This window comes from Stenotrophomonas sp. SPM (assembly GCF_003105135.1).
Taxonomy (GTDB): Bacteria; Pseudomonadota; Gammaproteobacteria; order Xanthomonadales; family Xanthomonadaceae; genus Stenotrophomonas.
This window is the reverse complement of the sequence record NZ_QETL01000001.1, coordinates 170454-281912: the sequence shown is the minus strand read 5'-3', so window position 1 is coordinate 281912 and position 111459 is coordinate 170454. Positions and strand designations below refer to the sequence as shown.

Here is a 111459-nt window from a genome sequence, read left to right as displayed (position 1 = left end):
TCGCGCTGGCAGCCCGAGGGTGTTGAAGGCCCCAGTGCCGTCCTGACCGAGGATGCCTATGTCTGGCAGACGCGGGACTGGCGCGGCGTGGCCTGGCCGGACATGGTGATCTACGAGGTGCACGTGGAAGCGGCCGGCGGGTTCGCCGCGCTGACGGGGCAGCTGCCGATGCTGGCGGCGACGGGCATCACCGCCATCGAGCTGATGCCGGTGGCGCAGTTTCCAGGCAGCCGCAACTGGGGCTATGACGGTGTATTTCCTTATGCCCCGGCACAAGCCTATGGCGGACCAGAAGCACTGAAGCGATTCGTCGATGCGGCGCATGCCGCCGGCCTGGCAGTGCTGCTGGATGTGGTCTACAACCACTTCGGGCCGCAGGGCAACCATCTGGCACAGTATGCCAAGGGCTTCTTCCACAGCGGCCGCAGCACGCCGTGGGGTGAGGCCATCGACTTCGAACAACCGCATGTGCAGCGGTTCTTCATCGACAACGCGCTGATGTGGCTGCAGGAGTACCGGTTTGACGGGCTGCGCCTGGATGCGGTGCACGCCATTGATGATGACCGCTTCCTGCAGCAGCTCAGCGATGCGATCCGCACCGAGGTGCCGCTCGCGCACCTGGTGCTGGAGAACGAGCGCAACCAGGCGCGATGGCTGCGGGGCGCCTACCAGGCGCAGTGGAATGACGACTTCCACAATGCGCTTCATGTGCTGCTGACCGGGGAGCACGAAGGCTATTACGCTGCCTACGCCGGCCGCGCCGAAGCGCTGCTGGCGCGCTGCCTGGCCCAGGGCTTTGCCTGGCAGGGCGAGCCCGACCTGCGTGGCGAGGCGCGCGGCGAGCCCAGTGGCGACCTGCCGCCGTCCCGTTTCGTGGTGTTCGCGCAGAACCATGACCAGGTCGGCAACCGTGCCTTCGGCGAACGGTTGAGCCAGTTGCTGGACCCGCCGGCGTTGCGCATGGCCACAGCGCTGACCGTGCTGACACCCATGGTGCCGCTGCTGTTCATGGGCGAGCCGTGGCAGGCCACCTCTCCGTTCCTGTTCTTCACCGATTACCAGGCGCCGCTGGACGGAGCGGTGCGCGAAGGGCGTCGGCGCGAGTTCGCCGGCTTCAGCGCATTTGCCGACGCCGCCTCGCGGGCGCGGATTCCCGACCCGAATGATCCTGCGACGTTGCAGGCCTCGTATGTGCCGCCACCTGGCGCCGGATTTGCGGCACAGGACTCGCTGGCATGGCTTCGCGATCTGCTCGCCCTGCGCCGACACTGCCTGCAGCCCGGCCTCGAGCAGGCGCGCTCGCTGGGCGCAATGGTGCTCGGAACTGGCGCCGTGCAGGCGGGATGGCAGCTGCCTGCCGGGCAGTGGTGGATCGCCATCAACGCAGGGCCTGCCGAAGTGCCGCACTCGCTGCCTGACGGAGAATCGCTGCTGGATCTGCCCACCGGCCCGTTGCTGCAGGCGTGCGGTGGTCTGCAGCTGCGCTGGCTGCCGGCATGAGCGGCGATGCAGCGCTACAGGCAGTCGCGCGTTCTGCGGGGCTGATGCCGCAGTGGGAGGATGTTTCCGGGCGCCGCTGCGAGGTGGCGCCGGAGGTGCTGCGTGCTGTGCTTCGGGTGCTGCAGCCACAAGCAGAAGCGACGGCTGCGCCACTGCACACCGCGATCTGCGGAGAGGCGGTGGTCCTGCCTGGCGCTGCAGGCGCGGCGTGCTGGGTCGATGAGACCGGCCAGCAGCGCGACGCGCGCCAGGATGCGGCTGGCCGATGGCCGGTGCCGCTGCAGCCCGGCTACTGGCATTGGCAGCAGGGGCCGCGACGCATCGCGGTGGCCGTCGCACCGCAGAAGGCATGGTGGCCCGCGCATCTTGACCGTGGCTGGGGCTTGGCGGCGCAGGTCTACAGCCTGCGCTGCGCAGGCGATGCCGGCATCGGTGACAGCGCCGGCTGTGCACCCTGGCTGCAGCGGCTGCGCCAGCACGGTGGGCAGGCGCTTGCGCTCAGCCCGATGCACGCCGGCTTGCCGCCGGGTGCCGGCTTGCCGCCGGGTGCTGGCTACAGTCCATATTCGCCCGGTGACCGGCGCTGGTTGGACCCGCTGCAGGCTTCTCTGCTGCAGGCGGTGCCCGATGCCGCCCGCGCCGTGCTGGCGGAGGATCCTGCGCTGGCCGAGGCGGTGAACGCCGCCACTGCCGCGCGGCGCATCGATTGGCCCGGTGCGGCTGACCTCAAGTGGTGCTGGCTGCGCGCGGCGCGGCTGCAGCTGCAGCACGCGCAACCCGATCTGTGGGCCGAAGTCTGCCAGTGGCAGGCCGACGCTGGCGCGGCGCTGCAGGACTACTGCTTGCTGGCGGCCGATTCGCGAAGCGGGGACGCGCAGGACCACGCCTTCGCACAATGGGTGGCGCAGCGCTGCTGGACGGACCTGCACTCGCAGGCGCGCAGCAACGGCGCGGCCATCGGCCTGATCGCCGATCTGGCGGTGGGCTGCGCACCCGACGGTGCCGAAGCGCGAACGCAGGCCCACGTCATGCTGGCCGGCCTGGAGCTGGGTGCGCCACCTGATGCCTTCAATACCCGGGGCCAGGCGTGGGGCATCACCGGCTTCTCGCCGCTGGCCCTGCGCAGGCAAGGGTATGCGCCCTTCATCCACCTGCTGCGGGCGGTCATGGCCGGCCGTGGTGGCGTGCGCATCGACCATATCCTTGGCCTGCACCGGCTGTGGGTGCTGCCGCAGGGCGCCTCCGCCCGCGACGGGGTCTATCTGCAGTTTCCGCTGCAGGATCTGTTGAACCTGCTGGTGCTGGAATCCTGGCGGCACCAGTGCCTGGTGATCGGTGAGGACTTGGGTGTGGTTCCGGCAGGTATCCGCCAGCAGCTGGCCGCGCGCGGCGTGCTGGGTGTGGATGTCCTGCCGTTCACCCGTGATGCGGCGGGCTTCCTGCCTGCCGGACGTTGGCGCCGCGACGCGGTCGCCATGCCGTCCACCCACGATCTGCCGCCGCTGGCCGGCTGGCTGCGCGGGCGTGACCTGCGCTGGCGGGCACGCCTGGGCGAAATCGAAGACCTCCCTGCAGCACTGGCGCAGCGGCGCCACGATGCCGCGGCAATGGCCGACCTGATTCATGGAGATTGCGTGGAAGACGATGCACTGGGCCTGCTGTCCAGGACCCCCTCGCGGCTGGCCCTGCTTCCACTGGAAGACGCGCTGGGACTGCGTACACAGGTCAACCTGCCGGGTACCGTCGGCGGTCATCCGAACTGGCGGCGGCGCCTGCCGCTGCACTGGAATGAGGCCGGCCTGCAGTCGCGGCTGCAGCGCATCAGCGCGGGTCGCGACGGAGGCCACGCATGACCGCACTTCGCGCGACCGCACGCCTGCAGCTGCATGCCGGCTTTGATTTCGACGCCGCAGCGGCACAGGCGGACTACTTCGCCACGCTGGGCGTCAGTCACCTGTATCTGTCACCCATCGCCGCAGCGATGCCGGGCTCCACGCACGGTTACGACGGCATTGATCCGACCCGGATCAACCCGGAACTGGGCGGCGAGGACGGCTTCCTGCGGTTGGCCAGCCGCGCCCGCGAGCGTGGGCTGGGGCTGCTGCTGGATATCGTGCCCAACCATCTGGCCGCCGCGCCGCAGAATCCGTGGTGGTCGGACGTGCTGATGCACGGGCGCCGCAGCCGCCACGCGCAGTGGTTCGACATCGACTGGGAGGCAGCTGGCGCGTGCCAGCGACTCTGGCTGCCCGTGCTTGACCGACCGCTGCAGGAGGCCGTCAAGGCTGGCGTTCTGCGGGTGGAGGACATCAAGGACCAGCCTTTCCTGGTCCATCATGATCTTCGCCTGCCGTTGTCCCCGCGCAGCTATCCGCTGCAGCCTGGCGCCCGCCAAGGCTGGGTCGAGCGCTGCAACCGCTCCGCAGAGCGCATGCACATGCTGCTGCAGCGCCAGCACTATCACTTGGCCTGGTGGCGCACCGGGGGCGACCAGGTCAATTACCGGCGTTTCTTCGACATCACCTCGCTGGCCGCGTTGCGGATCGAGCGCGAGGACGTCTTCGATGCCGTGCATGCGCTGCCGCTGCGGCTGGTGCGCGAGGGCTGGGTGGATGGCCTGAGGATTGACCACATCGATGGCCTGGCCGATCCGGGGGGCTACCTGCAGCGGCTGCGCGCACATCTCGATGCCGTCGCAGAAGCAGGCGGTCGTCGTGGTGCGGACATCACCCTGCACGTGGAAAAGATCCTCGCCGAGGGTGAGGCACTGCCCGCTGGCTGGGCGTGCGACGGCACCACTGGCTACGACTTCATGGATCAGGCCGGTGCGTGGCTGCATGAACAGACGTCGGCGCAGACCTTGAGTGAGCAGTGGCAGGCGCGCTCAGGCGACACGCGTGGTCTGGAGCAAGTGCAGCAGGCGGCACGCGATGCACTGCTGGATGGATCGCTGCACGCAGACCTGCAGCGACTGCTGGTCTGTGTACGGCAGACAGTCGGTGAGGCGGCATGCCGCGGTGACATCAGCGATGCGATGCTGCGCCGAGCACTCTGCACGCTGCTGCGGCGCTATCCGGTCTACCGCCCCTATACGCTGCAGACGCCGGCCGAGCGGAATGTCCTGGCCAAGGCCGAAGCGGCTGCCGTGCAGGGTCTCGACGCCGCGGGGCGCGCGGCCGTGAGCCTGCTGGTCAGCGCACTGCAGTCGCCCGAGAGCCAAGAACTGCGCGTGCGGTTCGGCCAACTCTCGGCACCGCTCAATGCCAAGGCGGTGGAAGACACGGCGTTCTATCGCTACTACCGTGCGATGTCACGCAACGAAGTCGGCAGCGATCCGCAGCGCATCGCCCTTGAGGGCGATGCACTGGTTGAACTCGCCCAGGTGCGTGCGCGCCAGCATCCGTTGGCGATGCTGGCCCTGGCCACGCACGACCATAAACGCGGCCCGGATGCGCGTGCGCGCCTGGCGCTGATCAGCAGCGACGTCGGTGCATGGCAGTCGGCGCTGGCGGAGTGGGAGCAGCAGTGCGCGGCGGCAGGGATGCCGATGCCATTGCCCGCTGCCGAAAGCTATGCACTGTGGCAGGCGCTGGTCGGCGCCTGGCCGATGCACGGTGCGCCCGCTGCGGACTTCCCACAGCGCATGGACCAGTGGCTGCGCAAGGCGCTGCGGGAGGGCAAGCGGATCAGCAGCTGGCTCGATCCCGATCTCGCCGTCGAAGAGGCCGTGCAGCAGTGGCTGCAGGCCTTGATGCACGCCAGCGAACTGCAGGGCGTGCGCGATGCGCTGGCTGGTTTCGTGAGGATGATGGCGGCCGCCGGTGCCAGCAACGGACTGGCACAGCTGTGCCTGCAGCTGTGCCTGCCGGGTGTTCCCGATATCTACCAGGGCACCGAGTTCTGGGATCTCAGTCTGGTCGATCCGGACAACCGACGCCCCGTGGATTTCGCACAGCGCGCACAGGCATTGGCCGATGATCGATCGTGGTCGGAGTTGCTGCAGGACTGGCACGAAGGCGCACCGAAGATGCGCCTGCTTTCGCAGCTGCTGCAGCTGCGGCGCGCGCATCCGGCCTTGTTCCTGCGCGGCACGCTGCAGGACCTGTCCGATTCCGCTTCGGCAAATCTGGTCTTCGTGCGCGAGCACGCGGGGCAGGTGCTGCTGGTGGCAGTGCGCAGGGCGAGTGCCTGGCGATGCCCCGGTCCCGCCCTTGCATGGATAGAGGATGCTGAGCAGCGCGTGTCTGAGCTGCCGCAACGAACGATGCACAACGTGCTGGACGGTCGCACGGAGATTTTCAACGGTTCCGCCTCGGATGCACTGCTGTTTGCCGGCAGCCCCGTTGCGGTGTGGATCAGCCAGGAGAGTGGGGCAGATGGACAGCAGTGAGCGACGCCGCCGCATCGAGATGCTTGCGCACCAGATCTGGGAGGCTGAGGGCCGCCCGGATGAACAGGAACGACGTCATTGGCACATGGCCGAGCGGTTGGTGGAAGCAGAGATAGCAGCGCTTCATGCGGGTAAGGACGAGAACGATGGCAACCCGTAAGTGGGCACAGAGCTCGCGCGTTCGCGAGGGCAGGCCGTTCCCGCTGGGTGCGACCTGGGATGGGCTGGGAGTGAATTTCGCGCTGTATTCGCGCCATGCCACCAAGGTCGAGCTGTGCCTGTTCGATGCGCGAAACCGCGAGATCGAGCGCATCGCGCTGCCGGAGTACACCAACGAGGTGTGGCACGGCTACCTGCCGGATGTGCGTCCGGGACAGCGCTACGGCTATCGCGTGCATGGCGCCTATGCACCGCAGGATGGACACCGCTTCAATCCGAACAAGCTGCTGCTGGATCCGTACGCCAAGCAGATCGTCGGCGAGATCAAGTGGGCGCCGCATCTGTTCGGCTATACGCTGGGACACCGTGATGCCGATCTGAGCTTCGACCGCCGCGACAGCGCGCCGTACATGCCGCGCTGCGCGGTGATCGATCCGGCGTTCAGCTGGGGTAGCGAGCGCGCGCCAGCAACGCCCTGGGACCGGTCGGTCATCTACGAAGCACACGTGCGTGGACTGACCATGCAGCATCCGGGCGTCCCCCAGGCCGAGCGCGGCACCTTCTCGGCGCTGCGGCACGATGCGGTGGTGGACCATCTGGTGCATCTGGGGGTGACGGCCATCGAGCTGCTGCCGGTGCATGCCTACGTTGATGACCAGCAGCTGCTGGAGCGCGGCCTGCGCAATTACTGGGGCTACAACACCATCGGCTTCTTCGCGCCGCAGCCGCGCTACCTGTCGCTGGAGACGGTGGCCGAGTTCAAGCAGATGATCGCTCGCCTGCACAGTTCGGGCATCGAAGTAATCCTCGACGTGGTCTACAACCACACCGCCGAAGGCAATGAACTGGGGCCGACGCTCTCGTTTAAGGGCATCGACAACGCCAGCTACTACCGGCTGGCTGAGGACCGCCGCTTCTACATCAACGATACCGGCACCGGCAACACCTTCGACCTGACCAACGCCGGCGCCCTGCGCATGGTGATGGATTCGCTGCGCTACTGGGTGACCGAGATGCGCGTCGATGGCTTCCGCTTCGACCTGGCCACCATCCTCGGGCGCGAGCGCCATGGCTTTGATCCGTCGGGCAGCTTCCTCGATGCGGTGCGCCAGGACCCGGTGCTGAGCCAGGTGAAGCTGATCGCCGAGCCGTGGGACATCGGCCCCGGCGGCTACCAGCTGGGTCAGTTCCCGCCGGGATGGGCCGAGTGGAATGACCGGTTCCGTGACACCACCCGTGCGCTGTGGCGCGGGGATGCGGGCCAGTTGCCGGAGTTCGCGGCCCGCTTCACCGGGTCTGCGGACCTGTTCGACCATCACGGCCGCCGGCCCTCGGCCAGCATCAACCTCGTCACCGCGCACGACGGCTACACCCTGCATGACCTGGTGAGCTACAACGACCGCCACAACGAGGCCAATGGCGAGGACAACCGCGATGGCCATTCCCACAACCTGTCGTGCAACCACGGCGTGGAAGGCGATACCGACGATGCGGGCATCCTTGCCCTGCGTTCGCGGCAGATGCGCAACCTGCTGGGCACGCTGCTGCTCGCGCAGGGTACGCCGATGCTGCTGGCCGGCGATGAGTTCGGCCATTCGCAGCAGGGCAACAACAATGCCTACTGCCAGGACAATCCGCTGAGCTGGATCGACTGGGAGTGCGCGGCGCAGCCGGGTCCTCAGGCGCAGGCGGCCTTCGTGCGGCGCGCGTTGGCGTTGCGCCGGCGCTATGGGCTGCTGCGGCGCAATCGCTTCCTGACCGGTGACTTCGACGCGTCGCTCGGAATGCGCGACATCGAGTGGCGGCGCCCCGATGGGGAGCCGATGGGCGAGGGCGACTGGCACAACCCCGAGCAGCGGGCGTTGCTGATCGTGCTGGACGGCCGCAGCCCGGACAGCGGACTGCGCGAGCCCGGGCGCCATGTCAGCCTGGCCCTGCTGCTGAACCCCAGCGAGCAGGAGCAGCGGTTCCGGCCCTCCGACGACACGCTGGCGTTCCGTCGCGTGGTCCTGCAGACCGACGACGCGCCACTGGAGATGGATGGGGAGGGACAATGGACGTTGCCCGCCCGCAGCCTGTGCCTGCTGGCATCCAGCAGCGCAGGGTGATGGCGCGGCAGGGGTAGCGCCGGGCCATGCCCGGCGGATGCCAATTCACCCCAGGACGTAGCGCAGCACGCCCGCCGACACCACGCCAATCAGCACCGTCGGCAGCATCGACAAGCGGGTGGCGGCCAGCAGGGTGATCGCCAGTGCCGCGAGGTCGGCCGGGTTGTCCGCCACGAAGTCCGGTGCGATCACCGAGATCAGCACGCAGCCCGGCGCGGCCTCCATCACCGTCACCGCCCGCTTGCTCAAGGTGCGGTTGCGCAGGGCGAGGAAGCCGACGATGCGGGTGAGATAGGTTACCGCGGCCATCATTGCGATGGTCAGCAGCGCGGTCCAGTGGATCAGTCCGCCAAGGATCATGCTGCGTCCTCCGCCAGCAGCCACGCCGCGGCCAGGCCAGCCAACGCGCCGCTGGCCACGTACCAGGCGCCGGGCACCAGCAGATAGGTGCCCGCAGCCACCACCAGGCTCACCAGCCAGGGTCGGGCGGGCTTCATGCCCTGCCACATGCCTCGCAGCAGGACCAGGAACACCGCCGGGAAGGCCATGTCGAAGCCATAGGCATGGATGTCGCCCAGCAGGGGCCCGACCAGCGCGCCGAGGGTCGTGCACACCACCCAGATGGTGTAGAGGCCGGCCGAGACACCGAGGTAATAGGCGAGGCTGAAGCCCAGCCCCCGGCGGCGTGCATCGGCCACGCCCAGTGCCCAGCTCTCATCGCACATGAAGAACAGCGCGGGCACTACCCGGCGCCGGGGCAGGTGCTGCAGCAGCGGGGCCAGGCTGGCGCCCATCAGCAGGTGGCGACTGTTGACCAGTGCGGTGATGGCCACGATCAGCGCGATGTGCGGCGGCGAGGTCCATAGCTCGACGGCGGCGAATTCCGAGCCGCCGGCGAAATTGAGGCCGGTCATCAGCGGTACTTCCAGTGCGCTCAGACCCTTCTGTGCGGCCTGGGCACCCAGCACCAGGGCAAACGGCAGGAAGCCGATCATCACCGGGATGGCGGCGCGCAGGCCGCGCAGGAATTCGGCACGCGGCGCGGTGTCGCACGCGGGGTCGGGCAGGGGCGGGGTGGTGCGGGCGTCCATGGAGCGATCGCGTATGTGGGGACGACCATGCTAGCGGCGAAGGCGCAGAATCGGGTTGCGTTCATGCCGTAATGATCCGACTATTTGAAATCCTGTGCGCCTCTATGCCAATCCGGTGAAATGCCATGCAGAACGAGCTTGACGCCCTCGACCGTCGCATCCTCGATGCCCTGCAGCGCGATGGCCGGCTGCAGAACCTGGAGCTCGCCCGCCAGGTGGGCCTGTCACCGTCCGCGTGCCTGCGCCGGGTGCGGCTGCTGGAGGAGGGCGGCTTCATCGATCGCTTCGTGGCGCTGCTGAACCCGGCCAAGGTGGGCCGGGGGTTCACCGTGTTCGTGCGGGTGTGGCTGCGCGGGCAGGACGAGGACACCACCAATCACTTCATCAACAGCATCAAGTCGTTCCCGGAAGTGCTCGAGTGCCACCTGATGGCGGGTGACTGCGATTTCCTGTTGCGGGTGGCGGTGGCTGATCTCGATGCCTACCGCCAGTTCCAGATCCGGCACCTGAACCGGATCGCTGGCGTGCAGAACACCAAGACCGAGATCCCGATGCAGCGGATCAAGCAGACCACCGAGCTGCCGCTCTGAGCTCTGGCCCTCAGCCGGCCTGGCCGCGCTCACTGGTGATGCGGGCGCCTTCGCGCATCACCAGGGTCACCGGGGTCTTTTCCACCACCTCCAGCAACCGCGACCACTGCGCATCGCACAGCTCGGCGCCGGCATGCAGCACCCGGTGTACGTGCAGGCGCCCATCCTCGTCGCGCTCGGAGCGCAGTTCGGCGTGGAACTCGCCCAGCTCCCAGCCCTTGCGCTGGGCATACATGCGCAGGGTTATGGCGGTGCACGACGCCAGTGAGGCCAGGTACAGATCGAAGGGCGCGAAGCCGCGGCCCTGTCCGCCCAGCGTGGCCGGTTCATCGGTGTCGACACAATAGGTGCCGTTGCTGACGTGATGCAGATAGTTGTCGGCAGTGGAGATGATGCGGGCGTAAGCCATGGCGGGGCAGGAAAAGGGAGTGGAGGCCGGGAAATGGTACCCCCGCCGGCGGCCTGGTGGGGGTGTCTGCGCGCGGTCGTCACACGCTCTTGTAGGTCGATTGGCCACCCTTTGCCTGCAACAGTCGGAGGTGCCGTCTGAAGAGGAGCGTTGTACGTGTTGGAAGCCGTTGATAACCCGGGCCTGAGAGGGGTACGCGTGCTGGTGGCGGAGGATGAGTTCGCCATCGCCATGTTCCTGGTCGACTATCTGGAACTGAAGGGCGCGCACATCGTCGGGCCCGCCGGCGACCTTGCCGCGCTGGGCACGCTGGTGGATGAGCAGCCCATCGATGTGGCCCTGCTGGATATCAATCTGGGCGGCCAGCAGGTCTACCCCCTGGCGGACCGCCTGGTCGAAGCCGGCATCCCCTTCCTGCTGACCTCGGGCTATGACGACAACGTGCCCAGCCGGTTCGCCGACGTCCCGCGCTGCGCCAAGCCTTATCACATCCAGGCCCTGGCCCAGCAGCTGGAGACGCTGGTGCAGGCCACGCGAGCTGGCGCAGGTGGCCATTGAAGCCTGCGCATGGGTAGCCGATTGCAGATGAGTTCGCCCGTGGCGACGACGCCCCTGCTGCCGACGTCTCCGCCCCTGCACACGCTGCGTGGTGGCATGGCCGAGCGGGTCGCCGCACACGACTGGTCGGCGACGCCTCTGGGTCCACGCGATGCGTGGGCCCCGCACCTGCGGGCCACGGTCGACCTGATGCTGGCCCACGGCTTCCCGATGATCGTGCTGTGGGGCGAGGAACTGGTCCAGCTGTACAACGATGGCTATGCCGAGATCCTGGCAGACAAGCACCCGGGCGGCCTCGGCCAGGCCACGCGCATCTGCTGGCCGGAGGTGTGGCACATCAACGGCCCCATCTATGCCCGCGTCTGGCAGGGCGAGACCATCACCTACGAGGACAAGCTCTACCCGCTGGCCCGCCAGGGCGTGCTGGAAGACATCTGGTTCACCATTACCTACAGCCCGATCCGTGACGCCAACGGGCGGATCGAAGGGGTGCTGGTGACCATGTTCGAGACCACGGCCGCGCACACGGCGCACGCCGCGCGGGCGCACGAGCAGCAGCGCCGGCGGCAGAGTGACGAACGGCTGTCACTGGCGTTCCAGATGCTGCTGGTGGGGCTGTGCATCGTCGACACCGAGGGCCAGGTGCTGCAGTCCAACGAGCAGATGCGTGCCTACCTGCCCACCGGTGAGCTCCCTTCGCGCGACCACCAGAACATGCCCCGCTGGCAGGGCTGGCACGAGGATGGCAGGCCGATCGGTCCCGAGGATTTCGCGGTTGCACGTGCGCTGCGGGGCGATACGGTGGTGCCGGGGCTGGAATTCCAGTTCACCCACGAGGATGGACAGGTACGCTGGACGCGTATCGCGGCGGCACCGCTGCGCGATGCGCAGGGCGAGGTCACCGGCGTGTTCGCCATCGTTATCGACATCGACACCCTGAAGCGTGCATCCGAGCGGCAGGCCGTACTGCTGGCCGAGCTGCAGCATCGGGTGCGCAACATCATGGCGATGATCCACGCCATTGCCTGGCGCACGCAGGAAACGGTGGGCAGCGTCGAGGAATATGCAGAGCGCCTGTGCGGCCGGCTGATGTCGCTGGCGCGCACGCAGGCGCTGCTGACCCGCGCCGACAATGCCGGCGTGTGCCTGCGCGGCATGCTGGACGAGGAAATATCGGTGCAGGTGCATCGACCAGACCAGTACGGGCTCGAGGGCCCCGACCTGCTGCTGCCGCCGAAAGCGGCCGAGGTGCTGTCGCTGGCCGTGCATGAGCTGGTGACGAACTCGCTGAAGTACGGCGCCATCAGCAGTAATGGCCGCATCAGCGTGTCGTGGTCCGTGCAGGCGGAGGACGGGGGCAGCCCTTGGCTGGCCCTCCACTGGTGCGAGAACCATGTGACGGTTTCGGACTGGTCGCCGCCGCAGCGGCGGGGCCTGGGCTGCTCGCTCATCGAGAAGCGCGTGCCCTACGAACTGGCGGGGAGTGGTCAGCTGCAGTTCCGCGCTGACGGCGTGGATGCCCATATCCGCTTCCCGTTGCGTGAGCGCGACAGCCTTCTGCAGACGGATGCACCGGCTACGGGGTGAGCAGTGGGGGATGGGGCGCGCCGCGTGCGCGGCCTGTGCGATGATCCGGTGCATTGAAGCCACGGATCAGGATGCAGCACATGAATGAAGGGACGCAGTGGACGGTGCGCAGCCTGCGCGCGCTGGCAATCGGGATGTCATTGGCCATCGCCGGCCCGTCGCTCGCGGCGGAGACGCCGGCCGTCGGTGACGCCACTGCACCGATGAGCTATGACAAGGCACGTCGCACGGCCGAGGCGGCGTTGCGGCTGCATCCCGGTACCGATGCGCGCCGCGACTATCGAGTCCTGTGGGCCGGCAGTGCCGATCTCGACAGCGATGGCCGCGTGGAGGTGCTGTATCTGTACACCGCCACCGAGGCTGCAGCGGGCAGCGCGCAGCTCAACGAGCTGGTGGCGATGACGCCCCTGCGTGACGGTGACCCGCGCGGCCAGGCGGCGGCGCCGGGCAGCAACGTCTATGACGATGAGACCTATGCACTGATCCGCGCCGCTGGTTATGCCGACGACAGCAGCGTGCATGTTCCCGGCGAGGTCGAGTCGATCCGCATGGACGGCGATCGCATCACCGTCAGCTTCACCAGCGAGAAGGGTTCGCGGTTGTGCGAGCGCGTGCGTGGCAAGCCGTCGTGCCCGCCCGAAGGCCGCCAGGAATGGGTCTACCGCTGGGCGCCGGGCACGCTGACCCGTCTGTAGCGTGGAGCTTGCTCGACTGATCCAGCTCGTTGTAGAGCCGAGCCCATGCTCGGCTGCTCCCGCCCTTTGTAGGGTCGAGCAAGCTCGACGCTGCATCGCTCACCGCAGGGCTGGATCATGCGCCTGCAACCGGCTCGTGCAGCGGGCACCGGTTGTGCTGTGACCGGTGCGCACGCGAGGCGGCCATGACGACTTTGCGTGCGCGGTTCAGCGCACCCAACGGTCGATGTGCTTCCAGCGCATGCCATGGGCTGAATGCCAGGCGGTCTTCGACGCCCGGTGATTCCGCATCATCCCAGCTCACCTGGGGTGGAACATGCAGCTCGGCCACGGCAATGAACGGGCTCTGCTCCTGTGGCCACTCCACCGAGGCATCCTCGATGGGCATCGCTTCTTCGTCCCGGCACAGCTGCGCGCACAGCTCCCAGACCAGATCGCCGCGACCGCTCGCAAGCGCCTCCTGGATGGCATCGCGCTGGCTGTCCTCGCTGTTCTCTACTGGTGCACCCTCCAGTGCCTGCAAGGTGGCCGACACCGGGCGCAGGCAGAACTTGGCCACGTAGGGGCCGAAGCGGAACGGCACCTGGCTGAAGAAGGTTTCCCCCATCGGGTGTGTCTGCGGTTCGCCGCCCATCCCCTTGATCCTGCCGCTACCACCGCCCGCGGCTTCCAGCAGCCTTTCGCCGCCGCGCAGGGCGACCGAAATCACCGCCTTGGTGCGCGGCATGCGTTCGGTGGTTGCCGCCAGCAGCTTCGTGGAACGGAGAAAGCCTTTTGGGCCCGGGCTGGTGAAGGCCGGGCCGTTGACCATCAGGAAGTCCTGGCTGTGCTGTTCTTCGCTTTCCGCGACGCGCGCGCCGCCCACACCAAGGATCTTGATGGCGATGGCGCGCGGGGTGGACACCGTGTCCGGCAACTGTTCGGCGGGGGGGGAAGAAAAGCGGACGAGCGCCTCATACGTTGCAGGCGCAGCGAAGAGTCCGTGTGCCAGTTCCTGCGGCAGGCCATCAAAAACCTGCAGCCTGCCCTTGAGCAGCGCCTGGCCTTTTGCATGCACGGCACGACGCGCATGGCCTTCGGCCGCTGCCACCGTGCGGGCCATGCCGAGGAACACCTCGCGAAGTGCTTCTATGGTGTCGGCCTCTTCAGCCTCTGGCTGTTCCATGCCGGCGTGGAAGGGAACGGGGGGAAGTAGCGTGCACATGGCTGGCTCCATCAGGGATGAAACCAGCATGCGTGATTGCGGTTACCCGCCAGTGCAGGGCCGGTATGGGCCGCTTTCACGACCCATGCGCGGCCACCTGCAGTGCCTCAGGCGGGCTTTGGCGTCTCGCCATCACCGGCTTCCGGCAGCGGCGGCAGGGTCGGGTCAACCGTCACCGGCCCATCGCTCTTCAGCAGGGCGGCGGCTTCCTTGTCGCTGGCCACGGCCGGCGGCGAACCGCGCAGCGGCATGTTCGCCGTCTCCTTCACGAACATCATGGTGATCAGGCCGATCACCGCCGCAATCATCAGGTAGTAGGCGGGCACCAGCGGATCGCCGGTACGCTCGACCAGCCAGGCCGTGACCAGCGGCGTGGTGCCGCCGAACAGCGACACCGACACGTTGAAGGCGATCGACAGCGCGCTGTAGCGTACCGGTGTGTAGAACAGTGCCGGCAGCGTTGACGGCATCGAACTGGTGAAGCACACCAGGGCAAGGCCCAGCAGCATCAGGCCCAGGAAGATCAGCCAGTCGTTGCCGCTGCCGATCAGCAGCAGGCACGGCACGGCGAGCACCAGCAGCGCGATGCAGGCGCCGATGATCATCGGCCGGCGGCCGAGCTTGTCGCTGAAAAGACCGCCGACGATGTTCAGCGGCATCATCACCAGCATCACGATGATGATCAGCAGCAGGCCCTTGCTCTCCGCATAACCCATGGTCACGCTCAGGTAGCTGGGCATGTAGGTCAGCAGCATGTAATCGGTGACGTTGAATACCAGCACCAGGCCCATGCACACCAGCAGCTGGCGGCCATGCACGCGGAACAGGTCACCCAGCCCCGGGCGGTCGTGCTCGCGCTTCTCGGCTTCCTCGGCGAAGGCACGGAAGGCCGGGGTTTCTTCCAGCTTCATGCGCATGTACAGGCCGAGCAGGCCCAGCGGACCGGCGACGAGGAACGGGATGCGCCAGCCCCAGTCCAGCATGTCCTCGCTGCTCAGCAGCATGTGCAGCGCGGTGACCGTGCCGGCGCCAGCGATGTAGCCGCCCAGCGTGCCGAACTCCAGCCAGCTGCCCATCAGGCCGCGGTTGCGGTCGGTGGAGTACTCGGCGATGAAGGTGGCCGCGCCGCCGTACTCTCCACCGGTGGAGAAGCCCTGCACAACGCGCGCGAGCAGCAGCAGGACCGGGGCCCAGATGCCGATGCGTTCGTAGGAGGGGATCAGGCCGATGGCAAAGGTGCCCAGCGCCATCAGGATCATCGTGAAGGCCAGCACCTTCTGCCGCCCGTAGCGGTCACCCAGCGGGCCGAACACCAGGCCGCCCAGCGGGCGCACGAGGAAGGCCACGGTGAAGGTGGCAAAGGCAGCGATCACCTGCGCGGTGGGATTGCTGGAGGGGAAGAAGACCTGGCCGATGGTCACGGCAAGGTAGCCGTAGACGCCGAAGTCGAACCATTCCATCGCATTGCCCAGTGCAGCAGCACCGACGGCGCGCTTGAGCATGGGCTTGTCGACGACGGTGATCTCGTCGACCTTCAGGTGGCGGCGGCGTTTGAACCAGCCGAAATGTGCATGGGCATCGGGGTTGTCCTGCATGGGGACGTCCTTTCTGTTCTTGGATGGGGAATACGGAATAGGCGGTGTGGTGTGTCCCGGAAATCGGAAACGGCGATGCTGGCGCAACTGGCGCAGGGGCATCGATGCGGGCGGTCCACGCTGGACCAGGACGTACGGGAAAAGACCACGCACGGGAAACTACGCGGTGGATTGGCGAGGGCTGGTGAAGATCAATGCCAGCGGTGATGGCAGATGCCACCGATCAGAACGGGCTGACCGGAACAGGCTCGGTGCGCATCGGAAAAACAGTGAAGATCAGCGCCTGAGCGGCGTCATCCACCCGGATCCTGCACGCGGCGAAGGAATGAGGGGGTGAGAGCGGGTGTGGCAAGCGGTACGCCGGTCGGCCGTGCTTCCCACGTAACAGGGGTGCCTGCCACGTAGTACGTCGTGTCGATCATCCGTTCATGATAACGGTTACGGCGTGAACATGCAGCGAAGTGGGCTCTAGCAGACGCTGTGTTCCACCCTGCCTGTTCATGTGCGCGCTTTGATGGTGCTCGCTGCGATGACATGCTGTGGACGCAGTGTGGCCGCACCGCTCACAACGTAGCGCTTACGGTGGTGGCGAGCCAACGCAACCGGAGCATCGCATGACCCGTCGCATTCCCGAAGGTACCCTTGTCGTCGTCACCGATGGTGGCTCGGCGCGCGTGTTCACCAACGTCGGCACCGACCATCAGCTGACGCTGAAGCAGGAGGGCGAGCTGCGCCTGCAGGACATCAGCGAGCAGGGCGTGTCGGGACAGGGCCCCTCGGGTGCCGTGCCGAAAGACATGTCCATTTCCCAGCTCAACGAAGCGACGTTCGCCAAGCAGGTGGCCGAGCAGTTGAACGAGGATGCGTTGAAGAACCGCTACTCGCACCTGATCCTGGTGGCCGATCCGATCACCCTTGGGCGCATCCGCCCCCTTCTGCACAAGGAAGCGCAGGCGCGGCTGCTGGATGACCTGGCGAAGAACTTCACCAACGCACCGCTGGAAGACATCCAGCGCGCACTGGCGGCGTGATGTCATGCCCTTCATGCGCGACCACCAGTCCGCCGAGCCGACCCGCAGTCATGTCGATGCGCAGGTCGGCTGGCTGCTGATCGAGTTTGGTGCGCCGTGGTGCGGCCATTGCCAGGCCGCGCAGCCGGCGCTGCAGCAGTTCGTGGACGCGCATGAACTGCCGCACTGGAAGATCGAGGATGGCAAGGGCAAGCCGCTGGGCCGCTCGTTCCAGGTGAAGCTGTGGCCGACGGTGGTCCTGCTGCGCGACGGCCAGGAAGTGGCACGCGTGGTGCGGCCGGTGGACAGCGTCGATCTGTCCACCCTGGTGGCAGCGCTGCCCACGTAGCGTCGAGCTTGCTCGGCTACGCCTGCCTGGATCTGTGTAGAGCCGAGCCCATGCTCGGCTGCTGGTCGGATGTACGCCGCCAGGAACGGTCAAGCGATCTTGACCGCTACCATAGCAAACCCGGAGCGCAGCCCCGCCGCAGCGCTATAATCCGCCGGTGCTGTCGCTCTGCTTGAATTCCGATGACCTCTCCGCTTTCCGCTGAATCCCTGCGGCGCCACGCCGCACCCGCGATATGGGATGACCTGCTCGCCCATCGCTTCGAGGCCATCGAGTCCGCCTTGCCCGACCTCCTCGCACCGCAGGACGCCGAGAGCGGTGCCCGTGCACTGGCCCTGCTTGCGCCGCCGCAGGCACTGTCTATCAATGCGCTGTGGCAGGCCTTGGCAGCGTGGCAACAGCAGGCCCCGCAAGCTGATGCGCCGCTGCTGCTGGCCGCCCTGGTGTGGGATCGCATTGCCGTCGATCTGCGCGGCTCGGGCTGGAGGTCATCGGTGGGCGAGGGCGCCTGGTCCAGCGTGCATGCCGCGCAGACCGCGTTGTTCGTCCACGCCATTGCCCTGGCCGATCGCGGGCCGTTGCCCTGGCCGCTGCTGCACCAGCTGATGCGCAGCGTGGCGGCGTTCGGCGTGCCGGTGTGGATGAGCGACTGGATGCACGACGGCTTCCATCCTGCCGATGGCGCCGGCCCGTGGTGCGACATGCAGGCCCTGCTCGGCGCGTGGATGGCAGAGGCGCCGCGCCTGCCAGACCTGCCGGAACAGATGCCTGCATCCTGGTCTGCCGCGGTTCCGCCGCCGCCGGAACTGGATGAGGAGGGCGACCCGGTCGAGAGCGACGAGGCTTCGCCGCAGGCGGCACTGGCGTGGCTGCAGATGGGCCTGCAGGCCGCAGGCCACGGCCTGCCGCTGCTGGACACTTACGCGCGCCTGCGCACGCCGCGCTGGGGCGGCAGCCATGAAGAGATCCTCGCGCTGGCCGAGGGTCCCCTGGCCGAAGGTCTGGACGCATCGCAGCGCAACCAGCTGCGCATGATCGTGTGGCTGGATGCCATCGACGTGGACAGCATCGACACCGACGACCGCAGCGCGGTGCAGCAGGCCTTCGCACGCGGCATGGAACTGCTGGCGCAGCCGCAGTCGGCGCTGGAGCGCACGGGGATCTACCTGCAGCTGGCCGAGCTGGCTTCGCGGGTGGACAACACCGATATGGCCGCGGCGTACTACGCACAGGCGGCCGACCCCAGCGTGCCGCGCGGCTTCGACGATCATCAGCTGATGCGCATGCTGCACGCAGCCGCGGCGACCGGCATGGGTGAGTGGCTGGCGCCAGTGGTGGCGCGGCAATGGCGCAACTCGGCGTGGGCGGCGGTAATGCAGGGCGTACTGCGCGATACCGGTTGGTGCGGGGTGACGCCCGATGCGGCGCAGGCCGAGGCGGCCTGGCGACACGCGGCCGCGCTGATGGCGGTGCCGGCGCCGGGCGCGGACTGCCCGTTCAACGACGTCTACTACGCCTTCGACGAGTCGCTGCAGCACGCCGCGCTGCTGCGCATGGCCCAGGTCGGTGCCGAACTGGGCTTCCCGGAGATGCAGGCCGCGCTGGGCTACCACTACTTCGAACACGCGCCGTCCTACGATCCGGCGCTGGCTATCCAGTGGTACCGCCGTGCGGTCGAGCAGGACAGTGGCCGCGCACTCTACAACCTCAGCCTGGTCTACGACCGTGGCTTGGAGGAGGGGGGCATCGCCGGCATCGGCACGGACGAACTGGTGCACCTGTCCAACGCCTGCGAGCTGCGCTGCCTGGAGCTGGCGGCGACCGAGGAAGAATGGGGCGAGCGTCTGCAGCGTCGCGTTCGCAGCTGCGTGGCGGGTGCGGGGTACTACCTGCGCACGCAGGTGCCTGCCGAGGGGCGCCTGCCGCGCCTGCTGGATACGCTGGAGTTCTGGGGCGGACAGGCGTGGACGCAGGCCGCCTGGATGCTGGCGCAGTACTACGCCGAGCGCAGCGAAGTCGAGTTTGACCGCGCGGTCTTCTGGGCCGAGCGTGCCTGCGCGCAGCAGCCGGATGAGGACGAGGTGCTGGCGTTGCGCACGACCCTGCAGCGCGGCCTGTTTGGCAGCCGCCGCTACCGGCAGGCGATGGAACGCGTGAGCGACGGCCTGCCAGCGCGGTGACGTTCTTGTAGAGCCGAGCCCATGCTCGGCTGCTTTTGTAGAGTCGAGCCATGCTTGACTGCCTTTGTAGAGTCGAGCCATGCTCGACTGCTTTTGTAGAGTCGAGCCATGCTCGACTGCTGTTCCAGCCGAGCATGGGCTCGGCTCTACAGAGAGCGCCAGCCGAGCATGGGCTCGGCTCTACAGAAAGCGCCAGCCGAGCATGGGCTCGGCTCTACAGAAAGCGCCAGCCGAGCATGGGCTCGGCGCTACGACGACCGCTGCACCTTCACCGCGAACTGCTCCGGCCAGTCGCGGTACAACGCCACCTGGCCCTCGCGGCGTACCGCAGATACCGCCGCGGCATCGATCTGCCCGATCAACCAGCGGCTCTCCTCGGTGAACACCCGCTCGCTCTCGCACAGCACGCCGTTGGCCGGCATGCCGCGGTCGGCCGGCACATACATCGCCGCGCGGCCGTAGTTCACATCCACCGACGGGCTCCAGCTGGCCATGCCGGCCGTGGCCGAAACCAGCACGGGCAGCTGGTTTTCCAGTGCACGTGCCTGCGAGCCGATGCGCACGCGGTGGTAGCCTGCCTCGGTATCGGTGCAGCTCGGTGCCAGCAGCAGGTCCACGCCGGCCTCGGCCAGCTGCCGTGCCAGCATCGGGAATTCAGTGTCGTAGCAGATCAGGATGCCGAGAATGCCCAGTGGCGTCTCGAACGTGCGCAGCCCATCGCGGCCACCGGCGATGTTCCAATCCTCGCGCTCGAAGCGGGTCATGATGAGCTTGTCCTGATGGCCCAGCAGGCCCTGCGGACCGAACAGGAATGCGCGGTTGCGGTACTGGCCATCTTCGTCCTGCACCGGCGCCGAGCCGGGGCAGAACCAGACGCGATGGCGCTGGGCGATCTGCGCGCACAGCGCCTGCCAGCGCGGCAGCAGCGGCTGGATGCCGGCGATGGACGCGGCCAGGTCGCCGCGCTCGGCCGGCGGCAGCTGGCCGGTCAAGGTCATCGCCGCGTACTCGGGCAGCAGCACCAGCTGCGCATCGGCGGCCGCGGCCTCGGCCACATGGGCGTCCAGGTGCGCGGCGTAGTCGTCCCAGCGTTCGAACAGCTTGATCGCGTACTGGCTGGTTGCGAAGCGGATCATGCGGTCAGCGCCTTCAGCCAGAACGACATCGGCTTTGCGGTCCTCTCGCTGTGGCCGACGTCCCGCCAGGTAAACGACGTGCTCAACTCCGGGTGATGGACGTAGCCGCGGTTGTGCCAGAAAGCATCCAGCGGCTGGTAGTCGGCCGGGCGCAGCGGATGGTCCAGCGGGCGCTGCACCGCGCTGAAGCAGCACAGGTCGAAGCCGGCCTGGCGGGCGTGCGCCTCGCGGGCTTCGAAGAAACGCACACCCAGGCCCTGGCCGCGGTACTCCGGCAGCAGTACCGATTCGCCGAAGTAGAAAATGCGGTCGGTGTTCCAGGCGCCGCCCAGGAACGGCGCCTGGAACTCAGCGGTCTCCTCGCGCATGGGGATGCCGGTGGACGCACCGACCACGTGGTCCCCATCCTGGGCCAGCACGATGATGCTGCCGGCCGCCGCCGCATAGGTTGCCGCGTAGCCGCGTTCGTAGGCGAGGTCGCCTTCGTACAGATACGGGAAGTCACGGAAGACGCGGATGCGCAGGCGCGCGAGATCGTCGAGGAAGGGGGTTGCTGCCAGCCCCTGTAGCGTGGTGATGCGCACGTTCGTTGCCGCCCATGGATACTGGGGGTGAGTATAGGCTATGCTCCCTTGCCCGCCCATCCTCAGGATTCTCCCATGAGTGCCACCGACGTCATCCGCGCCTACTACGATGCCTTCAACAGCGGCGATATCGAGGCGTTCGTCGCTCAGGTCACCGACGACGTGGTGCATGACATCAACCAGGGCGGCCGCGAGGTCGGCAAGGAGGCGTTCCGCGCGTTCTGCCAGAAAATGGCCCGTACCTACCGCGAGCAGCTGACCGACATCGTGGTGTTCGGCAGTGCCGATGGCCGGCGTGGCGCTGCCGAGTTCATTGTCAACGGCCAGTACTTGGCGACCGACGAAGGGCTGCCGGAGGCCCATGGCCAGCCGTATGTGCTGCCGGCCGGTGCCTTCTTCGAGATCCGTGACGGCAAGGTCGCGCGCATCACCAACTACTACAACCTGCCGCACTGGATCGAAGCGGTCAGCCGCTGAGGCAGGCGCCAGCGCCACGCTCCTGGCAGGTGCCAACCTTGGTTGGCGCAGAACCACCGACCAAGGGCGGCCTCTACCAGGGCACGCCCCGGCAACCGCACCGCAGCATGCCTCGCGGCAAACCCGGTGCTACGATCAGGCCACCACCTGAATCGATCCAAACGCCGATGCCCCTGCTGGACCGTCGCCTCCTGATCGCCATCGCCGCCACTGCCATGCTCGCCTCCGGCGTGGGAACGGCCGCCACGCCCAAGTCCGCCGCCGACAAGGCCTATGCCTCGGTCGACCCCTTCATCGGCACCGGCGGGGAAGGGCATACCTACCCGGGTGCGACCGTGCCGTTCGGCATGGTCCAGCTCAGCCCGGACACGCGCGTCCAGCCGCGCGAAAAGGCCTATGGCTGGGCAGCCGGCTACCGCTACGACGACAGCAGCATCGTCGGCTTCTCGCACACGCATTTCTCAGGCACCGGCCACTCGGACCTGGGCGACATCCTGGTGATGCCGTTCACCGGCGAGCCCGGCCTGGAACGCGGTGATCCGGAGAAGCCGCGCAGCGGCTATTCCTCGCGCTTCCGCCATGACGATGAGAAGGCCGAGCCCGGCTACTACGCGGTCACCCTCGACGACTACAAGGTGCGCGCCGAGCTGACCACCAGCGCCCGCGTCGGCGTGCATCGCTACACCTTCCCCAAGGGCACCGACGCGAAGATGCTGCTGGACATGCGCACCAGCATGTACGACTACCCGGGCAAGATCCTGTGGTCGCGGGTGCGCGTGCGCGACGACGGCACGGTCACCGGTTTCCGCGAAACGCGCGGCTGGGCGGCGGGTCGCCAGCTGTATTTCGCGATGCGCTTCTCGCGTCCGCTGACCAGCCATGAGCTGCACAGCACCGAGAAGGACATTGTCTACAAGGGCTTCGCGCCCCCGGGTGAGAAGGATCCGAAACAGCGCGCACAGATCGAAGGCCGGCAGCTGGTCGGTACCTTCGACTTCGGCAGGCTGGATGCGCCGTTGATCGTCAAGGTGGCGATCTCGCCGGTCAGCGAGGCCGGTGCGATCGCCAATCTCGACGCGGAAGTGTCCGACTTCGACTTCGATCGTGTGCGTGCGCAGGCGAAGCAGGAGTGGACGAAGGCGCTGTCGGTGCTGGACATCGACGCGCCCGAACATGCGCGCCGCAGCGCCTACACCGCGCTGTACCACACCATGCTGGGGCCGACGCTGTTCATGGATGCCGACGGCCAGTACCGCGGTGCCGACAACGCGGTGCACAAGGCCGAGGGCTATACCAACTACTCGACCTTCTCGCTGTGGGATACCTACCGCGCCCTGCATCCCTTGCTGACCCTGGTGCAGCCGGAGAAGCGCAACAGCGATTTCATCAATTCGATGCTGGTCCACCACGACCACAGCCCCTACGGCATGCTGCCGGTGTGGTCGTTCCACGGCCTGGAAGACTGGTGCATGATCGGCTACCACGCGGTGCCGGTGATCGCCGATGCCTACGTCAAGGGCATCCGTGGCTTCGACGCCGACAAGGCGCTGAAAGCCATGGTCGAGACGGCCAACTACGGCCCCTACGACGGCATCGCGCAGTACCGCGAGCTGGGCTACGTGCCGATCGACGAGGAAGGCGAGGCCGCCAGCAAGACGCTGGAATATGCCTTCGATGACTGGACCATCGCGCGCATGGCGCAGGCGATGGGCAAGACCGACGTGGCCACCACCTTCGACAAGCGTGCCGGCAACTGGCGCAATGCGTTCGACAAGGACACCGGCTTCATGCGCGCGCGCAAGCGTGACGGCAGCTTCCGCACGCCGTTCGACCCGAGTGCCAGCGGCTACGGCACCGACTACACCGAAGGCAATGCCTGGCAGTATTCCTGGTACGTGCCGCAGGACGTGGCCGGTCTGGCCGCAGCGCACGGTGGCAGCGACAAGCTGCTGGCACGGCTGGATGAGGTGTTCAACGCCAAGGTCGATCCGTCCATCTTCGAGCACATGGAAGACATCACCGGCCTGATCGGCTGGTATGCGCACGGCAACGAACCCAGCCACCACGTGGCCTACCTGTATTCGTACGCCGGCCAGCCGTGGCGCAGCCAGGCCCGCCTGAAGCAGATCATGGACACGCAGTACGCCGACCGTCCCGATGGCCTGGCCGGCAACGATGACGTCGGCCAGATGTCGGCGTGGTACGTGTTCACCGCGCTGGGCTTCTATCCGGTGGCGCCGGGTTCGGGCGAGTACATCCTCGGCCGTCCGTTCCTGCCGAAGACCGCGATGCGCCTGCCGAACGGCAAGACGTTCACGATCGTGGCCAACGGCCTGGACGACAAGCACGCCTACGTGGGCAGCGTGAGCCTCAACGGCAAGCCGCTGCAGCGCACCTTCCTGCGTCATGACGAGATCCTGGCCGGTGGCGAACTGACCTTCACCATGCAGGCCGAACCGAACAAGGAGTGGCCGGGGCAGGGTGCGCAGGCGCCGTATTCGATGTCAACGCCATAACGGTAGCGCCGGGCCACGCCGGGCGGCGGAACCTGTAGAGCCGAGCCCACGCTCGGCTCGGGCACCGCGCCAGAAGCAGCCGAGCGTGGGCTCGGCTCTACAGGCCGCGGAACCGCATTCCCACCCGTGCGCCACCCATCGGCGCGATGCCGATGTCCAACGTCGCGCCATGCCGCTGCGCGATCTCGGCCACGATGGCCAGGCCAAGCCCGCAGCCATCGCCGTGGCTGCTGGCGCGGTAGAAGCGTTCCGTGACGCGGCCGCGCTCGGCTTCGTCGATCCCGGCACCATCGTCATCCACCCACAGCTGCACGCCGTCGTCGTCGCGCTGCACTGCCAGGGTGATCACCCCGCGCTCGGCGCCATAGCGCAGCGCGTTGTCCAGCAGATTGCCCATCGCCTCACGCAGCAACGGTGCATCGCCCCGCACCGGCACGCCTTCGTCCGGCCCCTCGTACCCCAGGTCCACCCCGGCAGCCAACGCGCGGTCGGCATAGCGCTCGACCACGGTGCGCGCCAGCGCCGCCACGTCCAGTACCTGCAGCGGCAACGAACCGCCCTGCGCATCCTCCGAACGGCTGAGCAGCAACAGCTGGTTGACCAGGTGCTGCAGCCTTGACAACCCAGCCAGCGTTCCGGACAACGCCAGCTGCTGCGCCTGAGGATCCTGCTGCCGCAGCGAACTCTCCAGCTCCACCTGCATTGCCGCCAACGGCGTGCGCAGCTGGTGTGCGGCATTGCTGACGAAGCGGCGCTGTGCCGCCTGCATCGCATCCAGCCGCTGCAGCAATGCGTTGTAGGCCTCCACCGCGGGCCATAGCTCGCGCGGTGCCTCTTGCTGCGGGTCCAGCGGCGCAAGCGGGTCCGGTCGCGGGCTCGCCAGTCGCCGCGCCACCTGGTTGGCATGGCGCGCCGCCGCGCCGGTGCCCGACCAGGCCAGCCACGCCGCCAGCGCAAGGATCGCGGCCTGGAACGGCACGCTGGTCATCAGCAGCTTGCGCTCCAGCCGGTGCCGCTTGCGCAGGGTTTCGGCCACCCGCAGGCGAACCTGATGCCCGCCCGTGGTCGGCACCAGCACCTCCACCATGCGCACCGCTTGCCCGCGCAGCCGGGCATCGTAGTAGACCGCGTCCTCATCGGCGGCCTGTGCGGGCCGCGGCAGTGCCTCGGCCAGATCGCCATACAGCCGCGCGCCGGCTGCATCGACCACTTCGCCATGTACTTCATCCACCGTGTCCCAGGTGAACATGCGTGACATGGCCGGCGTGACGTCCATCACCGCGCGACCATCCTGCTCGCTCACCAGCTCGGACAGGGACATCGCCGAGTCCAGCAGCCAGCGGTCATAGACCTGGCCTGCGAAGTAGCGCGCCAGTGCGAACGAGCCCACCGCACTGCACAGCAGCAGCACCAGCAGCGGCAGCCACAGGCGGCGCAGCAGCAACCCGCGCAGGCTCGCCACGCGCTCAACCATCGATGGCCTCCAGCCGGTAACCGAGGCCGCGCAGCATGCGGATGCCCACATCCGCACCGGCCTGTTCGAACTTGCGGCGCAGGCGGCTGACGTGCACTTCGATCACCGAGAGATTGGCCTCGTGGTCCCAGCTGTACAGCGCGTCGAACAGGCGCTGCTTGGTCACGGTGCGTCCGGGCTGCTGCATCAGCGCATCGACCAGGGCCAGCTCGCGTGCGGTCAGCTCGATGCGCTGGCCGTCCACCTGCACCTCCTGGCGGATGCTGTCCAGGCACAGGCGACCGAGCCGCTTCTGTGCGGGTGCATCGCTGCGGCGTCGTGCCAACGCGCGCAGGCGCGCTTCCAGTTCGCCCAGCGCGAAGGGCTTGGCCAGGTAGTCATCGCCACCGCGGTCCAGGCCGAGAATGCGGTCCTCCACGCCATCGCGTGCGGTAAGGATCAGCACCGGCAGGCTGATGGCCTGGTCGCGCAGGCGCGACAGCAGGTCGAGGCCATCCACATCGGGCAGCGACAGGTCCAGCACCATCACGTCATACGGCGCAACGGCAAGTGCCGCCGGCGCCAGCAGGCCCTGCGCCAGGTGGTCACACAGGTGGCCGGCACCCTGCAGGGCACGTACCAGGCCGTCGGCCAGGGCCGCGTCGTCTTCGATCAACAGGATTCGCATTGCAAGCTTCGCGCAAGATTCGGGAAAGTTTGGCGCAAGTGCGCCACCTTACCGTGGCGCGCATGAATTTCCTCCCTCGTTCGGCGGCCCTGCTGGCCGCACTGGCGTGTGCACCTGCGGCGTGGGCGATCAGCCTGCAGGACGCGCAACGTGCCATGGATGCGCACAACCCGGACCTGCGCGCGGCGGCGCTGGAACTGCGCGGTGCGCAGGGTGATGCGCTGACTGCTGCATTGCGGCCTGCACTGGAACTGTCGCTGGGCACCAGCAAGATCAGCCCGAAGCACGGCGTCGGCAGCGGCCGCTGGCAGGACAAGCGCGTCGACAGCACCATCGGCCTGGGCTTCACCTGGGAACGCGGCGGCAAACGAACGCTGCGCATGCGCCAGGCCGATGCGCTGGTGGAGGCGGCCGGGCTGGAACAGCTGGACATGCGCCGCCGGCAGCAGGTGGCGCTGCACGAAGCGTATTTCGGACTGAAGGCAGCGCAGGACGCCCGCGACATCGCCGAGACCAACCGGCGCAGTTCGGCCGAGCAGATGGCCGCCGCGGAGCGGCAGGTCGCCAGCGGTGCGATGGCACCAGTGGATCGTGCTCGCCTTGCCGTGGATGACCTGGCGGTGGCCGATGCAGCACGCGAAGCAGCGCTGGACCTGCGCGACGCACAGCATACGCTGGCCCTGCTGCTGGGCATGGAAGAGAGCGCGTCTCTCAGTGCGGACGACGCGTGGCCCGACGCCAGCAGGGAAGCGGCTGGCAGCGCCGCCGATCCGCAGCAGCGGGCGGATCTGCGCGCCGCGCGTTCGCGCCTGGCCGCGGCTGATGCTGGTGTTGCACTGGCACGCAGCGAGCGCCGCCGCGACATCCAGTGGGGTGTGGAAGCCGAGCGCGAGCCGACCGACATCAATGGCGTGACCTGGGGTGTGTCGGTGACGATCCCACTGGGGGCGCCGTCGCGCGCGCAGGGCGGCATCCAGCGCGCCGAGGCCGACCGCGATGCCGCCGCACTGGAACTGCATGCGCTGCAGCGCCAGACCTGGACCGAGCTGGACCAGCTGCAGGCCGGCGCCGAAGCCGCCGCGCAGCGCCGCCGGGATTACGAGGGGCTGCAGGCCGACAGTGCACGCAAGGCCGTGCAGGGCATCGAACTTGCCTATCGCCGGGGTGCCGCCAGCCTGACCGACCTGTTGGATGCGCGCCGCAGCTGGCGCGAGTTCGAAGCCGCGCTGATCCAGGCGCGGGCCGACCATGCCATTGCACTGGCGCGCTGGAGCGCCGCCACGTCCGTTACCGAAGGAGAGTCCCTGTGAACCCGCATGCCGCCACTCAACCGCGTGCGCGCCGCGCATTGCTGCCTGCGCTGCTAGCGCTGGCCCTGCTGTCCGGCTGCGGGCGTGAACCGGCCACCTATGCCGATGGCGCCCCGGTGGTCAGCGCCGGGCAGATCCAGTTCCCGGCCGACAGCCGCCAGCTGGACGTACTGCGCAGCGAGGTGGTGACCGAGGGTGCCAGTGCGTCGCTGCAGCTGCCGGGCCGCGTGGTCTGGGACGAAACCCGCTCCAGCGCGCTGCGTGCGCCGTTGCCGGGCCAGGTCTCGCGCATCGAGGCGCAGCCGGGGCAGAAGGTCAAGGCGGGGCAGGTGATTGCCTGGATTACCTCGCCGGAGTTCGGCCAGGCGCAGGCCGAAGGCGTGCGCGGGCGCGCCGAGCTGCAGCAGGCCCGCCGCGAACTGGAGCGCACCCGCGAACTGCATGCTGCCGGCGTAGCCTCGGGCCGCGAGCTGGATGAGGCCGAAGCACATTTCGCCGGCAGCCAGGCCGACCATGCACGCGCCGCCGCGTTCGCCACCGCCTATGGCAATGGCAACCGCGTGGACCAGCGCCTGCCGCTGCGCGCGCCCATCGACGGTGTGCTGGTGGAGCGCCGGATGAGCCCGGGCATGAACGTGGGGCCGGATGGCGAGCAGCCGCTGGCGGTGATCGGTGATCCCGACCGCCTGTGGCTGTTGCTGGACATTCCCGAGAGCCTGGCCGGACGCCTGCAGCCGGGCATGACGGTGCGCGTGCCGGCTGCCGATGGCAGCACGCTGCAGGCGACCTTGCAGCATGTGGATGACTTTGTCGACAGCGAGCGCCGCGTGGTGCAGGCGCGTGCCGAACTGGACAACCACGGCCGCAGCTTCAAGGCCGGCCAGTACGTGCGCGCCCAGGTGGCGCTGCCGGCGCAGGGCGGCGTATCGCTGCCGGATGCCGCCGTGTTGCTGATCGATGGCAGGCAGGTCGTGTTCGTGGACGAAGGCAAGGGCCACTACGCGCGTCGCGCCGTGCAGGCCGAGGAACTGGGTGACGGGCGCCTGTGGGTGCGCGAAGGGCTGGCGGCCGGCAGCCGCGTGGTGGTCGAGGGCGGCCTGCTGCTGCAGCAGCTGGTGGACAGCGCGGCGGCCCCGGCAACCGCCGCTTTCGCAACCGCCGCTCCCGGCGTGGGGCATGCCGCACCATGATTGATCGCCTGATTGCTTACTGCCTGCGTCAGCCGCTGATGGTGATGCTGGCGCTGCTGCTGTTCATTGGCACTGGCATTGCCGCGTTCCGCGTGCTGCCGGTGGAAGCCTTCCCCGATGTGTCCGACACCCAGGTGACCGTGGTCTCGCTGCACCCGGGCCGCGCCGCCGAGGAGGTCGAGCGCGAAGTCACCATGCCGCTGGAAGTGGCACTGTCGGGCATTCCCCACTCGGTGCGGGTGTTCTCGCATACGCAGTTCGGCCTGTCGATGATCATCCTGACCTTCGACGACAAGGCCGATGACTACTTCGCGCGCCAGCAGGTGATGGAGCGCCTGCAGGGCGTGGACCTGCCAGAGGGCGTGACCCCCGAGCTGGAGGCGATGAGCTCGGCGGTGGGCGAGATCTACCGCTACGTGCTGAAAGCCCCGCACATGAGCCCCACCGAGCTGCGCACCGTGCAGGAGTGGGTGATGGAACGCGGCCTGCGCACCGTGCCCGGCGTAGCCGATGTGATCAGCTTCGGCGGCTATGCGCGCACCTTCCAGGTCAAGCCGGACCTGGACAAGCTGCGTGACCGCGGCATCAGCCTGGGTGAGTTTTCCGAAGCGCTGGAGAAGGGCAGCTCCAATGCCGGTGGCGGCTATGTGGAGCGCGGCCAGCAGCAGTTCCTGATCCGAGGCGTCGGCCTGATGCGCTCGCCTGCCGATATCGGCAGCGTGGTGGTCGCGCAGAAGGGCGGCACGCCGGTGCTGGTGCGCGACCTGGCCGGCATTGCCGATACCGGCCTGCCGCGGCAGGGCCTGGTCGGCCAGGACGACAACGACGATGCGGTGTTCGGCATGGTGCTGATGCGCAAGGGCGAAAATCCGTCCGACGTGCTCGACGCCCTGCATGCGCGCGTGGCCGAGATCCAAGCCAGCCAGCTGCCGGCAGGCGTCAGCATCGAGCCGTTCTACGACCGCTCCTGGCTGGTCTCGACCACGCTGAAGACCGTGTTCCGCAACCTGCTGGAAGGCGCGGTGCTGGTGTTCCTGGTGCTGTGGCTGTTCCTCTACAACGCCCGCGCCGCGCTGATCGTGGCGGCGATGATGCCGCTGGCCCTGCTGTCGACGTTCCTCGGCCTGCACCTGTGGGGCGTGCCGGCCAACCTGCTGTCGCTGGGGGCGATGGACTTCGGCATCATCATCGATGGTGCGGTGATCGTCACCGAGCACATCGTCTCGCGCCTGTCCGCGCTGCCGCGTACGGCAGACCGGAAGACACGGTTCTCCACCGTGCTGTCGGCGGCGTCGGAAGTCGGGCGGCCGACCTTCTTCTCGATGCTGATCATCATTGCAGCGCATATTCCGATCTTCACCCTGCAGCGGCAGGAAGGCAGGATGTTCGCGCCGATGGCCTATTCGGTGACCTCGGCGCTGATCGGTGCGCTGATCCTGGCGCTGACCGTGGTGCCGCTGTTCTGCTACTGGTGGCTGCGGCGCGACCGCATGCGCGGCGAGAACCCGTTGATGGACCGCCTGACCGGCTGGTACCAGCCGGTGCTTGAGCGTGCGCTGGCCCGCCCGCGGGCGGTGGTGCTGACCGCCGTCGCGTTGCTGGTCGGTACGCTGGCGCTGGGCACGCGCTTGGGTTCGGAGTTCCTGCCGGAGCTGGATGAGGGCTCGATCTGGCTGACCGCCACGCTCGACCCCAGCACCAGCCTCGCCGAGGCGCAGCAGCAGTCGCGGCGCATCCGCGAACTGGTGAATACCTATCCGCAGGTCTCCACGGTGGTGGCCAAGCTGGGCCGGCCTGAGGATGGCTCCGATGCCAAGGGCGCGAACCAGATCGAGGCGCTGGTGGCGTTGAAGCCGGAGAAGGAATGGCCGAAGGGCGTGGACAAGCGGCAGCTGATCGGCGACCTGCAGCGCACCCTGGAGCAGCGCATTCCAGGGCCGGAGTTCTCGATCTCGCAGCCGGTGCGCGACAACATCCTGGAGAGCATCTCGCAGATCAAGGGCCAGGTCGTGATCAAGGTCAGCGGTGCCGACCTGGATGTGCTGAACCGGGAAGCCCAGGCCATCCTTGGCCAGGTGCGCGGCGTGGACGGCGTGGAGAGCGCCTTCATCGACCGCGATGGCTCGCTGCCGCAGCTGCAGGTACAGATCGATCGTGACCGTGCCGCGCGCTATGGCCTGAACGTGCGTGACATCGACGAAGTGATCGAGACCGCGCTGGGCGGCCGCGAAGTGGGTGAGCTGTGGGAGGGCGACCGCAAGTTCCCGATCACCCTGCGCCTGGACGATGCCGACCGTGACCTGCAGCGCCTGCGCATGGTGCCGGTGGGCATCGGCGATGGGCATGCCGTGACGCTGTCCGACGTGGCTGATTTCCACATGGCCAGCGGTGCGATCAACATCTCGCGCGAGAACGCACAGCGGGTGAAGGCGGTGAGCATCTTCATCGCCGGCCGTGACATGGGCAGCGTGGTGGCCGACATGCGTTCACGGGTGGATGCGAGCGTGACGCTGCCCGAGGGCTACCGTCTGGAGTGGTCGGGAGAGTTCGAGAACCAGCAGCGCGCGATGAAGCGGCTGGGCTGGGTGATCCCACTGTCGGTGCTGATCATCTTCGTGCTGCTGTTCGATGCCTTCAAGGACATCAGCAGTGCGGCGCTGATCCTGGCCAACGTGCCGCTGGCGATGATCGGCGGCATCCTCGCCCTGTGGCTGACCGGCATTCCCTTGTCGGTGTCGGCGGCGATCGGTTTCATCGCGTTGTTCGGACAGGCGGTATTGAACGGCGTGGTGATGCTCAGCCGATTCGCCCAGCTGCGCGAGCAGGGCATGGACCTGCTGCAGTCGGTGGTGCAGGGCTCGCTGCAGCGCTTGCGCACGGTGCTGATGACCGCGCTGCTCGCGATGTTCGGCCTGCTGCCGATGGCGACCTCGCACGCGATTGGCGCCGAGACGCAGAAGCCGCTGGCGGTGGTGGTGATCGGCGGCCTGCTGTCGGCGATGCTGCTGACCCTGCTGGTGTTGCCAACGCTTTACTACTGGGTGCACAGAAGCCGCGCCGCGAACCGGTAGGTGCCAGCCCTGGTTGGCACGCCGCGATGAACCGATAGATGCCAACCTTGGTTGGCACGTTGGGAACGTCCACCAAGGTGGACGGCTACCGGGAGCTGCGGCCCCACGCGCTCGGCGCACATCCCATCACCCGACGGAACGCGGCGCTGAACTTGCTGGGATTGGCATAGCCCGCTGCCAGCGCCACCTCGGTTACCGCGCGGCCCTGCAGCAGCACGCTGGCGGCCCAGTGCATGCGTCGCCGGGTGAGGAACACATATGGTGATTCGCCGCTGGCAGCACGCAGGGCGCGGCCGAAGGCCGAGGCCTCCATTCCCACGGCCGTCGCCAACGCTGCAACATCCAGTGCATCGGCGCGATGCGCATCGATGTATTCCTCCAGCTGCCTCAGGCGGCGTGCCGGCAACGGCGCTGACGCCGGCGACAGTGCAGGCGTCTGCCCTGCCAGCTGGCCCAGCCGGTGCAGCAGCACCGCGCTGCCGTGCTGCAGGAATCCGGGCAGGCAGGCGTCGGCCTCGGCGCTCAACCACAGTGCCTGCAGGACAGACACAATCACCGGGTCCTCGTGCAGCCGGGTGGCCAGCGGCGCCAGCCGCTGTGCGGCCTGCGGATGCAGGCGGGTATCCATGGCGATGCCGAGCAGGTCCACCGCCGGGCTGGTGTAGCTGCCGGCATCACCGGGCAGCACCAGGTTGAACTGGCCTGGCCGCCAATGTCCCTGCAGACAGCCCAGTGTCGTGCGTTGGTGCAGCGCCCCGCCGCCGGCCAGCGCCAGGCCCAGACGCAGCTGGTCGGGATGACCCATCTCGCCTTCGCTGGCTTCGAAGCGGTGCCGCAGCAGCACGATGCCGCCGTCGTCGCTGGCATGGGTGCCAAGCGCGGGATGGCCGGTTTCGTGCTGCAGCTGTGTGGCAAGGGCGGGCATGACGGTTCCGGGAATGGAGCGGCGGCGCACGGAATGGAGTGGCAGTTGCGGGCGGGTGTTACATCATAACAATGTGTGCCGGCCGTCCTGCCAGGCACCTGCCCGTCTCCCGAGAGGTCTCCCTTGATATCCCCCGTATCGTCCGCTGCGCTGGTCGCGGCGTCTCTGCTCGTTCCCGTCCTGCCCGCGCATGCCCAGCAGAAGGATGCCGCCACCACTCTGGACGGTGTGATGGTCACCGGTTCCAAGCGGGATACGCCCTACCTGAAGAGCGATCTGTCGGTCACCGTGCTTGACCGCGAGGCGCTGCAGCAGGCCGGCGTCACCGAGTTCCGTGACCTGGACAAGCTGGCACCCAACGTCAAGTTCAACGTGATGGGCCAGCTCAGCAACATGTTCATCTCCATCCGCGGCATCGAGTCCAACCCGTTCCTGGTCAACCGCGCTTCGGTCTACATCGATGGCATCCCGTTCCGCGAGCTGAGCAACGCCGTGCTCAATCAGGTCGAATCGGTCGAGGTGCTGCGCGGCCCACAGGGCACGCTGTACGGCGCCAACAGTGAATCGGGCCTGGTGCTGGTGCGTACGCGTGGCCCGTCCGATGCCACCGAGGGTGAAGTGAACCTGCGCCACACCTGGTTCGGCAACGGCGGCGGTACCGCGCTGGATGGCTTCCTGTCCGGCCCCCTGGACAAGGGCGGCGCGCTGACCGGCTCGGTCGCCTTCATGGGCTCGCAGGAGGATGCCTACCTGAAGAACCTGACGCCGTCCGGTGCGCGCGGCAAGGTGGACGAAGGCTACCTGCAGGGCAAGCTGCGCTGGCGCCCCAGCGACTACGTGCAGGTCAACGCGCTGGCCTACCACCTGCGCACGCGCGCGCCGGGCATGTTCGAGTACGAGTACCTGCCGCTGGATACCGGCCTGTACAACCGCACCTACGGCAGCACGCTCAACGGCGGTCGCCAGGCCGGCGATTTCACCTACATCAACGATGCGCCCAAGCGCACCGAGAAGGATGAAACCGTCGCAGGCCTGAGCGCGCAGTGGCAGCTGCAGGCGGGCACGCTGGATGTGGCCACCTCCTACCGTGGCGAGGAGGTGATGTCGGCCGGCTACGATTTCGACATGACCGCCAGCGCTGCACTGGCCGGCCGCATCTACGACAAGAAGAGCGAATGGACGGGCGAGGCGCGCTTCAGCTCACCCAGCGGCCAGGCGCTGACCTGGATGGCCGGCGTGGCGACTTACCGCACCGGCAAGGATTCCATCCTCGGTACGTTCGTCGGGCCGGCCACCCGCGGCCTGGACAGCTACAACCTGGCGCCGCGGCAGACCTCCAAGGGCGAGGATTACAGCGTGTTCGCCACCGCCAGCTACACCTTGCCGGCGCTGCCGAAGCTGACCGCCAGCGTGGGCCTGCGCCACGAGCAGGCGCGACGTTCCACCGAACAGCGCGCCGGTGCGCTGGACCTCGGCGCAGGTGGCCTGGTGCTGTACCGCGACGCCGCGCTGGCGCACACGTTCTCGGCCACGCTGCCGCGCGTGTCGCTGCGCTACGACGCCAGCGATGACCTGTCCTTCTACGCGGCCTCGGCCAAGGGCTATATCCCGGGTGGCTTCAATCTCGCGGCCGCGCAGAGTGATGTAGTCAACGACAAGGTGCTGCGTTACGAGTCCGAGCGCATGTGGAGCCACGAACTGGGCTTCAAGATGAACCTGGCCGGCGGCCGCGGCCACATCGGCGGGGCGCTGTTCCACATCACCTCGGACAATTGGCAGGAGATCCAGGTCGCCACCGATGCCGATGGTCGGCCGATCTCTTCGGACTACGTGGGTTCGGATGCCTCGATCTGTTCGCGCGGGGCCGAGCTGGAAGGTGTTTTCGACGTGCTGCCGGGGCTGAGCCTGATGGCCAACGTCGGCTACGTCGACGCGAAGTACACCAAGCTCTGGGTCAGTGCGGAGCAGAACCTTGCCGGTAAGCGGGTCAAGCTGACCCCGCATTACACCGGCTACCTGGCCGCGCGCTACCAGTTCGATTCGGGACTGTACGCGCGGGTGGAATCGCAGTTCACCGGTACCAGTGCGCTGGACGAGCGCAACCGTGCGTTCCAGCCCGCGGTGGCGATGCTGGGGCTGCAGGTGGGATATGAGACGGGGCCGTGGAGCACCCGGTTGTTCGTGCAGAACCTGACCGACAAGCGGCGCATCAACGGCCTGATCTTCGACAACCTCGCCTTCGGTCGTGATGGCAACTACTACGGCCCGGTGGACCATCCGCGCATCTTTGGTGCCGAGGTGGGTTACCGGTTCTGAGTGCGTTGCCGGCCAGCGGCCGGCATTACCAGGCGTAGCGTTGTGTCTGGTAGATGCCGACCTTGGTTGACATGGTGAGGCAGCGCCCACCAAGGTGGGCCGCTACCTGGGCACGCGGTGCAACGCCCGCCGGTTGAGGATGTGGGCGGTGGCCAGCAGCACGCCGCCGCAGGCGGTCGCCACGCCATGCCAGACCAGCGATTCCTTCAGCGGCATGTACAGCGACGACGCCAGCAGCGCGACCGCGCCGCAGGCTGCCAGCCGCAGCGGCCACCACTGGCAATGGCGGCGGCCACCGGAGGCGGTGCTGGCCATGGCTACGGTGGAGGCGACCACGGCGAACACCCATTCCCAGCGCGACATCACCAGCAGCGCGGTCATCGCGCCGTGGGCCGGGTGCTGGAACGAGCGCAGGGCCATCATCGCCGCTGGCACGAAGGCCAGCAGCAGGGGCAGGGTGATGCAGTGCGCGGCGCAGGCCAGGGACAGCCAGGCGCCGGCCAGGTCGAGACGGGGGTGCCAGCGTGCCGAAGCTGGCGGCTGGGGCAGTGCCCTTGCGGGCGGCGTGGGGATGTGGTCCATAATGTTACATAGTAACAATGATGGAGTTCCCCCATGAAGCGTTCCGTTTTGCTGTTCCTGTTGTTTGCCGCTCCCGCCGTGCACGCACACGATGTGCGCCAGCTCGGTGCCCACGTGCACGGCCAGGCCACGGTCGAACTGGCCGTAGACCAGGGCACCCTTGAACTGGCCCTGCAGGCGCCGGGTATCGGCATCCTTGATTTCGAACGGCCGCCGGCCAATGCCACCGAACAGGCGGCGCTGGACGCGGCACTGGCCACGCTGAAGCGCGGCGACTGGTTGACCCTTCCCACTGCAGCGCAATGCACGCCCCTGAAACGTGACGCGCGGGCCGACGGCTTCGCTGCCGTCGCACCCACGATAGCCAGCACGCCGGGCAAGCACACGCATGCAGGCTTCAACGCCGAGCTGCGCTACCAGTGCGCCAACCCGGCCGCGCTGCGCGTGCTGGTGCTGGCCTTGCCGAAGGCCTTCCCGAACCTGCACGAGGTCATCGTCAACAGCGCGACGGCGGCCGGCCAGAGCCGCACCGTGCTGACCGTGGACAACCTGCGTGTGGTGCTCGCCCCATGAACACCGCCGCGGTGATCGCGCTGGAGCAGGTGCGTTTCAGCTATGGCGGACGCACCGTGCTGGATATTCCGCAGCTGCGCATCTCCGCAGGCAGCAGCGTGCTGCTGCGCGGCGCCAGCGGGTCGGGCAAAAGCACCCTGCTGGGCCTGCTGGCTGGCGTGCTGCGGCCCGAACAGGGCGAGGTGGTGGTGGCCGGCACGGCCGTGCACGCCCTGAAGCCGGCCGCGCGCGACCGCTTCCGTGCCGATCATCTCGGTGTGATCTTCCAGCAGTTCAACCTGCTGCCCTTCCTCAGCGTGCGCGACAACATCGCGCTGGGCCTGCGCTTCTCGCCCGCGCGCAGCGCACGCGTCGGACGGCCGCTGGATGATGAGATCCTCCGGCTGCTGCAGGCCCTGCACCTGGACCCGGACCTGCTGCAGCGTCGGGCCGGCACCCTCAGCGTCGGCCAGCAGCAGCGCGTGGCCGCAGCGCGGGCGTTGATCGGTCGCCCGGCCGTGCTGCTCGCCGATGAGCCGACCTCGGCACTGGACCGCGATGCGGCCACCGCCTTCCTGCAGCTGATGGCTGCGCAATGCGCAGCGGCCGGTACCACTGCGGTGGTGGTCAGTCATGATGACAGCCTGCACCCGCTGTTCGACCGCGTCGTGCAGCTGCAGGACATCAACCACGCCGGAGCCGCCCATGTTTGAACTTGCCCGGGCCAGCCTGCGCAGCCGTGCGTTGAGCGTGTCCCTTACCGTCCTTGTCATCACCCTCAGCGTGACCCTTCTGCTGGGCGTGGAGCGCGTGCGCGTGCAGGCCCACGAGGGTTTCGCCAGCACCGTTTCGGGTACCGACCTGATCGTCGGTGCGCGCTCGGGGCCGGTGAACCTGCTGCTGTATTCGGTGTTCCATATCGGCGACCCGACCAACAACGTGTCCTGGCAGTCCTACCAGGAACTGTCGACGCTGCCGCAGGTGAGGTGGGCGGTGCCGTTGTCACTGGGTGATTCCTGGCGCGGCTACCGGGTGATCGGCACCACCGGCGGCTACTTCGAGCACTACCGCTACGGTGCCGGGCACACGTTGGCCTTCGGCGAGGGCAAGCCCTTCGATGACCTGTACGATGTGGTGGTCGGCGCCGATGTCGCCCGCGCGCAGGGCGTGCAGGTGGGCGATGAGATGGTGCTCGCCCACGGCACTGCCGCGGTGACGCTGGCCAAGCATGCCGACAAGCCATTCCGTATCAGCGGCGTGCTGCAGCGGACTGGCACGCCGGTGGATTCGTCGGTGCTGGTGTCGTTGCCGGCGATCGAAGCCATCCACGTGGACTGGCGTTCAGGCGTGCAGCTGCGGGGGCACAAGGTCAGCGCCGAGGAGGCGCGGCACCTGGACCTGACCCCGACCAGCATCACCGCCTTCATGCTTGGCCTGAACTCGCGCATCGCCACGTTCTCGGTGCAGCGCGCGATCAATGACTACCCGGACGAGGCACTGCTGGCGATCCTGCCCGGGGTGACCCTGCAGCAATTGTGGCAGTCACTGGGTACGGCCGAGCGGGCGCTGCAGCTGATCAGTGCGATGGTGGTGCTGCTGGGCCTGGTCTCGTTGGTGGCGCTGCTGGTGTCGACCCTGCAGGAGCGGCGTCGCGAGATGGCGGTGCTGCGCGCCACGGGTGCGCGGCCACGCTACATCGCCAGCCTGCTGGTGCTGGAAGCGGTGGCGACCAGCACCATGGCCTGCGTGCTGGCCCTGGCGATACTGGTGGCCGCCAGCCTGGCCGGGCGCGGCTGGGCACTGGCGAATTTTGGCCTGTCGATCACCCATGTCTGGCCGGACCTGCGCGAGCTGGCGTGGGTAGGCGGGGTGCTGGTGCTGAGTGCCGTGGCGGGCCTGGTGCCGGCATTGCTGGCCTATCGGCGCACCTTGGCCGACGGCCTGTCGGCGCGAGCCTGAGCGATGCGCGCGTGGCTTTTCCTTGCCGTGACCCTGCTGCTGGCCGGCTGCGAACGTCCGGTGGATACCGGCGTGCAGGCTCTGCCGCCGTCGCCTGTGCAGGACGGCGCGACAACCCAGGCGGCTGCCGAGCAGGAACTGGACTGGCTGCAGATGATGCCCGCCGACGAACTGGCCGCACTGGAGCGGGGTGACGGGCCGGAAGTGAAGCACAGCGGCAATCGGCGCATGGCCCAGTTCGGCACTTTCCGCACGGTGGATACAGTGCTGGACCGGGCCGTGCGCCTGCCCGGTTATGTGGTGCCGCTGGCCAATGCCAGCGATGGCCGGCTGACCGAGTTCCTGTTCGTGCCTTACTACGGCGCCTGCATCCACGTGCCGCCGCCACCCCCGAACCAGATCGTGCACGTGCGGTTGTCGCGGCCAATCGACATGCCGGACATGTACTCGCCGTTCTTTCTCGCCGGCACGCTGCGCGCCGAACGCGTGGACGACGACCTGGCCGGTTCGGCCTACACCATGGCAGACCCCGAGTTGAGGCCCTATGAACCGTAACGCCTGTGTCCTGGTGCTGATGTTGTTGGCCGGTTGCAGTCGACCTGGTGGCGATGTGCCCGACGCGGCGGCTGAACCGGCGGCTGCCACGGCGACATCCGGTGCGGTGGGTACGCCGGGCAGGGCCGCGCCTGCCGAGGGTGCAATCACGGCCTGGAACGCGTTGATGCCGGAGGAGGACGCTTTCCTGCGCCCGCCGCCACAGATCGGCATCGACCGCAGCGGCGGCATGGGCGCGATGGCCGGCGTCGGTGGGCTGATCGATGACACGGGCTCGGGCACGCCGCCGGGCGCGGCCATCGACCACTCCAGCCCTGACCACGCGCAGCAGTTCGGCTCCGCTGCCGTGGTCGATGACGTGGACGGCCGCGAGGTCGACCTGGATGGCTATGTGGTGCCGTTGGGCATGGACGACGCCGGGGCGGTGAATGATCTGCTGTTCGTGCCGTTCTATGGCGCCTGCATCCACGTGCCGCCGCCGCCACCGAACCAGATCATCCACGTGACCCTGGCCAAGCCGATTGCACTGGGCAATCTGTGGGATGCCTATCGGCTGTCGGGACACCTGCGGATCAAGCGCTTCGAGGCCGACATCGCCAGCGCGTCCTACGATGCGGACGCAGCCACGTTGACGGCGATCGGCAGCTGATGCGGCGCGCGCACTGGCTGGGGATCGGTGCGGTGCTGCTGCTGGCCGGTGCCGCGCTGCTGGCCTGGCAGCGCTGGGCGCCGCAGGGTCGCCCACCGCCTGTGGCATTCCCCACACCGGTGGCCGCGCTGCAGGCCGACATCGAGCGGCACCTGCGCGAGGATCGTGCGTTCCGTGATGACGTGGTGTTCCTGCTGGCGGCCACGGTGCGTGACCGCTGCGTTCCGGCCGAGGCGGGTGTGTTGGCACGCATGGCCAACCGCGCGGCGCTGCCGGTGCTGGGTCCGGTCAGTGCGGTGACGGCGCAGGATCGTCGGCTGGATCGGCCGATCTACCAGTTCATCCAGCACCGCGCCGACCGCACCGAATGCGGTGAACCGCTGCAGCTGCCCGCCTCGGGGACACAGCCGCTGCAGGTGGACGTCGAGCTGTACGCGCGCAGCTTCCCCGACAGCTATTACGACCCGACGCACAGCAGCGTTCCGCGCGACTTCGGCGGCCGCAGCCTGGTCGAGCGCGCAGGCGACGCCTGCAACAGCGTGGTCTATTCGGTGCTGCCGCTGGGCCCGGGCGACTGGCGCTGCAGCATGCTTCGGGCCAACGCGCGCAGCCGCGTGCATGGCGCCTGCGAGAGCGAGCTGCAACGCCAGCGCGGCAGTACCAGTGGCGAGCTGGACATGGCCGTGGGGCAGGGCATGCAGGGGGCGGTCGTTGCGGCCATCGCCGCCTTGCCGGAAGGGTGCCGGTAACTGGCCTTTGTAGAGTCGAGCCATGCTCGGCTGCCGTTGCCTCATGTAGAGCCGAGCCATGCTCGGCTGCTCCAGAACAGTCGAGCATGGCTCGACTCTACAAAGGCCAGTCGAGCAAGCTCGACTCTACAAAGGCCAGTCGAGCATGGCTCGACTCTACAAAGGCCAGTCGAGCAAGCTCGACTCTACCGGGTCAGGGCTGCGTCGAGCTTCTGCTCAGCGGCATCCGCATACGCACTGCAGGTCACCGCCTTTGCGCCGGCGGCCGGGCCAGCGGAATACTCCCAGCCACTGCCATCCGGGTGCGGGGTCAGCAGCACGTCGCAGGGCAGGGCGCGCACGGTGGCGAAGCTGCGGCGGAAGTCCTCGACCAGGTGCGGGTAGCGCGGGTTGTCTTTCAGCGTGTAGCCCGGTGCACTGAGGCTGTCGGCATAGGCGATGCGTACCGGCTTGCCGTCGCGGGTATCGGTCCAGGTCCAGGCCGTGCTGCCCGGGGTGTGGCCCGGCACGAAATGCGCGGTGAAGCGCATGCCGCCGACGTCTACGGTCTCGCCATCCATGATGATGCGATCGACCTGGGCCGGCGGGAAGGCGAAACGATCGCCAAAGTGCAGGTCATCACTGCCACCACGCGCCAGCAGCACCGCCGATTCCGCATTGGCCACTATGCGCGCGTCAGTGCGGCGCTTGAGTTCGGCCACCGACCCGGCATGGTCGGCATGGGCGTGGCTGAGCAGGATCACCCGCAGGTCGGCCGGGGCCACGCCGCGCAGTTGCAGGTTGTGCAGCAGGTGATCGGCCATCTGTGGCATGCCGCCGTCCAGCAGCACCGCCCCCTGCGGGGTCTGCACCAGCAGCGAGGTGAGGTTGGCGGTACCGATCTGCCAGGTGTGGTCGGTAATCTGCAGCGGGGCGACCGGCTGCAGCCAGGAGGGATCAACGGTGTAGGCCTTCAGCTGCGGCAGCACCGGTTCGGCGGCATGGGCGGCCAGCGGCAGGCAGGTGGCAAAGGCGAGGGCAAGAGGCAGCAGGCGCATCCGGAATGGTCGCGGGTGAAGGTGCAACGACGCTATCACGGCCCCTTCTTTTCCCGTTTCGCGTATTGCTCATGGCTGCAACAAGCGCGATGGTTGGCTCGGCCACCGATCAGGAGTTTCCATGGTTCCCGGCATCCGTGTTCCCGCCTTGCGCCGCCGCGACGGCCACCACGCGCGGGTGACCTACGAAGAGCTGTTCTTCGATCTGGTCTACGTCTTCGCCGTCACCCAGCTCAGCCATCACCTGCTGCACCACCTGGGCGTGCTCGGTATGCTGCAGACGCTGGTGCTGTGGTTCGCAGTCTGGCTGGGCTGGCAATACGCGTGCTGGGTCAGCAACTGGTTCGATCCGCAGGCGCCGCGCATCCGCGGCCTGCTGTTCACCACCATGCTGCTGGCACTATTGATGTCCTCTTCCATGCGCTGCCAGCTGTTCGTCATCGTCGCACTGGGCGAAACGCTGCTGGCGACCGGCGGCGTGCTCAGCGAAGCCGGCAGCTGGAATGGCGACATCGTGTCGGCGGTGCTGGCCAACTTTGCCGGCACCCTGGCGATGTGGTGGTTGTACTTCGGCACGTCCAGCCAGGACGCCACCGACACCATCACCCGCTCGGCCGATCCCGGCCGCATCGGCGCCTGCTTCCACTACGTACACGCCCTGCTGATCGCCGGCATCATCGCTACTGCGGTCGGCAACGACCTGGTGATGGATGCGCCGGAGGAAGGTGTTTCGCTGGCGCACGCGGCGATGCTGGTGGCCGGGCCGCTGATCTACCTGCTGGGCAGCGCACTGTACAAGCGCGTGGTGTATGGGCGGATGCCGCGCTCGCACCTGCTGGGCGCCGTCCTGCTGCTGGTGATGGGCCCGCTGCTGCCGATGACCCATCTGCTGGCCGCCGGTTGGCTCACCAGCGTGGTGCTGCTGCTGGTGGGGCTGGTCGACACGCGGACGCAACGGCAAACGGTGTAGCTCTGCCGACGGAAACAGTGCTCAGCCCAGCCTGGCCGCCATCATCGCCAGCATGGTGACGGTGTTGAGGTTGCGTGCGGTGCCGTGGCCCGCGCAGGGAATGCGCAGCTTTGAATCGGCCATGCCGTCGCCGTAGTGCACGTACAGTGCGCGTGGCCCCAGCGCCAGCTGTTCGTCGTTCACACCTGTCACGCCCTGCAGCGGGTCGCTGGGCAGCGGGCCATCGACGAACAGCGCCACCACGCGGTTGCCAGCGGCCTGCGGGAACGGATTGCGTGCGGCCACGTCGGCCATTTCCGCGGCGCTGCGCACCAGCACGCCCACTGGTCTGCCGGCGCAGGCGTGCAGTCGCGCCGCCAGGGCATCGCGCACCGTCACCTCGTCCGCGCTGCTGCGGAACACCACGTTGCCGCTGGCGATGTAGGTGCGCACCTCGCCGAAGCCCGCGTCCATGCACATCGCCACCAGCTCGGCCATGGGCAGCTTGCCGGTGCCGCCCACGTTCACCGCACGCAGCAGGGCCACATATGCGTTCATGGTGCAGCGGCCTGCAGGCGGTCGTACATGCGCACCAGGTCGACCAGGGTGCGCGCCTCCATCTTGCGCATCACCTGCGCACGCCGGACCTTCACCGTGATCTCGCTGACGCCCAGGTCGGCGGCGATCTGCTTGTTGAGCCGGCCGCGTACCACGCCGTCGACCACGTCGCGCTCGCCAGCGCTGAGGGTGTGCCAGCGTGCCTGCAGCTCGCCCAGCGCCTCGCCCTCGCGGCGGCGCTCGCGGTCCAGGGCAATGCCCTTGTGGATGGCGTCGAGCAGTTCCTGATCACGGAAGGGTTTGGTCAGAAACTCGATGGCGCCGGCCTTGATGGCGTTGACGCCCATGGCGATGTCGCCGTGGCCGGTGATGAACACCACCGGCAGCTGCAGGCCCAGGTCCGCCATGCTGCGGTGGAAATCCACGCCGCTCTGCCCGGGCATGCGCACGTCCAGCACCAGGCAGGCCGGGACATCGTCGCGCGGGTGGTCGAGGAAGGCCTGGGTGGATGCGAAGGCGCGCACCTGCAGGCCCATCGAGGCCAGCAGGTCCTCCAGCGCCGCGCGCACGGACGCGTCGTCGTCGACGACGTAGACGATGGGAGCCGGTTCGGCCGGCGGTGGCAGGGGCTTACGCATGGTCATCCTGGCGGGCTGCCGGCAGCTCGAACACGAAACAGGCGCCGCCGCCGGCCGGACGCTCCGCGCGGATGCGACCACCATTGGCCTCGATCATCGAACGGCTCAGGCTCAGGCCCAGCCCAAGGCCCTGGTCCTTGGTGGTCCAGAACGCGTCAAAGACGCGGTCCGGCTGCTCGCTGGGCAGGCCAACGCCACGGTCGCGCACGCTAAGGCTGACCTGGCCGCGACCATCGCATGCGGTCGCCAGCGCAACGCGGCGCTCGGCAGGCGGCAGCAGGGCCATCGCATCGACTGCGTTCAGCAGCAGGTTGCCGATCACCTGCTGCACCTGCACGGGATCGGCGAAGACCGGTGGCAGGTCCGCATCGAGCAGCAGCGCCACATCCACCTGGTGCTGGTCCAGTTCATTGCGTGACAGGGCCAGCATGTCCTGCACGGCCTGGTTCAGATCGAAGGCGCGGCGTTCCGGCGCGGCGCCCTGGGTCAGGCCGCGGATCCGGGCAATCACGTCACTCGCGCGGTGCGCATCGGACAGGATGCGGGCAATGGCCTGCAGCGCCTTGTCGACATTGGGTGGCGATTGCGCCAACCAGCGCTGGCTGGCCTCGGCGCTGCTGGCGATGGCGGCCAGCGGCTGGTTCACCTCATGGGCGATCGAGGTGGTCAGTTCGCCCACCGTGGAGGCGCGGGCCACCCGCAGCAGTCGCGCCTGGGCTTCCTGCACGGCTGCCTTGGCTGCTTCCATCTTCAGCACCAGCCAGGTGGTGATGCCGATGACCAGCATGCCGATAGTCGAGTTGACCAGGCCGATGCGGTAGATGCCAAAACGGGTCAGGAAGAAGCTCAGGCCGGTAAGCGCGATGCAGGCGGCCGCCAGGATGAGCAGGCCGCGCGGGGCCATCAGCCGCGAGGCGGCGAGGATGACCGCCGCGTAGAAGCAGGCGGCGGCCACGGCATAATCGGTGACGGTGTCGAGCAGGAAGATCGCCGCCATCACCACGATCAGGGCGAGCAGCGCCAGCGGGCGGCGGGGCGACAGCGACGGCATCGGGAACAGCTCCCTGGCGGGTGGTTGGGGGGATGATAAGCGGCGGTGGTATCGGCGGGCCATGCACAGCGGGTCCGGCGGCTGGCCGCGCTGCGCGCTCGCCGGGCATGGCCCGGCGCTACCGGGGTGGGTCATTCTTCGAGACTGGCATTCCAGAATCCCTGCAACACGCCCGGCGTGCCGGCCAGGTTCTCCAGCACCGCATCCAGTTCCGCGGCGTCGACCGAGGTGGCATACAGCACCGCCTCGATCTCCACGTCGCGTTCGCCGAACGGCCGCTGGTCCACCGCGCGCACCGGGTACTGCGCCTGCTCGAGCAGCAACAGCAGCCGGTCCAGCACCTCGGCCTGCTGTTCACGCTGGCAGACCACGTTGATCGCGTACGTCGCCTCACTGTAACCCTGCGCCAGCGGCTGCCGCTGGATGCGGTTGACCACCGGCCGCAGCAGGGTGTTGGCGGCCAGCACGAACACCGCCGCCATCACCGCCTCCGGCAGGAGCTTGACGCCGGCACAGGCACCGACGGCCGCCGAGCCCCACAGCGTGGCCGCGGTGTTCAGGCCCGAGACCTGCGCACCGTCCTTCATGATCGCGCCGGCGCCAAGGAAGCCGACGCCGGAGATCACGTACGCGACCACGTGCAGCGGCGAGGGCGGGCCGCCGTACAGATCGTGGAAACGCACCGCCAGATCGACGAACACCGCCGCACCCACCGCCACCAGCGTGTTGGTGCGCAGTCCGGCGGTGCGCTGGCGCAGCTGCCGCTCCAGCCCGATCGCTGCGCCGAGTACGAAGGCCACGGTCAGGCTCAGCAGCGAGCCCAGCGTGGCGCCGGCGTCGAACGGCGGCAGATTCACCTGCAGGCCCAGCATCACTGCCACCCGTAGCGGCGGATGTAGAGCCGCTTCATCGCCGTGGTCAGCACCGCATAGCCGAACAGGATCGCCACCAGGAACGGCCAGTAACCCAGCGGCAGGGACTGCAGCTTGAAGTAGCCGGCCAGCGGGCTCATCGGCAGCAGTACGCCGATCGCCATGATCGCCGCGGTCATCAGCAGCAGGGCCGGCGCGGCGATGCTCTGCAGGAACGGCACCTTGGGCGTGCGGATCATGTGCACGATCAGGGTCTGGGTGAGCAGGCCGACCACGAACCAGCCGGACTGGAACAGGCTCTGGTCGGCCGCCGTGCGCGCATCGAACACATGCCACATCAGTGCGAAACAGCAGAGGTCGAAGATCGAGCTGATCGGCCCGAAGAACACCATGAAGCGGCCGATGTCGGCCGGGTTCCACTTCAACGGCTGGCGCACGAGTTCCTCGTCCACGTTGTCGAACGGGATGGCGATCTGCGAGATGTCATACAGCAGGTTCTGCACCAGCAGCTGCAGCGGCAGCATCGGCAGGAACGGCAGGAACGCCGAAGCGACCAGCACCGAGAACACGTTGCCGAAGTTGGAACTGGCGGTCATGCGGATGTACTTGAGCATGTTGCAGAACGTGCGCCGGCCCTGGATGATGCCGTCCTCCAGCACCATCAGGCTCTTTTCCAGCAGGATGATGTCGGCCGCTTCCTTGGCGATGTCCACCGCGCTGTCCACGCTGATGCCGATGTCGGCCGCGCGCAGGGCGGGGGCATCGTTGATGCCATCGCCGAGGAAGCCGACCACCTTGCCCTGCGCGCGCAGGCAGCGCACCAGCCGCTCCTTGTGCAGCGGCGTCAGGCGGGCGAACACCCGGTGCTGCTGCAGGGCATGCGCAAGCGAAGCATCGTCCATGCGTTCGATCTGCGGCCCGGTCACGATGGCATCGGCCTCCAGCCCGACCTGGGCGCAGACGCGGGCGGTCACCAGTTCGTTGTCGCCGGTGAAGACCTTGACCTCCACGCCATGCGCGGCCAGTGCCTGCAGGGCCTGCGCGGTCGACTCCTTGGGCGGATCGAGGAAGGCCACGTAGCCGACCAGGGTCAGGCCGCACTCATCGGCCTGCGAATACACCAACTGGCTGGCCGCGGTCTCCTTCATCGCCACGGCCACCACGCGCAGGCCCTGTTCGTTCAGTTCCTCGGTGGTCTGCCGCACCCGCGCCAGCCGCGCCGCGTCCAGGGGCTGGTCGATGTCGCCCTCACGCACGGTGCTGCACACCGCCAGCATCTCCTCCACCGCGCCCTTGCAGATCAGCTCGTGGTGGTCCTCGCGCTCGGCCACCACCACCGACATGCGGCGGCGCTGGAAGTCGAACGGAATCTCATCGACCTTGCGGTAGTCCTGCGACAGGCGCAGCGAGCTCTGCAGCTCCACGTGCTCGAGCACGGCCCGGTCGAGCAGGTTGATGAGCCCGGTCTGGAAGTGGCTGTTGAGGTAGGCGAACTTCAGCACGTCCTCCGAATCCTGGCCGAACACATCGGTGTGGCGCTCCAGCGCGATGCGGTCCTGGGTGAGGGTGCCGGTCTTGTCGGTACACAGCACCTCCATCGCACCGAAGTTCTGGATGGCATCCAGGCGCTTGACGATCACCCGCTGCCGCGACAGCAGCACCGCGCCCTTGGCGAGGGTGGAGGTGACGATCATCGGCAGCATTTCCGGGGTCAGCCCGACCGCCACCGACAGCGCGAACAGGAAGGCTTCGGTCCAGTCTCCCTTGGTCCAGCCGTTGATGAGCAGCACGAACGGCACCATCACCAGGGCGAAGCGGATCAGCAGCCAGCTCACACTGTTGACGCCGGCCTGGAAGGCGGTCGGCGCGCGCTCGGTGGCGGTGCTGCGCTGGGCCAGCGTGCCGAAGTAGGTGCGGTTGCCAGTGGCCAGCACCACTGCCGTGGCCGTGCCGGACACCACATTCGTGCCCATGAACAGCAGGTTGGCCTGTTCCATCAGCCCTGCGTCGGCATCGCCCGGGCTGGCGAATTTCTCCACCGGCAGCGACTCGCCGGTCATTGCGGCCTGGGCGACGAACAGGTCCTTGGCGCTCAGCACGCGGCAGTCGGCCGGGATCATGTCCCCGGCCGAGAGCACGATGTGGTCGCCCGGTACCAGCGCACGGATCGGCAGGTCGAGCAGGCGCGAGGGACGCCGGCTGTGCAGGTGTGCGCCGAAGTACTGGTCGGCCAGATCCGCCGCCTCGGTGCCCGCGCTGCGGCGCAGGACCCGGGAGGTGTTGCCGACCAGCGCCTTCAGCCGTTCGGCCGCGCGGTTGGAGCGACCCTCCTGCACGAAGCGGATGAGCGTGGAGAGCACCACCATCGCAGCGATCACCACCGTGGCCTTGGCGTCCTCGGTCAACCAGGACACCGCCGCAAGCACGCTGAGCAGCAGGTTGAACGGATTGCGGTAGCACTGCCACAGATGGCGCCACCACGGCAGCGGCTTTTCGTGATCGACTTCATTCGGACCGAGACGGGCAAGGCGATCAGCGGCCTCCTGCGGGCTGAGGCCATCGCTGTGCGAATCCAGCGCGGCCAGCAGGCGGGCATCGTCGAGGCGGGCCAGGGTCAGCAGGCCATCGGTGAGTGCGGAGGGTGCGGCATCTGCCGCACCACGGCCAAAGGCGGCCTCGGGCAGGGCGCGGCGGCGGAACAGGCTTCCCGCGCGGCGGCTGCGCAGGAAGGCGTTGAACCAGGCGTTGAGCAGGCTCATGGGGGTCATCCTCGGAAGTCCCGACCCGGGATGCCGGGTCGCGTAGTGGCGTGGGTCAGGCGCGGCGCAGGGCCAGCACGGACGGCGACCACGGCTGCAGGTGCAGGCGCTGGCTGCCGCCGATGCACAGCGGCTTCATGGCGTCGCGCAGAGGGTGGGGCAGGTGGCGCAGCACGGTGATGCGCTCGCTGATCGGCAGCAGCGACAGCGCGTCGGCGACGACCCGCGGTGAACCGAGCGCCAACGCATGGGCGAACAGCACCGGGCCGTGCTGCAGCAGGCGGCTGCGCAGGCCGGCGACATCGCGCTCACCGATCAGGCGGCGCAGGCTGATGTAGAGGATCTTGTAGGACATGGGAAACTCCGGGCAGGCGACGCCCGGGGCCCCCATCACGCGTGCGGACAGGGACCGGCGATGGGCGCCAGCAGGGAACAGGCGGCGGCACTCCGGGGCGCGGTGCGCCCGGCAGGGTCGGGGTCCATCAGCGTCTCCATCGGTGGGGCCTGTGTGGGCCGGTGGCGCTATTGTCCGCGCGCGGCCGCGCCGGGCCTAGATGCCCGTGGGTAAGCGCGGATATACGTTGGTATAGAGGCGCGCGCGATGCGTGGCGAACGCCATCCACGCGTGGCGTGGATCTACAAACCCGCGGAACGATCCGCGAACGCGTCGCTCGCGCGGATCAGCGCGTCGGTGGTGGCCGGCTCGGTGGCGCTGTGCCCGGACAGCACCATCTCCAGCCGGGCTTCCGGCCAGGCGCAGGACAGGTCCCAGGCGCTGCGCGCCGGGCAGATGATGTCGTAGCGGCCCTGCACGATCACCGCGGGCAGATGGCGGATGCGATGGACGTCCCGCAGCAGCTGGCCGTGCTCGAGAAACGCGTTGTGACGGAAGTAGTGCGCTTCGATGCGGGCCTTGGCCAGCGTGTCCAGCGGATCGGCATCGGAGACCGCATCGACATCGTGCACCAACGTGGCGGCGTGGTCCTCCCACCCCAGCCAGGCGAGGCCAGCAGCAATGCGCGTGTTCTGGTCGGCGCTGTCCAGTCGCTTCCAGTACGCGGCAATCAGGTCGCCACGCTCCTCCTCGGGAATATGTGCCTCGTAGCGCGCCCAGCGTTCCGGGAAGATCCAGCGGGCACCGCCGTCAGCCTCGGCGAACCAGGCGTTCTCCTCGGCGCGCCCCAGATAGATGCCGCGCACGATCACGCCGGTCGCGCGCTCGGGATGGGCCTGTGCGTAGGCCAGCGCCAGCGTGGAGCCCCAGGAGCCGCCGAACACCAGCCAGCGTTCAATGCCGAGGTGCGCACGCACCCGCTCGATGTCCTCCACCAGATGCGCGGTGCTGTTGTCGCGCAGTTCGCCAAACGGCGTGGAGCGGCCGCAGCCGCGCTGGTCGATCAGCACGATGCGGTAGCGCGCCGGATCGAAGAAGCGACGATGCGTGGGCGAGACGCCAGCCCCCGGGCCACCATGCAGGAACACGGCGGGGATGCCCTCCGGGTTGCCGCACTCTTCGATATGCAGCGTATGCAGTGCGTCCACGGCAAGGCGATGCTCGCGGTAAGGCGTGATCGGCGGAAAGAGCGTACGCATGGCGGTGTCTCACGAGCAGGAACGACAAGCATAACGGTGCCGGTCGGACGGCGTCGCATCGCGCGTGGTTCCAGTATCCTCGGCGTACAGGAACGGCCGTGCGCGCGCAGGCTGCCATCACTCCGGGAGCGGCATGGACCAGCAGGATGCAGCGAAGCAGGCCGTAGCGCCGTATACGCTCAGCAGTGGCGGCCGCGAGGTGATGAAGTGGATCGCCCTGCTGCTGATGACCGGCGACCACGTCGCCAAGGTCGTGTCCGGTGGTCATGTGCCGGTTGTCAGCGAGCTGGGGCGCGTCGCGTTTCCGCTGTTCGCGCTGGTGATGGCCTGCAACCTGGCCCAGCCCGGTGCTGACCTCGGCAAATCGATCCGGCGTCTGCTGCTCTGGGGCGCGATCGCCCAGCCGCTGCATCTACTGGCCTTCGGGCAGCCGCTTCCGTTGAACATCCTGCTGACCTTCGCCGTTGCGGCGCTGGCCGTGCTCGCACTGGCGCAGGGCCGGGCCTGGCTGATACTGCTGGCAGGCGGCGTGCTGCCGATGCTGGTCGACTACCAGTGGGAGGGCGTGGCGCTGGTGGTGCTGGGCTGGATCGCGTTCCGCAACCGGCTGTGGTGGCTGCCGCTGCCGGCCCTGGCAGCGCTGTGCTGGACCAATGGCAACGGCTGGGCGCTGCTGGCGGTGCCACTGCTGTGGGCATTGGCCCGGGTGCCGTGGCGGGTGCCGCGCTGGCGCTGGTCGTTCTACCTCTACTACGTGGGCCATCTGGCGGTGCTGGCGGGCTATGCGATGGTGGTCGGCCGCTGACCGATGGCCGACAATAGGGCATGCCCGCCACGCCGACCCTCGATGATCTGCGCTGTTACGCCATAGCGCGCACGCTGTTCAGGCCGACGACCCTGCTGGCGGCCATCCGCCGCCTTGGGTTCGTCCAGGCCGATCCCATCCGGGCTCCGGCCCGCGCCCAGGACCTGATCCTGCGGCACCGGGTGAAGGGGTATCGGGCCGGTGATCTGGAACGACGCTACGCACGCCTGCCGGTGGAAGAGGATTGCCTGGTCAACTATGGCTTTCTGCCGCGTGAACTGCTTGCCCTGATGCACCCGCGGGTTTCATCGCGGGTCTGGGATGAGGCGACTCGCCGCAGGGCGGCCGAGGTGCTCGAATTCGTGCAGGCGCGTGGCAGCGTGCATCCACGCGAGGTGGACCAGGCTTTCGCGCATGGCCGGGTGACCAACTATTGGGGCGGCACCAGCAACGCCAGCACCCATCTGCTCGATGGCATGCACTACCGCGGCATGCTGCGCGTGCAGCGGCGCGACAGCGGAACACGCATCTACAGCGTGGCCGATCACCCGCAGGCAGACACCGGCTCCGCCGCGCAGGTGCAGCGTGCCGCCGCCCTGGTCGACCTGGTGGTGCGCAAGTACGCGCCCCTGCCGGCCGCCAGCCTGACCTACCTGGTGCGCCTGCTCGGCTATGGCGCGCCGCACCTGGCGGCACCGCTGCAGCGGGCGCTGCGCGAGGCCCGGCAGACGCTGGCCAGCGCCGTTGTCGAAGGAACGACCTGGTACTGGCCGGCGGAAGAGAATCCGCGCTCGCGGCGCTTCGCCGTGGATGAGCAGGTCCGCCTGCTGGCCCCATTCGATCCGGTGGCGTGGGATCGTCGGCGCTTTGAGCTGCTCTGGGGTTGGACCTACAAGTTCGAGGCCTACACGCCCGCAGCGAACCGGCGGTTCGGCTACTACGCACTGCCACTGCTGTGGCGCGACCAGATCATCGGCTGGGCCAACATCACGACGCCCGAGGGCCGATTGCAACCGGCGTTGGGTTACGTCACTGGCAAGGCGCCGCGCGAATCGGCGTTCCGCGCGGCGCTGGACGACGAACTGCAGCGCATGGACGACTTCCTGCACGGACCGGGCAGAGGCGCCTGAGCGGCGCCTCCATGGTCAGCCTCGTCCTCGACCTGACAGTGGCGTCACGCCAGTGGTGGCGACGGCGGACGAGGTGACGGCCATTACGTGTTCGCACTCCTCCAGGCGCGCATTGGCGACGGCCTGGGTCGCGCCGCACTGGGTGCAGGCGAGGATGGTGTCCCCATCCAACCGCGCGATCTATGCGCCTTCGGTGCGGGTGACCTCACCGCAGGCTTCGCAGCGCAGTGCCATCGAATGGATCTGCACGATGGCGCCTGCCGGGTCCCTGTCTGCATCGAGAGCCAATACGAAAAAACGACCGGTATTGGCCATGGCACTGTCTCCGTAGAGCCTGCTGGCAGGGTGCCCTCAGCACTGGCTGCAGGGCGTGACGGAAGGCTCAATCGGATGTGGATGCGGACGTCCCCGGCAGCACGGCGTCATCCTCGCGCTGGACCTGGCGGACCCGCTCGCGGGTGCTGTACAGGCCGTTGTCGGCGCGATGGATGGTATCGGCGACCAGCTCGCCACGGGCATGCGTGGCCGCGCCCATCGAGAACGCGATCGGGGCGAGACCGGCGTTCTGCTCGTACCAGTGCAGCAGCGCCTGCAGGCGCTCGCGGGCCGGCTGGACCAGTACCACCATGAACTCATCGCCGCCCAGCCGGACTTCGCTCTCCCCGGCGCCCAGCGGCAAGCGCAGGAAGGTAGCGAACTCGACGAGGATGGCATCGCCGCGACGGTGGCCCTGGGTGTCGTTGACCTGCTTGAAGTGGTCCAGGTCGAACACCACGCAGGCCCAGGATTCGGTCTCCAGCTGCTCCAGCCGGTGCAGGTAGCGGCGGTTGTGGCACAGGGTCAGCGGGTCGCGCTGGGACAGTTCGCGCAGACGCTCTTCCTGCTGTCGCAACGCGGTGACATCCTGCGCGTGGCCGAGCACGAAGGGCGGGTGCGCCTCGCTGTCGAGGACGTTGTTGTAGGCCCAGTAGCGGCGGCTGCCATCGGCGGCGATCAGCTCGATCACGCCGGCATCGGTGTGGTTGCTCTCGATCCGCGCCAGGTAGGCCTTGAAGGCATCGCGCTTGTCCGCGGGCATCAGGTCGCACAGGCTGCGGCCGACCATCTGGCTCTCGAGGAATCCCAGCGACTGCACCGCCGCCGGATTCACCGACGTGACGGTGCCGTCGAGGGTATGCGTGCAGATCAGGCCCAGGCTGTAGTGGAACAGACGCCGGTAGCGCACTTCGCTGGCCTCCAGTGCGTCCAGCACCGCGCGTTCCTCGGTGATGTCCTGGATGGCCCCGACCAGGCGTGGTCGCCCCTCGACCTGCTGGCGGCTGCCGACCACGCGTGTCCAGATCGCGCGGCCATCGCCGGTGGTCATCGGCAGCTGCACCTCCCATGGTGTGCCGGCCTCGATGCAGCGCTGCACCGAGGCCTGGATGATGGCGCGACTATCATCGCGGTAGAACAAGAGGGCGCTGTCCAGGGTCGGCTCGTAGCTGGCGCGCACGCCGTGGATCTGCTTGGTTTCGCGGGTCCAGCGCACTTCGTTGCTGGTCAGGTCCAGCTCCCAGCCACCGACCTTGGCCGCGGTGTTGGTGCGCTCGAGGAAGTCCTCGCTGCGCTTGAGGTCGCTGTGCAGGTGCTGCGCCTGGTCGACTTTCTGCAGTAGCGTGGCACGCTGTTCCAGCACCTGGGTGGTGACCCGGCCCAGGTGCACCATCAGTTCGCGCTGCGAGGGCGACAGCACGCCGGGCATGGTGTCCAGCAGGCATAGGGTGCCGATGCGCGCGCCATGCGCGGTACCGAGCGGGATGCCGGCGTAGTGGCGGATGCGCAGCCCGCCGGTGACCAGCGGGTTGCTGGCGAACAGCGGGTCCTGGCGCGCATCGGGGATCTCCATCAGCGCATCGCGTTCGATGGCATGCGTGCAGAAGGATGTGTCGCGGGGCGTTTCGCTGGTATCCGGCAGGCCGATATTGGCCTTGAACCATTGCCGGTGCTCGGCAACGATGGAGATCAGGCCCATCGGCATGCCGGTGGCGGCCTGGGCGGCGGCTACGATTGCATCGAAGACGGGTTCGGGCGGAGTATCGAGCACTCCCAGACGGTCGATCTCGCAAAGTCGGAAAGCTTCATCCATAGCTGGCGCGCTGGCTTCTGCAGGGAAGGGCGGGGCAGGCCCCACGCTAGTGGGGTAATTGTTAGCATTCCGCGTTCCCGGGTGATGCCCGCGTGAGGCGGGCCGACGGCGTCTCAGGTGTGCTTCTTCAGGGCGGCCTGCCGTGCAGCGAAGACTTCCGGGGTCTGCGGCTTGACGAACAATGCCACCAGTTCGGGAAATTCGTCCTTGACCGCCGTCTCGATACGGGTGATGCAGGCTTCGATCTGCGGTGTCCGGCGGTCGTCCTCGAACTCGGCACTGAGCATGGCCACCACCTGTTCCGGGCCCATCTGCATGGTGGTCACGCCATTGGCACGAAGCAGGTCGGGATCAGTCACCGCCACCGCCATGATCCGCTGTGCCACCGCCGGGTGCGCCGGTTCACCCACCAGCAGGCCCTTGGTTTCGCGGGCCAGCAGGAAGGCGGTCACCGCGAGCACGGCGGCGATGCACAGGGAGGCCACTCCGTCGAGCACGGGCATGTCCAGCAGCTGCGCAGCGAGCAGGCCGGCGAGGGCGAAGCCCAGGCCGAGCAGCGCCGCGCTGTCTTCCAGCAGCACGGTGAAGGTGGACGGGTCCTTGCTGCGCCGGAAGGCCTTGAAGTAGCCCATCGACCCCTTGCTGCGGCGGAACTCGCGCAGGGCGATGTACCACGAGCTGCCCTCGAACAGCAGTGATACGCCCAGCACCGTGTAACTGAGGGCGTGGTTCGTGGCCGGCTGCGGATGGCGGATGTGCTGGATGCCTTCGTAGGCCGATACACCGGCGCCGGCGGCAAACACCAGCAGGGCCACGATGAAGCTCCAGAAGTACAACTCACGCCCATAGCCGAACGGATGCAGCGTGTCGGGCGACTTCTCGGCACGGCGCAGGCCGTACAGCAGCAGGACCTCGTTGAGCGTATCGACCAGCGAATGCACGCCTTCGCTCAGCATGGCCGAACTGCCGGAGATGCCGGCGGCGACGAACTTGGCGATGGCGATGGCAAGGTTGCCGAACAGCGCGGCGTAGACGACCAGGCGTGAGCCTGTGGGAGCGGCCATGTCAGGGGGCAGGTTGAACAGACACCCCATGGTGCGATGGGGGGTGTCCGTGCCGCGTATATGGTCCGCTCAGCGCTGTCGCGGGTTGAGGTAGATGCGGGTGCCGTCCGACTCGCGGCGGCCCGTCCAGCGTCCGCCACCGCTCGGGCGGAAGCGGCCGATGACCTGGTTGTTGGTGTCGGTCAACAGCAGCTGGTTGCCTGACAGCAGCCAGCGATTGACCGAGAAGAAGCCATCGGGGCAGCCAGCCGGCACCCAGGCGCCGTAGCCGCCAAACCACTGGCTGTCCTTCAGCGTGATGGTGCAGCTGCTGCCGTTCTCCTGGCCCAGCGTCCAGTCGCCGAACAGATCGCTGTCGTTGACCGGGGGGGCACCGCGGTGGCGGTCATGGCCCCAGTCGTCACCGCGGTCGTCGGGGCGGCCGATATCCACTTCGACGTCGGAGCCGTGGCTGCGTGATTCCGAATGCGAACTGCCGGTGGTCGTGGTCTCGGTGGTCATCGAGCCCATGTTGCCGAAACCGGAATCGCCCTGCGTCTGGTCGCTGTCGTCCTGGCCCGTGCCGGTGTCCGACTGGGTGGTGACGGTGGCCTGCGAGCTGCTGGACGACTGCGTGGTGGTGGTGTCCCGGCCGAAGCCGATCGATGCGTCCTGGGCCATGGCAGCGGCAGGGAGGGCAAGGCTGCACAGCGCCAGCAGCCCGTAGTGCGGGAAGAGCTTGGCCATCATGGAATCCTCGTTGGGGAACGCTGAAACCGCTGATCTGCGTGTGGGGCGGCAGCCTCCCCCGCCGGCGGAGCATAGCGCCGGCCGTGCGGGGCGGCGTGAGGGTGGCGTGCAGAGGCAGGCCACCCGCGCGTGGCCCGGGCAATGTGAACGGGGCAGCCCTGGGCTGGGGATACACTGCGCCTTTACCCCCGCGGGGCAGTCCCCGATGTCCGCAGCAGACCCTGGCGAGTCGGTTCGAAAACGGGCGATGCAGGAATGCCGCTCGATCATCGCGGCATTGTCGGCGTCGGACGATCCGCATGCCGCCATCCATGCCGCGCGCAAGGCGATCCGCCGGCTGCGTGCGCTGCTGGCACTGTTGCACGATTCGGCACTGGAACTGGATGACGCGGACCGCCGCCTGCAGCGTCTGGGCGACAGCCTGTCCGACCTGCGCGACGCCCATGTAGTGGTGCAGGCCGCAGTCTACCTGCAGGACGCGCACGCAGCTGAAGCGTGGCCGGGCATCATCGCCCGTTTGGTCCAGCGCCGCGACCGTCTGCTGCAGGAGGCCCTGCAGCGCGACCCCCGATTCGACCGACGGGTGCGCCGCGTAGTGATCGTGCAGGAACAGCTTGCGAAACAGCCCTGGGCGAAGCTGCGTCGCTCGACGCTGCGCAGCAACCTCGAACGCAGCCAAAGACGGGCGAGAAAGGCCGCCCTGCGTGCGAGCGACGACGGCGGGACCGATGCGATTCATCGCTGGCGACGCAAGGTCCGCCGCCTGCGCATGCAGCTCGACGTGGCGCAGGCGCTCAAGCTGCACGCCGGGCACGCGGAGCCGAAAAGCAGCGATGCCCGGGCCCTGCACCGGCTCAGTGATGTACTGGGCGAGCGGCAGGATCTGCAGCTGCTGCGCAACCTGGTGCGGGCGATGCCGGCGGCAGACGGCAAGGCGCGGGTGCTGGACCAGCTGCGGGATGCCGAAGCAGCGGACGGCTGAGTTCGCCAGGCCAAGCCTGGCGAAAATCTTCAGGCATCCTGGTGCCGGTTGAGGCCGCCGCGCTCGCCGGGCTTACCGTAGCTAGCACCAGGCCATGCCAGGCGAACATCCTCTGACATCGTGGCTTCTGCGGTCAGGCGCATAGGCGCAGATGGAGGGCCATCGCTACAACCAGCGGGCCGGCAGCCACACTGGTGTAGCCGGAGAACTCGACCTTCGCTGCCCGCAGGGAAGCGCTGACGCTCAGCGTTCCGCGGAGAGGACGGCGCGGACGCGCGAGGCCAGTTCGCCGATGGTGAAGGGCTTGCCGATCAGCTGCACATGCGCGTCGAGCACGCCGTCGTCGACCAGGGCATTGCGACTGTTGCCGGTGGCGAACAGGACCTTCAGGTGCGGATGCCGCGCCATGGCTTCGTCGGCGAGCTGGCGGCCGTTGACTTCGGGCATCACCACGTCGGTGAACAGCAGCGCGATGCCGGGGTGGGCCTGCAGCAGGGGCAGGGCGCTGGCAGCCCCATCGGCCGACAGTACCCGGTAGCCGAGTTCGGACAATGCATCGACCGAGAACGCGCGTACCGCCGCGTCATCGTCCACCACCAGGATCTGCTCGGCGCCACCGCCGGACAGCGGCGCCACATCGGCCTTGGCCGGTGGCAGTGCGTCCACCTCGGCGAGCAGGCGCGGCAGGTAGATGATGACAGTGGTACCCGCGCCGGGCGCGGATTGCAGGCGGACGTGCCCGTTGGACTGCTGCACGAAGCCATAGACCTGCGACAGGCCCAGGCCGGTGCCCTGGCCGACCGGCTTGGTAGTGAAGAACGGATCGAACGCGCGCGCCATCACCTCGGGCGCCATGCCGCCGCCGGTGTCGGTCACGGCGATGCGCACGTAATCACCGGTGGGGATGCCGCCGTGCTCGGCCACGCTGGCCAGGTCGATCGGGCAGTTGCTGGTCTGCAGCGTCAGGCGGCCGCCACCTGGCATGGCGTCGCGCGCGTTCACCGCCAGGTTGAGGATGACGTTCTCCAGCTGGTTGGCATCGGCGTGCGTCCACCACTGGCCGCCGCCCAGCACGGTTTCGAGGATGACGCTGCTGCCGAGCGAGTGCACCAGCAGATCGGTCATGCCGGCCACCAGATGGTTCACGTCCACCGCCACCGGCTGCAGCGGCTGCTGGCGCGAGAAGGCCAGCAGCCGCTGGGTCAGCTGAGCGGCACGCTGGGCGCCGTCCAGGGCCATCTCGATGTAGCGCACCGCGCGCGCATCACTGTCGCCGATGCGCAGCGCCAGCAGGTCCAGCGGGCCGATCACCGTGGCCAGCATGTTGTTGAAGTCGTGCGCGATGCCGCCGCTGAGCTGGCCGACGGCTTCCATCTTGCGGCTCTGCCGCAGCGCGTCTTCCACCCGCATGCGCTCGGCCACTTCGGCACGCACCCGCGCCTCCAGCTGCTCGTTCAACTCGCGCAAGCGTTCGTCGGCTGCCTTGCGAGCGGTGATGTCGATGGCCACGCCCAGCAGGCGTACGCAGCGGCCGGCCTCGAAAATGCCCCGGCCCTTGGCCGCGACCCAGCGCACCACGCCATCTTCCTTGCCGACCGTGCGGTATTCCACATCGTAGTTGGCACGCTGCTGCGGATCGGCGGATGCATCGAAAGCCGCCAGCGTCGCGGCACGGTCGTCCGGGTGCAGGCCGTTGCGGAAATCCTCGAAGTCCACCTCCGCGTCGGGCGAGATGCCGAACATCGCCTTCATGCGCTTGGGCCAGAGCAGGACATTCTGCACCAGGTCCAGGTCCCATAGCCCAAGCTCGCCTGCTTCCGTGGCCAGGCGCAGGCGCTCCTCACCCTCGGCCAGCGCCGCCTCCGCCGCCTTGCGTCCGGACAGGTCGAGCATGGCGCCGATCATCCGCAGCGGCCACCCGTCAGCGTCGCGCAGCACCGCACCGCGGTCGAGGACGGCCGCATAGCTGCCATCCGCACGGCGGAAGCGATACTCGCCGGTCCAGGTGATGCCGTCGGCGTCGATGACGGCGTGGATGTTGCGGTCGATGCGGTCGCGGTCTTCGGGATGGATGTGGTCGAGCCACCACTGCGCGCTGGTCTCCTTCACCGGGTGCCCGAACAGGCTGGACAGCGCTTCGTTCCAGACGACGTGTCCGTCGACCATGCGCCAGTCCCAGATCGCATCGTTGGTGGCCTGCGCAGCGAGCCGATAGCGCTCCTCGATATCGAGGCGCTCGGCCTCGGCCGACTTGCGGTCGGTGATGTCCAGCGAGGTACCGACCAGGCCGATCACTTCGCCGTCGCCATTGCGCAGCGGCGCCTTGGTCGACAGCCACCAGGCCCGGCGGCCGTCCGGAAAGCTGACTTCCTCTTCCACCTGCTCGCTGCAGCCGCTGGACATTACCCGCTCGTCGGTGGCCATCACCGCCGCAGCCTGGGCGGGGTTGGCCAACAGTTCGGCATCGGTCCGCCCAACATACTCCGCCGGGGGGCGCCCGATCAGTGCCGTTGTGCCGCTGTTGCCCATCAGCAGGCGGCCTTGGCGATCCTTGGCATACATCACGCCCGGCGCGGCCTCAACGAAGGAGCGCAGCAGGGCCTGGGCCTGGTCACGCTCGGCCTGCACCCGCAGCCGTTCGTCGATGTCGATGAGGACGCCGGGGAAGCGCAGTGCCCGACCGTTCTCGTCCAGGTCGACGCGGCCGATGCTTTCCAGCCAGTGGTAGCCGCCGTCAGTGCCGCGCGTGCGGTACTGATGCGCAAAGCGGCCGCCGTGCCGCACGGCATGCTCGATGGCCGAGGTCAGCCCTGCCAGGTCATCGGGGTGCACCGTGCCCAGCACCTCGTGCAGCTGCAGCTTGCGCTGCGCAAGCGCCGGGTCCAGCCCGAACGCGCGTGCGAGCGCTTCATCAACGGTCAGCTGGTCGTTTGGCACATCCCAGAACCAGGTGCCGACGATGGCACCCGCTGCCAGCGCCATGTTCACGCTGTCGGAGGCATGGGCGGCTTGCGGCTGGGGAACAGGAGGCTGGTTCACGGACGATCTCGAACGGCGGGGCGCTGCCCACCCCAGGCAGGGGCAGGCATAACATGGGCCGCCAGTCTAGATCACCGCCGCGTCACGGCAGCGTGGTGCCGTGTCAATCGCCACCGGGCTTCACCCGCATCACGCGTTTGCGGTACTCGTAGACGTTGTCACCGCGCACGCGCCGTTCCTGCGTACCGGTGATCGAATCCACGCGACGGTCCGAGCCGGTCACCGGCTTGGCATCGATCGCGGTTTCGTGTTCGAACGAATGCGATTTGTCGGTGTTGCGGTAATAGCGGTACAGCGCCCAGTACAGCGCGGTAGCACCGGCCGGGCCGGCCGCCAGCAACCAGAGACCACTGTCGTCACTCATGTTGTCGCCACCAGGAAGGCAATTGCGAGGGCTTCGATGACCGTACCGGTCGCCAGGGCGGCCAGCAGCATCTTCCACTGCTGCACGGGGACGCTGCCCATGGTTTCGCCGGTACGGCCGTTCACCGCGATGTAGTGCAGCATGCCGCCGTTGGCGCCGGGCTGGTGGTAGGAGTACAGCCAGACCGGCAGGTACATCGACACCCAGCGGCTGCCGTGCACGTCCAGCCATTCCTGCTCCCAGCGCACGCCACGGTCGTAGCGGCGCACGCTGGCTTCGACCTGCGCGCGGGCGATCGACAGCAGCTGGTCTTCCAGCCGTGGGCGCAGCTTCTCCACATCCACGTTGCGCTTCTCGGAGGTGAAGCCCGCCAGGTAGGACGCGTTCCACTTCACCGCGTTCTTGGTATCGAACGGCAGGATGGTGTTGATGATGTTGTTGGTGTTGGTGCGCGTGTCGAGGTTGCCGCGCTCGGTCGAGGATTCCAGCGGCAGGTCGTCGACGGTGAATTCGACCTGGCGCTCGACCTGGTAGATGTCCGCGTCGTAGTAGGTCTGCTTGTTCTTCTCGGTGCCGCGGGTGTACTCGCGGGTCTTGATCTCGCCCTTGCCTGCCACGGCCGCGCTGACATTGCTGTCCACGATCATGTAGGGCAGGTACACGCCCACCACGTTTTCCGGGGTGAACTGGTCCTTGAAGGCCTTCAGCGCGAACATCCGGCGCTTGTCGACGAACTGGCGGATGCGCGCAACCGCATCGTCCTTCCTGATGTGGAAGGGCAACACGGCATCGGGCACGGCGCCGTTGCTGATCTGCTCGTTGACGCCGAACACGTGGCGGCACCAGTGGCAGCGCGCGGTCATCGTGCTTTCGGTGTTGACCGTGACCTCGGCACCACAGCCGCCGCACTTGAAGGTCATCAGCGCCGAGGTGTCGGCGTCGATGTCGCGGGCGCCGGAGGCGATGATCGTGCCCTGCAGCTGGTCGAGCGCTTCACCCAGCCCGAATTCCTCCTCCACCCGCGCGCCATACCATTCGTGACGGCAGTACAGGCAGACCAGGACGTCGGTGCCGAGCCTGGGGCGGATGTCGGTGCTGCCGCACTTCGGGCAGCGGTTAAGGCCGTCCTTCAGTTCGCTGGCCGACGTGTCGATGGCCAGCGGATCGGGCGCTTCGACTTCATCACGGATAGCCTGCGGCAGCGTGCTGGTATCCAGCGGGAAGCTGCCAGGCAGGGGCGGGACGTCCTGCGGCGAACCCGGACCGTCGAGCTTCGCCGCCGGCAACGGCGGGGGCGAAGCGGGGGCGGCCTGGGGCAGCGGCGGAGGACCGTTTCTGGGGTCGGACATGGGTCTGCGCGTCCGGCGGCTTACAGGCCCAGCGCCTTGGCCTTCAGCGCATCGTAGTCGCCCTGGGTGATCAGGCCCAGGTCGAGCATTTCCTTGGCCTTCTTCAGCTTGGCCACCGGATCATCGGCGGACGGCGCAGTCGGCTGCTGCAGGCTGCCCGCACCGAACATGCCCGAGGCCATGCCGACGCCGACCAGGCCCGCCGCGCCGCCGTTCTCGCCGGCCGACTGGATGCCCTGGGCCACGCTGGCCTGCAGGTTGGAATTGCCGCGCGAACCGGACAGCGCATCGGCGCGCTGCACGGTCTTCAGCAGTTCACGGGTGTTGGCGTCGTACTCGATCGAAACGATGGCGGTCTTGACGATGGCCAGGCCGCGGTCGGACTTCCACTGGTAGGCCTGTTCGACGGCGGCCGACAGGCTCTGCGCGAAGCCGATGGAATCCTGCTGCAGCTTGGTGATGCGGTTGCCCTTGGACGGATCGTTGCTGTACAGACTGAACGCCGGTGCCAGCGAACCCACCACTTCATTGAACAGCTGGGTGGCGGCGGCATTGTCCATGTCGGTGAAGTCGAAGACCTGGCCCGGACGCAGGTAGCTGGCCGGCACGAAGTTCTTTACGAACAGGATCGGGTCGATGATCTTCAGCGTGTACGAGCCACGGGTGACCGCGCCAACCTGGGTGTTGAGGAAGGCATCGTCCCAGTAGATTTCCGACTGGGTGCCGAAGCGATTGTCCGGCAGTTCCTTCAGCGACACGAAGAAGGCGGCCTGCTGCGAGCCAGGCTGGCCGCCGAACTTGAAGCGTTCCCAGCTCTGCTTGATGAAGGTACTGACTAGCCCGTCGCCGGCGAAGAGCGACTGCGAGTTGAGGTCGTCCGAGCGCCACTCGTAGCCGCCCGGCTCGGCCACGAAGGCGGTGATCGCGCCGTCCTGGAACAGCAGCAGGCCATAGCCTTCGGGCACGACGATCTTCGAGCCATTGCTGATGATGTTGGACGAACCGCTGGTATTGGAACCACGGCCGGCATTGGTGCCCTGCGGCACGGCCGCGAACAGGGCCGCGGTCGACGGCAGGCCCGTCGGCACGGTGTAGAAATCCTTCCACTGGTCGGCCAGAACACCGCCCACTGCACCCTTGACCGCCTGTACCAGACCCATGACCTGCTCCCTGTGGTTACCGGACAGGCACCATGCCTGTCGTGCCCGGCTGACTATAGAGGAGCGGGGCGGTGGCTCGCCACCAGTCATGGTGGCGGCCATTCATCTGGCAGGATCAGCGTACGGACTGCGGGACCTTCCTAAGCTTCGAGGTGTCATAGCCCATGGCAGCGATGCGCTCGACGGCGGCCTGGTAGTCCTGCGGCGACACTTGCGGCGTGCGCGCCATGTACCAGACGTAATCGCGCTTGCTACGGCCGACAATCGTCTGCCGATAGTCCGCGTCCAGCCAGGCAATGATGTACTCGGCCTGGATCGGCCAGATGAACTGCATGCCCCACACCGCGCCGGCGCCTTCTTTCTCCACCCGGCCGACCGGGTGCATGCTCTTGTATGGCGCCTGGAAGCTGCCTTTGCGGTACGTGAAGGTGGTCTGGATGCGTCCATCCGGCCGCAGGGAATAGCTTTCGACGGCGTCGAAAGCCTCGCGCTCTGGCGGCGAGGGGATGTGGGCGATCACATACCAGTCGCCCATGAAGCGTGGGACGTCCACCGACGGCTCACGTGGCAGTGGCCGGGTGTCCTGGCTGCTGCAGCCGGTGCCGAACAGGGCCAACGTCAGCAGGGTGAACAAGGGGGGCATACGCATGGCCAGTCTCCTTCAGCGGGGGCGGAACAGGTAATGGGCGACGAGCCACTGCTGGCCTTGGTCATAGCCGAACAACTCGGCGCAGGCCATCCAGAACATGCGCCAGCGCTGCCACCAGATGCGCGCGGCGGCCTCGCCGTAGGTTGACTGCAGGATCGGCATCAGCTGGGCGCGGGCGGCGTCCTGGTTGTCCAGCCAGTGGTTGGCGGTGCGCTGGTAGTGCGTGCCGTCGAGCAGCCAGCGCTGGTCCAGCTGCAGGTGTTGCTGGAAATGCAGGAGGGTGTCGGCGGCTGGCATCAGGCCACCGGTGAAGAAGTGCCGCCCCATCCAGTTGTCATCGCCTTCGGTCTCGAACGGGTACATCAGCGTGCGGTGGGCGAAAATGTGCACGAACAGGGCACCGTCCGGCCGCAGCCAGCCGGCGATGCGCTGCAGCAGCTGCTGGTAGTTGCGCACGTGTTCGAACATTTCCACCGACACGCAGCGATCGAATCGCGCGGTCGGCAGCTCCAGCTGGTTCACGTCGCGGGTGAGCACCTCGACGTTGCGCAGGCCCCGTGCCTGGCACTGACCCATGATGTGCTCGCGCTGGCTGTTTGAATTGGACACTGCGGTGATGCGTGCATTCGGGTAGCGCTCGGCCATCCACAGGGTCAACGAACCCCAGCCACAGCCGAGTTCGAGGATATCCTGGCCATCGCGCAGCCCGGCGCGCTGCCCATACAGTTCCAGCATCGCCTCTTCGGCGTCGTCCAAGGTTTCGTGACCGGTGCGGTAGTAGCAGCTGCTGTACTTCAGGCGCTTGCCGAGGCAGGCCTGGAAGAATGCGGCCGGCACTTCGTAGTGCTGGCGGTTGGCGGCATCGACGTGCAGTGCGAGCGGGCTGCCGGCCAGTTCGGCGATGCGGCGCTGGAAGCGCACCGACTGTCCTTCCTGGCCGCCTTCGTCCTCTTCCTGCAGGCGCTGCGCGCACAGGCGACGTATGCCTGCACGCAGGGCCGCGTCCGGGATCCAGCCGCGTTCGGCCCAGCCGGTCAGGCCGCCTTCGATCTCGACGGGAGGGTGCAGCGTGCTGGTGGCATTCATGGCGTGCGGTCCTGGGAAGGGGAAGTGCGGGGGAACCACGGGAAGAACATCGGGGTGCTGCGCTGGTAGTCGCGGTAGTCTTCGCCGCGGCTGCGCAGGGCCTGTTTTTCTGTGAAGGGGACGCCGCTGAGGTAGCGCAGGAACAGGTACATCACCACCGGGCCCGACCAAGCCAGCCACCACAGCGGTGAGCCGACGGCCAGCAGCACATAGGTGAACCAGTGCAGCCACTCGAAGAAATAGTTGGGATGGCGCGAGTAGCGCCACAGCCCCTGTCGGCAGGTCTTGCCCTTGTTGGCGGGGTCGGCGCGGAAGCGTGCGAGCTGGCGGTCGGCCAGTGCTTCGCCACCGACGCTGAGCAGCCATACCGCCACGGCGGCGGCGATCCAGCCGGCATGGCCGGTGGCCGGGTTGCGGGCCACGGCCAGGAACGGCAGGGCGAACAGCACCACCAGCAGCGCCTGCGCCATGAAGAAGCCGAAGATCTTTCCTTGATGGCCGTTCCAGTGTTCGCGCAGATAGCGGTAGCGACCGTCCTCGTCTTCGCTGCGCACGCGACGCCACAGATGCAAAGCCAGCCGGCTGCCCCACAGGCCGCCCAGCACCGCCAGTGCGATGCGCGGTTGCAGGCCGCCGTCACCCAGCCAGGCCAGCAGCAGTGCACCTGCGGCCACGCCCTTGGCCCACAGCACGTCGACCACACCGATGTTGCAGTGGCGGCGCTGCCAGGCCCAGCCCCAGCACATCACCAGCACTGCGTACAGCAGCACCCAGCCAAGCAGGTTCATGCGCGCACTCCTTTTGTGTGTTCGACCGCCTTGTCAACGCTGCGGCGTGCCAGCGCGCACAGCAACGAGAGGGCAATGCTCCAGCCAACGCCCAAGAGCAGGACGCCCTGCCAAACGGGTGAACTGAACTGCACGGCCTGGAAACCGCGCGCCGCCGAAAGATAGGCCAGCGGTGCCAGCAGCAGGCCGAACAGCGCTGGCAGCAGGCGGTGCCGATGCAGGAAGGTCATCGAACTGGTCAGGGTCATCGCGAAGGCCGCCCACAGCGCCATGATCCACGGCGGCGGTGCCCAGTCCAGCGGCGCGGCGGCATAGCGCACGGTACCGCTGGCGGCGGCGATGCCATCCACCAACCAGGCGCAGGCGAGGGCGAGCAGCAGCAGGCGCAGGTCAATGCGCGGCACCGGGCTGGTCAGCAGCTGGCTGGCGACATACAGCGCCGCGGCCAGCAGTGCCGGCCATTGCCAGCCGCGGCCCGCGCCAGACACCGCGCACAGCCAGACCAGCTGGTTGCCGAGCAGGTTGAACCAGGTCCGTCTCATGTAAGGCCTCCCATCTCAGGCCTCGCTGTCGACGGGGACGTCGGTGCAATGGCCCGGCCGTGCCAGCAGCAGGTGCGACACGCCGATGGAGCGCTCCAGGAAACCACCCTCGCAGTAGGCCAGGTAGAACTCCCACATGCGGCAGAAGCGCTCGTCGAAACCCTGTGCCTGCACGGCGGCGCGCTGGGCCAGGAAGCGCTGGCGCCAGGCGCGCAGGGTGAGCGCGTAGGAATGGCCGAAGTCCTGCTGGGCGATCAGCTGCAGGTCGCTGGCCCGGGTCTTGGCCGCCATGATCGCGTTGATCGAAGGAATGAAGCTGCCCGGGAACACGAAGCGCTTGATGTAGTCGACGCTGCGCCGCGCCTGTTCGTAGCGGTGGTCTTCGATGGTGATCGCCTGCAGCAGCGCCACGCCGTCGGGCTTCAGCAGGCGCTGCAGGGTGCCCATGTAGGTGTCGAGGAACTCGGCGCCGATGGCCTCGATCATCTCAATGGAGACCAGTTTGTCGAACTGGCCCTGAAGGTCGCGGTAGTCCTGCATCAGCACGGTCACCCGCTCCTGCAGGCCTGCGTCCTGCACGCGCTGCACGGCCAGTGCGTGCTGTTCGGCGGAAATGGTGGTAGTGGTGACGTGACAGCCGTAATGGCGCGCCGCATGCACGGCAAAACCACCCCAGCCGGTACCGATCTCGACCACGCGGTCGCCCGGCTGCAGGTGCAGCTGCTGGCAGATGCGGTCCAGCTTGCGGGTAGAGGCCACTTCCAGCGGCTCGTCCGCCTGTGCGTACAGCGCCGAGGAATACATCAGGTCCGGCGACAGGAACAGCGCGAAGAAATCATTGCCGAGATCGTAGTGGGCGGCGATGTTGCGGCGGCTGCCCTCGCGACTGTTCCGGCGCAGGCGGTTCCAGCCGCGCAACAGCCAGCCGGCGGCGCGTGCCGGGCCGCGCTCCATGCCGTCCAGCAGATCGCGGTTGCGCACCAGCAGGCGGACCAGTGCGACCAGGTCATCGCAGCGCCAGTCGCCGTGGATGTAGCTCTCGCCCGCGCCGACGCTGCCCTGCGCGGCGACCTTGCGGTAGAAAGCCGGGTCGTCGATGGTCACCATGGCCTGCAGCGGGCCCTGGCCATCGCCCAGCAGTACCTCGCCGAAGGCATCGCGGACGCGCAGCTGGCCGTCGTGCATCGGCGCCAGCTGGGCCAGCAGGCGACGGCGCAGGAAGGCGTCCAGTGCACCGGCACGGGGCAGGGCCACCGAAGGCGTCAGGTTGTTCATCGCGGTTTCTCGGCAAGGGAAGGGTGGTCGTGCACGGGATTGCGTTTCAGCCACAGGCGCAGCGCCTGCCAGTGGATGGCGGCGACCACCTGCACGGTCATCAGCGGGTAGGCCAGCAGCACCCGCGCCAGGCCGCGGCCATCCAGCGGATGGCGCTGCATGGACTGGGTCGCATCGAACTGGCGCACGCCCTCGCGCCAGACCTGCATATGCACACGCAGCGCATCGCCGGGAGCGTTGAAGCGCCAGTCGTAGCGGCAGTCCATCGGCATGAAGGGCGACACGTGGAAGCATTTGTCGAACTGCCAGCGCAGGCTGCCGCCTTCGTGCTGCGCCTGTTCGACCGGCAGCACGTAGGCGTGGCGCTCCTTCCACGGCGTATTGGTGATGTCGGCGACGATGCAGTCCAGGGTGCTGCCGTCGGCCTGGTAGCAGTAGTAGAAGCTGACTGGATTGAACACGTGGCCGCCAAAACGCAGGTGGGTCAGCAGCCGCACGGGCCCTTCCGGGCGACGGCCCAGCACGGGGGCGGCGTGGTCGCGCACAGCGTCGGCCAGTGGCACCTTCGCATCGCCCAGGTAGTCGCTGCGGCGGAACTCGGCGAGGTTGCGGCGGTTGACCGACCACAGCCAGCGCCCGGCGAAGATCGTGTCCAGCTCGTCCAGGTCCAGAAGCAGCTGCGCCACCGGGTAGCGGAACGCATGCGGATGCGGATGGTGCCGCCGGTGCTGCACCTGCCCGACATAGAGCGCGCTGGCGGTCATGCCGTGATCTCGGTCGGCCGCAGCGGTGATGCAATGCCGGTGCGGGCGCGCAGCGCATCAACCGTGCGCCGTGCGCTGGCGATGCCATCCTCATGGAAACCCCAGCCCCAGTAGGCACCGGCGAACCAGGTGTGGCGGTGGCCCTGGATCTCGCCCCAGCGCTGCTGTGCCCGCACCGCGGCATGGTCGTGCACGGGGTGCGCGTAGTGCAGGCGGCGCAGCACCTTGGACGGATCGATGGCATCACTGCGGTTGAGGGTCACCACCAGCGGCGTCTCGCCGGGCAGGCCCTGCAGCAGGTTCATGCAGTAGCTGACCGTGCAGGGCGCCGAAGGATCTTCCGGCACGTGCGCGTTCCAGGCGGCCCAGGCCTTGCGGTTGGCGGGCAGCAGTGAGGCGTCGGTGTGCAGCACGGCCTCATTGGCCTGGTAGCGGATCGCGCCCAGCACTGCGTTTTCGACCGGATCGGCGTCTGCCAGCAGGGCAAGGGCCTGGTCGCTGTGGCAGGCCAGGATCACCTTGTCGAAGCCTTCAATACCCGACGAGCTGTGCACGCGTGCGCCCCACGGCATGCGCTCGACCGCCTGCACCGGCGTTTCCAACCGCTCATGCACGCGCCAGCGGCTGCGCAGCGCTTCCACGTAGCGCGCCGAGCCGCCCTTGACCACGCGCCACGGTGGGCGGCCGGTCATCTGCAGCATCTGGTGGTTGGCCATGAACTGCACCAGGTAGCGCGCCGGGAAGTCCAGCACGGTGGCGGTCGGCGAGGACCACAGCGCCGAGGCCATCGGCAGCAGGTGCTCCTCCACGAAGGCATCGCCGAAGCGCTGCTGGCGCAGGTACTGTCCCAGCGTAGGGCCTTCGGCCTCGGCCAGCAGCAGCGGTGCCTCCCGGTAGAAGCGGCGCAGGTCGGCCAGCATGCCCCAGAAGCGCGGCGAGACCAGGTTGCGGCGCTGGCAGAACAGGCCGTCCAGCGAGGTGGCGTTGTACTCCACGCCACTGCGGTCGCTGTGCATCGAAAAGCTCATGGTGGTGGGCTGCGACGCCACGCCCAGCTCGTCGAACAAGGAAGTGAGCAGCGGATAGTGCTGCGGATTGAAGACGATGAAGCCGGTGTCGACCGACATCTGCTGCCCGTCGACCTGCACCCGATGGGTGTGGGTGTGCCCGCCCAGGTAGTCGTTGGCTTCATACAGCGTGACTTCGTGCTCGCCGTCCAGCCAGTACGCGCTGGCCAGACCCGCAATGCCCGAACCGATGACCGCGATGCGCATGCTCAGTCCTTCGCCTTGGCCAGCACCCACTCGGGTATCGGCTTCAATCCGCTGACCAGGCCGGCGGCGGCCATCAGGCGCAGGCCGTACCAGGTCAGGTCCACTTCCCACCAGCGGAAGCCCTGGCGGGCGGTGCCGGGGAAGAAGTGGTGGTTGTTGTGCCAGCCCTCGCCGAAGGTCAGCAGGGCCAGCCACAGGTTGTTGCGGCTGTCATCACGCGTCTCGAAGCGGCGGCTGCCGAAGCGGTGGGCCAGCGAATTGATGGTGACCGTGGCATGGAACAGCACCACGGTGGAAATGAAGAAGCCCCAGACCAGCAGCTGCGGGCCCGTCGTGTGCAGGCCGGGTGCCACGCGTTCCAGCAGTGCGCCAAGGCCGTACAGGCCTGCGGCCAGCAACACCGGCACGGCGATGTCAAAACGGTCCAGCCAGCGCAGTTCCGGGAAACGGGCCAGGTCGGGCACGCGCGCCAGATCCGTGGCGAAGGCTTCACGGGTCAGGAACCAGCCCATGTGGCTGCGCCAGAATCCACCTTCATTCGGCGAATGCGGGTCCTGCGGCTGGTCGGCATGGCGATGGTGATGGCGGTGGTGGGCGGCCCACCACAACGGGCCACGCTGCACGCTGGACGCGCCGATCACCGCGAACACGAACTGCACCGGGCGCGAGGCCTGGAAGGTGCGGTGCGAGAAGTAGCGGTGGTAGAAGCCGGTGATCGCGAACATCCGCACCGCGTACAGCGCCAGCGCCACCGCTACTGCGGTCCAGGACACGCCGACCCAGATCACCCCCAGGCACGCCACATGCAGCAGCACGAACGGCACGGCCCGGAGCCAATCGATGCGGCCGCGCTGCGCAGGGTCGGCCTGCGCCGCGGCGGCCTCGGTGTCGAACCAGCGTCGCAGGGTGCGCAGCAGTCGCTCACGTCGGCGTGGAAGGGGCGCAGCAGCTGACATGGGCGAAGTCTCGAGGGCGTGTCTGCCCCTATCTACGCAGCACAGCGTGCATTGGATGCACTCAATCGGCATTGCGAGACTGCTTCACCTGTCGCTCACGCCGCAGGACGCCACCAACGGTTGTGCCCAGGCCTGCTGCCACTGCGCCTGTGGCCGCGTCGTCGCGGGTGAGGCGAAGCGGACAATGACGGCCGGATAGACGCCATGGCCATCACGCAGGTTGCTGGTGCCGCGGAACTCCAGCAGTCGGCGGTCGTCATCTGCGTAGACCAGGGACAGCCGCGGAGCGACCGCGCCGTACCAAGTGGCCAGGCGCACCTCAATGGCCTGTGCCGGTGCTCCCTGCCAGGTGAGCGCACCGGTACGGCGCACGCTGACCGGGTAGAAGCGTTGCCGGCCCGGCACCAGGAAGGGCAGGCGGACCTCATTTCCCTTCATCAATGCAGGCCAGTGCGCGCGCACTGCGGCGTCGAAGCCGGTGTCGATCACCGCGTCGGCAGGCAGTGGCACCTGCGCACGCCGCTCCGCGTCCGGCGCGCTCTCCTTCCAGTCGATGCTGACCTGTCCGCCGGCCACCACCACTTTGGCGGCCTGGCCGCTGCGTCCGTCCTGCAGCAGGTAGCCCCGCGCCTGCGGCTGGGCGGTGCCCGGCAGCTCCTTGCGTGCGAACGGGCGACCGTCCGGGCACAGGTACTGCACCCAGCGCGCCGCACCTTCGGGCTCCTTGCGCCGCCAGTGCACCTCGCGGTAGGCGGGGGTGCCGTCGGCCAGGCTGGCAACGCCTTCGCTGCGCAGCAGGGGCGTGGCGCTGGCCACGGTGGACAGGTACAGCAGCAGACCGGCGGTATGCATGGGGGTCCTGGCGGGTTGGCCTGCTGAACATACGCACGACGGGCCCGGGTGGATGCAGGGCAACGGGCTGCATCCAAGCCGGCCTCTGGTGCGTACAGCACACAGACTCCCTTCACCTGCCTGATCGCCGCCCGGATGTACCCTGACGCCGCCAGCCCTTCCTTTGACTTCGACGCCGCACGCATCGTGTCCAGTTCCCAGCAGCCAAGCAGCGAGCCGACGAACTGGACCGGTGACATGGACGGTGTGGCGCGTCTGCGCGACCGCACCTGTTTCATGCGCATCTACGACCACTTCATGCCGCGCCTGTGTGTCTACCTGCGTGGGCTCGGCGCGCCCGAAGCGGTGGCCGAGGAGCTTGCGCAGGAATGCCTGCTGCGGCTGTGGCTGCGCGCGGCAGACTACGATGCGGCGCAGGGCGCGCTGAGCACATGGCTGTACCGGATCGCACGCAACCTGCAGATCGATCGGGTGCGCCATGAGCGCAGCTGGATGCAGGTGCAGGCCGCGGTGGAGGAAGCTGCCAGCAGTGACGCTCAGTCACAGACCAGCGCCGAGCACTATGCCGACCAGGCCCGCCTGCGCCAGCGCATCAACGAACTGCCGGCAGTGCAGGCCCGGCTGGTGCGCATGTCGTATTTCGAAGCCAAGAGCCACGGCGAGATATCCGAGGCGCTGGGAATGCCGCTGGGCACGGTGAAGTCACACCTGCGCCGGGCTTTCCTGCAGCTGCAGTCCAAGGTGGGGGGCATGCCATGAACCCTCACCACCACCTGCACGAATCGACCCTGCTCAGCTATGCGGCCGGCGCGTTGCCGGCGCCGCTGAGCGTGGTCGTTGGCACCCACCTGGAGCAGTGCCCGCATTGCCGCCAGCGCCTGCGCGAGGCCGAGGCCATCGGCGCGGCGCTGATTGAACAGACCCAGCCGATGGTGGTTGGCGGCCGCAGTCAGGCGTTGCGTGCGGCCATGCTTGCCGAGCTGGAGCGTGACGAGCCTGCGGTGGCTGCCATTGCCGTCGCGCGGCCGGCCGCGCCGCCGGTGGAGCGGCCGGAGGTGGGCGCGGACCATCTGCCGGCGTCCCTGCACCCGTACTTCGGTCGCTCGCTGGCTGCGCTGCGCTGGCGCTGGATCGCACCGGGCGTGCATTGCATCCGCTCCGCGGAAATGCCTTCGCTGATCATGCTCAAGATCGCGCCGGGCAAGTGCCTGCCGATGCACAGCCACGGCCGCAGCGAGCTCACCCACATCCTGCGCGGCGCCTACAATGATGCACTGGGTCTGTTCGCGCCAGGCGATGTGGCTGATCTCGATGAAGACGTGGAGCACCAGCCGGTCACCGCACCGGGCGCGCCGTGCATCTGCGTGTCGGCACTGGATGCGCCACTGGTGTTCAGTGGTTGGCTGGCGCGCAAGGTCCAGCGGTTCGTCAAACTGTAAAGCGTTGGAGGAAAGCCCGATGGGCAACGGCAATGCAATGCGGGTGCTGCTGGTGGGCGCCACCGGGCTGGTCGGGCAGGGCGTGCTGCAGGCGTGCCTGCAGTCCGTGGATGTCGGTCACGTCGCCGCACTGGTGCGCCGGGCGGGCAGCGTGCCGGACACCGTCGACGAGATCGTGCTGGCGGACTTCCAGCGAGCCGCCACCCTGGGTGATGCGCTCGCTGGATTCGACGCCTGTTTCTACTGTGCGGGTGCACCACCAGTGGGCACGGCCGAGCCCGAGTACCGCCAGGTGACGCTGCAGGTGACCCGCACCGTCGCCGAAGCGTGGGCGGCAGCCAATCCCGATGGATGCTTCCTGTATGTGTCGGGAGCACATGCCAACCCGGACAGCCGGATCATGCCGCTGCGGGTGAAGGGCGAGACCGAGCAGGCGCTTGCCGACCTGCCGGTGCGCACGGTGATGCTGCGTCCGGCCGGCGTGCGGCCGGTATCCGGCACCGGTACGCGACACCCGCTGCTCAAGCCGTTCTATCTGCTGGCCCGCCCACTGATGGCGGTGGCCGAGGGGCTGCTGCCGGCGCTGACCACCAGCAACCGCGGCATCGGTCAGGCGATGATCGCGCTGGCCCGGATGCCGTCACCGCCGACCGTCGTGGAATGCGCGCAGATCAACGCGCTGGCGCGCGCTCCCTCAGCACGCTGATGATCGATTCGGCCAGGTCGCTGCGGGTGAACGGCTTCGACAGCAGCGGTGCCGAACGCCCCTTGCTGCCGGCGGCATCGTGGTCGCGCGGATAGCCCGAGGTAAACAGCACGGCGATCTCCGGCCAGCGTTCGCGCACTTCACGGCCCAGCGCCCAGCCTGACATCCCCGGCATCACCACGTCGGAGAACAGCAGGTCGATCTTCGCATCCGGACGCTCCAGCAGGCGCAGCGCGGACGGGCCATCGTGCGCTTCCAGCACGCGGTAACCCAGCTGGCGCAGCGCCTCGACGGTATAGGCGCGCACATCGTCATTGTCTTCGGCAACCAGGATGGTCTCTTCGCGCGGCTCGTAACCGGCCAGGCCGGTGGCTGGCGCGGCGGTCTCGCAGGGCAGGTCCAGCGACGAGCGCGGGAACATCATGGTGATGCTGGTGCCGCCGCCTTCCACCGAGTCGATGAGGACGTGGCCACCGGACTGCTTGACGAAGCCGTGCACCATCGACAGGCCCAGGCCGGTGCCGCGGCCTACCTGCTTGGTGGTGAAGAAGGGCTCGAACACCTTGGCCATCGTATCGGCGGACATGCCATGGCCGTTGTCGCGCACGCGCAGCATCACGTATTCGCCCGGCGTCGCATCCGGGAACAGCGCGGCATAGTCATGGTCGAGGTGGCTGTTGTCGACCTCCACCACCAGGCGCCCGCCACCGGACATCGCGTCGCGCGCATTCACCGCCAGGTTCAACACCGAAGCCTCGAGCTGGCCGACGTCGAGTTCGACACACCAGATGCCTTCACCGGTGCGGATGTCCAGCTGCACCAGTTCACCCAGTGCCCGCTGCAGCATGTCCTGCATGCCCAGCAGCGTGTCGTCGAGGTTGACCGCCTGGCTGCGCAGCGGCTGCTTGCGCGCAAATGCCAGCAGGCGCTGGGTCAGGCTGGCCGCGCGGCCGACGCCCTTGAGGGCGTTGTCCAGTGCACGCGCACTCATGTTGCCGGGCTGGCCGTCACGCTGGTTCAGCAGCATCGCGTGCTCGACGTTGCCCGCAATCACGGTCAGGATGTTGTTGAAGTCATGGGCGATGCCGCCGGTGAGCTGGCCCACGGCCTCGATCTTCTGTGCCTGCCGCAGCGCGTGCTCGGCCTGGATGCGGGCGGTGGTTTCCACGGCCTCGGAGACCACGGCGGTCACCGTGCCCTCGGCACCCTGCAGCGGGCGGAACGTGAAATCAAAGCTGCGGCGTCCGGTGGGCAGTTCCAGGTCCATTGCCTGCACCGCGCTGCGGCCGCGCGCGGCATCGGCCACGGCCTGGTCGACCACGCCGGCGAGCTCGGGCGTCGCGGCAAACCACGGGGATTCCCAGAAGGGCAGGCCGATGACATCGTCCTTTTCTGCAAGAACGGCAGCGAGGGAGGCGACATTGGCATCGACGATGCGGCCACTGCTGTCCAGCAGTACCTGGTGCTGGAAACTGGATTCAAAGATCGCCTGCAGGCGCCGCTTGCTGGCCTGCAGTTCGGCGGTACGCGCCTGCACCTGCCGTTCCAGCGATTCATTGTCCTCGCGCAGCGCCAGCTCGGCGCGCTTCAGCGAGGACACATCGCTGCCCAGGCAGGTATAGCCGGTGACCCTGCCATCGGCGGCGCGCTCGGGCACGCAGTCCATCTGCAGGAAGCGTGAATCGCCACTGCGGTGCACCAGGGTGACCTGGAAGCTGGCGCGTTCGCCGGCCAGTACCCGCTGCAGGCTGGGCAGGGCGTTGGCAAAGGCCTCCGCGCCGCCAACGTCGGCGGCGGTGCGCCCGAGGATGCTCTGCAGGTCGGTGCCGTGCCAATCGAGGAACGCCTTGTTGGCGAAACGGTAGCGGTGTCCGGTGTCGAGGTGGGCGATCAGCGCCGGTACGGCATCGGTGATCTGCTGCAGCTGCGCCTGGCTTTCGTCCAGCGCGGCACGAGCCTGGGTCAGCTGGTTGCGTTCGCTGGCTTCCTGGCGCGCGCGACGGATCGCGTCGGGCAGGCGCTGCAGGCGCTGCTTGACCACATAGTCACGCGCGCCACGGGTCAGGGCCTGCACCGCCAGCTCTTCGGTCAGGGTGCCGGAGACGAAGATGAAGGGAATGTGCGGCGCGCGCTCGCGCGCCAGGTCGAGCGCGGCATCGCCGTCGAAACCCGGCAGGACGTGGTCGGCGAGGATGACGTCGAAACGATCACTCTCGATCGCGTCGATGAAGGCGTCGCGGGTCCACAGGCGCTCGGTCTCGAACTCCAGCCCCGCACGCTGCAGTTGCGCCGTGATCAGTTCAGCATCAAGCGCACTGTCTTCCAGCATGAGGATGCGCAGGTGCGAAGGTCGGCGTGCAGCATCACGCATCGGGCGTGCCAGTCCCGATGGAGGGGTGGGGCGGGGGCTGGTTGGTGATGCCCCAGAACATGCCCAGCCCCTGGATGGCATCGAAGAATTCCTTGAAATCCACCGGCTTGACCACGAAGGCGTTCACGCCGAGCTGGTAGCTGCGCACCAGGTCCTGCTCTTCACGCGAGGAGGTCAACATGACGATGGGGGTGCTGCCCAGCGTTGCGTCGCCGCGCACCTGCTCCAGCACTTCCAGGCCATTGATCTTGGGCAGCTTCAGGTCGAGCAGGACCACCACCGGGCCGCCATGGCGTGTGCCGGCGTAGGCACCCTCGCAGCGCAGGTAGTCCAGTGCTTCGGCACCGTCGCGCACATGGACGACGTCGTTCAGCAGCTGGCAGCGCGCCAGCGCGGCCATCGTCAGCTCGGCATCCTTGGGGCTGTCTTCAACCAGAAGGATGGGCCGCAGATCCCTCATGGGTGTTCTCCGTCTTGATGGGGCAGGGTGAAATGAAGGGTGGCGCCCTCGCCGAGTGCACCCTCGGCCCAGGTACGGCCACCATGGCGGCCAACGATGCGGCGCACATTGGCCAGGCCGATGCCGGTGCCTTCGAATTCCTCGACGTGGTGCAGGCGCTGGAACACGCCGAACAGCTTGTCGACGTAGCGCATGTCGAAGCCGCAGCCATTGTCGCGGACGAAGAAAATATCTTCTTCTGCAGTGCGCTCGCAGCCGATCTCGATGCGGGCCTGTTCGCGTTCGCGGGTGAACTTGACGGCGTTGGACAGCAGGTTCTGCCAGACCAGGCGCATCATCGTGGGGTCGGCCTCGATGACCGGCAGCGGGCCGACGTTCCACTCGACCTCGCGCCCGGCATAGTCGAAGGCCAGGGTGCGGCGCACGTCCGCAACCAACGCGCCCATGTCCACGCGCATGCGGCCCAGGGTGGAGCGCCCCATCTGCGAGAAACTCAGCAGATCGTCGACCAGCGTGCCGGCCGACTTCGCCGATTCGACGATTGTGTCCAGGAAACGTCGCTCGGTGTCATTCAGGCGCTCGGCGGCGGAGCTTCCGAGCAGTTCGGAATAGCCGACGATGTGCCGGAATGGCGCGCGCAGGTCGTGGCTGACCGAATACGAGAAGGCTTCCAGCTCCTTGTTGCTGCGCAGGAGCTGCTCGTTGAGCTCTGCCATTTCCTCGGCCTTGCGCAGCACGATGTCGACGATGGCCGTGCGCATCTCGTGCGCGGCATCGCGGTCGGCATCGGTCCAGGCCAGGCTGCGCTGCTGCACGGTTTCCTTCCAGGCTTCGAACGAATGGCGAGGGGAAAGCACGTTGCCGGGTGCCACCGTCTTGCGCGGGTCGCCGCCCCAGCGCACGGTGCGCACCACTTCGGGGCGGAACCACATCAGGAAACTGTCGTGCAGCTGGGAAATGGAGACGGCCAGCACGCCGCTGGCCACTTCGGACAGGGCGGCGCCGCGCTCCCATTCGCTGGCCAGGTGGTCGGTGGCATAGACCTCGTCCCCCGCGTGTTCCTCGGCCAGCCAGCGGGCGATATCGAGTACGTCGCCGCGGACCGGGCATTGCCCGACCCGCAGGCAGTCGCCCTTGTGCACGATGGCAGCGCCCTGTGCATTGGTCAGTGCCATCAGGCTGGCAGGGTCCTGGCGCAGCGCGGCCATGAACTCCTCGTCGCCGGCCATCCGCCCCAGCAGCTTGACCAGCAGCGAGCGCCGCTGGACGCGTTCCTCGATGGCGTGGGCGCGCTGCTTCAGGGCAATCTGCAGCGACACGATCTGGCCCATGAATTCACAGGCGGTGCGTACCGGATAGGGCAGGCGGCGGGCATCCTCGCTGTGGCACGACACCAGGCCCCAGAGCTGGCCCTCGTGCATCAACGACACCGACATCGACGAGCCGGTGCCCATGTTGCGCATGTACTGCAGGTGCACCGGCGAGACGCTGCGCAGCACGGCCAGGCTGAGGTCGGTTGGGGCTGCCCCGGCACGCGCGGCGGCACGCACCAGCGGCACTGCGGTGTAACCGGCATCGGCGATCAGGCGCACGCGGTTGCGGCGATAGAGCTCGCGCGCCTGGGCCGGAATGTCCGATTCGGGAAACCTCAGGTCCAGGTAGGACGGCAGCCGCCCATTGCCGTCCTCGGCGATGACCGTGCCGTTCCAGCCGCTGTCGAACTGATACACGAGGGTACGGTCGAACCCGGTCATCGCGCGCATGTGCTCGGCGGCAATCTGGCACAGGGCCGCGACGGTAGGGGCGGTCTCGATCGCCACCATCAGCTCGCGGATGGCCGGGTACAGTTCCTCCAGCGAGGTGGGCTGTCCGGCAACCGGCGATTCCAGCTCCAGCAGCAGGCCTTGCGCCGAGCGATGCAGCAGCACCTGGTGGCGGCCATGGCCCGGCAGTTCAACAGTGCCCAGGTGGGCCGTGCTGTCCACTTCGGCGTCACGCATGCGATTGACCCAAGGCGCCAGCACGCCGCCGAGAATCGCGTCCACCGCCTGTCCCAACGGGTCGCCGAACTGCTGCAGCAAGGCCGGCTCGCTTACCGCCCGCTCCAGCACCCGCAGCGAACCGGGTTCCACCACCAGCAGCAGGCCGTAAGGCTGGATCGCGCCGGGCGTGTGGATCGGCTCGCGTGCGCACTGGTCCAGCGAGGGGTCCTGCACGGTATCAGCAGAGGGCATCAGCAGTTGTGCTCGCAGTACGGGGACAGGGGGCCGGCGTCGGGATGCAGCCCGCAGCATCAGCCACGACCCGATGAAAAGCCCTCCCTATATGGTGAAGGAAAAACAGTGATTCGCCTACCACTTCTGTCGTGTGAAGGGCACGTTCACAACAGACTGAACGCTTCATTCCGGCACACTCATCCGTAGAATGGCCGTGCCCATCAAAACTTCGCAACAGCCACATGCCGACTGCACGCGTGCTGCACGCCGCGTTGCCTACAGTGAAGTCCTGTTCCAGCCAACGATGATGCCGCGTGGACCTGCAGCCTTCCGTTCGTCTTTCATTCCCGCGCCGCGCTCTGCCGGACAGCGGCCATTTCGAGCTCCTGGATATAAACGCGCTGCAGGACCCGTGCAGTGGTCGCATCGTCCACCTGTATGCGGTGGTGGCACGCTGCATGGCCTGTGAGACGGTGTTCAAGGCAGAGGAGGGCGCCGGCCTGGTCAGCACCTCGTCGGCCCGCGTGGTACGCTGCCCCTCGGGCTGTGGCCAGCAGTCGTTTACTGGCGCAGCGCTGCGGCAATGGCATGCGGCCCCGGTAGACGCCGCCTGAGCCCCACTCACAGCACTGAAGGGTTGAGCTGCCAGACCGCATGGTTGAGTGCGGTGGCGAAGCTGACCCAGGCCAGGTAAGGCAGAAGCAACCACGCCGCCAGGGCCCTGCGACGGGCGAAAGCCAGCATCGTGGCCACGATCAGCGCCAGCAGCAGCAAGATGTCGGCGAAGGCCGCGCCACCAAGCTTCCATGCGAAGAACAGCCAGCTCCACAGCACGTTGACGACCAGTTGCGCGACGTACAGGCCGAGCGCGGCCCGATTGCTGCGCCAACCGCCCTGGCGCCAGACCAGCCACGCGCTGAGGGCCATCAATACGTATAAGAAAGTCCAGACCGGTCCAAACACAGTGGCCGGCGGCGCCCAGCTGGGCTGGACCAGCTGCCCGTAAAACTGCGCGGCGGTGATCGAGGCCCGCGCGCCCAATGCCGCCGCAGCGAGCGTCAGTGCCAGCCAGCCCACCAGACCAAACATCTGTCTTCTGTGATTCATCACTGATCCTTTCGAACGTTTGCAATTGCACCAGGTGTACGCAGACGGGTGGGTATTGGATGCAGGAGTGCCACGTCTCAGTCCGCGGTACCGGGCGCGCCGTCGGCAGGCAGCAGGGCCGGGCGGCTGTCGAACCATTCGCGCGCGCCTGCCAGATGCCACTGGCGCTGCTTGCCTTTCATCTCGATGCCGGCACCGAGCAGTCCCCAGCGCAGGTAGAGATCGCCGCGCTTGTTCTGCTCGAGCAGATCCAGCCGCGCGCGCAGGGACAGCCGCTCGTTCTCGGCTTCCAGGCCGTCGAGCACCAGATGGCCTGCCTGCCAGCGCAGGCGGGTGGTTGCGTTCACCTGCCCCGCATCGAGCAGGGACAGCGCCCAGCGAGGGTAGTCGCCACGCTCGGCGAACACCGCCAGCAGGGGCGCGGCATCGCTCATGGTCAGCGCCGCGCTGGCATCGACCCGGAACGGTGCCTGCGCATCAATGCGGCCCTGCTTGAACTGCACGCGTCCCTGCCAGGGCGTCTTTCGCTGCTGCTGGCCGACCTGCACGTCGCGCAGCTGCACCGATGTGCCCGACAGGTCGAAGTAGCGCTGCTTGAAGTCGGCGCGGCGCAAAGTGGCGTCGACTTTTGCATTGCCAAGCAGGTCGAGACCGGCCACCTGCAGGCGCGCGCCGTTGCCGAGCAGGGTGGCGGTGCCATGGCCGACCCGGCCATCGGTATCCAGTTCCACATCGCCGGTGAGCATGCCGGTGCCTCCCAGCAGCTTCGCCTGCCCCTTGCCCAGATAACGGTTGTAGGCGGTCAGGTCAGGAATGGTGGCGTTGCTGAAGCGCAGGCGCGCGCGCATGTCCTTGCGGAACTCACGCAGGCGGCCATCACCGCTGAGCAGCAGCGACAGGTCGCGTCCGTCGAACAAGGTGTCTCCTTTCTCGCCGCCTGCGCGTGCGTTGAAGCGCGGCACCCGCACATCCAGCGTGGCGCGGGTCGGCGTGCCAGCCGCCAGCTCGCCGTGTGCGCTGGCCGTACCGGTCATGCGCACGCCCGCCACTTCGGCCGTTGCCGCTGCTTCGGGGATGTCCACCGTACTGCCTGCCGCAAGCTCACCCGCTTTCAGCTGCAGATCGGCCCGCACGGTGCCACCGCCGTCAAGTTGCATCCAAGGCTTGCGCAGGAACAGAGCGGGAATCCAGTTGAGCGAGGTGAAGGTCCATTCGCCCTGTACCCGGCCGGAGGTGCGCTCGATCAGCTGGCCGGGTTCGCGGAAGGGAATCTTCCGCCCCGTGATGTGCAGGTCGGCATCCAGCGAGGCGCCCGTACCCTCGCGCGCCGGCAGCCGCGCCTGCAGGCGGATGTCCTGTGCGGCGTGCATCTGCACGGCCAGCGTGCCGCGATCGGGGGCGCCGACGCCGGCCTGCAAGGGCACCCGCCACACCGCGCGACTGCCCGGCTGCAGGGTGCCGCGGTCGAGCGTGATGTCCGCCTGCAGCTGGCCGGTGCTGGGTGAGCTGGACACCGCCAGCGTCCGCGCATCCGTGTCCACCCGGATGCCGTGACTGCGCGCATCCACCTTCAGCGCGCCGCGGAGGATGTCGAACTTGGCGAGCCCGGGCGCCTGGTCACGGTAATGCCAGGGGTAGCCGAACGTTGCCTCGACCTTCATCGCGTCCAGCAGCTGCACGCCGTCATAGCTGGCGATGGCATCGCTGAAGGCCACCTGCGAGTCGTACAGTTCCGAGGGGCCGCCACGCAGCTGCTTGCGGAAGCCGACGGTGCCCCGGCCCTGGCCGATGATCAGCAGCTTGCCGAATCGGGCGTGCTGGATGGAATCACTGCGGATGGCATCGAAGCGCAGCGTCCAGCCCTGGCTCCCGCGAGGGGGCGGCGGCACGACATCGTCGACACGGGTGACTTCGGCCGACACGCCGCTGGCCTGCAGGTGCGGTACGCGCACTTCGCGGCGGAACAACGGCCACAACGCCAGGCGGGCGCTGGCGCGGTCGGCGTGCAGCACATACACCGTGTGGTTCACATGGCCGCGCATGTGCACGTTCCAGGCGATGACATGCCCCGGCAGCAGGGTGATGGCCGGGCCGGTGCGCATCACGAACTTCTGCGGCTTGCGGTTGGTGGCCAAGTCGAAAAGCGGCGTATTGAGGAAAATATTGCCCGCCAGCAGATACAGCGCGTAAACGCCGGCAACGCTCCAGGCCAGCAGCCGCCAGCGGCGCGGCCAGTGGGTGAAACGTGCGGGAAATGCGGGCATTCGGGGCTCATCAACGGGTGGGGCGTGGGTCACTATCCCGAACATCACTGCGTGATGATGTGAATGCCTTGCGACATCGCCTGCCTATAATCGTGGGCTACGTAGAGGAGCCCATGGCATGACTGCACAGGCTGGCAAGGACAGCATCACCGCTTACGACGCCCCGGACAAGGCGGCCTTCGACCCCACTTACACCTCCAGCGTGCACGAAGCGCGACGGGCGACGCGCGACGGCGGCGTGACGGTCTCCGGGACCGGGGTGAAGTCAAGTGGCGAGCGCAAGCTGGCTGGCACGAAGTTCGCGGGACAGTTCGTCGACGCCAGCGCCGCCGTCACTGAAACGGTCGTCGATGGGCGCAACGAATTCCAACTGGAGGTGACCAATGCCACCCGCAGCCAGCTGAAGGCCGGCATCGTCGAAGGTGCGGTGACCGCCGGTGGCCGTGGCCGCTACAAGGTGGCCCTGCCGCAGAACGACACCACCGATCCGCGCGACGTCAGCCCACTGGACCCGACCACGATCCCGCGCGGTGGCAGTGTCATCCTCGATGGCCAGCAATTCACTGGCACGCAGATGGAAGCGGGTTTCCGCAACATGGCCGTCGAGAGCCGGCTGACCGAGGCGCAGGGTGCCAGTTATCGCGTCGATCGCCTCAGCGATGGCCGGGTGCGCGTCAGCACGGGCCCGAACGAGGCCGTAGAGGCCTTCGATGGCGTGGGTTTCTCGGCAGGTAAGTTCAGCGCCGTTGCCGGCCGCCAGGATGGACTGGGGCAGTCGTCGGTGCGCAGTGCGACCTTCGATCTGGAGCAGGCCGATGGCCGCTCGGCCTACGCGCAGTTTGTCGAGACCGGACGGATGCAGGCCGGCACGCCGGGCGTGCAGGACCTGGCCACCATCGAGCGGATCGGCATGAATTCGCAGACTCGTCTCAAGCTGGACTACAACGACAAGCTCGGCGTTGATCTGGCCGGCCAGCGCAATGCTGGCGACATCGTCCGCGTGCGCCGCGAGGATGGCAGCTATACCGAGCGGATGAACGTGGAATACAGCGGCAACCTGCCGATGAGCCGCATCAGCGCCTACGGTGCCGACGGCAAGGAAGACCTCGCGCAGCGCCGCTACGAAATCACCTTCGACCTGAGGGACAACCCCAACGGCGAGCAGATCACCAGCCTGGCCAACAGCGCGCTGGCCGGGCGGGCCGGCAACGATGTGCGCGGGCCGTTGAAAGCCGGCGAAGTGAACACCCTGGTGCTGGACGAGGGCCAGATGCGGGGGCTGATGCAGCGCACGCAGGCGATGGTCCAGGACAATCCGAGGATGGGCCCGGCCTGGCATCTGCTGGCCGAGGACGGGCAGGGAAGGCCGCAGCAGGATGTCGATGCCTTTGCCGTGGCGCTTGCGCGCAACCAAGGCCATTCGGCCTATGGAATGGCAGAGCGCCTGTTCCACGTCGCCGCCGGCGGCGGCCAGGACCTGCAGAAGATCGACGCCACGGTGCGTGGAGAGCACCTGCAGGGCCAGCCGCCGCCGTCGCCGCTGCTGCCGCAACAGGACCCGCGCCATGCCGGCAGCCCGGACCACGCGATGTGGTGCCAGAGCCAGGGCGCGGTCGGCAGGCTGGACCGGGCCATGGGCCGCACCCCCGATGAGATGAGCGAGCGCCTGGGCATGGCCCTGCTGGTAGCGGCGCGGCAGAAGGGCATGGAGCGCATCGATGAAGCCGTGCTAAGCGACGATGGCCGCTACGCGTTCGCGGTGCAGGGTGAAGTGCATGCTGCTGACCGGCAGATCGCCCGCGCCGACACCGCGCAGGCCGTCGCCACGCCGGTAAGCGAGCAGGTGCGCGAGCTGCCTTCGCCTGCGCAGCGCAGCATCGGGCACGCCCAGTCCGTGCAGCAGGAACAGCAGGTGCAGGAGCAGCAGAACCGGGCGATGGCGCGCTGAGGCCGTGCGCGGGGCAGGGTCTGACGAAATTTCACATGACGGAAACATCTTCACGGTGCTTAATACGCTTCCTGACGAGTAAGGGGCTTGTCTGACAAAGATGGTCCCCGGCGTTCCCACCTACCTGGACCGTACCCATGCCGGCTTTGCAGCAGCGCACCATCGATCTCATCCGCGGGCATCATTCGACCCTGATCGCGCAGTGGCGTGACACCCTCAACGCCGCCGGCCAGAACGATGACAGCCGCATCGGTGCGCGCGACCTGGACATCCAGGTCAATGAATTCTGGCAGCTGCTGTTGCCCGCGCTGTCGGCTGCCGATGCCGGCAACCTGAACGGCGCCGAGTGGCAGGCCATCCGTCATTTCCTCGAAGACCTCTCGCGCGACCGCGCGATCAAGGGCTTTTCGTCCTCGGAAACGGCTACTTTCATCTTCTCGCTGAAACGGCCGCTGTTCCAGTTGCTGCAGCAGCACCACAGTGGCGATCCGCAGGCGCTGGCCGAACAGCTGTGGTCGATCTCCGAGCTGCTGGACGTACTCGGCCTGCACACGGTCAAGGCCTTCCAGCGCACCCGCGAGGATGTCATCCAGCGCCAGCAGGAAGAGATGCTGGAGCTCTCCACGCCCGTGGTGAAGCTGTGGGAGGGCGTGCTGGCGCTGCCGATGATCGGCACGCTGGACTCGCAGCGCACCCAGGTGGTGATGGAATCGCTCCTGCAGCGGATCGTCGACACCGGCTCGGAGATCGCCATCATCGACATCACCGGCGTGCCCACCGTGGACACGCTGGTCGCCCAGCACCTGCTGAAGACCGTCACCGCCATCCGCCTGATGGGTGCGGACGCCATCATCAGCGGCGTGCGTCCGCAGATCGCGCAGACCATCGTGCATCTGGGCCTGGACCTGCAGGGCATCGTCACCAAGGCCAACCTGGCCGACGCGCTGGCGCTGGCCCTCAAGCGGAACGGCCTGACCGTCAGCCAGGCCAACCGCTGATGGACCGCATCCCGATCCTGCAGATGGGCGACCTGCTGCTGGTCACCATCCAGGTGGACATGCACGACCAGCTGGCGCTGAACCTGCAGGACGACCTGAGTGAGCGCATCCGTCGCACCTCCGCGCGTGGCGTGCTGATCGACATCTCCTCGCTGGACATCGTCGATTCCTTCATCGGCCGCATGATCGCCACCATTTCCGCGCTGTCGCGGGTGATGGACGCGACCACCGTGGTGGTGGGCATGCAGCCGGCCGTGGCCATCACCTTGGTCGAACTCGGGCTGGACCTGAGCGGCGTGCGCACGGCGTTGAACGTGGAGCGCGGAATGAAGCTGCTGCGCCAGAGTGATGAGCTGCCATGACCGCACGCCAGGGGACGTTACCCGTGCGGATCGAACAGGACGTCGTGCTGGCCCGCCAGGCCGTGCGCCAGGCGGCGGTGGCCTGCGGGCTGCGGCTGGTCGACCAGACCAAGCTGGTGACCGCCGCCAGTGAGCTGGCTCGCAATACCGTCATCTACGGCGGTGGTGGTCAGATGGACTGGGAGCTGCTGGACGGAGGGCTGCGCCGCGGCGTGCGCCTGGTGTTCTCCGACCAGGGGCCCGGCATCGCCAACATCGAGCAGGCGCTGACCGACGGCTGGTCGTCGGGCAAGGGCATGGGCCTGGGCCTGTCCGGCTCACGGCGGCTGGTGGATGTCTTCGAGCTGGACACTGCACCCGGCCAGGGCACGCGCATAACCATCACCAAATGGACGTGAGTTTCTCCGGACACGTCACCCGCGCCGTGGCCGTGGAGGAACCGACCCAGGTCGGGCAGGTGCGCCGCGAGGCGCTGGCCCTGGCGGCACGGATCGGTTTCGATGAAATGGACGGCGGCCGGGTCGCGCTTGCAGCGAGCGAGCTGGCCAGCAACCTGCTGCGCCATGGCGGCGGCGGCAAAGTCTACCTTTCTGTAGTCCAGGGGCGCGATGCACGCGGTGTGGAGCTGTATACCGTGGACGCCGGTGCTGGCTTCGTGCTGTCGCAGGCATTGGTCGAAGGCTATTCCACCGGCGGCAGCCAGGGCCTGGGACTGGGCGCGGTGAAGCGCCAAGCGACGCTGCTCGACAGCTGGTCCGATGCGCGCGGCACAATCGTCGTGGCCCGCATCTATCCCGAACGTGCCGGGCCACGCGTTGATCTCGCTTACGGCGCGCTGCGCCTTGCGATGCGCGGCGAAGAGGCCTGCGGTGATGCCTGGCATCTGTCGGTGCGTGAAGGGCAGGCGACGCTGACCGTCATCGACGGGCTGGGCCACGGTCTGCCTGCCACCGATGCCGCGCAGGAGGGCACGCGCAGGGCTGCGGAAGCGGGCGCGGAAGCGCCGAACCGGTTGATTGAAGCCCTGCACCAGGCGATGTCCGGCACCCGCGGCGGCGCCGTTGCCGTGGCGACCCTGCCGCTGGCGGGGGGCGAGCTGCAGTTCTCCGGCATCGGCAACATCAATGCCGGCGTTGCCGATGCCACGAGCTATCGCGGCCTGGCCTCGATGCCGGGCATCGTCGGCGTGCAATACCGCAAGGCACAGGCATTCAACGTTCACGCCGCGCACGGCGCGCTGCTGATCATGCACAGCGATGGCCTGCAGGGGCGCTGGCGTTTGCAGGACTATCCCGGCCTGATCCATCGGCACCCGGCGTTGGTGGTGGCGGTGCTGCAACGGGATTTCGACCGTAGCCGCGACGATGCCAGCATCGTTGCCCTGCGCATGGGAGCGTGGTGATGGTGCAGGAACAGATGCAGGAGGAGAACGCCCGCCTGGCGGCCGAGAACGCCGCCCTGCGCGCGGAGCTGGAAGAGACCAATCAGGGCGTGCTGGCGTTGTATGCCGAGCTGGACCAGCAGGCCGCGCAGCTGCGAGAGGTTTCAGACCTGAAGAGCCGGTTCCTGTCCTACATGAGCCACGAGTTCCGCACGCCGCTGGGCTCGATCCTGAGCATGACGCGCCTGCTGGAAGACGGGCTCGATGGGCCGCTCAACGATGAGCAGCTGCGCCAGGTGCGCTTCGTCAGCGCCTCGGCATCGGAGCTGCGCGAGATGGTGGACGACCTGCTGGACCTGGCCAAGATCGAGGCCGGGCGCATTACGATCTCGCCGGGCTGGTTCGATCTGATGGATCTGTTTGCTGCCCTGCGCGGCATGTTCAGGCCACTGGTGGAGAGCAACCAGCGCATCGAGCTGGTGTTCGAGGATCCGCCGCCGCTGCCAATGCTCTTCACCGACGACAAGAAGGTGGCGCAGATCCTGCGCAACTACATTTCCAATGCCATCAAGTTCACCCCGGAAGGGCAGGTGGTGGTCTCGGCGATGATGGACAGCGACGCGGAGGTTCGCTTCACCGTGCGCGATACCGGCATCGGCATCGCCCCGGAGCTGCTGCCCGCGCTGTTCGAGGATTTCGTGCAGGTGGACTCGCCGCTGCAGAAGCGCCTGCGCGGCACCGGCCTTGGCCTGTCGCTGTGCAAGCGGTTTGCGGAATTGCTGGGTGGCCGGGTGGCGGTGGAAAGCCTGCCCGGCAGCGGCTCGGCATTCCATGTAGTCTTGCCGGTAGCACTGAACGAGGCGACGGAGAACGCCCATGCCGCACTCTGATCGCGTATTGGTGGTCGATGACAACGCAGCCACGCGCTACTCCGTGCGGCGCGTGCTGGAACGTCATGGTTACAGTGTGAGCGAGGCGGCCACCGGCCAAGAGGGGCTGGACCGGCTCGCCGACGCGGAGTTCGGCGCGATGGTGCTGGACGTCAACCTGCCGGACATGAGTGGCTTCGATGTGGTGCGCCAGCTGCGCACCCGGCCACGCACCCGGCTGCTGCCGGTGGTGCACGTGTCTGCGGCGTCCATCGCCACGGGCGACATGATCACCGGCCTGGACAACGGTGCCGATGGCTACCTGATCCATCCTGTGGATCCCGACGTGCTCCTGGCCACGCTTCGCAGCTTGTTGCGCGCGCGACGCGCCGAGGAAGCGTTGCGTGACGCGGACGCGCGGTTCCAGGAGATCTTCAGCCAGATCAATGCGCCCATCGCGGTGCTGGATGAGCAGTTGCAGATCCGCGAAAGCAATCCTGCGTTCGCGCGCCTGCTCAGCGAAGCCGATGCCAATGGCTCGCTGTTTGCCCTGCTTGGCAGCAACAAGGAATTCGTGCTGGACCTGCAGGACGCACTTGCGCGGCAGGAGCGCTGGCAGGGCGTGCTGTCCATCGCAGGCCGGCAGGGCGTGCGCAACACGCAATGGCGGCTGACGCCTGATCGCCGCACCGGTCATGGGCTGGTGGTGGTGGAGGACGTGACCGAGCACCATGTACGCGCCCGCGAACAGCGCGCCGAACTGGAAACCGCCAACACCGAACTCGCGCACCAGATCGCCGAGCGCAGCCGCACCGAGGCCGAGCTGCTGCAGGCGCAGAAGATGGATTCGCTGGGCCAGTTGACCGGCGGCATCGCGCATGACTTCAACAACCTGCTGACCACCATCATCTCCGGCCTGGACATGATCGAGCTGGCCGTGGCGTCGTCGCGGCTCGAGAAGGTGCCGCAGTACAGCAGCATCGCCGCTGCATCGGCGCAGCGCGCGGCCGCCCTGACCCAGCGCATGCTGGCGTTCGCCCGCAAGCAGCCGCTGGATTCGCGCCCCTTCGACCTGGTGGCGCGTACGCGCTCGCTGGAAGACCTGCTGCGCCGCTCGATCGGCGAGAACATCGAGCTGGAGTTCGAACTGGGCGAGGAATCGCTGGTTGCCGTTGCCGACGTCAACCAGTTCGAGAACGTCGTGCTGAACCTGGTCATCAATGCGCGCGATGCCCTGGGCGGCCGTGGCTTGATCCGCCTGCGGGCCGAGGCCTGCGAAGTCCAGCGCGAGAACGAACTGACCTCGGGCCGCTATGTCAGCCTGAAGGTGATCGACAACGGGCCCGGAATTCCACCGGAGCTGGTGACAAAAGTCTTCGAACCCTTCTTCACCACCAAGCCGCAGGGCGAGGGCACGGGCCTCGGCCTGTCGATGACCTATGGTTTCGCCCGGCAGTCGGGCGGCTTGGCGCGCATTGCCAGCGAACCGGGCGAAGGGACTGAGGTCGAGCTGCTGTTGCCCGCTGGTGAAATTACACATGCGGAAACGAGCGCCGAACAGATCGCGCCGCCCCGCGGCCAGTCCGAGCGCATCCTGCTGGTGGATGACACCGATTCGGTGCGGATGATGGTCGGTGAGATGCTGTCCGAAGCGGGCTACCAGGTGACGTTGGCGGCGGATGCGCGCCAGGCCCTGCGCCACCTGCGGCAGGACCCGGCCTTCGACCTGCTGCTGTCCGACGTCGGCCTGCCCGGCATGGACGGCCGCGAACTGGCCGATGCCGCACGGGAGATCAATCCCGTGATGCCGGTGCTGTTCATCACCGGCTACACCGAGCGCGCCGCGGTGCGGGACTCCTTCCTCGGTACCGGCATGAGCCTGTTGCCCAAGCCGTTCAGCCTGCTCGAGCTGATGGCCGCGGTGCGCGCCGCACTGTAGCTGGCTGCAGGCCTGACCGCACGGACAGGCCTGCGCGCCCAGTCAGCCCGCAGGAAGTCAGCCCGGCAGCTCGCACTGCATCTTGCCGTCCACGTGGTACGGCTTGGGCACGTTCGGGTTCTCGCTGGTCTTTTCGAAGACCACCTCGAATGAGTCCGCCTTCGGTGTTCCTTTGCGCTCGGTGCAGGCGTCGTTGAGCTTCTTCTTGACCGCGGTGATGCCGGCATCGCGGTTGGCACCGTCGGCGCTGTTGGTCAGGTTCACCGTTTCAGCCAAAGCGAGCGGGCTGACGGCCAGCATGCCGGCGGTGACGATCAGGGTGTGCAGACGGGTCATGCATTCTCCTCGTGCGTTCCATTGCGGATGCGCCGCAGGCGTGCGGCGCGCAGACAGGATAGGGAAGGTCGGTCAAGGCACCGTGCTCGGCCTGTCGTTGCGTCAGGCTGCGACCGATCGTCGCTTCAATGTTAGTGGGAACCATTCGCATCTGCTATCATTCAACGCGCCCTTAACCAGCGCCGCTGCCGCCGCCCCCAGGCGCGCCCCCAAGAAGCAGGTCCCCCATGTCCAACGCCCGTTCCCTTCCCCGCGAGCCGATGCGCTCGCTGCTGTCCGTGTCCGTTGCCACGCTGCTGGCATTGCCGCTGGCCGCGCAGGCCCAGCCGGCAATGCCCGATGCCGGCACGCCCACCGATCTGGACGCGGTGCACGTCAACGCCTACCGCACCATCACCCACACGTCCGGCGCGACCAAGACCGATACCCCCGTGGCCGAGATGGCCAAGTCGGTGTCGGTCATCGCGCGTGAGGAACTGGACGCGCGCGGCGTGCAGAACCTCAATGAGGCGATGCGCTACGTGGCGGGTGTGTCGCTGGAAAGCACCGGCATCGACAACCGTGTTGACGACTTCCGCATCCGCGGCTTCGATGCCGGCAGCTGGAGCAACAACGTCACCGTCGATGGCATGCGCGCGCCGCAGGGCGGGCAGTGGAACCGCACCATGGTCGACAGCTGGAACCTGGACCGCGTGGAAGTGCTCAAGGGCCCTTCGGCGGTGATGTATGGCCAGGTGGCCCCGGGCGGCATGGTCAACCAGGTCAGCAAGACGCCCACCCCGTACCAGCAGCAGGTGCTGCAGCTGGGCGTGGATGGCAACGGCCAGTACAGCACCGCCTTCGATGTCGGCGCGGGCAGCGATGACAAGCGTCACCTGGGTCGCCTGGTCGGCCTGTACCGTGACGGCGACACCCAGATCAAGCACACCGACCAGGAGCACTGGTTCCTGGCGCCGAGCTACACCTTCCAGATGGCCAAGCGCACGCGCCTGACCCTGCTGGGCCTGTACCAGCGCGACGATGGCGGCTCAACCTACCAGTTCCTGCCGATGGCCGGCACCCTGGTCGCGACGCCCTATAGGTACATGAAGAACAGCACCTTCATCGGCGAGCCGACCTGGAACACCTACGACCGCACGATCTGGTCGGGCGGCTGGCTGTTCGAGCACGCCTTCAACGAGCACTGGACGCTGAGCCAGAGCGCGCGCCGGTTGAACGTGGAGTCGACCTTCCGCAGCGTGGTGACCAATGGCGCGTTGAATGCCGATGGCCGCACGCAGAAGCGCCGCGCTACCTGGGGCGAGGGTGATTCGCGCGGCGATACCGCTGATACGCGCCTGACCGGCAAGTTCAGTACCGGCGCTGCCGAGCACACCCTGCTGCTGGGCGTGGACTGGCAGAAGGCCGACTGGACCGCCGCGCGCGGCGCGATGGGCACGGCTACCGATACGCCTACCGCCATCGACATCTTCAACCCGGTGTACAGCGGCTACATCCCGGCCACCACCTCTGTCGGCTATTCCGGCGGCATCAACCGCCAGACCGGTGCCTACCTGCAGGACCAGATCGCGCTGGACAAGTGGCGCTTCACCGTCGGTGGTCGCTACGACTGGACCAAGGATGACACCTGGACCCAGTCCTACACCGTGGCCACCGATCGCTATGGCGCACGCACGCCCAGCCACATCAAGAACGATGCCTTCAGTGGCAACGCCGGCATCCTGTATGTGGCCGACAACGGCCTGACCCCGTACCTGAGCTATGCCGAATCGTTCCAGCCGGCCGGCAGCACGGCCACGCAGTCCTACGAACGCACGCCGTTCGACCCGGTCACCGGCAAGCAGTGGGAAGCGGGCCTGAAGTACCAGCCGGCCAGCTTCGACGGCCTGATCACCCTGTCCGCCTACGACCTGCGCCAGCAGAACGTGCTGACCGATGATCCGGACAAGAACCACAACACCTGCGGCACCGGCAACAGCCAATGCCAGGTGCAGGATGGCGAGGGCCGCGTGCGCGGTGTCGAACTGGAAGGCCGCGTCACCCCGTTGCAGGGTTTCAGCGTGATCGGCGCTGCAGCATGGATGGAATCGGAAGTGACCCGCAGCAACAACGGCTACGCTGGCAAGGAACTGGCGATGGTGCCGGACTGGACCGCATCGCTGTGGGGTGACTACAGCTTCCAGGGCGGTTCACTGGAAGGCCTGAGCCTGGCGGCCGGCATGCGCTACAACGGCACGACCTACGGTGACAGTGCCAACCTGTACCGCATTCCGTCCTACACCCTGTGGGACGCGGCCATCCGCTACGACATCGGCGTGTACGGTGCGGTGGGCACGCAGCTGTCGTTGAACCTGAGCAACCTGGCCGACAAGCGTTTCGTGTCAACCTGCACCGGCGTGTCCTCGTGCTACTACGGCACCGGCCGCACGGTCACGGCGACGGCGCGCTTTACTTGGTGATGCAGGCCGGGTAATGCACGGCTGCCGCTGCACCCGGACGGGGCGGCGGCGACGTCGATCACGCCGCTGCGTCGGCGGCGTAGGCGGCCAGCACGGCCGGCAGATCGTGCATGGATTCGAAAATCACGTGCGCACCGGCCGCACGCAGGGCTTCGGGCGTGCTGTGGTACTGGCCGCCCGGGCTGTAGCCGAACACCGTGGCACCCGCGGCCACGCCTGCGGTGGCGCCGGTCACGGTGTCTTCGATGACCGCGCAGCGGCTCGGGTCCACGCCCAGTGCGGCGGCGGCTGCCAGGTACACATCCGGGTGCGGCTTGGTCCGCGGCTGGTCCTGGCCGCTGAAGATCTGTCCGGCGAAGGCATCGAGGATGCCGATCTTGCCCAGCTGCAGGCGCACCTTCAGCAGGTCGGCGCCCGAGGCACAGGCAATCCTGCCGCCGGTGGCCGCCTGGATCGCACGCACGGCAGACGGGGCGCCGGGAATCTCAGTGAGATCATGTTCCAGCGCGACATTGCGCTGGCGGCGGAATTCATCCAGCCACGTCTCGGTGAAGGGCTTACCGGTACGCTCCTCAATCAGGCCGGCCAGGCCGGCGACGGACTTGCCGAGGAAGATTTCACCGGCCTGCTGCTGGGTCAGCGGCCAGCCGCGCTCGCTCAGCATTTCCGACAGCACGCGGGCCACCAGCGGCTCGGAATCGACGAGGACGCCGTCGCAGTCGAACAGCACGGCATCGAAGGGGAAGGGGGACATCAGGAACTCCTTGCAACAACCAACGGGCGAAGCTGTGCGCTATTTTCCCACAGGCCGGGGGCGGGCACCCCGCGCCTCGATGAACGCCGCGATCCGGCTTGCTGGTAGAGTCGAGCTTGCTCGACTGCACGCAATGCCGCGGCAAAGGCAGTCTAGCAAGCTCGACTTTACGGCTATCGGCGCGCCCCTGAATGGCCCTGCACCGGGCGTGCATCCGCCCGCGCGGATACTGGCAGCCCTCGAATCGTGTATCAGGCCAGCCGGAGCCCCCCTTGCCGCGTCGGAAAACACTGCGCATCGCCACCTTCAACGTCAACGGAATCGGTCCGCGGCTGCCGCATCTGCTGGCATGGCTGGACCGGGAAGCGCCGGATATCGTCGCCCTGCAGGAGCTGAAGGCCACGGATGCCGCCTTTCCGGTAGCGGCGCTGGAGCGGGCGGGCTATGGCGCGATCTGGTGCGGCGAAGCGCGCTGGAACGGTGTCGCAGTGCTTGCGCGCAATGCAATGCCGATAGAAAGCCGTCGCCGGCTGCCGGGTGATCCCAAGGACAGCCAGAGCCGTTATCTGGAAGCGGCCGTGCATGGGATCGTCGTGGGCGCACTGTACCTGCCCAACGGCAACCCCCAGCCCGGCCCGAAGTTCGATTACAAGCTGCGCTGGATGCAGCGACTGTTGGGCCATGCCCGCTCGCTGGTCGATCTTCCACACCCGGCGGTACTGATGGGCGACTTCAATGTGATCCCCAGTGACCTGGATGTGTATGACCCCAAGGCGTGGAAGCGTGACGCGCTGTTCCAGCCCGAGGTCCGCGACGCGTTTGAGCGACTGCTGGCGCAGGGCTGGACCGATGCGCTGCGGAAAGTGCACGGCGAGCAGTTCATCTACACGTTCTGGGACTACTTCCGCCAGCACGCCGAGCGCGACCGCGGGCTCCGCATCGATCATCTGCTGATCAATCCGGTGCTTGCGCCTCGGCTGAAGGATGCAGGGGTCGATCGCTGGGTGCGCCTGCAGGACAAGGCCAGTGATCACGCGCCGACATGGATTTCGGTCAGCATCTGAATGCTTCAGCGTAACGTTGGGCAGCTGCCGTGATGATACCTATCCACGGCAATCATCCCGCGGATACATCGGCAAGACAGCAACGTGACCAGGGAAGGCCTACGTTCCAGATCTGTCTCCTGCGACGTCTGTGAAATGCTCGCTCCTGTCCTGCCTCCCCCGTTGTCCAACCTTGCCAGGCAGCGCCTGTTGCAGGTGCCTGATCTCCCGCTTCCGGGCCAGGGCCGCACCCTTGAACGCTGGCGTGCACTCGCAGCGCTGGGTCATGAAGACCTGTGCCTGGCCAAGGTGCTTGAAGCCCATCACGATGCGATCGCGATCCTGCACGAACTGCGCGTGCCCTTGCCTTCAGAGCAACTTCTGGCGGTATGGGCGGCCGAGGGCCCGGCCTGCACGCTGCGGGCGGAGCACGACGGCCGGCTGCGCGGCGACAAGCCGTGGTGCTCGGGAAGCAATCTGGTCGACACCGCGCTGGTGACCGTGCGCGGTGAGGCGGGTGTACAGCTCTACAAGGTGGACGCATCGCAGTGGCACTGCATGGAGGGCGAACCGTGGCCCGCCGCTGGCATGGCCGGTGTGCCGTCCACCACGGTGCGCTTTGATGGTGCGCAGGCCGAAGCGGTGGGCCCGATCAATGGCTACCTGGAACGACCGGGCTTCTGGCACGGTGGCGCTGGGATCGCGGCGGTGTGGTTCGGCGCGGCGACAGCGCTGGCCGAGCGCATGCAGCACGGCTGCAGCGAGGGCCTGCGCGCGCGGTTGCTGGGCAAGGTCGATCTGGCACTGGCACCGGCAGCGGCACTGCTGCGTGAACTGGCCATGGCCATCGACGCGGCACCGCAGCTGACACACCGGGTGCAGGTGGTACGCGTGCGCAGCGTCGTCGAGCGCGCCGCCACGCAGGTGCTCGATCTGGCCGGCCGCGCGCTTGGCCCCGCACCGATGTGCATGGAAGATGCCCACGCCCGGCGCTGGGCGGACCTGACGGTGTTCATGCGCCAGAGCCACGCCGACAAGGATTGGCAATGGCTCGGCGAGCAGTGCGCCCGACAGGTGATGCCATGGTCGCTGTAGCCACCATCCACGGTCAGGGCTCTGACGAGCGTGCCTGGGAACACTGCGACTGGCTCTGGCAACAACCTGAAACCGCGCTCGCGGAACTGTGTGCAGGCGTACGCCGGCTCGTTGTGGTCGCACCGCACCCGGATGACGAGGTGCTGGCGTGTGGCGGGCTGCTGTGTGCGGCCGCAGGGATCGGCCTGGAGGTGCAGGTCATTGCGGTGACCGACGGCGAGGCCTGCTACCCGGGCGAGCGCTGGTGGACGCCGCAGCGCCTGCGCCAGGCACGCCGTGAAGAGCTGCGCGACGCCCTGGGTGCGCTGTCCATTGATGCCGGTGCCATTGTCCATCTTGGCATTGCCGACGGCGGCGTCACCGCCCACGAAGCCGGCCTCGAAGACTGGCTGTGGCAGACCCTGCGCGAAGACGACCTGGTGCTGGCGCCATGGCGCTTTGATGGTCATCCCGATCACGAAGCGGCCGGCCGCGCCGCCTGGCGGGCGGCACGGGCGGCAGGCTGCAGGCGTCTTGAATATCCCGTATGGGGCTGGCACTGGCTGGACCCCGGCTGCGCCCACATGGCGGGGGAGCAGCCGAAGCTGCTCGACATTTCAGCCGTCGCCGCGCACAAGCGCGAAGCGATCGCGCAGTTCCGCACCCAGACCGGCGATATCTCCCGGCTGCACGCCGAGCCCATCCTGCCGGCCCATGTACTTACCCGCTTCTATAGAAATCACGAGGTCTATTTCGCATGAGCGCCCAGCCCTACTTCGATGATCTTCACGCCAACGACGATCCGTTCGGCTACCGCACCCGCTGGTACGAAGAGCGCAAGCGCGACCTGCTGATGGCCAGCCTGACCCAGCCCAGCTTCCAGCGCGGCTGGGAGCTGGGCTGTTCCAACGGGGTGCTCACCGAGCGTCTGGCTGGCCGCTGCGAGCGACTGCTGGCCACCGACATCAGTCCGCGCGCGGCTTTCCAGGCCCGCCGCGGGTTGGCCCATCTGCCGCATGTGCAGGTGCATTGCGCGCAGCACCCGCAGCAGTGGCCGGCCGGTCGCTTCGATCTGATCGTGTGTGGCGAGATGGGCTATTACCTGGGCCCGGAAGCGCTGGTCGAACTGCGCGATGGGCTGCACGCCGCGATGAAGGACGACGGCCTGCTGGTTGCCTGCCACTGGCTGCCGTCGTTCCCGGGTCGGGCCAGCCGCAGCGCGCTGGTGCATGAGCGGCTCGGGCAGGGCCTGCAGGAGGCGTTCTGCTACCGCGACAGCGATTTCATCCTGCAGGGCTGGACGCGCAGGCCGCTCTCGCTGGCCAGCAACGAGGGCCTGAGATGATCGGCGTGCTGGTGCCGGCGCATGACGAGGCCGAGCACTTGACGGCGTGCCTGCGCTCGCTGGCCATCGCTGCAGCGCATCCGGGGCTGGCAGGCGAACCGGTGCAGATCATCGTCGCGCTGGATGCGTGCAGGGATGGTAGCGCCGAGGTCTGTGCGCGGATGGCGACGGAGACGCTCAGCCTGCAGGCGCGGTGTGTGGGCGCTGCCCGCGCGGCCGCGGCGGCCGTGCTGGTCGAGCGCGGCGCCTCATGGCTGGCCAGTACCGATGCAGACAGCGTCGTCCCGCCCGATTGGCTGGTGGCCCAGCGTGCCGCAGGCAGCGACGTGTTCTGTGGCGTCGTCGATCTCGGCCCTCTGGCGCCGCAGCAGGCGTGGCTGCGCAGCTGCTTCCAGCGCAGTGAGCACTGGGGTGAGGGGCATGGTCGCGTGCATGGGGCCAACCTCGGGGTCTCGGTCACTGCCTACCGGCGCGCGGGCGGCTTCGCAGCCAAGCGGTGCTCCGAAGATGTGGACCTGGTGTGTCGATTGGAATCGACGGGTGCGTCGATCCGTTGGGCCAGCGCGCCCGTGGTGACCACCAGCGGGCGGTTGTCAGGCCGCGCCGTCGGTGGCTTTGCCGACTACCTCGCCAGCCTGGCCGCTGCTGAGGCTTCGCCGTCACCTCAGCTTTCCCTTGCGAACTGACATAAACCCGCAATTCCGCTGCGGGCGATAAGTCACCTCATTCCATCGGGCAGGGCAGGGCAGGGCAACAGCCGTCTGCCTCACCAGCGCATGCTGGGTTGCGCCACAGGGAATGCCCTGCGGCAGGCGAGCAGCAGGTTACAGGGTCACAGCGCCACCAGAGATGGTAAGCAGCGCGCCAGACGTATAGCTGGCACTGTCCGCTGCCAGCATTACATAGGCAGACGCAAGCTCGGCGGGCTGGCCAGGGCGGCCGAACGGGGTCTGGCTGCCGAAGCTCTCAACCTCGTCTGCGGCCATCCCAGCAGGAATGAACGGCGTCCAGATCGGGCCCGGGAGGACCGCGTTGACCCGGATGCCTTTTTCGGCCAGCAGGCCCGCCAGGCCGATGGTGAGATTGGCGACCGCACCCTTGGTGGTGGAGTACGGCAGGATGTTCGGCGTCGGCTTCTTCGAGTTCACCGACGCGGTGTTGATGACCGAGCCGCCGTCCTTCAGGTGCGGAACGCTGAGGCGGGTCAGGTTGAACAGCGCATGGACATTGGTATCGAACGTCTTGCGCCAGTCGTCCATCGTGATCTCGTCAAACGATTCGTAGTAGCGCTGGTAGGCGGCGTTGTTGACCAGGATGTCCAAGCCGCCCAGCTCATTCACGACGCGCTGGATCAACTGCTCGGCCTGCGCCTCGTCACTGATATCGCAGGGGATCAGCACCGCCTTCTGGCCAGCCTCCTGGATGAGCTTGCCGATGGCGGCAGCATCGTCCTTCTCGCTTTCCAGGAAGGCAATCGCTACATCCGCACCTTCGCGTGCATAGGCGATGGCCACGGCTGCACCGATGCCGCTGTCGCCACCGGTGATGAGTGCCTTTTTGCCCTCAAGCTGGCGGTGTCCCTGGTAGCTCTGTTCGCCGTGATCCGGCTTCGGGTCGAGCTTGCTGGTCTTGCCAGGGAAAGACTGCTGCTGCGCCTTGAATGGCGGCTTCGGGTAGTTGGGGACTGGCATGCGTGCATCCTCTGTGGGGGAAGGGGGGGGGGCCAGTGTGGGCACACCGCGGTAAACGCCGTGGCCCGGCAATGTCGGCACGGCGTGCAGGGCGCGGCCTACAGCGGGTGCGCGATGGTGGTCATGATGCTGTTTGCCGCCTGGCGCGAATCCAGGCGCGTGTGCTGCACCACCACGGGCACGTCGGACTCGATGACGCAGGAGAAGCCAACGCCCAGCGGCACCGGTGCCGGTTCCTGAAGATCATTGAAGCGTTTGTGGCAGGTGCGCTGGGCAGGAACGGTGAAGATGTAGGGGCCCTGCGGCTCGCGATCCTCGAAGTACAGCATCAGGCTGATCCGGGCATCGGTGCTGCCGGCATTGAGGATGCAGCACGTCTCGTGGCTCTCCAGCTCAGGCTCACGGCCGTTGCTCCAGCCGGGGATATAGCCCTCGGCAATGGCCCAGCGCGTGCGCCCGAGGGCACCGGAATGGTCCTGCGTCATGGTCCTTCTCCGTACGGGGGGTATCAGAGTGGTCGAGGCGCCCGCGTCGGGGGCGTGCATGGCAGGTGTCGACGACATCAACGTGAAGCGTTCAGTGGCACCCGCCACTACGCGTTGGCGGTCCTGCGGCGCTTGCCTATCATGCATCGCTGGTGCCACTGTCCTGATCGCTGTCCTTGATTCCTTCCAATACGCAGGCCGCGCGCCGTTCCGCCCGCGCCGCCGGGTATGTGTTTCCCGAGCATCTGCGCGAGCAGGCGCAGGCGCTGCCTGCACAGCCCGGTGTCTACACCTTCCACGGCCGCGAGGGTGGCCTGCCGCTCTACATCGGCAAGAGCATCAACCTGCGCACGCGCGTGATGGACCATCTACGGACGGCCGAGGAAGCTGCGATGCTGCGCCAGTCCGAGCGCATCAGTCACCTGCCGATGGCCGGGGACCTGGGAGCGCAGCTGCTGGAGGCCGCGATGGTGAAAGAACAGCGCCCGCTGTACAACCGCCTGTTGCGGCGCTTGCCGCGTCAATTCAGCCTGCGCCTGTACCGGGGCGAGATCAGCGTGGTGAACTCGTCAGAGGTGGATCTGACCTCCACGCCGATGCTTTACGGCATCTACTCAAGTGCTCGCGCGGCACGTGAGGCGCTGCGCCGCGTGGCGGATGAGAACCGCCTCTGCTATTCGCTGCTGGGCCTGGAGCGGCTTCCCTCTGGACGCCCGTGCTTCCGCTCGATGCTGCGCCAGTGTGCCGGCGCCTGCTGCGGCGGCGAGACCCTTGCCGAGCATCAGCAGCGGCTGGCCGATGCGCTCACGCTGCTGGAGATTGCCGAATGGCCCTACGCCGGGCCCGTGGCCATCGAGGAACGCGGCGAAGCGATGCGGCAATTCCACGTCGTTGATGGATGGTTCTATCATGGCAGCGCGAAGACCCTGGCCGCTGCCCGGCGCGTGCGCCGCAGTGATCCGGTCTTCGACCGCGACGCGTACCGCATCCTTCGCAAAGGGTTGTCCTTGGGCCACTGGGCCCTGCACCCGCTGTGACAGGCCGCGTAGGCGGAGTCACGCAGCGTGGACGACCTGTTCTGTATCCCTCCGGGCAGGCCATGCGGGGAGAAGACCATGAGCGATCTGTTCGAGCTGGGCATGCCGTGGTTCGAGTTCGTACTACGCGCCACCGCCGTCTATGTCGTGGTGCTGCTGCTGACGCGCCTCAGTGGCAAGCGATCGATCGGGCAGTCCGCACCGTTTGACATGCTGGTCATCGTCCTGCTGGGCACGGCGGTCCAGAACTCGCTGATCGGCGAGGACACCTCGCTGCTTGGCGGGCTCATCCTTGCCGCCACGCTGCTGGGTCTGAACTGGCTGGTCGGCTACGTGACCGCGCGCAATCGTCGGCTGCACCGTTGGGTTGAAGGCGCGCCGGTCGTGCTGGTGCGCAACGGCAAGGTGTTCTGGGACCAGGTGCGCCGCTGCAACGTAGCGCCGGAGGACCTGGACGTGGCCATGCGCAAGGCAGGCTGCGATGGCCATCACCAGATCGAACTGGCCATGCTGGAGACCTCGGGAGAGATCACCGTGGATGCCGAAGACCGCTGAAGCCGCAGCAGAGGAATGCACGCGCCGCACACGGTAATGTCACCGCCGGCACAGCGGTGACCATGCAATGCTGCAGCCCCCAACGGCAGGAGAACGATGATGCAGGCGCTGACCTATCACGGCCGCAAGGATGTCCGCGTTGAGACCGTACCCGATCCGGTACTCGCTGCCGAGGACGACCTCATTCTGCGGGTTACCGCCACCGCCATCTGTGGCTCTGACCTGCACTTGTACCGGGGCAAGATTCCCGACCTGCACAGCGGCGACGTGCTGGGCCACGAGTTCATGGGTATCGTGGAAGAGGTTGGCAGGGGCGTGACCCAGGTCCGCCCTGGTGACCGCGTGGTCATCCCGTTCGTGATCGCCTGTGGGGAATGCTTCCACTGCCAGCTTGCGGAGTATGCCGCGTGCGAGACCACCAACCCCGGCAAAGGCGCGGCGCTCAATGCGAAGGGAATGATGCCGCCGGCCGCATTGTTTGGGTACAGCCACCTCTACGGTGGGGTCGCGGGCGGCCAGGCGGAATTCGTGCGGGTGCCCAAGGCCAACGTGGGTCCGCTGCGGATCCCTGACGGCGTGGCAGATGAGCAGGTGCTCTTCCTGTCCGACATCCTGCCGACCGGCTACCAGGCCGCACTCAACGCCGGAGTGAAGAAGGGCTCGACGGTTGCCATCTTCGGTGCAGGCCCGGTGGGGTTGATGAGCGCTGCCTGCTGCCGCCTGCTGGGTGCGGAAACCATCTTCATGGTCGATCATCTGCCGTATCGGCTGGATTTCGCGCAGCGCACCTATGGCATCACGCCCATCGATTTCAGCAAGGTGGAAGATCCCGCCGACTACATCGTCAGCCAGACCAGCGGACGAGGCGTGGATGCCTGTATCGAGGCGGTTGGCTTCGAGGCGGAGGGCAGCTCGCTTGAAACTGCGTTGACCGCAGTGAAACTGGAAGGCAGCAGCGGTGTTGCGATCCGCCAGTGCATTGCTGCCGCTCGCCGTGGCGGCGTCGTCAGTATTCCTGGCGTCTATGCCGGCTTCATCCACGGCTTCCTTCTGGGGGATGCATTCGACAAGGGCCTGACCTTCAAGATGGGGCAGACCCATGTGCAGGGCCTCATGCCTGAGCTCCTGACCGCCATCCTGGAGGGCAAGCTGGACCCCGGCAACATCATTTCGCACCGGATGAGCCTGGCCGACGCCGCGCAGGGCTATGCCATGTTCGACGCGAAAGACGATGACTGCCGGAAGATCGTGCTGACCCCGTGACAAGCGATCGTGCGCGCGGTGCTCCACTGACCCCGGACAAGCGTTACATCGTGGTGCGCAGCCGACTCTGGCGCGCGACCAACCCGAATCTCACCGCCACCGAACGTGCGCGGTGGGTGGCGGCGCTCATGGACGCGCGGCGCGCGGTACAGGCGGCACTGAGGAACGGCGAGGCGATGGCGCTGCGGAGTGCGCGCCGCGCCGTGGATGTGGCTAAACGAGGCCTCGGCGAGCGCGGCCCGGTGTGGTGGACAGATGGCGGCAAGGACTACAACCGCTGTCTGGTGAAGAATACGCCGTACGCGAGCTGGTTCGGCTCACTTTGACGTTCTGGGCAAAGCAACTCAGGGCTTCGAGCGGTGATGATCACCTGTCGGATCGACCTCTGGGCGCTCGTAATCGTCGGGATGTGCTGTCTCGTCCTGTTCCGGCATGTCCCTGCCTTTCTTCCAACTCTGATCGGTACGGACCTTATCCGGTGTATGCGCCTTGTCCTGATCGCTGGCGTCACCTGTGGGATTGAACGGTAGCTTGCTCATTGAAGAAATTCCTTGCAGTAGATGCGGCATCAGCGCGATGCCGGATGGCTGGCCCGGCTCTGGGCGAGCGTCTGGTTCACCGCTTCCTGCAGCTGCGGGATGTGGAACGGCTTGGCTACGAAGCGCGCCTTCTGGTGCCGCGCAGGCACGACCTGGTCGTAGACCGCGGAGGCAAACAGGAAGGGCACGCCCAGCTCCGCCAAGCGATCGGCTACCGGAAACACGACGCCGTCGCCAAGCTCGATATCGAGAATGGCGGCATCGAACCGCTCGCTGCGCAGGAGGTTGAGGGCTTCAAATACGCTTTCAGCGTGCGTGATGGTGTTTCCTTCGTTCGCCAGCGCATCCTCGACCAGTTCAGCCAAGTCCAGCTGGTCTTCCACCAGCAGCAGACAATGCTCCTTCGTCTGTTCATTTCCGTACTTCTGCATGCCAAACCCTGATCATTACTTCTTATTGGAAGGTACTGTCCGCTTCTGGGCATCAAGGCAGTGACTGCCCGCTGTGTGCGACATGCGAAACTGCTGCGCCTGCGCGGGCCTTTCACACGGGACGCGTGCCTGGTTCACCCCCGCAGGACGCGGGGTGCGGGAAGCTGGATTCATGCAGACCGCGCCTCAAACCTCGCCATTTGAGTCCATTCAGGCAGGCTGCGCAGGGTGGTCCTTGCCGTCCGCATATGCAGGGGACTTCGGCGAGGGGCAGAGTGCACTGCAGCGCTATGCGACCCGCTTTTCGCGGGTGGAGATCAACTCTTCGTTCTACCGCCCACACAAGCCGGAGACCTATGCACGATGGGCGCAGGCCGTGCCCGCGCATTTCCGGTTCTCGGTAAAGATGCCGCAGGCAATCAGTCATGAGGCCGGCCTGCGGGGGGCGGCGCCCTTGCTTGACCCTTTTATCCATGCAGTGAACCATCTGGGCGACCGGCTGGGGGCGTTGCTCCTGCAACTGCCGCCGCGCCTGGACTTTGATGCCCGCGTGGCATCGACCTTCTTCCGCGCAGTCAAGCGTCGCACGGACGTAGCCATTGCCTGCGAACCCCGGCATGAAAGCTGGTTCTCGGCGCCGGCTGACGCATTGATGGAGCGTCACGGCATCGCACGCGTCGCCGCCGATCCCGCGCGGGTTCCCCGCGCGGCTGAGCCCGGTGGCGCGCGGCACTGGAGTTACTGGCGGTGGCACGGTCGACCGCGCATGTACTACAGCAGTTACCCGGACAGGGACCTGCGCGCGCTTGCCCAGGCGGCAGGTGCAGCTGCCGGCCAAGGTCCGGCCTGGATCATCCTGGACAACACCGCGCAGGGTCACGCCATACCCAACGCGCTGCGCCTGCAAACCCTGCTGAAGGAGAACCGCCATGCCTGAAGGCCCCTCCATTGTCCTGCTACGCGAAGAGGCGGCCCGGTTCAAGGGCAGGACCGTGCGCCATGTCGGAGGCAACAGCCGGGTGGACCTGACACCCCTGCTAGGACGCCGGATAAAGGCGGTACGCAGCTGGGGCAAGCATTTCCTGCTGGAGTTCAGCCACGTCACGCTGCGGATCCACCTCATGCTGTTCGGCAGCTACCGTATCAACGAGCGAAAGGATGCCGTGCCGAGGGTTGCTTTGCAGTTCGACAGAGACGAGTTGAACTTCTACGCGTGCTCGGTGAAGCTGATCGAACAGCCTTTGGACGATGTCTACGATTGGCGGGCGGACGTGATGAGCGACGCCTGGGATGCACACCTGGCACGCCGCAAGCTGAAAGCCATGCCCGATGTGCTCGTCTGCGACGCCCTGCTGGATCAGGCCGTGTTCTCCGGCGTTGGTAACATCATCAAGAATGAAGTGCTGTTCCGTATCGCCGTGCATCCTGGGAGCCGGGTAGGGGACCTGCCTCCCCGTGTGTTGACCCGCCTGATCCATGAGGCGCGCAATTACAGCTTCGACTTCCTGCGCTGGAAGCGTGGGCACGAACTCAAAAAGCACTGGGAGGTGCACGCCCGGAAAACATGCCCGGGTTGTGGTGGGCCAATCAGCAAACTGTACATGGGGACCACGCGGCGCCGAACGTTCTTCTGCCCGTGTTGCCAGCACCTGTACGGACCGGAAGATGCTCCATCGCTGACGACAGAGCAGGCCGCATCTTCCCGGCGATCACGCCCGAAGGTTCCGCGTTGACGGCTGACCTGTCAGTACGGTGGCGTTGAAGCTGCATGCCGACGACGACGCCAGGCGAGCCGCGCCGGCGCTGTAGATATCCGACAATTGGTGGATTAAGAGGTCTTCGGCGGTCTTGATGGCCATGGGGAGTCTCGGTGAGTGAGGGAGCGTCATGTCTGCCAATCACGCTGTGTTCGACCTGGACGCTCCACACTGGACACCGCTCCCCCCCACAGGATCCAGCATGAGCCAGGTTTTCATCGTCGGCGCGGCCGGCAAGGTCGGTCGTTCATTGGCCCAGCAGGCCAGCGCACGCGGCCACCGCGTACTGGCACTGCACCGTGCGCAGGAACAGGCCGCCGAACTCACCGCCCTCGGCGCACGCCCGGTGCAGGGCGACCTGTTGCAGCTGGATGTTGCCGCGCTGGAGGCAAAGATGCAGGGCTGCGACGTGGTGGTGTTCTGCGCCGGTGCTGGCGGCAAGGGCGGCGCGTCGATGACCGACGCCATCGATGGGCGTGGACTGGAACTGGCCGTGGCCGCGGCAAAGGCCGCCGCCGTACCGCGTTTCCTGCTGGTGTCGGCCTTCCCGGAGGCCGGGCGTGGCAAGCACCTGTCGGATACGTTCGAGAACTACATGGTGGTGAAAAAACGTGCCGACGTGCATCTGGCCGAAAGCCCGCTGGACTGGGTAATCCTGCGCCCGGGCACGCTTAGCGATGAACCTGGCACCGGCCGGGTGCGCGCCGGTCTGGCGATTCCCTACGGCAACATCGCCCGCGCCGACGTCGCTGCCACGCTGTTGGCCCTGATCGAGCATCCGCAGCTGCGCCGCTGCATCATCGAACTCACCGAGGGCGACACCCCGGTGTTCGACGCGCTGCAGGCGCTGTCACCGGCGTAAGGGCTTGACCGCAACCCCGCGCTGACGCAGCATCGGATTCATGGTCTTCCGAGCCGCCACCGTCACCACTACCTCCACGACTGCCGCTGGCAGGTCGTGAGGTCGTTACGTGACGTGATGTAGCGCCACCCCTCAGGACCCCGCCAGTCATTGACGGGGTCTTTTCGTTTCTCCGTCCGTACCCATCCCACAGGAGAAACCTCATGAGCTCTTCCCGAATCCCCCGCCGCGGCCTGCTGGTCATCGACATGCAGCACGGCCTGTTCAACGGCGCGCACCGCCCGTACCGCGCTGACGACGTGCTGGCCAACATCAATGCGCTGATCGACCGCGCACATGCCGCCGGTGCCCCGGTGTTTGTCGCACGCCATGTCGGCCCCGCAGGCTCGCCGCTGGCCAGCGACAGTCCGCTGTCGCAGCTGCTCGCCGACCTCGCCATCGATCCGGCGCGCGACACCGTGTTCGAGAAGACGCGGCCCAACTGTTTCTTCGAGACCGGCCTGGCCGAGGGACTGGCCGCGGGCGGCATCGAGGAGCTGGTGATTGTCGGCATGAAGACCGATTACTGCGTGGACACCACCTGCCGCGCCGCGCGCGACCTCGGCATCTCCGCCGTGCTGGTGGCCGACGCGCACACCACCACCGATTCGCCCGTGCTGGCAGCGAAGACCATCGTCGAGCATCACAATGCCACGCTGCGCGGGACCTTCGTCAGCCTCGTCGCCAGCGCAGACTGCACGTTCGCGGCAGGGTAGGCCGTCCGCAACGCATACCTTGGCCGTCGATGTGCCCGCGCCAGCCAAGGTTGGCGGCTACCAAGGCAGGGTCATGAGCCGGTCTGGTAGATGCCCACCTGGGTGGGCACAGTCACCCTCGCTCAGCGCTGCTCGTCCTTGCGCGCGCTCAGCTCACGGTCGGCACGCATGAAGACCGCACTTGTGCTCTCCTCGCCGGTACCGCCTGCGGCGCCCATCAGCAGCGGCCGCTGCAGTCGCGAGGAAGCACCGTCGGCCACGGCCTGCAGGGCGGCCAGGGTCTCGGCGGCCTGGTCGCTGCCGAGCACCGCGATGAACTCGCCGCTGCCGGTGACCCGGTTGATGCTGTCGCCACGTCCGGCATCCAGGCACTGCTCCAGCGCCACGTCCAGCTGCTGCAGCTGGCGCTCCAGGCTGCGTTCGCCCATCTGCTCGGCCAGGCCGGCCAGGTCCTGCAGCTCGAGGATGACCACGGTGCAGGCGGTGCCGGTGGTGGCGTGCGCGGCTTCCACCAGCGGGCTCTGCTCGAGGATGGTCGCCACTTCCTGCTCGCGCTCGCGGCTGCGCGCTTCCATCAGATTCATGGTCAGCCGGGCCAGGGCCTGCAGGGCTTCGCGCTGCTGCTGGCTGAGCGAACGAGGGGTCAGGTCGACCACGCAGACGCTGCCGACCGCCGCGCCTTCGCGGGTGACCAGCGGCATGCCCGCGTAGAAGCGCGCACCCATCTCATTCAACACCGGGTTGTCGACGAAGCGGCTGTCCTGTTTCAGGTCACCCACTTCCAGAAGCTGCTCGGGCTGGCGGATGGCGTGGTCGCACACCGCCACGTCGCGGTCGGTTTCGCTGCCATCCACGCCGATGCGGGCCTTGAACCACTGGCGATCACGATCGATCAGGGTCACCAGAGCCATCGGCGTACCGCAGACGGCGGCCGCCACCTTCACGATATCGTCGTAGGCGGGCTCGGGCAGGCTGCCGACCACGTGCAGCGCATCCAGCGCGTGCTGGCGTTCGGTTTCAGTGAATGCGGCAGAAGAATGATCCGTCATGATGATCCTGGGCAATCAAAGGTCGTCGCTCATGCTAGAGCACGCCTGCATTCAATGGATGAACCACCGCCGCACCCGGCCCGTACCCCGGCGCATGGCCGGGGCAGGGTGCGGGACTCAGCCCAGGTCGCAGCCGGCCGGCTGCGGCCAGGTGGTCGCCGGCAGCATGTTCTTCAGCGACGCCGGTGCGTTGATCGCCACGTAGCTGGCGCCGAGCAGTTCTTCCAGGTCGGCGATGGTCACCAGGTAGTTGTCCAGGCTGCCCACGTTGGCCTCATGGGGAATGATCCAGCTGATCGCCTTGGCGGTACCGGTCTGCGGGTCGCGGGTGATGATCGTCTTCCAGAAGAACTCCGGTGTCGGAATGCCGTGGCTGGCCAGGAAGTAATCGTTGGCGGCATCGCCGTAGACCACGCCGCCATAGACGTCCACCGGCGCGATGTCGCGGTAGCACTCGGCCACGGTCTCGGCCTTCACCCAGATGCCCTGGTTGAAGCTGGACACCTGCGGCACGATGTTGGTCATGAAGTTGGCGCGGCGGATGGAGGTGGTGTCGTAGTCCATGTGGTTGGAGGTGACCAGATGCCCACGGTCATAGCCGGCATGGATGCTGGCGTACGACGCGGTGCTGTTCTGGCCCAGGCAGCCGGTGGGCAGGTCCGTGTCCTTGTAGAAGCTGGACGGTCGCTTGGCCGTGCCGGTATCGGCCAGCAGGGTGTATTCGTACCGCGTGGCGCCGTGGATGCTGCAGTGATAGGTCAGCACGAAGCCGCCCTTGTCGAGGGTTGACCGTTTCCGCGTGGGCGGCGCCGGCAAAGGCGCTGAGGACCAGGACGAACAGGAACGTCGCAAGGCGCATTGCAGTGTCTCCGTCAGGTTTTTCCAGGACGCAGGACGCCCTCACGGCAAAAGCGTTCGCCATGCGGAGGCACTGCGCGTGTGGGTGGGTGAGGACTGCGGTTGGAACCCGGCGGGTGCCGGTCATGCAGGAGGAACTCGACCGCGCTCCCTGGCCACCGAGGTGGCGCGCGCTGCCGTAAGCGTCAGCGCGTGTCGCTTTCAGGTCAACGCTGGATGTCCGGAGTGGTGACCCGGCGCAAGCGTCCTGCGTGTGTCAGATCGCAGACCGCAGGGTGAAACCTGCGCATGGCGGGCGCGCGGGCTGGTATCGGCGGGCGGGGGATTTGCGGCAGAATAAGCGCGTTGATCCATCGGAAGCGTGACGCGTCACACGCGTGCGCCACCGCAGTACAGACTCAAGGAACGAGGACAGGTCATGGATGTTCGCCCCTTGGTGCTGGCGTGGCTGCTGGTCGCCGCACTTCCGGCCGCCGCCCAGCAGATCCGCTCCGCAACCGGCCCCGCGCGAAAACCGCTGCCGGCCGCGCCACGGCCGGCCCACAACTCGATGGCGAAGAGCACCACGCCCTTCAACTGCGCGCAGTACGCGTGGCCGAAGCATCCGCATCCCGCCGCCAAGGCCTACTGCGATGGGGTCGAGGCCACTACGCTGCAGAACGAAGCCCGCCAGGCCGGTCGTCCCGGCCCCTCCACCGAGGTGAGCGCGCTGCCTGCGCTGGGTTCGGCCGAAGCGAAGCGGACCGGCACTGCCTGCGTTGGTGGCCAGGCTTTCCGGCGGCTGGCCAACGGTTGGGAACAGGTGGCGTCGCCGTCGGGCGGGTGGCTGCGTTGCCGGGAACGCTAGGCGCGCCGGCAGGCCTCAGCGCCTGCCTTCAGCCGCGTAACGGGCGGCGCCCTGGTCCACCAGCGCCTGCAGTTCCTGCAGCAGTGGCTCATCCCAGCGGTCGAAGTTGAAGCAGGACTTACGCTGCATGCGCTGCTTCAGCGCAGGGCTGATGCCAGCCAACAGTTCGGGATGGTCATAGACGGGCATCAGGTGGAGGGCGTGCTTGCGCCCGGACACCTTCACCGCACCGAAGAACTGTGCCTTGCCGTTGGCGCCCGGCGTGCGGCAGTTGGCGTAGAAATGCTGGTCCGTATCGTGGACCACGAGCAGGCCATCGCGATGACGCAGCAGCATGTGGCGCAGGGCGCCGAACAGATCGGGCGGCGCCGTATCGGTGGACGTGCTGGGTGTCGCCTGGGTGCGTTTGATGGGAACTGCCCGGTGTGGGGGAACGTTCTGGCAAAGACGCAGCATGCCTGTGTGCGCACCGTAGCACGGGGGAGCGAAGCGATCCGGGCGTGTGCGCCGGATCGCTCCTTCATGGCTCTCAGGCCTTGGCGACTGCCTGGATAAGCACCGTGGCGGCTTCGGCCGACGAGCCCGGGTTCTGGCCAGTCACCAGCAGGCCATCGCGCCGCACGTACGAACCCCAGTCCGGACCCTTGCTGTAGTCACCGCCCAGGTCCTTCAGCATGTCCTCCACCAGGAAGGGCACGACCTGGGTCAGGCCCACCGCGTCTTCCTCGGTGTTGGCAAAGCCGGTGACCTGCTTGCCGGCGACCAGCGGCGTGCCATCGGGCGCCTTGACCTGGCGCAGCACGCCCGGTGCGTGGCAGACGAGGCCGACCGGCTTGCCGCTGGCGACGAACGATTCGATCAGCGCGATGGAGTGGGCATCATTGGCCAGATCCCACAACGGACCGTGGCCACCGGGGTAGAACACAGTGTCGAAGTCGGCAGCGTTGACGCTGTCCAGGCGGACGGTGGCGGCCAGCTGCGCCTTGGCGTCGGCGTCGGCTTCGAAGCGGTGGGTGAGTTCGGTCTGGAACGCCGGCTCGTTGCTCTTCGGGTCCAGCGGCGGCTGGCCGCCCTTGGGCGAGGCCAGCACGATCTCCGCGCCTGCATCCTTGAAGGCGTAGTAGGGGGCTGCCAGTTCTTCCAGCCAGAAGCCGGTCTTGTGCCCGGTGTCGCCAAGCTGGTCGTGCGAGGTCAGAACGATGAGGACTTTCATGGTGGTGCTCCTGTTGGAAGGATGAAGCAGTAGACCGGTCGTCTAAGGCTCGGTCGTAAAAAACACTCCACGGGGAGTGTGTCTTACGCATCCCTCGCTCAGCGTGAGGGATGCAGAATCTGTCGGGTGGTAAGGCGCGCGTTCTCGAAGGGCTGCGGGCCGCGCACGATCTTGACCATGATGCTGGCGCCCAGCCACAGCTGATAGAGGCTTTGTGCCAGCGCGGCGGCATCTCCGTTGCTGGCCAGGGAGCCGTCGGCCTGGCCGCCTTCGATCGCCCGCGTCAGGCGCACGATGATGCCGGCCGTGCCGCTGCGCAGGGCCGCACGCATGGCCGGCGAGAGGTCAGCCACCTCGGCGCCCAGTTTCACCGCCAGGCACTTTCCCTGGCAGTCCTCGAAGGACTGGCTTTCCATCCACGCGGCGAAGTAGCGCTCCAGCTGCTCGGCCTTGTTCTGGCCAGCGCTGCCGAAGATCTGGTCCATCTCGGCCAGGTATTCGTCGAAGTAGTCCTGCAGTAGTGCTTCGCCGAAGGCCTCCTTGGAGCCGAAGTAGTGGTAGAACGAGCCCTTCGGCACGCCTGCGGCGGTCAGCACCTCGTTCAGGCCGACCGCCGAGAAGCCCTTGCCGCCCATGGTGCGGCGGCCGCTGGCCAGGATCCTCTGGCGGACGTCGGTGCCTGCAATGTCGGGGGCGGGGTTCATGGGAGTGACGATACTCTCAATTAGACCGGTCGTCTAGGGACGTCTCAGGCGCGTGCGCTTGACCGCCTTTCGTAGAGTCGAGCCATGCTCGACTCAGGGCCTTCAGCCGAGCAGGGGCTCGGCTACAGGAGAGGAGCAGCGCTTCGCACCGCTCAGCCCTTGCGCACCTTTTGCAGGAAGGCCTCGACCGCCGGCACCTGGTAGGCCCCTTCGCGGCGCAGGATGCTGAGCGGCCGTTGCAACCCCAGCGCCCGCACCGGAAGCCGGACCAGGCTGCGGTCCTGCAGGTCACGCGCCACGCTGATGCTGGGCAGCCAGGCAATGCCGCCGCCGTGGATCGCGGCCTGCTTCAGCGCCTCGGTATTGCCGAACTCCACGATGCTGCCGGTCTCCACGTCCAGCTGCTGCAACATCTCGCCGATCAGCTCACGGGTGCCCGAGCCGGGTTCGCGCATCAGCAACGGCAGCCCGTTGATGTCGGTCGGCTTTCCGCGCCTGCGACCGGCCAACGGATGCTGCGCACCCACCACGGGGATCAGCTCGTCGCGGTTGAACTCTTCGGCAACAACGCCTTCGACCCGGACCGGTCCTTCGACGAAGCCGACGGTGAAGCGCAGGTCGGCCACGCCCTGTGCAACCTGTTCGGTGTTGCCGACAAACAGGGAAATACCCACCTGCGGGAACAGGGTGCGGAACTGGGCGACGAAACGCGGCAGCACATAGGTACCGATGGTGTTGCTGGCGCCCATCGACAGCTGCCCGGCGCGGGCATCGGCGAAATCGCGCATCGCCGCCTGTGCACTGTCGGCCACCGCGAACAATCGTGCCGAGTAGGCATGCAGCACTTTGCCCGGTTCGGTCAGCCGCATGCCGCGCGGCAGCCGCTCGAACAGCACCACCCCCAGACGCCCCTCGAAATCCTTCAATTCCCTCGACAGCGCCGGTTGGGACACGCGCACGCGGATCGCAGCAGCGGAGATGCTGCCGGTCTCGGCGATGGCATGGAAGATGGCCAAGTGATGGAGGTTCATGCGCGTGGGTTTCGGTCAGAGCTGCCCGATAAAGTACTGCACCACGAGGCTGCTGGTCGCCACGGCCACCCACGCACCCAGGCCCAGCAGGATGGGGCGGACGCCGGTGGCGGCCATGCGCCGCAGGTTGGCAGAAAGGCCGATGGCGGACAGCGCGAACACGATCAGCACTTCAGCCAGCGTGTGCAGCACCGGCAGCGCGGCGTCCGGCACCCAGCCGGCGGTGCGCAGGCCCGAAGCCACCAGGAACCACAGGATGAACCACGGGAAGATCACGCCGAGATTGAAGCCACTCGCAGCGCCTTCGGTGTTGCTGCGCCGCTTCGCCAGCGCCGCCATCACCACGGTCAGCACCAGGCACACGGGGATGATCAGGGTCGAGCGGGTCAGCTTGACGATGGTCGCGTAGCCACCTGCCAGATCACTGTAGGCGTAGCCGGCGGCCACCACCGACGAGGTGTCATTGATGGCCGTTCCTGCCCACAGGCCGAAGCCCTGGTCACTCATGTGCATCAAGTGGCCGAGCAGCGGGAACAGCAGCACCGCCACCAGGTTGAACAGGAAGATCGTGGAGATCGAGAACGCCGTTTCGTGATCGTCGGGCTTGAGGATGGGCGTGACTGCCGCAATCGCCGAGCCACCGCAGATCGCCGTACCCACGCCGATCAGCACGGTCATCTTGCCGTCCACGCGCAGCCAGCGTCCCAGCAGCCAAGCGCTGAGAAAGGCCACCGACATCGTCACCAGGGTCACCGACAGCGATGCCATGCCGGTCTGCAGC

108 protein-coding genes and 1 pseudogene (2 of these 109 running past the window's edge) are annotated in these 111459 nt (G+C 67.5%); 54 read left to right on the top strand and 55 right to left on the bottom strand.

Going from position 1 to position 111459, the window contains the following annotated elements; genetic code table 11:
• From treZ to glgX, 5 genes are all read left to right on the top strand, one after another.
• A protein-coding gene (gene treZ, locus DCO49_RS01240; protein WP_116862431.1) for a malto-oligosyltrehalose trehalohydrolase crosses the window boundary here: on the top strand, positions 1–1500 show its 3' portion. The gene continues 222 nt to the left of window position 1, outside the view; only the last 1500 of its 1722 coding nucleotides appear in the window; its start codon lies off the left edge, out of view; the stop codon is at positions 1498–1500.
• A 179-nt stretch (positions 1501–1679) separates the two neighbouring features.
• The gene (locus tag DCO49_RS01235) at positions 1680–3353 is read left to right on the top strand and encodes a 4-alpha-glucanotransferase (protein ID WP_243402609.1); all 1674 of its coding nucleotides are present in this window, start codon (positions 1680–1682) and stop codon (positions 3351–3353) included.
• The gene (treY, locus tag DCO49_RS01230) at positions 3350–5890 is read left to right on the top strand and encodes a malto-oligosyltrehalose synthase (protein ID WP_116862429.1); all 2541 of its coding nucleotides are present in this window, start codon (positions 3350–3352) and stop codon (positions 5888–5890) included. Before DCO49_RS01235 ends, treY begins: the two co-directional genes overlap by 4 nt.
• Positions 5877–6050: a DUF2934 domain-containing protein gene (locus DCO49_RS01225; protein WP_116862428.1), complete on the top strand. Its 174-nt coding sequence runs from the start codon at positions 5877–5879 to the stop codon at positions 6048–6050. Before treY ends, DCO49_RS01225 begins: the two co-directional genes overlap by 14 nt.
• Positions 6016–8157: a glycogen debranching protein GlgX gene (gene glgX / locus DCO49_RS01220; RefSeq protein ID WP_313207055.1), complete on the top strand. Its 2142-nt coding sequence runs from the start codon at positions 6016–6018 to the stop codon at positions 8155–8157. Before DCO49_RS01225 ends, glgX begins: the two co-directional genes overlap by 35 nt.
• A gap of 45 nt (positions 8158–8202) precedes the next feature.
• Here the strand turns inward: glgX and DCO49_RS01215 are convergent, their stop codons facing one another.
• Together DCO49_RS01215 and DCO49_RS01210 are read right to left on the bottom strand one after the other, a co-directional pair.
• Complete coding sequence (locus tag DCO49_RS01215; RefSeq protein ID WP_116862426.1) at positions 8203–8517, bottom strand: AzlD family protein; 315 nt, start codon at positions 8515–8517, stop codon at positions 8203–8205.
• Complete coding sequence (locus DCO49_RS01210) at positions 8514–9248, bottom strand: AzlC family ABC transporter permease (protein ID WP_116862425.1); 735 nt, start codon at positions 9246–9248, stop codon at positions 8514–8516. Before DCO49_RS01210 ends, DCO49_RS01215 begins: the two co-directional genes overlap by 4 nt.
• Positions 9249–9373: 125 nt before the next feature.
• On the opposite strand from DCO49_RS01210, the gene DCO49_RS01205 reads away from it, so the two are divergent.
• Positions 9374–9838 (top strand): Lrp/AsnC family transcriptional regulator, encoded by a 465-nt coding sequence (locus DCO49_RS01205; protein ID WP_116862424.1) that lies wholly within the window; start codon positions 9374–9376, stop codon positions 9836–9838.
• Between the two features lie 10 nt (positions 9839–9848).
• On the opposite strand, the gene DCO49_RS01200 is transcribed toward DCO49_RS01205, so the two are convergent.
• Complete coding sequence (locus DCO49_RS01200) at positions 9849–10247, bottom strand: OsmC family protein (protein WP_116862423.1); 399 nt, start codon at positions 10245–10247, stop codon at positions 9849–9851.
• 156 nt (positions 10248–10403) lie between these two features.
• Here DCO49_RS01200 and DCO49_RS01195 point away from each other — a divergent pair, with 156 nt between their 5' ends.
• The 3 genes from DCO49_RS01195 (at position 10404) to DCO49_RS01185 (ending at position 13087) form a co-directional block, all read left to right on the top strand.
• Entirely contained in the window at positions 10404–10805 is a 402-nt protein-coding gene (locus tag DCO49_RS01195; protein ID WP_116862476.1) for a response regulator, read from the top strand.
• Positions 10806–10901: 96 nt separating this feature from the next.
• On the top strand, positions 10902–12392 hold the full coding sequence (locus DCO49_RS01190; RefSeq protein WP_243402616.1) for an HWE histidine kinase domain-containing protein: 1491 nt from the start codon (positions 10902–10904) through the stop codon (positions 12390–12392).
• Positions 12393–12472: 80 nt separating this feature from the next.
• Positions 12473–13087 carry a hypothetical protein gene (locus tag DCO49_RS01185; protein ID WP_133249373.1) on the top strand — a complete coding sequence of 205 codons (615 nt, stop codon included), beginning with the start codon at positions 12473–12475 and terminating at the stop codon, positions 13085–13087.
• 115 nt (positions 13088–13202) lie between these two features.
• Here DCO49_RS01185 and DCO49_RS01180 read toward each other — a convergent pair whose 3' ends face one another.
• Both DCO49_RS01180 and proP read right to left on the bottom strand, forming a co-directional pair.
• Positions 13203–14321, bottom strand: a complete 1119-nt coding sequence (locus DCO49_RS01180) for a catalase family protein (RefSeq protein ID WP_243402608.1) — start codon at positions 14319–14321, stop codon at positions 13203–13205.
• A 77-nt stretch (positions 14322–14398) separates the two neighbouring features.
• Positions 14399–15886 (bottom strand): glycine betaine/L-proline transporter ProP, encoded by a 1488-nt coding sequence (gene proP / locus DCO49_RS01175; RefSeq protein ID WP_116862419.1) that lies wholly within the window; start codon positions 15884–15886, stop codon positions 14399–14401.
• Positions 15887–16500: 614 nt separating this feature from the next.
• Between proP and DCO49_RS01170 the strand changes: the two genes are divergently transcribed.
• The 3 genes from DCO49_RS01170 (at position 16501) to DCO49_RS01160 (ending at position 19425) form a co-directional block, all read left to right on the top strand.
• Positions 16501–16917 carry a host attachment family protein gene (locus DCO49_RS01170; RefSeq protein ID WP_116862418.1) on the top strand — a complete coding sequence of 139 codons (417 nt, stop codon included), beginning with the start codon at positions 16501–16503 and terminating at the stop codon, positions 16915–16917.
• Positions 16918–16921: 4 nt separating this feature from the next.
• Positions 16922–17245 (top strand): thioredoxin family protein, encoded by a 324-nt coding sequence (locus DCO49_RS01165; RefSeq protein ID WP_116862417.1) that lies wholly within the window; start codon positions 16922–16924, stop codon positions 17243–17245.
• A 182-nt stretch (positions 17246–17427) separates the two neighbouring features.
• Positions 17428–19425: a DUF4034 domain-containing protein gene (locus DCO49_RS01160; protein WP_116862416.1), complete on the top strand. Its 1998-nt coding sequence runs from the start codon at positions 17428–17430 to the stop codon at positions 19423–19425.
• A 248-nt stretch (positions 19426–19673) separates the two neighbouring features.
• Here DCO49_RS01160 and DCO49_RS01155 read toward each other — a convergent pair whose 3' ends face one another.
• Positions 19674–20561, bottom strand: coding sequence for a carbon-nitrogen hydrolase family protein (locus DCO49_RS01155; RefSeq protein ID WP_116862415.1), 888 nt, complete (start codon positions 20559–20561; stop codon positions 19674–19676).
• A complete protein-coding gene (locus DCO49_RS01150) occupies positions 20558–21145 on the bottom strand; it encodes a GNAT family N-acetyltransferase (RefSeq protein ID WP_207776443.1) in 588 nt (195 codons plus the stop codon). The genes DCO49_RS01155 and DCO49_RS01150 overlap by 4 nt, the downstream gene beginning before the upstream one ends.
• A 75-nt stretch (positions 21146–21220) precedes the next feature.
• Here DCO49_RS01150 and DCO49_RS01145 point away from each other — a divergent pair, with 75 nt between their 5' ends.
• The gene (locus DCO49_RS01145) at positions 21221–21622 is read left to right on the top strand and encodes a ketosteroid isomerase-related protein (protein ID WP_116862413.1); all 402 of its coding nucleotides are present in this window, start codon (positions 21221–21223) and stop codon (positions 21620–21622) included.
• A 167-nt stretch (positions 21623–21789) separates the two neighbouring features.
• Positions 21790–24138 carry a GH92 family glycosyl hydrolase gene (locus DCO49_RS01140; protein WP_116862412.1) on the top strand — a complete coding sequence of 783 codons (2349 nt, stop codon included), beginning with the start codon at positions 21790–21792 and terminating at the stop codon, positions 24136–24138.
• Between the two features lie 97 nt (positions 24139–24235).
• On the opposite strand, the gene DCO49_RS01135 is transcribed toward DCO49_RS01140, so the two are convergent.
• Together DCO49_RS01135 and DCO49_RS01130 are read right to left on the bottom strand one after the other, a co-directional pair.
• Positions 24236–25612, bottom strand: coding sequence for a sensor histidine kinase (locus tag DCO49_RS01135; RefSeq protein ID WP_116862411.1), 1377 nt, complete (start codon positions 25610–25612; stop codon positions 24236–24238).
• Positions 25605–26279 (bottom strand): response regulator, encoded by a 675-nt coding sequence (locus DCO49_RS01130; protein WP_116862410.1) that lies wholly within the window; start codon positions 26277–26279, stop codon positions 25605–25607. Before DCO49_RS01130 ends, DCO49_RS01135 begins: the two co-directional genes overlap by 8 nt.
• Before the next feature lie 62 nt (positions 26280–26341).
• Here DCO49_RS01130 and DCO49_RS01125 point away from each other — a divergent pair, with 62 nt between their 5' ends.
• Genes DCO49_RS01125 through DCO49_RS01115 form a run of 3 tightly spaced genes read left to right on the top strand, consistent with a single transcriptional unit; the run spans position 26342 to position 31850 of the window.
• Entirely contained in the window at positions 26342–27589 is a 1248-nt protein-coding gene (locus tag DCO49_RS01125; protein WP_116862475.1) for a TolC family protein, read from the top strand.
• The gene (locus tag DCO49_RS01120; RefSeq protein WP_116862409.1) at positions 27586–28779 is read left to right on the top strand and encodes an efflux RND transporter periplasmic adaptor subunit; all 1194 of its coding nucleotides are present in this window, start codon (positions 27586–27588) and stop codon (positions 28777–28779) included. Before DCO49_RS01125 ends, DCO49_RS01120 begins: the two co-directional genes overlap by 4 nt.
• The gene (locus DCO49_RS01115; protein WP_116862408.1) at positions 28776–31850 is read left to right on the top strand and encodes a CusA/CzcA family heavy metal efflux RND transporter; all 3075 of its coding nucleotides are present in this window, start codon (positions 28776–28778) and stop codon (positions 31848–31850) included. The genes DCO49_RS01120 and DCO49_RS01115 overlap by 4 nt, the downstream gene beginning before the upstream one ends.
• Positions 31851–31935: 85 nt before the next feature.
• Here the strand turns inward: DCO49_RS01115 and DCO49_RS01110 are convergent, their stop codons facing one another.
• Positions 31936–32775: an AraC family transcriptional regulator gene (locus tag DCO49_RS01110; protein ID WP_116862407.1), complete on the bottom strand. Its 840-nt coding sequence runs from the start codon at positions 32773–32775 to the stop codon at positions 31936–31938.
• 123 nt (positions 32776–32898) lie between these two features.
• Between DCO49_RS01110 and DCO49_RS01105 the strand changes: the two genes are divergently transcribed.
• Entirely contained in the window at positions 32899–35091 is a 2193-nt protein-coding gene (locus DCO49_RS01105) for a TonB-dependent receptor (RefSeq protein WP_243402607.1), read from the top strand.
• A 102-nt stretch (positions 35092–35193) separates the two neighbouring features.
• Here DCO49_RS01105 and DCO49_RS01100 read toward each other — a convergent pair whose 3' ends face one another.
• Positions 35194–35673 carry a MerC domain-containing protein gene (locus tag DCO49_RS01100; protein WP_116862406.1) on the bottom strand — a complete coding sequence of 160 codons (480 nt, stop codon included), beginning with the start codon at positions 35671–35673 and terminating at the stop codon, positions 35194–35196.
• Positions 35674–35706: 33 nt separating this feature from the next.
• Between DCO49_RS01100 and DCO49_RS01095 the strand changes: the two genes are divergently transcribed.
• The 6 genes from DCO49_RS01095 to DCO49_RS01070 are packed head-to-tail and all read left to right on the top strand — an operon-like array spanning position 35707 to position 40137.
• Entirely contained in the window at positions 35707–36246 is a 540-nt protein-coding gene (locus DCO49_RS01095) for a DUF2796 domain-containing protein (protein ID WP_116862405.1), read from the top strand.
• The gene (locus DCO49_RS01090; protein WP_116862404.1) at positions 36243–36938 is read left to right on the top strand and encodes an ABC transporter ATP-binding protein; all 696 of its coding nucleotides are present in this window, start codon (positions 36243–36245) and stop codon (positions 36936–36938) included. Before DCO49_RS01095 ends, DCO49_RS01090 begins: the two co-directional genes overlap by 4 nt.
• Positions 36931–38184: an ABC transporter permease gene (locus DCO49_RS01085; protein WP_116862403.1), complete on the top strand. Its 1254-nt coding sequence runs from the start codon at positions 36931–36933 to the stop codon at positions 38182–38184. Before DCO49_RS01090 ends, DCO49_RS01085 begins: the two co-directional genes overlap by 8 nt.
• A 3-nt stretch (positions 38185–38187) precedes the next feature.
• Positions 38188–38739 carry a DUF3299 domain-containing protein gene (locus tag DCO49_RS01080; protein ID WP_116862402.1) on the top strand — a complete coding sequence of 184 codons (552 nt, stop codon included), beginning with the start codon at positions 38188–38190 and terminating at the stop codon, positions 38737–38739.
• The gene (locus DCO49_RS01075) at positions 38729–39388 is read left to right on the top strand and encodes a DUF3299 domain-containing protein (RefSeq protein ID WP_116862401.1); all 660 of its coding nucleotides are present in this window, start codon (positions 38729–38731) and stop codon (positions 39386–39388) included. The genes DCO49_RS01080 and DCO49_RS01075 overlap by 11 nt, the downstream gene beginning before the upstream one ends.
• The gene (locus DCO49_RS01070; RefSeq protein ID WP_116862400.1) at positions 39388–40137 is read left to right on the top strand and encodes a hypothetical protein; all 750 of its coding nucleotides are present in this window, start codon (positions 39388–39390) and stop codon (positions 40135–40137) included. Before DCO49_RS01075 ends, DCO49_RS01070 begins: the two co-directional genes overlap by 1 nt.
• Before the next feature lie 185 nt (positions 40138–40322).
• Here the strand turns inward: DCO49_RS01070 and bla are convergent, their stop codons facing one another.
• The gene (bla, locus tag DCO49_RS01065) at positions 40323–41174 is read right to left on the bottom strand and encodes a subclass B3 metallo-beta-lactamase (RefSeq protein ID WP_116862399.1); all 852 of its coding nucleotides are present in this window, start codon (positions 41172–41174) and stop codon (positions 40323–40325) included.
• A gap of 121 nt (positions 41175–41295) precedes the next feature.
• On the opposite strand from bla, the gene DCO49_RS01060 reads away from it, so the two are divergent.
• The gene (locus DCO49_RS01060) at positions 41296–42144 is read left to right on the top strand and encodes a low temperature requirement protein A (RefSeq protein WP_116862398.1); all 849 of its coding nucleotides are present in this window, start codon (positions 41296–41298) and stop codon (positions 42142–42144) included.
• 21 nt (positions 42145–42165) lie between these two features.
• On the opposite strand, the gene DCO49_RS01055 is transcribed toward DCO49_RS01060, so the two are convergent.
• The 7 genes from DCO49_RS01055 to pip form a co-directional block, all read right to left on the bottom strand.
• On the bottom strand, positions 42166–42681 hold the full coding sequence (locus DCO49_RS01055; protein WP_116862397.1) for a DUF1697 domain-containing protein: 516 nt from the start codon (positions 42679–42681) through the stop codon (positions 42166–42168).
• On the bottom strand, positions 42678–43319 hold the full coding sequence (locus DCO49_RS01050) for a response regulator transcription factor (RefSeq protein WP_116862396.1): 642 nt from the start codon (positions 43317–43319) through the stop codon (positions 42678–42680). Before DCO49_RS01050 ends, DCO49_RS01055 begins: the two co-directional genes overlap by 4 nt.
• Complete coding sequence (locus DCO49_RS01045; protein WP_116862395.1) at positions 43312–44370, bottom strand: ATP-binding protein; 1059 nt, start codon at positions 44368–44370, stop codon at positions 43312–43314. The genes DCO49_RS01050 and DCO49_RS01045 overlap by 8 nt, the downstream gene beginning before the upstream one ends.
• A 131-nt stretch (positions 44371–44501) precedes the next feature.
• Entirely contained in the window at positions 44502–45239 is a 738-nt protein-coding gene (locus DCO49_RS01040; RefSeq protein ID WP_207776446.1) for an MgtC/SapB family protein, read from the bottom strand.
• Positions 45240–45241: 2 nt separating this feature from the next.
• Entirely contained in the window at positions 45242–48001 is a 2760-nt protein-coding gene (gene mgtA / locus DCO49_RS01035) for a magnesium-translocating P-type ATPase (RefSeq protein ID WP_116862393.1), read from the bottom strand.
• Between the two features lie 55 nt (positions 48002–48056).
• Positions 48057–48356, bottom strand: coding sequence for a hypothetical protein (locus tag DCO49_RS01030; RefSeq protein WP_108768980.1), 300 nt, complete (start codon positions 48354–48356; stop codon positions 48057–48059).
• Positions 48357–48637: 281 nt separating this feature from the next.
• Positions 48638–49594: a prolyl aminopeptidase gene (gene pip / locus DCO49_RS01025; protein WP_116862392.1), complete on the bottom strand. Its 957-nt coding sequence runs from the start codon at positions 49592–49594 to the stop codon at positions 48638–48640.
• Between the two features lie 133 nt (positions 49595–49727).
• Here pip and DCO49_RS01020 point away from each other — a divergent pair, with 133 nt between their 5' ends.
• The gene (locus DCO49_RS01020; protein ID WP_116862391.1) at positions 49728–50399 is read left to right on the top strand and encodes a TraX family protein; all 672 of its coding nucleotides are present in this window, start codon (positions 49728–49730) and stop codon (positions 50397–50399) included.
• Positions 50400–50419: 20 nt separating this feature from the next.
• Complete coding sequence (locus DCO49_RS01015) at positions 50420–51529, top strand: crosslink repair DNA glycosylase YcaQ family protein (protein WP_116862390.1); 1110 nt, start codon at positions 50420–50422, stop codon at positions 51527–51529.
• A 180-nt stretch (positions 51530–51709) separates the two neighbouring features.
• Here the strand turns inward: DCO49_RS01015 and DCO49_RS20605 are convergent, their stop codons facing one another.
• The 4 genes from DCO49_RS20605 to DCO49_RS01000 form a co-directional block, all read right to left on the bottom strand.
• Positions 51710–51844 carry a hypothetical protein gene (locus DCO49_RS20605; protein WP_279325621.1) on the bottom strand — a complete coding sequence of 45 codons (135 nt, stop codon included), beginning with the start codon at positions 51842–51844 and terminating at the stop codon, positions 51710–51712.
• Positions 51845–51911: 67 nt separating this feature from the next.
• A complete protein-coding gene (locus DCO49_RS01010; RefSeq protein WP_116862389.1) occupies positions 51912–53657 on the bottom strand; it encodes a PAS domain S-box protein in 1746 nt (581 codons plus the stop codon).
• A 113-nt stretch (positions 53658–53770) separates the two neighbouring features.
• Positions 53771–54721: a cation diffusion facilitator family transporter gene (locus DCO49_RS01005; protein ID WP_116862388.1), complete on the bottom strand. Its 951-nt coding sequence runs from the start codon at positions 54719–54721 to the stop codon at positions 53771–53773.
• Positions 54722–54790: 69 nt separating this feature from the next.
• Positions 54791–55450, bottom strand: a complete 660-nt coding sequence (locus DCO49_RS01000; protein ID WP_243402605.1) for an AprI/Inh family metalloprotease inhibitor — start codon at positions 55448–55450, stop codon at positions 54791–54793.
• Here DCO49_RS01000 and DCO49_RS00995 point away from each other — a divergent pair.
• On the top strand, positions 55449–56432 hold the full coding sequence (locus DCO49_RS00995) for a CHAD domain-containing protein (RefSeq protein WP_243402604.1): 984 nt from the start codon (positions 55449–55451) through the stop codon (positions 56430–56432). The genes DCO49_RS01000 and DCO49_RS00995 overlap by 2 nt on opposite strands.
• Before the next feature lie 243 nt (positions 56433–56675).
• Here the strand turns inward: DCO49_RS00995 and DCO49_RS00990 are convergent, their stop codons facing one another.
• The 13 genes from DCO49_RS00990 to DCO49_RS00930 all read right to left on the bottom strand — a co-directional run bounded on the left by DCO49_RS00990 (position 56676) and on the right by DCO49_RS00930 (position 70530).
• A complete protein-coding gene (locus DCO49_RS00990; protein WP_243402603.1) occupies positions 56676–59471 on the bottom strand; it encodes a PAS domain-containing protein in 2796 nt (931 codons plus the stop codon).
• A gap of 103 nt (positions 59472–59574) precedes the next feature.
• Positions 59575–59835: a hypothetical protein gene (locus tag DCO49_RS00985; RefSeq protein WP_116862384.1), complete on the bottom strand. Its 261-nt coding sequence runs from the start codon at positions 59833–59835 to the stop codon at positions 59575–59577.
• A complete protein-coding gene (locus DCO49_RS00980) occupies positions 59832–61184 on the bottom strand; it encodes a TFIIB-type zinc ribbon-containing protein (RefSeq protein WP_116862383.1) in 1353 nt (450 codons plus the stop codon). Before DCO49_RS00980 ends, DCO49_RS00985 begins: the two co-directional genes overlap by 4 nt.
• Positions 61185–61204: 20 nt before the next feature.
• Positions 61205–62344: an SPFH domain-containing protein gene (locus DCO49_RS00975; protein WP_116862382.1), complete on the bottom strand. Its 1140-nt coding sequence runs from the start codon at positions 62342–62344 to the stop codon at positions 61205–61207.
• Between the two features lie 115 nt (positions 62345–62459).
• Positions 62460–62993, bottom strand: a complete 534-nt coding sequence (locus DCO49_RS00970) for a lipocalin family protein (RefSeq protein ID WP_116862381.1) — start codon at positions 62991–62993, stop codon at positions 62460–62462.
• A gap of 12 nt (positions 62994–63005) precedes the next feature.
• Positions 63006–64079: a class I SAM-dependent methyltransferase gene (locus DCO49_RS00965; RefSeq protein WP_116862380.1), complete on the bottom strand. Its 1074-nt coding sequence runs from the start codon at positions 64077–64079 to the stop codon at positions 63006–63008.
• The gene (locus DCO49_RS00960; RefSeq protein ID WP_116862379.1) at positions 64076–64867 is read right to left on the bottom strand and encodes a DUF1295 domain-containing protein; all 792 of its coding nucleotides are present in this window, start codon (positions 64865–64867) and stop codon (positions 64076–64078) included. The genes DCO49_RS00965 and DCO49_RS00960 overlap by 4 nt, the downstream gene beginning before the upstream one ends.
• On the bottom strand, positions 64864–65409 hold the full coding sequence (locus tag DCO49_RS00955) for a DUF2878 domain-containing protein (protein ID WP_116862378.1): 546 nt from the start codon (positions 65407–65409) through the stop codon (positions 64864–64866). Before DCO49_RS00955 ends, DCO49_RS00960 begins: the two co-directional genes overlap by 4 nt.
• 15 nt (positions 65410–65424) lie before the next feature.
• The gene (locus tag DCO49_RS00950; protein WP_116862377.1) at positions 65425–66684 is read right to left on the bottom strand and encodes a cyclopropane-fatty-acyl-phospholipid synthase family protein; all 1260 of its coding nucleotides are present in this window, start codon (positions 66682–66684) and stop codon (positions 65425–65427) included.
• Positions 66681–67448 carry a DUF1365 domain-containing protein gene (locus DCO49_RS00945; RefSeq protein WP_116862376.1) on the bottom strand — a complete coding sequence of 256 codons (768 nt, stop codon included), beginning with the start codon at positions 67446–67448 and terminating at the stop codon, positions 66681–66683. Before DCO49_RS00945 ends, DCO49_RS00950 begins: the two co-directional genes overlap by 4 nt.
• The gene (locus DCO49_RS00940) at positions 67445–68722 is read right to left on the bottom strand and encodes an FAD-dependent oxidoreductase (RefSeq protein WP_116862375.1); all 1278 of its coding nucleotides are present in this window, start codon (positions 68720–68722) and stop codon (positions 67445–67447) included. Before DCO49_RS00940 ends, DCO49_RS00945 begins: the two co-directional genes overlap by 4 nt.
• A gap of 2 nt (positions 68723–68724) precedes the next feature.
• Positions 68725–69678, bottom strand: a complete 954-nt coding sequence (locus tag DCO49_RS00935) for an acyl-CoA desaturase (RefSeq protein WP_116862374.1) — start codon at positions 69676–69678, stop codon at positions 68725–68727.
• 84 nt (positions 69679–69762) lie between these two features.
• A complete protein-coding gene (locus DCO49_RS00930; RefSeq protein WP_116862373.1) occupies positions 69763–70530 on the bottom strand; it encodes a hypothetical protein in 768 nt (255 codons plus the stop codon).
• Positions 70531–70665: 135 nt separating this feature from the next.
• On the opposite strand from DCO49_RS00930, the gene DCO49_RS00925 reads away from it, so the two are divergent.
• The 3 genes from DCO49_RS00925 to DCO49_RS00915 are packed head-to-tail and all read left to right on the top strand — an operon-like array spanning position 70666 to position 72675.
• Positions 70666–71289 carry a sigma-70 family RNA polymerase sigma factor gene (locus tag DCO49_RS00925; RefSeq protein ID WP_116862372.1) on the top strand — a complete coding sequence of 208 codons (624 nt, stop codon included), beginning with the start codon at positions 70666–70668 and terminating at the stop codon, positions 71287–71289.
• Complete coding sequence (locus DCO49_RS00920) at positions 71286–71969, top strand: ChrR family anti-sigma-E factor (RefSeq protein WP_116862371.1); 684 nt, start codon at positions 71286–71288, stop codon at positions 71967–71969. Before DCO49_RS00925 ends, DCO49_RS00920 begins: the two co-directional genes overlap by 4 nt.
• A 19-nt stretch (positions 71970–71988) precedes the next feature.
• Positions 71989–72675 carry an NAD(P)H-binding protein gene (locus DCO49_RS00915; protein WP_116862370.1) on the top strand — a complete coding sequence of 229 codons (687 nt, stop codon included), beginning with the start codon at positions 71989–71991 and terminating at the stop codon, positions 72673–72675.
• Here DCO49_RS00915 and DCO49_RS00910 read toward each other — a convergent pair.
• The 3 genes from DCO49_RS00910 to DCO49_RS00900 are packed head-to-tail and all read right to left on the bottom strand — an operon-like array spanning position 72641 to position 77740.
• On the bottom strand, positions 72641–75046 hold the full coding sequence (locus tag DCO49_RS00910) for a response regulator (protein ID WP_116862369.1): 2406 nt from the start codon (positions 75044–75046) through the stop codon (positions 72641–72643). The two genes, DCO49_RS00915 and DCO49_RS00910, sit on opposite strands and share 35 nt — an antisense overlap.
• On the bottom strand, positions 75039–75506 hold the full coding sequence (locus DCO49_RS00905; protein WP_116862368.1) for a response regulator: 468 nt from the start codon (positions 75504–75506) through the stop codon (positions 75039–75041). The genes DCO49_RS00910 and DCO49_RS00905 overlap by 8 nt, the downstream gene beginning before the upstream one ends.
• Positions 75503–77740: an ATP-binding protein gene (locus tag DCO49_RS00900; RefSeq protein ID WP_116862367.1), complete on the bottom strand. Its 2238-nt coding sequence runs from the start codon at positions 77738–77740 to the stop codon at positions 75503–75505. Before DCO49_RS00900 ends, DCO49_RS00905 begins: the two co-directional genes overlap by 4 nt.
• A 302-nt stretch (positions 77741–78042) precedes the next feature.
• Between DCO49_RS00900 and DCO49_RS00895 the strand changes: the two genes are divergently transcribed.
• Complete coding sequence (locus DCO49_RS00895; RefSeq protein WP_116862473.1) at positions 78043–78336, top strand: hypothetical protein; 294 nt, start codon at positions 78043–78045, stop codon at positions 78334–78336.
• Positions 78337–78343: 7 nt separating this feature from the next.
• Here the strand turns inward: DCO49_RS00895 and DCO49_RS00890 are convergent, their stop codons facing one another.
• Both DCO49_RS00890 and DCO49_RS00885 read right to left on the bottom strand, forming a co-directional pair.
• A complete protein-coding gene (locus DCO49_RS00890) occupies positions 78344–78829 on the bottom strand; it encodes a TspO/MBR family protein (RefSeq protein WP_116862366.1) in 486 nt (161 codons plus the stop codon).
• 77 nt (positions 78830–78906) lie between these two features.
• Positions 78907–81093, bottom strand: a complete 2187-nt coding sequence (locus tag DCO49_RS00885) for a hypothetical protein (RefSeq protein ID WP_116862365.1) — start codon at positions 81091–81093, stop codon at positions 78907–78909.
• A gap of 118 nt (positions 81094–81211) precedes the next feature.
• Between DCO49_RS00885 and DCO49_RS00880 the strand changes: the two genes are divergently transcribed.
• From DCO49_RS00880 to DCO49_RS00850, 7 genes are all read left to right on the top strand, one after another.
• Positions 81212–83041: an XVIPCD domain-containing protein gene (locus DCO49_RS00880; RefSeq protein WP_116862364.1), complete on the top strand. Its 1830-nt coding sequence runs from the start codon at positions 81212–81214 to the stop codon at positions 83039–83041.
• A gap of 137 nt (positions 83042–83178) precedes the next feature.
• Entirely contained in the window at positions 83179–84039 is an 861-nt protein-coding gene (locus DCO49_RS00875; protein WP_116862363.1) for an STAS domain-containing protein, read from the top strand.
• Positions 84039–84401 (top strand): STAS domain-containing protein, encoded by a 363-nt coding sequence (locus tag DCO49_RS00870; protein WP_116862362.1) that lies wholly within the window; start codon positions 84039–84041, stop codon positions 84399–84401. The genes DCO49_RS00875 and DCO49_RS00870 overlap by 1 nt, the downstream gene beginning before the upstream one ends.
• The gene (locus DCO49_RS00865) at positions 84398–84799 is read left to right on the top strand and encodes an anti-sigma regulatory factor (RefSeq protein ID WP_116862361.1); all 402 of its coding nucleotides are present in this window, start codon (positions 84398–84400) and stop codon (positions 84797–84799) included. The genes DCO49_RS00870 and DCO49_RS00865 overlap by 4 nt, the downstream gene beginning before the upstream one ends.
• Positions 84790–85803, top strand: coding sequence for an ATP-binding protein (locus tag DCO49_RS00860; RefSeq protein WP_116862360.1), 1014 nt, complete (start codon positions 84790–84792; stop codon positions 85801–85803). Before DCO49_RS00865 ends, DCO49_RS00860 begins: the two co-directional genes overlap by 10 nt.
• Positions 85803–86672 carry an ATP-binding protein gene (locus tag DCO49_RS00855; protein WP_116862359.1) on the top strand — a complete coding sequence of 290 codons (870 nt, stop codon included), beginning with the start codon at positions 85803–85805 and terminating at the stop codon, positions 86670–86672. The genes DCO49_RS00860 and DCO49_RS00855 overlap by 1 nt, the downstream gene beginning before the upstream one ends.
• Entirely contained in the window at positions 86659–88590 is a 1932-nt protein-coding gene (locus DCO49_RS00850; protein ID WP_116862358.1) for a response regulator, read from the top strand. Before DCO49_RS00855 ends, DCO49_RS00850 begins: the two co-directional genes overlap by 14 nt.
• A 57-nt stretch (positions 88591–88647) precedes the next feature.
• Here DCO49_RS00850 and DCO49_RS00845 read toward each other — a convergent pair whose 3' ends face one another.
• A complete protein-coding gene (locus tag DCO49_RS00845) occupies positions 88648–88926 on the bottom strand; it encodes a hypothetical protein (protein ID WP_116862357.1) in 279 nt (92 codons plus the stop codon).
• A gap of 227 nt (positions 88927–89153) precedes the next feature.
• Between DCO49_RS00845 and DCO49_RS00840 the strand changes: the two genes are divergently transcribed.
• Positions 89154–91385, top strand: coding sequence for a TonB-dependent siderophore receptor (locus tag DCO49_RS00840; RefSeq protein ID WP_243402602.1), 2232 nt, complete (start codon positions 89154–89156; stop codon positions 91383–91385).
• A 58-nt stretch (positions 91386–91443) separates the two neighbouring features.
• Here DCO49_RS00840 and DCO49_RS00835 read toward each other — a convergent pair whose 3' ends face one another.
• Entirely contained in the window at positions 91444–92139 is a 696-nt protein-coding gene (locus tag DCO49_RS00835; protein WP_116862356.1) for an HAD family phosphatase, read from the bottom strand.
• A 272-nt stretch (positions 92140–92411) separates the two neighbouring features.
• Here DCO49_RS00835 and xth point away from each other — a divergent pair, with 272 nt between their 5' ends.
• From xth to DCO49_RS00810, 5 genes are all read left to right on the top strand, one after another.
• Positions 92412–93203, top strand: coding sequence for an exodeoxyribonuclease III (gene xth / locus DCO49_RS00830; protein ID WP_116862355.1), 792 nt, complete (start codon positions 92412–92414; stop codon positions 93201–93203).
• Positions 93204–93398: 195 nt separating this feature from the next.
• The gene (locus DCO49_RS00825) at positions 93399–94277 is read left to right on the top strand and encodes an acyl-CoA dehydrogenase (protein ID WP_243402601.1); all 879 of its coding nucleotides are present in this window, start codon (positions 93399–93401) and stop codon (positions 94275–94277) included.
• On the top strand, positions 94265–95017 hold the full coding sequence (locus tag DCO49_RS00820; protein ID WP_116862353.1) for a PIG-L family deacetylase: 753 nt from the start codon (positions 94265–94267) through the stop codon (positions 95015–95017). The genes DCO49_RS00825 and DCO49_RS00820 overlap by 13 nt, the downstream gene beginning before the upstream one ends.
• Positions 95014–95601 (top strand): SAM-dependent methyltransferase, encoded by a 588-nt coding sequence (locus DCO49_RS00815; RefSeq protein WP_116862352.1) that lies wholly within the window; start codon positions 95014–95016, stop codon positions 95599–95601. The genes DCO49_RS00820 and DCO49_RS00815 overlap by 4 nt, the downstream gene beginning before the upstream one ends.
• Complete coding sequence (locus DCO49_RS00810; protein ID WP_116862351.1) at positions 95598–96287, top strand: glycosyltransferase family 2 protein; 690 nt, start codon at positions 95598–95600, stop codon at positions 96285–96287. The genes DCO49_RS00815 and DCO49_RS00810 overlap by 4 nt, the downstream gene beginning before the upstream one ends.
• Before the next feature lie 138 nt (positions 96288–96425).
• Here DCO49_RS00810 and DCO49_RS00805 read toward each other — a convergent pair whose 3' ends face one another.
• The gene (locus tag DCO49_RS00805) at positions 96426–97292 is read right to left on the bottom strand and encodes an SDR family oxidoreductase (RefSeq protein WP_116862350.1); all 867 of its coding nucleotides are present in this window, start codon (positions 97290–97292) and stop codon (positions 96426–96428) included.
• A 98-nt stretch (positions 97293–97390) separates the two neighbouring features.
• Positions 97391–97777: a sensory rhodopsin transducer gene (locus DCO49_RS00800; RefSeq protein ID WP_116862349.1), complete on the bottom strand. Its 387-nt coding sequence runs from the start codon at positions 97775–97777 to the stop codon at positions 97391–97393.
• Positions 97778–97956: 179 nt separating this feature from the next.
• On the opposite strand from DCO49_RS00800, the gene cho reads away from it, so the two are divergent.
• The 4 genes from cho to DCO49_RS00780 all read left to right on the top strand — a co-directional run bounded on the left by cho (position 97957) and on the right by DCO49_RS00780 (position 100958).
• Positions 97957–98814 (top strand): excinuclease Cho, encoded by an 858-nt coding sequence (gene cho / locus DCO49_RS00795; protein WP_116862471.1) that lies wholly within the window; start codon positions 97957–97959, stop codon positions 98812–98814.
• Positions 98815–98892: 78 nt separating this feature from the next.
• A complete protein-coding gene (locus DCO49_RS00790; protein WP_116862348.1) occupies positions 98893–99369 on the top strand; it encodes a YetF domain-containing protein in 477 nt (158 codons plus the stop codon).
• A 99-nt stretch (positions 99370–99468) separates the two neighbouring features.
• Positions 99469–100632, top strand: coding sequence for a zinc-dependent alcohol dehydrogenase (locus DCO49_RS00785; protein ID WP_116862470.1), 1164 nt, complete (start codon positions 99469–99471; stop codon positions 100630–100632).
• Entirely contained in the window at positions 100629–100958 is a 330-nt protein-coding gene (locus tag DCO49_RS00780) for a hypothetical protein (RefSeq protein WP_116862347.1), read from the top strand. The genes DCO49_RS00785 and DCO49_RS00780 overlap by 4 nt, the downstream gene beginning before the upstream one ends.
• An 18-nt stretch (positions 100959–100976) precedes the next feature.
• Here DCO49_RS00780 and DCO49_RS00775 read toward each other — a convergent pair whose 3' ends face one another.
• Positions 100977–101171, bottom strand: a complete 195-nt coding sequence (locus DCO49_RS00775; RefSeq protein ID WP_116862346.1) for a hypothetical protein — start codon at positions 101169–101171, stop codon at positions 100977–100979.
• 29 nt (positions 101172–101200) lie between these two features.
• Complete coding sequence (locus tag DCO49_RS00770; protein ID WP_116862345.1) at positions 101201–101602, bottom strand: response regulator; 402 nt, start codon at positions 101600–101602, stop codon at positions 101201–101203.
• Between the two features lie 172 nt (positions 101603–101774).
• Between DCO49_RS00770 and DCO49_RS00765 the strand changes: the two genes are divergently transcribed.
• The gene (locus tag DCO49_RS00765; protein ID WP_116862344.1) at positions 101775–102539 is read left to right on the top strand and encodes a DUF72 domain-containing protein; all 765 of its coding nucleotides are present in this window, start codon (positions 101775–101777) and stop codon (positions 102537–102539) included.
• On the top strand, positions 102532–103335 hold the full coding sequence (locus tag DCO49_RS00760) for a DNA-formamidopyrimidine glycosylase family protein (RefSeq protein WP_116862343.1): 804 nt from the start codon (positions 102532–102534) through the stop codon (positions 103333–103335). Before DCO49_RS00765 ends, DCO49_RS00760 begins: the two co-directional genes overlap by 8 nt.
• Here the strand turns inward: DCO49_RS00760 and DCO49_RS20250 are convergent.
• Positions 103312–103461 carry a hypothetical protein gene (locus tag DCO49_RS20250; RefSeq protein ID WP_165835652.1) on the bottom strand — a complete coding sequence of 50 codons (150 nt, stop codon included), beginning with the start codon at positions 103459–103461 and terminating at the stop codon, positions 103312–103314. The genes DCO49_RS00760 and DCO49_RS20250 overlap by 24 nt on opposite strands.
• A gap of 100 nt (positions 103462–103561) precedes the next feature.
• On the opposite strand from DCO49_RS20250, the gene DCO49_RS00755 reads away from it, so the two are divergent.
• Together DCO49_RS00755 and DCO49_RS00750 are read left to right on the top strand one after the other, a co-directional pair.
• The gene (locus DCO49_RS00755; protein ID WP_116862342.1) at positions 103562–104221 is read left to right on the top strand and encodes an NAD(P)H-binding protein; all 660 of its coding nucleotides are present in this window, start codon (positions 103562–103564) and stop codon (positions 104219–104221) included.
• 203 nt (positions 104222–104424) lie between these two features.
• Positions 104425–104976 carry a cysteine hydrolase family protein gene (locus DCO49_RS00750; RefSeq protein WP_116862341.1) on the top strand — a complete coding sequence of 184 codons (552 nt, stop codon included), beginning with the start codon at positions 104425–104427 and terminating at the stop codon, positions 104974–104976.
• 122 nt (positions 104977–105098) lie between these two features.
• Here DCO49_RS00750 and DCO49_RS00745 read toward each other — a convergent pair whose 3' ends face one another.
• A complete protein-coding gene (locus DCO49_RS00745; RefSeq protein ID WP_116862340.1) occupies positions 105099–106025 on the bottom strand; it encodes a GAF domain-containing protein in 927 nt (308 codons plus the stop codon).
• 117 nt (positions 106026–106142) lie between these two features.
• A pseudogene (locus tag DCO49_RS00740) lies at positions 106143–106884 on the bottom strand (DNA/RNA non-specific endonuclease).
• Positions 106885–107301: 417 nt separating this feature from the next.
• Here DCO49_RS00740 and DCO49_RS00735 point away from each other — a divergent pair.
• The gene (locus tag DCO49_RS00735; RefSeq protein WP_243402600.1) at positions 107302–107730 is read left to right on the top strand and encodes a hypothetical protein; all 429 of its coding nucleotides are present in this window, start codon (positions 107302–107304) and stop codon (positions 107728–107730) included.
• 15 nt (positions 107731–107745) lie between these two features.
• Here DCO49_RS00735 and DCO49_RS00730 read toward each other — a convergent pair whose 3' ends face one another.
• The 5 genes from DCO49_RS00730 to DCO49_RS00710 form a co-directional block, all read right to left on the bottom strand.
• Entirely contained in the window at positions 107746–108066 is a 321-nt protein-coding gene (locus DCO49_RS00730) for a hypothetical protein (RefSeq protein ID WP_116862339.1), read from the bottom strand.
• Between the two features lie 193 nt (positions 108067–108259).
• The gene (locus DCO49_RS00725; RefSeq protein WP_116862338.1) at positions 108260–108943 is read right to left on the bottom strand and encodes a type 1 glutamine amidotransferase domain-containing protein; all 684 of its coding nucleotides are present in this window, start codon (positions 108941–108943) and stop codon (positions 108260–108262) included.
• Positions 108944–109041: 98 nt separating this feature from the next.
• Positions 109042–109647, bottom strand: coding sequence for a TetR/AcrR family transcriptional regulator (locus tag DCO49_RS00720; RefSeq protein ID WP_116862337.1), 606 nt, complete (start codon positions 109645–109647; stop codon positions 109042–109044).
• Positions 109648–109799: 152 nt separating this feature from the next.
• On the bottom strand, positions 109800–110678 hold the full coding sequence (locus DCO49_RS00715) for a LysR substrate-binding domain-containing protein (protein ID WP_116862336.1): 879 nt from the start codon (positions 110676–110678) through the stop codon (positions 109800–109802).
• 15 nt (positions 110679–110693) lie between these two features.
• Positions 110694–111459, bottom strand: partial view of a YeiH family protein gene (locus DCO49_RS00710; protein ID WP_116862335.1) — the 3' portion only. Its footprint extends 269 nt past the window's final position; the window shows 766 of its 1035 coding nt (coding positions 270–1035); its start codon lies beyond the right edge, outside the window — the gene reads right to left on this strand; its stop codon occupies positions 110694–110696.

What these genes read in the sequence shown, in the direction of transcription:
- treY (WP_116862429.1), top strand. Translation starts at nt 3,350, where the DNA reads ATGACCGCACTTCGCGCGACCGCACGCCTGCAGCTGCATGCCGGCTTT.
- DCO49_RS01225 (WP_116862428.1), top strand. Translation starts at nt 5,877, where the DNA reads ATGGACAGCAGTGAGCGACGCCGCCGCATCGAGATGCTTGCGCACCAG.
- glgX (WP_313207055.1), top strand. Translation starts at nt 6,016, where the DNA reads ATGCGGGTAAGGACGAGAACGATGGCAACCCGTAAGTGGGCACAGAGC.
- DCO49_RS01215 (WP_116862426.1), bottom strand. Translation starts at nt 8,517, where the DNA reads ATGATCCTTGGCGGACTGATCCACTGGACCGCGCTGCTGACCATCGCA.
- DCO49_RS01210 (WP_116862425.1), bottom strand. Translation starts at nt 9,248, where the DNA reads ATGGACGCCCGCACCACCCCGCCCCTGCCCGACCCCGCGTGCGACACC.
- DCO49_RS01205 (WP_116862424.1), top strand. Translation starts at nt 9,374, where the DNA reads ATGCAGAACGAGCTTGACGCCCTCGACCGTCGCATCCTCGATGCCCTG.
- DCO49_RS01200 (WP_116862423.1), bottom strand. Translation starts at nt 10,247, where the DNA reads ATGGCTTACGCCCGCATCATCTCCACTGCCGACAACTATCTGCATCAC.
- DCO49_RS01190 (WP_243402616.1), top strand. Translation starts at nt 10,902, where the DNA reads ATGGCCGAGCGGGTCGCCGCACACGACTGGTCGGCGACGCCTCTGGGT.
- DCO49_RS01185 (WP_133249373.1), top strand. Translation starts at nt 12,473, where the DNA reads ATGAATGAAGGGACGCAGTGGACGGTGCGCAGCCTGCGCGCGCTGGCA.
- DCO49_RS01180 (WP_243402608.1), bottom strand. Translation starts at nt 14,321, where the DNA reads ATGCTGGTTTCATCCCTGATGGAGCCAGCCATGTGCACGCTACTTCCC.
- proP (WP_116862419.1), bottom strand. Translation starts at nt 15,886, where the DNA reads ATGCAGGACAACCCCGATGCCCATGCACATTTCGGCTGGTTCAAACGC.
- DCO49_RS01170 (WP_116862418.1), top strand. Translation starts at nt 16,501, where the DNA reads ATGACCCGTCGCATTCCCGAAGGTACCCTTGTCGTCGTCACCGATGGT.
- DCO49_RS01165 (WP_116862417.1), top strand. Translation starts at nt 16,922, where the DNA reads ATGCCCTTCATGCGCGACCACCAGTCCGCCGAGCCGACCCGCAGTCAT.
- DCO49_RS01160 (WP_116862416.1), top strand. Translation starts at nt 17,428, where the DNA reads ATGACCTCTCCGCTTTCCGCTGAATCCCTGCGGCGCCACGCCGCACCC.
- DCO49_RS01155 (WP_116862415.1), bottom strand. Translation starts at nt 20,561, where the DNA reads ATGATCCGCTTCGCAACCAGCCAGTACGCGATCAAGCTGTTCGAACGC.
- DCO49_RS01145 (WP_116862413.1), top strand. Translation starts at nt 21,221, where the DNA reads ATGAGTGCCACCGACGTCATCCGCGCCTACTACGATGCCTTCAACAGC.
- DCO49_RS01140 (WP_116862412.1), top strand. Translation starts at nt 21,790, where the DNA reads ATGCCCCTGCTGGACCGTCGCCTCCTGATCGCCATCGCCGCCACTGCC.
- DCO49_RS01135 (WP_116862411.1), bottom strand. Translation starts at nt 25,612, where the DNA reads ATGGTTGAGCGCGTGGCGAGCCTGCGCGGGTTGCTGCTGCGCCGCCTG.
- DCO49_RS01130 (WP_116862410.1), bottom strand. Translation starts at nt 26,279, where the DNA reads ATGCGAATCCTGTTGATCGAAGACGACGCGGCCCTGGCCGACGGCCTG.
- DCO49_RS01125 (WP_116862475.1), top strand. Translation starts at nt 26,342, where the DNA reads ATGAATTTCCTCCCTCGTTCGGCGGCCCTGCTGGCCGCACTGGCGTGT.
- DCO49_RS01115 (WP_116862408.1), top strand. Translation starts at nt 28,776, where the DNA reads ATGATTGATCGCCTGATTGCTTACTGCCTGCGTCAGCCGCTGATGGTG.
- DCO49_RS01110 (WP_116862407.1), bottom strand. Translation starts at nt 32,775, where the DNA reads ATGCCCGCCCTTGCCACACAGCTGCAGCACGAAACCGGCCATCCCGCG.
- DCO49_RS01100 (WP_116862406.1), bottom strand. Translation starts at nt 35,673, where the DNA reads ATGGACCACATCCCCACGCCGCCCGCAAGGGCACTGCCCCAGCCGCCA.
- DCO49_RS01095 (WP_116862405.1), top strand. Translation starts at nt 35,707, where the DNA reads ATGAAGCGTTCCGTTTTGCTGTTCCTGTTGTTTGCCGCTCCCGCCGTG.
- DCO49_RS01090 (WP_116862404.1), top strand. Translation starts at nt 36,243, where the DNA reads ATGAACACCGCCGCGGTGATCGCGCTGGAGCAGGTGCGTTTCAGCTAT.
- DCO49_RS01085 (WP_116862403.1), top strand. Translation starts at nt 36,931, where the DNA reads ATGTTTGAACTTGCCCGGGCCAGCCTGCGCAGCCGTGCGTTGAGCGTG.
- DCO49_RS01080 (WP_116862402.1), top strand. Translation starts at nt 38,188, where the DNA reads ATGCGCGCGTGGCTTTTCCTTGCCGTGACCCTGCTGCTGGCCGGCTGC.
- DCO49_RS01075 (WP_116862401.1), top strand. Translation starts at nt 38,729, where the DNA reads ATGAACCGTAACGCCTGTGTCCTGGTGCTGATGTTGTTGGCCGGTTGC.
- DCO49_RS01070 (WP_116862400.1), top strand. Translation starts at nt 39,388, where the DNA reads ATGCGGCGCGCGCACTGGCTGGGGATCGGTGCGGTGCTGCTGCTGGCC.
- bla (WP_116862399.1), bottom strand. Translation starts at nt 41,174, where the DNA reads ATGCGCCTGCTGCCTCTTGCCCTCGCCTTTGCCACCTGCCTGCCGCTG.
- DCO49_RS01060 (WP_116862398.1), top strand. Translation starts at nt 41,296, where the DNA reads ATGGTTCCCGGCATCCGTGTTCCCGCCTTGCGCCGCCGCGACGGCCAC.
- DCO49_RS01055 (WP_116862397.1), bottom strand. Translation starts at nt 42,681, where the DNA reads ATGAACGCATATGTGGCCCTGCTGCGTGCGGTGAACGTGGGCGGCACC.
- DCO49_RS01050 (WP_116862396.1), bottom strand. Translation starts at nt 43,319, where the DNA reads ATGCGTAAGCCCCTGCCACCGCCGGCCGAACCGGCTCCCATCGTCTAC.
- DCO49_RS01045 (WP_116862395.1), bottom strand. Translation starts at nt 44,370, where the DNA reads ATGCCGTCGCTGTCGCCCCGCCGCCCGCTGGCGCTGCTCGCCCTGATC.
- mgtA (WP_116862393.1), bottom strand. Translation starts at nt 48,001, where the DNA reads ATGAGCCTGCTCAACGCCTGGTTCAACGCCTTCCTGCGCAGCCGCCGC.
- DCO49_RS01030 (WP_108768980.1), bottom strand. Translation starts at nt 48,356, where the DNA reads ATGTCCTACAAGATCCTCTACATCAGCCTGCGCCGCCTGATCGGTGAG.
- pip (WP_116862392.1), bottom strand. Translation starts at nt 49,594, where the DNA reads ATGCGTACGCTCTTTCCGCCGATCACGCCTTACCGCGAGCATCGCCTT.
- DCO49_RS01020 (WP_116862391.1), top strand. Translation starts at nt 49,728, where the DNA reads ATGGACCAGCAGGATGCAGCGAAGCAGGCCGTAGCGCCGTATACGCTC.
- DCO49_RS01015 (WP_116862390.1), top strand. Translation starts at nt 50,420, where the DNA reads ATGCCCGCCACGCCGACCCTCGATGATCTGCGCTGTTACGCCATAGCG.
- DCO49_RS20605 (WP_279325621.1), bottom strand. Translation starts at nt 51,844, where the DNA reads ATGGCCAATACCGGTCGTTTTTTCGTATTGGCTCTCGATGCAGACAGG.
- DCO49_RS01010 (WP_116862389.1), bottom strand. Translation starts at nt 53,657, where the DNA reads ATGGATGAAGCTTTCCGACTTTGCGAGATCGACCGTCTGGGAGTGCTC.
- DCO49_RS01005 (WP_116862388.1), bottom strand. Translation starts at nt 54,721, where the DNA reads ATGGCCGCTCCCACAGGCTCACGCCTGGTCGTCTACGCCGCGCTGTTC.
- DCO49_RS00995 (WP_243402604.1), top strand. Translation starts at nt 55,449, where the DNA reads ATGGAATCCTCGTTGGGGAACGCTGAAACCGCTGATCTGCGTGTGGGG.
- DCO49_RS01000 (WP_243402605.1), bottom strand. Translation starts at nt 55,450, where the DNA reads ATGATGGCCAAGCTCTTCCCGCACTACGGGCTGCTGGCGCTGTGCAGC.
- DCO49_RS00985 (WP_116862384.1), bottom strand. Translation starts at nt 59,835, where the DNA reads ATGAGTGACGACAGTGGTCTCTGGTTGCTGGCGGCCGGCCCGGCCGGT.
- DCO49_RS00980 (WP_116862383.1), bottom strand. Translation starts at nt 61,184, where the DNA reads ATGTCCGACCCCAGAAACGGTCCTCCGCCGCTGCCCCAGGCCGCCCCC.
- DCO49_RS00975 (WP_116862382.1), bottom strand. Translation starts at nt 62,344, where the DNA reads ATGGGTCTGGTACAGGCGGTCAAGGGTGCAGTGGGCGGTGTTCTGGCC.
- DCO49_RS00970 (WP_116862381.1), bottom strand. Translation starts at nt 62,993, where the DNA reads ATGCGTATGCCCCCCTTGTTCACCCTGCTGACGTTGGCCCTGTTCGGC.
- DCO49_RS00965 (WP_116862380.1), bottom strand. Translation starts at nt 64,079, where the DNA reads ATGAATGCCACCAGCACGCTGCACCCTCCCGTCGAGATCGAAGGCGGC.
- DCO49_RS00960 (WP_116862379.1), bottom strand. Translation starts at nt 64,867, where the DNA reads ATGAACCTGCTTGGCTGGGTGCTGCTGTACGCAGTGCTGGTGATGTGC.
- DCO49_RS00955 (WP_116862378.1), bottom strand. Translation starts at nt 65,409, where the DNA reads ATGAGACGGACCTGGTTCAACCTGCTCGGCAACCAGCTGGTCTGGCTG.
- DCO49_RS00950 (WP_116862377.1), bottom strand. Translation starts at nt 66,684, where the DNA reads ATGAACAACCTGACGCCTTCGGTGGCCCTGCCCCGTGCCGGTGCACTG.
- DCO49_RS00945 (WP_116862376.1), bottom strand. Translation starts at nt 67,448, where the DNA reads ATGACCGCCAGCGCGCTCTATGTCGGGCAGGTGCAGCACCGGCGGCAC.
- DCO49_RS00940 (WP_116862375.1), bottom strand. Translation starts at nt 68,722, where the DNA reads ATGCGCATCGCGGTCATCGGTTCGGGCATTGCGGGTCTGGCCAGCGCG.
- DCO49_RS00935 (WP_116862374.1), bottom strand. Translation starts at nt 69,678, where the DNA reads ATGTCAGCTGCTGCGCCCCTTCCACGCCGACGTGAGCGACTGCTGCGC.
- DCO49_RS00930 (WP_116862373.1), bottom strand. Translation starts at nt 70,530, where the DNA reads ATGCATACCGCCGGTCTGCTGCTGTACCTGTCCACCGTGGCCAGCGCC.
- DCO49_RS00925 (WP_116862372.1), top strand. Translation starts at nt 70,666, where the DNA reads ATGTACCCTGACGCCGCCAGCCCTTCCTTTGACTTCGACGCCGCACGC.
- DCO49_RS00920 (WP_116862371.1), top strand. Translation starts at nt 71,286, where the DNA reads ATGAACCCTCACCACCACCTGCACGAATCGACCCTGCTCAGCTATGCG.
- DCO49_RS00915 (WP_116862370.1), top strand. Translation starts at nt 71,989, where the DNA reads ATGGGCAACGGCAATGCAATGCGGGTGCTGCTGGTGGGCGCCACCGGG.
- DCO49_RS00910 (WP_116862369.1), bottom strand. Translation starts at nt 75,046, where the DNA reads ATGCGTGATGCTGCACGCCGACCTTCGCACCTGCGCATCCTCATGCTG.
- DCO49_RS00905 (WP_116862368.1), bottom strand. Translation starts at nt 75,506, where the DNA reads ATGAGGGATCTGCGGCCCATCCTTCTGGTTGAAGACAGCCCCAAGGAT.
- DCO49_RS00900 (WP_116862367.1), bottom strand. Translation starts at nt 77,740, where the DNA reads ATGCCCTCTGCTGATACCGTGCAGGACCCCTCGCTGGACCAGTGCGCA.
- DCO49_RS00890 (WP_116862366.1), bottom strand. Translation starts at nt 78,829, where the DNA reads ATGAATCACAGAAGACAGATGTTTGGTCTGGTGGGCTGGCTGGCACTG.
- DCO49_RS00885 (WP_116862365.1), bottom strand. Translation starts at nt 81,093, where the DNA reads ATGCCCGCATTTCCCGCACGTTTCACCCACTGGCCGCGCCGCTGGCGG.
- DCO49_RS00880 (WP_116862364.1), top strand. Translation starts at nt 81,212, where the DNA reads ATGACTGCACAGGCTGGCAAGGACAGCATCACCGCTTACGACGCCCCG.
- DCO49_RS00875 (WP_116862363.1), top strand. Translation starts at nt 83,179, where the DNA reads ATGCCGGCTTTGCAGCAGCGCACCATCGATCTCATCCGCGGGCATCAT.
- DCO49_RS00870 (WP_116862362.1), top strand. Translation starts at nt 84,039, where the DNA reads ATGGACCGCATCCCGATCCTGCAGATGGGCGACCTGCTGCTGGTCACC.
- DCO49_RS00865 (WP_116862361.1), top strand. Translation starts at nt 84,398, where the DNA reads ATGACCGCACGCCAGGGGACGTTACCCGTGCGGATCGAACAGGACGTC.
- DCO49_RS00860 (WP_116862360.1), top strand. Translation starts at nt 84,790, where the DNA reads ATGGACGTGAGTTTCTCCGGACACGTCACCCGCGCCGTGGCCGTGGAG.
- DCO49_RS00855 (WP_116862359.1), top strand. Translation starts at nt 85,803, where the DNA reads ATGGTGCAGGAACAGATGCAGGAGGAGAACGCCCGCCTGGCGGCCGAG.
- DCO49_RS00850 (WP_116862358.1), top strand. Translation starts at nt 86,659, where the DNA reads ATGCCGCACTCTGATCGCGTATTGGTGGTCGATGACAACGCAGCCACG.
- DCO49_RS00845 (WP_116862357.1), bottom strand. Translation starts at nt 88,926, where the DNA reads ATGACCCGTCTGCACACCCTGATCGTCACCGCCGGCATGCTGGCCGTC.
- DCO49_RS00840 (WP_243402602.1), top strand. Translation starts at nt 89,154, where the DNA reads ATGTCCAACGCCCGTTCCCTTCCCCGCGAGCCGATGCGCTCGCTGCTG.
- DCO49_RS00835 (WP_116862356.1), bottom strand. Translation starts at nt 92,139, where the DNA reads ATGTCCCCCTTCCCCTTCGATGCCGTGCTGTTCGACTGCGACGGCGTC.
- DCO49_RS00820 (WP_116862353.1), top strand. Translation starts at nt 94,265, where the DNA reads ATGGTCGCTGTAGCCACCATCCACGGTCAGGGCTCTGACGAGCGTGCC.
- DCO49_RS00815 (WP_116862352.1), top strand. Translation starts at nt 95,014, where the DNA reads ATGAGCGCCCAGCCCTACTTCGATGATCTTCACGCCAACGACGATCCG.
- DCO49_RS00810 (WP_116862351.1), top strand. Translation starts at nt 95,598, where the DNA reads ATGATCGGCGTGCTGGTGCCGGCGCATGACGAGGCCGAGCACTTGACG.
- DCO49_RS00805 (WP_116862350.1), bottom strand. Translation starts at nt 97,292, where the DNA reads ATGCCAGTCCCCAACTACCCGAAGCCGCCATTCAAGGCGCAGCAGCAG.
- DCO49_RS00800 (WP_116862349.1), bottom strand. Translation starts at nt 97,777, where the DNA reads ATGACGCAGGACCATTCCGGTGCCCTCGGGCGCACGCGCTGGGCCATT.
- DCO49_RS00790 (WP_116862348.1), top strand. Translation starts at nt 98,893, where the DNA reads ATGAGCGATCTGTTCGAGCTGGGCATGCCGTGGTTCGAGTTCGTACTA.
- DCO49_RS00785 (WP_116862470.1), top strand. Translation starts at nt 99,469, where the DNA reads ATGCAGGCGCTGACCTATCACGGCCGCAAGGATGTCCGCGTTGAGACC.
- DCO49_RS00775 (WP_116862346.1), bottom strand. Translation starts at nt 101,171, where the DNA reads ATGAGCAAGCTACCGTTCAATCCCACAGGTGACGCCAGCGATCAGGAC.
- DCO49_RS00770 (WP_116862345.1), bottom strand. Translation starts at nt 101,602, where the DNA reads ATGCAGAAGTACGGAAATGAACAGACGAAGGAGCATTGTCTGCTGCTG.
- DCO49_RS00765 (WP_116862344.1), top strand. Translation starts at nt 101,775, where the DNA reads ATGCAGACCGCGCCTCAAACCTCGCCATTTGAGTCCATTCAGGCAGGC.
- DCO49_RS00760 (WP_116862343.1), top strand. Translation starts at nt 102,532, where the DNA reads ATGCCTGAAGGCCCCTCCATTGTCCTGCTACGCGAAGAGGCGGCCCGG.
- DCO49_RS20250 (WP_165835652.1), bottom strand. Translation starts at nt 103,461, where the DNA reads ATGGCCATCAAGACCGCCGAAGACCTCTTAATCCACCAATTGTCGGAT.
- DCO49_RS00755 (WP_116862342.1), top strand. Translation starts at nt 103,562, where the DNA reads ATGAGCCAGGTTTTCATCGTCGGCGCGGCCGGCAAGGTCGGTCGTTCA.
- DCO49_RS00750 (WP_116862341.1), top strand. Translation starts at nt 104,425, where the DNA reads ATGAGCTCTTCCCGAATCCCCCGCCGCGGCCTGCTGGTCATCGACATG.
- DCO49_RS00745 (WP_116862340.1), bottom strand. Translation starts at nt 106,025, where the DNA reads ATGACGGATCATTCTTCTGCCGCATTCACTGAAACCGAACGCCAGCAC.
- DCO49_RS00735 (WP_243402600.1), top strand. Translation starts at nt 107,302, where the DNA reads ATGGATGTTCGCCCCTTGGTGCTGGCGTGGCTGCTGGTCGCCGCACTT.
- DCO49_RS00730 (WP_116862339.1), bottom strand. Translation starts at nt 108,066, where the DNA reads ATGCTGCTGCGTCATCGCGATGGCCTGCTCGTGGTCCACGATACGGAC.
- DCO49_RS00725 (WP_116862338.1), bottom strand. Translation starts at nt 108,943, where the DNA reads ATGAAAGTCCTCATCGTTCTGACCTCGCACGACCAGCTTGGCGACACC.
- DCO49_RS00720 (WP_116862337.1), bottom strand. Translation starts at nt 109,647, where the DNA reads ATGAACCCCGCCCCCGACATTGCAGGCACCGACGTCCGCCAGAGGATC.
- DCO49_RS00715 (WP_116862336.1), bottom strand. Translation starts at nt 110,678, where the DNA reads ATGAACCTCCATCACTTGGCCATCTTCCATGCCATCGCCGAGACCGGC.